Annotated in this window: 92 protein-coding genes, 1 tRNA gene, 5 pseudogenes and 2 riboswitches (2 of these 100 running past the window's edge); of the genes and pseudogenes, 58 read left to right on the forward strand and 40 right to left on the reverse strand. The window is 60.4% G+C overall.

The window, feature by feature from the left end; all coding sequences use genetic code 11:
- The 9 genes from AC3IUA_RS11820 to AC3IUA_RS11860 all read left to right on the forward strand — a co-directional run.
- On the forward strand, positions 1-2,650 hold the 3' portion of the coding sequence (locus AC3IUA_RS11820) for a TipJ family phage tail tip protein (RefSeq protein WP_489361074.1). 989 nt of this gene lie to the left of the window's left edge; only the last 2,650 of its 3,639 coding nucleotides appear in the window; its start codon lies beyond the left edge, outside the window; the stop codon is at positions 2,648-2,650.
- 8 nt (positions 2,651-2,658) lie between these two features.
- Positions 2,659-2,967: a hypothetical protein gene (locus tag AC3IUA_RS11825; RefSeq protein WP_489361075.1), complete on the forward strand. Its 309-nt coding sequence runs from the start codon at positions 2,659-2,661 to the stop codon at positions 2,965-2,967.
- Positions 2,967-3,647: a hypothetical protein gene (locus AC3IUA_RS11830; RefSeq protein WP_489361077.1), complete on the forward strand. Its 681-nt coding sequence runs from the start codon at positions 2,967-2,969 to the stop codon at positions 3,645-3,647. The genes AC3IUA_RS11825 and AC3IUA_RS11830 overlap by 1 nt, the downstream gene beginning before the upstream one ends.
- 65 nt (positions 3,648-3,712) lie before the next feature.
- Positions 3,713-4,228 carry a hypothetical protein gene (locus tag AC3IUA_RS11835; protein ID WP_489361079.1) on the forward strand — a complete coding sequence of 172 codons (516 nt, stop codon included), beginning with the start codon at positions 3,713-3,715 and terminating at the stop codon, positions 4,226-4,228.
- Entirely contained in the window at positions 4,228-4,563 is a 336-nt protein-coding gene (locus AC3IUA_RS11840; RefSeq protein WP_489361081.1) for a hypothetical protein, read from the forward strand. The genes AC3IUA_RS11835 and AC3IUA_RS11840 overlap by 1 nt, the downstream gene beginning before the upstream one ends.
- Positions 4,560-4,925 carry a phage tail protein gene (locus AC3IUA_RS11845; RefSeq protein ID WP_489361082.1) on the forward strand — a complete coding sequence of 122 codons (366 nt, stop codon included), beginning with the start codon at positions 4,560-4,562 and terminating at the stop codon, positions 4,923-4,925. Before AC3IUA_RS11840 ends, AC3IUA_RS11845 begins: the two co-directional genes overlap by 4 nt.
- A 75-nt stretch (positions 4,926-5,000) precedes the next feature.
- Positions 5,001-5,216: a hypothetical protein gene (locus AC3IUA_RS11850; RefSeq protein WP_489361084.1), complete on the forward strand. Its 216-nt coding sequence runs from the start codon at positions 5,001-5,003 to the stop codon at positions 5,214-5,216.
- A gap of 58 nt (positions 5,217-5,274) precedes the next feature.
- Positions 5,275-5,700, forward strand: coding sequence for a cell wall hydrolase (locus AC3IUA_RS11855; protein ID WP_489361086.1), 426 nt, complete (start codon positions 5,275-5,277; stop codon positions 5,698-5,700).
- Positions 5,697-6,224: a lysis system i-spanin subunit Rz gene (locus AC3IUA_RS11860; RefSeq protein ID WP_489361088.1), complete on the forward strand. Its 528-nt coding sequence runs from the start codon at positions 5,697-5,699 to the stop codon at positions 6,222-6,224. The genes AC3IUA_RS11855 and AC3IUA_RS11860 overlap by 4 nt, the downstream gene beginning before the upstream one ends.
- 16 nt (positions 6,225-6,240) lie before the next feature.
- Here the strand turns inward: AC3IUA_RS11860 and AC3IUA_RS11865 are convergent, their stop codons facing one another.
- Positions 6,241-6,726, reverse strand: coding sequence for a hypothetical protein (locus AC3IUA_RS11865; protein WP_489361089.1), 486 nt, complete (start codon positions 6,724-6,726; stop codon positions 6,241-6,243).
- A 398-nt stretch (positions 6,727-7,124) separates the two neighbouring features.
- A pseudogene (locus AC3IUA_RS11870) lies at positions 7,125-7,820 on the reverse strand (SOS response-associated peptidase family protein).
- Between the two features lie 136 nt (positions 7,821-7,956).
- Between AC3IUA_RS11870 and AC3IUA_RS11875 the strand changes: the two are divergent.
- The gene (locus tag AC3IUA_RS11875) at positions 7,957-8,253 is read left to right on the forward strand and encodes a hypothetical protein (protein WP_489361091.1); all 297 of its coding nucleotides are present in this window, start codon (positions 7,957-7,959) and stop codon (positions 8,251-8,253) included.
- A 1,042-nt stretch (positions 8,254-9,295) separates the two neighbouring features.
- Here AC3IUA_RS11875 and AC3IUA_RS11880 read toward each other — a convergent pair.
- The 5 genes from AC3IUA_RS11880 to AC3IUA_RS11900 all read right to left on the reverse strand — a co-directional run bounded on the left by AC3IUA_RS11880 (position 9,296) and on the right by AC3IUA_RS11900 (position 12,775).
- Complete coding sequence (locus AC3IUA_RS11880) at positions 9,296-9,583, reverse strand: hypothetical protein (RefSeq protein WP_489361093.1); 288 nt, start codon at positions 9,581-9,583, stop codon at positions 9,296-9,298.
- Positions 9,584-10,072: 489 nt separating this feature from the next.
- On the reverse strand, positions 10,073-11,587 hold the full coding sequence (locus tag AC3IUA_RS11885) for a ParB N-terminal domain-containing protein (protein WP_489361094.1): 1,515 nt from the start codon (positions 11,585-11,587) through the stop codon (positions 10,073-10,075).
- A 19-nt stretch (positions 11,588-11,606) separates the two neighbouring features.
- Positions 11,607-12,050 carry a PDDEXK family nuclease gene (locus tag AC3IUA_RS11890; RefSeq protein ID WP_489361096.1) on the reverse strand — a complete coding sequence of 148 codons (444 nt, stop codon included), beginning with the start codon at positions 12,048-12,050 and terminating at the stop codon, positions 11,607-11,609.
- Between the two features lie 223 nt (positions 12,051-12,273).
- A complete protein-coding gene (locus AC3IUA_RS11895; protein ID WP_150755771.1) occupies positions 12,274-12,483 on the reverse strand; it encodes a hypothetical protein in 210 nt (69 codons plus the stop codon).
- A 204-nt stretch (positions 12,484-12,687) separates the two neighbouring features.
- Positions 12,688-12,775: transfer RNA gene (locus AC3IUA_RS11900), tRNA-Ser, on the reverse strand.
- 123 nt (positions 12,776-12,898) lie between these two features.
- On the opposite strand from AC3IUA_RS11900, the gene AC3IUA_RS11905 reads away from it, so the two are divergent.
- Entirely contained in the window at positions 12,899-13,570 is a 672-nt protein-coding gene (locus AC3IUA_RS11905; RefSeq protein ID WP_489361097.1) for a Bax inhibitor-1/YccA family protein, read from the forward strand.
- A 91-nt stretch (positions 13,571-13,661) separates the two neighbouring features.
- On the opposite strand, the gene AC3IUA_RS11910 is transcribed toward AC3IUA_RS11905, so the two are convergent.
- Positions 13,662-13,991 (reverse strand): YceK/YidQ family lipoprotein, encoded by a 330-nt coding sequence (locus AC3IUA_RS11910; protein ID WP_489361099.1) that lies wholly within the window; start codon positions 13,989-13,991, stop codon positions 13,662-13,664.
- Positions 13,992-14,048: 57 nt separating this feature from the next.
- Entirely contained in the window at positions 14,049-14,486 is a 438-nt protein-coding gene (locus tag AC3IUA_RS11915) for an Lrp/AsnC family transcriptional regulator (RefSeq protein WP_489361100.1), read from the reverse strand.
- 132 nt (positions 14,487-14,618) lie between these two features.
- On the opposite strand from AC3IUA_RS11915, the gene AC3IUA_RS11920 reads away from it, so the two are divergent.
- The gene (locus AC3IUA_RS11920; RefSeq protein WP_489361101.1) at positions 14,619-15,512 is read left to right on the forward strand and encodes a DMT family transporter; all 894 of its coding nucleotides are present in this window, start codon (positions 14,619-14,621) and stop codon (positions 15,510-15,512) included.
- Positions 15,513-15,519: 7 nt separating this feature from the next.
- Here the strand turns inward: AC3IUA_RS11920 and AC3IUA_RS11925 are convergent, their stop codons facing one another.
- Both AC3IUA_RS11925 and AC3IUA_RS11930 read right to left on the reverse strand, forming a co-directional pair.
- A complete protein-coding gene (locus AC3IUA_RS11925; protein ID WP_489361103.1) occupies positions 15,520-16,563 on the reverse strand; it encodes an FUSC family protein in 1,044 nt (347 codons plus the stop codon).
- Between the two features lie 67 nt (positions 16,564-16,630).
- The gene (locus tag AC3IUA_RS11930; RefSeq protein ID WP_489361105.1) at positions 16,631-18,256 is read right to left on the reverse strand and encodes an NADP-dependent glyceraldehyde-3-phosphate dehydrogenase; all 1,626 of its coding nucleotides are present in this window, start codon (positions 18,254-18,256) and stop codon (positions 16,631-16,633) included.
- Between the two features lie 370 nt (positions 18,257-18,626).
- Here AC3IUA_RS11930 and AC3IUA_RS11935 point away from each other — a divergent pair, with 370 nt between their 5' ends.
- From AC3IUA_RS11935 to AC3IUA_RS11960, 6 genes are all read left to right on the forward strand, one after another.
- Entirely contained in the window at positions 18,627-19,514 is an 888-nt protein-coding gene (locus tag AC3IUA_RS11935) for a Dyp-type peroxidase (RefSeq protein WP_489361107.1), read from the forward strand.
- Positions 19,515-19,553: 39 nt separating this feature from the next.
- Complete coding sequence (locus tag AC3IUA_RS11940) at positions 19,554-20,522, forward strand: Gfo/Idh/MocA family protein (RefSeq protein ID WP_489361109.1); 969 nt, start codon at positions 19,554-19,556, stop codon at positions 20,520-20,522.
- Between the two features lie 128 nt (positions 20,523-20,650).
- Positions 20,651-21,268 (forward strand): transcriptional repressor LexA, encoded by a 618-nt coding sequence (gene lexA, locus AC3IUA_RS11945; protein ID WP_489361110.1) that lies wholly within the window; start codon positions 20,651-20,653, stop codon positions 21,266-21,268.
- The gene (gene imuA, locus AC3IUA_RS11950) at positions 21,268-21,885 is read left to right on the forward strand and encodes a translesion DNA synthesis-associated protein ImuA (RefSeq protein ID WP_489361112.1); all 618 of its coding nucleotides are present in this window, start codon (positions 21,268-21,270) and stop codon (positions 21,883-21,885) included. Before lexA ends, imuA begins: the two co-directional genes overlap by 1 nt.
- 7 nt (positions 21,886-21,892) lie before the next feature.
- On the forward strand, positions 21,893-23,308 hold the full coding sequence (locus tag AC3IUA_RS11955) for a Y-family DNA polymerase (RefSeq protein WP_489361114.1): 1,416 nt from the start codon (positions 21,893-21,895) through the stop codon (positions 23,306-23,308).
- Positions 23,284-26,382, forward strand: coding sequence for an error-prone DNA polymerase (locus AC3IUA_RS11960; RefSeq protein WP_489361116.1), 3,099 nt, complete (start codon positions 23,284-23,286; stop codon positions 26,380-26,382). The genes AC3IUA_RS11955 and AC3IUA_RS11960 overlap by 25 nt, the downstream gene beginning before the upstream one ends.
- 212 nt (positions 26,383-26,594) lie before the next feature.
- Here AC3IUA_RS11960 and AC3IUA_RS11965 read toward each other — a convergent pair.
- A pseudogene (locus AC3IUA_RS11965) lies at positions 26,595-26,717 on the reverse strand (flavin reductase family protein); the annotation flags it as partial.
- Positions 26,718-26,894: 177 nt separating this feature from the next.
- On the opposite strand from AC3IUA_RS11965, the gene AC3IUA_RS11970 reads away from it, so the two are divergent.
- From AC3IUA_RS11970 to AC3IUA_RS11980, 3 genes are all read left to right on the forward strand, one after another.
- A complete protein-coding gene (locus tag AC3IUA_RS11970) occupies positions 26,895-29,006 on the forward strand; it encodes a hybrid sensor histidine kinase/response regulator (RefSeq protein WP_489361118.1) in 2,112 nt (703 codons plus the stop codon).
- 3 nt (positions 29,007-29,009) lie between these two features.
- Complete coding sequence (locus AC3IUA_RS11975; RefSeq protein ID WP_489362539.1) at positions 29,010-29,483, forward strand: hypothetical protein; 474 nt, start codon at positions 29,010-29,012, stop codon at positions 29,481-29,483.
- Positions 29,484-29,779: 296 nt separating this feature from the next.
- Positions 29,780-30,022: a hypothetical protein gene (locus tag AC3IUA_RS11980; protein WP_489362315.1), complete on the forward strand. Its 243-nt coding sequence runs from the start codon at positions 29,780-29,782 to the stop codon at positions 30,020-30,022.
- 97 nt (positions 30,023-30,119) lie between these two features.
- Here AC3IUA_RS11980 and AC3IUA_RS11985 read toward each other — a convergent pair whose 3' ends face one another.
- From AC3IUA_RS11985 to AC3IUA_RS12030, 10 genes are all read right to left on the reverse strand, one after another.
- Positions 30,120-31,232 carry an SMP-30/gluconolactonase/LRE family protein gene (locus tag AC3IUA_RS11985; RefSeq protein ID WP_489361120.1) on the reverse strand — a complete coding sequence of 371 codons (1,113 nt, stop codon included), beginning with the start codon at positions 31,230-31,232 and terminating at the stop codon, positions 30,120-30,122.
- Complete coding sequence (locus tag AC3IUA_RS11990) at positions 31,232-32,386, reverse strand: SRPBCC family protein (protein WP_489361121.1); 1,155 nt, start codon at positions 32,384-32,386, stop codon at positions 31,232-31,234. Before AC3IUA_RS11990 ends, AC3IUA_RS11985 begins: the two co-directional genes overlap by 1 nt.
- A gap of 329 nt (positions 32,387-32,715) precedes the next feature.
- The gene (locus AC3IUA_RS11995) at positions 32,716-34,131 is read right to left on the reverse strand and encodes an amidase (protein ID WP_489361123.1); all 1,416 of its coding nucleotides are present in this window, start codon (positions 34,129-34,131) and stop codon (positions 32,716-32,718) included.
- A complete protein-coding gene (locus AC3IUA_RS12000) occupies positions 34,128-35,408 on the reverse strand; it encodes a Zn-dependent hydrolase (protein WP_489361125.1) in 1,281 nt (426 codons plus the stop codon). The genes AC3IUA_RS11995 and AC3IUA_RS12000 overlap by 4 nt, the downstream gene beginning before the upstream one ends.
- 16 nt (positions 35,409-35,424) lie before the next feature.
- Positions 35,425-36,120 (reverse strand): ABC transporter ATP-binding protein, encoded by a 696-nt coding sequence (locus AC3IUA_RS12005; RefSeq protein WP_489361127.1) that lies wholly within the window; start codon positions 36,118-36,120, stop codon positions 35,425-35,427.
- Positions 36,120-36,881, reverse strand: coding sequence for an ABC transporter ATP-binding protein (locus AC3IUA_RS12010; RefSeq protein WP_489361129.1), 762 nt, complete (start codon positions 36,879-36,881; stop codon positions 36,120-36,122). The genes AC3IUA_RS12005 and AC3IUA_RS12010 overlap by 1 nt, the downstream gene beginning before the upstream one ends.
- Entirely contained in the window at positions 36,878-37,888 is a 1,011-nt protein-coding gene (locus tag AC3IUA_RS12015; RefSeq protein ID WP_489361131.1) for a branched-chain amino acid ABC transporter permease, read from the reverse strand. Before AC3IUA_RS12015 ends, AC3IUA_RS12010 begins: the two co-directional genes overlap by 4 nt.
- Before the next feature lie 2 nt (positions 37,889-37,890).
- Positions 37,891-38,751, reverse strand: coding sequence for a branched-chain amino acid ABC transporter permease (locus AC3IUA_RS12020; RefSeq protein WP_489361133.1), 861 nt, complete (start codon positions 38,749-38,751; stop codon positions 37,891-37,893).
- Positions 38,752-38,834: 83 nt separating this feature from the next.
- Entirely contained in the window at positions 38,835-40,037 is a 1,203-nt protein-coding gene (locus AC3IUA_RS12025; RefSeq protein ID WP_489361135.1) for an ABC transporter substrate-binding protein, read from the reverse strand.
- Positions 40,038-40,134: 97 nt separating this feature from the next.
- Positions 40,135-40,905, reverse strand: a complete 771-nt coding sequence (locus tag AC3IUA_RS12030) for a FadR/GntR family transcriptional regulator (RefSeq protein ID WP_489361137.1) — start codon at positions 40,903-40,905, stop codon at positions 40,135-40,137.
- Between the two features lie 164 nt (positions 40,906-41,069).
- On the opposite strand from AC3IUA_RS12030, the gene AC3IUA_RS12035 reads away from it, so the two are divergent.
- On the forward strand, positions 41,070-41,468 hold the full coding sequence (locus AC3IUA_RS12035; RefSeq protein WP_489361139.1) for a DUF488 domain-containing protein: 399 nt from the start codon (positions 41,070-41,072) through the stop codon (positions 41,466-41,468).
- A gap of 229 nt (positions 41,469-41,697) precedes the next feature.
- Here the strand turns inward: AC3IUA_RS12035 and AC3IUA_RS12040 are convergent, their stop codons facing one another.
- Entirely contained in the window at positions 41,698-42,225 is a 528-nt protein-coding gene (locus AC3IUA_RS12040) for a cytochrome b/b6 domain-containing protein (RefSeq protein WP_489361140.1), read from the reverse strand.
- 1 nt (position 42,226) lies between these two features.
- Positions 42,227-42,496: a PepSY domain-containing protein gene (locus AC3IUA_RS12045; RefSeq protein WP_489361141.1), complete on the reverse strand. Its 270-nt coding sequence runs from the start codon at positions 42,494-42,496 to the stop codon at positions 42,227-42,229.
- Positions 42,497-42,836: 340 nt separating this feature from the next.
- On the opposite strand from AC3IUA_RS12045, the pseudogene AC3IUA_RS12050 reads away from it, so the two are divergent.
- A pseudogene (locus AC3IUA_RS12050) lies at positions 42,837-42,947 on the forward strand (hypothetical protein); the annotation flags it as partial.
- 192 nt (positions 42,948-43,139) lie between these two features.
- On the opposite strand, the gene AC3IUA_RS12055 reads toward AC3IUA_RS12050, so the two are convergent.
- Both AC3IUA_RS12055 and AC3IUA_RS12060 read right to left on the reverse strand, forming a co-directional pair.
- Complete coding sequence (locus tag AC3IUA_RS12055; protein ID WP_489361143.1) at positions 43,140-44,003, reverse strand: LysR family transcriptional regulator; 864 nt, start codon at positions 44,001-44,003, stop codon at positions 43,140-43,142.
- Between the two features lie 104 nt (positions 44,004-44,107).
- Complete coding sequence (locus AC3IUA_RS12060; RefSeq protein WP_489361145.1) at positions 44,108-45,955, reverse strand: amidohydrolase; 1,848 nt, start codon at positions 45,953-45,955, stop codon at positions 44,108-44,110.
- Between the two features lie 578 nt (positions 45,956-46,533).
- On the opposite strand from AC3IUA_RS12060, the gene tssB reads away from it, so the two are divergent.
- The 21 genes and pseudogenes from tssB (at position 46,534) to AC3IUA_RS12165 (ending at position 75,520) form a co-directional block, all read left to right on the forward strand.
- The gene (tssB, locus tag AC3IUA_RS12065; protein ID WP_489362317.1) at positions 46,534-47,037 is read left to right on the forward strand and encodes a type VI secretion system contractile sheath small subunit; all 504 of its coding nucleotides are present in this window, start codon (positions 46,534-46,536) and stop codon (positions 47,035-47,037) included.
- Positions 47,038-47,071: 34 nt separating this feature from the next.
- Entirely contained in the window at positions 47,072-48,610 is a 1,539-nt protein-coding gene (gene tssC / locus AC3IUA_RS12070) for a type VI secretion system contractile sheath large subunit (RefSeq protein WP_489361146.1), read from the forward strand.
- A 41-nt stretch (positions 48,611-48,651) separates the two neighbouring features.
- Complete coding sequence (gene tssK / locus AC3IUA_RS12075; protein WP_489361147.1) at positions 48,652-50,007, forward strand: type VI secretion system baseplate subunit TssK; 1,356 nt, start codon at positions 48,652-48,654, stop codon at positions 50,005-50,007.
- Positions 50,004-50,687: a type VI secretion system protein TssL, short form gene (gene tssL, locus AC3IUA_RS12080; RefSeq protein ID WP_489361149.1), complete on the forward strand. Its 684-nt coding sequence runs from the start codon at positions 50,004-50,006 to the stop codon at positions 50,685-50,687. The genes tssK and tssL overlap by 4 nt, the downstream gene beginning before the upstream one ends.
- A 7-nt stretch (positions 50,688-50,694) precedes the next feature.
- The gene (locus tag AC3IUA_RS12085; RefSeq protein ID WP_489361150.1) at positions 50,695-52,485 is read left to right on the forward strand and encodes an OmpA family protein; all 1,791 of its coding nucleotides are present in this window, start codon (positions 50,695-50,697) and stop codon (positions 52,483-52,485) included.
- Positions 52,451-52,942, forward strand: coding sequence for an Hcp family type VI secretion system effector (locus tag AC3IUA_RS12090; RefSeq protein WP_489361152.1), 492 nt, complete (start codon positions 52,451-52,453; stop codon positions 52,940-52,942). The genes AC3IUA_RS12085 and AC3IUA_RS12090 overlap by 35 nt, the downstream gene beginning before the upstream one ends.
- A gap of 146 nt (positions 52,943-53,088) precedes the next feature.
- A pseudogene (tssH, locus tag AC3IUA_RS12095) lies at positions 53,089-55,757 on the forward strand (type VI secretion system ATPase TssH).
- A gap of 2 nt (positions 55,758-55,759) precedes the next feature.
- A complete protein-coding gene (locus AC3IUA_RS12100; RefSeq protein ID WP_489361154.1) occupies positions 55,760-58,471 on the forward strand; it encodes a type VI secretion system Vgr family protein in 2,712 nt (903 codons plus the stop codon).
- Complete coding sequence (locus tag AC3IUA_RS12105; RefSeq protein WP_489361156.1) at positions 58,468-60,261, forward strand: phospholipase D-like domain-containing protein; 1,794 nt, start codon at positions 58,468-58,470, stop codon at positions 60,259-60,261. Before AC3IUA_RS12100 ends, AC3IUA_RS12105 begins: the two co-directional genes overlap by 4 nt.
- The gene (locus AC3IUA_RS12110) at positions 60,261-61,541 is read left to right on the forward strand and encodes an SEL1-like repeat protein (protein ID WP_489361158.1); all 1,281 of its coding nucleotides are present in this window, start codon (positions 60,261-60,263) and stop codon (positions 61,539-61,541) included. Before AC3IUA_RS12105 ends, AC3IUA_RS12110 begins: the two co-directional genes overlap by 1 nt.
- The gene (locus AC3IUA_RS12115; RefSeq protein WP_489362319.1) at positions 61,538-62,818 is read left to right on the forward strand and encodes an SEL1-like repeat protein; all 1,281 of its coding nucleotides are present in this window, start codon (positions 61,538-61,540) and stop codon (positions 62,816-62,818) included. Before AC3IUA_RS12110 ends, AC3IUA_RS12115 begins: the two co-directional genes overlap by 4 nt.
- A complete protein-coding gene (locus tag AC3IUA_RS12120; RefSeq protein ID WP_489362321.1) occupies positions 62,815-63,840 on the forward strand; it encodes an SEL1-like repeat protein in 1,026 nt (341 codons plus the stop codon). Before AC3IUA_RS12115 ends, AC3IUA_RS12120 begins: the two co-directional genes overlap by 4 nt.
- Positions 63,841-63,936: 96 nt before the next feature.
- Positions 63,937-64,200 carry a PAAR domain-containing protein gene (locus AC3IUA_RS12125; RefSeq protein WP_489361160.1) on the forward strand — a complete coding sequence of 88 codons (264 nt, stop codon included), beginning with the start codon at positions 63,937-63,939 and terminating at the stop codon, positions 64,198-64,200.
- Positions 64,201-64,202: 2 nt separating this feature from the next.
- Positions 64,203-65,435 (forward strand): hypothetical protein, encoded by a 1,233-nt coding sequence (locus AC3IUA_RS12130; protein ID WP_489361162.1) that lies wholly within the window; start codon positions 64,203-64,205, stop codon positions 65,433-65,435.
- Between the two features lie 9 nt (positions 65,436-65,444).
- Positions 65,445-68,822 (forward strand): ImcF-related family protein, encoded by a 3,378-nt coding sequence (locus AC3IUA_RS12135; protein WP_489361164.1) that lies wholly within the window; start codon positions 65,445-65,447, stop codon positions 68,820-68,822.
- Positions 68,819-70,417, forward strand: coding sequence for a type VI secretion system protein TssA (gene tssA, locus AC3IUA_RS12140; protein WP_489361166.1), 1,599 nt, complete (start codon positions 68,819-68,821; stop codon positions 70,415-70,417). The genes AC3IUA_RS12135 and tssA overlap by 4 nt, the downstream gene beginning before the upstream one ends.
- Positions 70,418-70,441: 24 nt before the next feature.
- Positions 70,442-72,211, forward strand: a complete 1,770-nt coding sequence (gene tssF, locus AC3IUA_RS12145) for a type VI secretion system baseplate subunit TssF (RefSeq protein WP_489361168.1) — start codon at positions 70,442-70,444, stop codon at positions 72,209-72,211.
- Positions 72,175-73,272, forward strand: a complete 1,098-nt coding sequence (gene tssG, locus AC3IUA_RS12150; protein WP_489361170.1) for a type VI secretion system baseplate subunit TssG — start codon at positions 72,175-72,177, stop codon at positions 73,270-73,272. The genes tssF and tssG overlap by 37 nt, the downstream gene beginning before the upstream one ends.
- Positions 73,253-73,789, forward strand: coding sequence for a type VI secretion system lipoprotein TssJ (tssJ, locus tag AC3IUA_RS12155; protein WP_489361172.1), 537 nt, complete (start codon positions 73,253-73,255; stop codon positions 73,787-73,789). The genes tssG and tssJ overlap by 20 nt, the downstream gene beginning before the upstream one ends.
- A 3-nt stretch (positions 73,790-73,792) precedes the next feature.
- Complete coding sequence (gene tssE, locus AC3IUA_RS12160; protein ID WP_489361174.1) at positions 73,793-74,233, forward strand: type VI secretion system baseplate subunit TssE; 441 nt, start codon at positions 73,793-73,795, stop codon at positions 74,231-74,233.
- A 24-nt stretch (positions 74,234-74,257) separates the two neighbouring features.
- Positions 74,258-75,520 (forward strand): OmpA family protein, encoded by a 1,263-nt coding sequence (locus AC3IUA_RS12165; RefSeq protein ID WP_489361176.1) that lies wholly within the window; start codon positions 74,258-74,260, stop codon positions 75,518-75,520.
- On the opposite strand, the gene AC3IUA_RS12170 is transcribed toward AC3IUA_RS12165, so the two are convergent.
- On the reverse strand, positions 75,517-75,831 hold the full coding sequence (locus tag AC3IUA_RS12170) for an SCP2 sterol-binding domain-containing protein (RefSeq protein WP_489361178.1): 315 nt from the start codon (positions 75,829-75,831) through the stop codon (positions 75,517-75,519). The genes AC3IUA_RS12165 and AC3IUA_RS12170 overlap by 4 nt on opposite strands.
- Before the next feature lie 53 nt (positions 75,832-75,884).
- The gene (locus AC3IUA_RS12175; protein WP_489361180.1) at positions 75,885-76,595 is read right to left on the reverse strand and encodes a histidine phosphatase family protein; all 711 of its coding nucleotides are present in this window, start codon (positions 76,593-76,595) and stop codon (positions 75,885-75,887) included.
- Positions 76,596-76,800: 205 nt separating this feature from the next.
- Here AC3IUA_RS12175 and sohB point away from each other — a divergent pair, with 205 nt between their 5' ends.
- The 4 genes from sohB (at position 76,801) to AC3IUA_RS12195 (ending at position 87,521) form a co-directional block, all read left to right on the forward strand.
- A complete protein-coding gene (gene sohB / locus AC3IUA_RS12180; protein ID WP_489361182.1) occupies positions 76,801-77,823 on the forward strand; it encodes a protease SohB in 1,023 nt (340 codons plus the stop codon).
- Positions 77,824-78,089: 266 nt separating this feature from the next.
- On the forward strand, positions 78,090-78,398 hold the full coding sequence (locus AC3IUA_RS12185; RefSeq protein WP_489361184.1) for a hypothetical protein: 309 nt from the start codon (positions 78,090-78,092) through the stop codon (positions 78,396-78,398).
- Between the two features lie 239 nt (positions 78,399-78,637).
- A complete protein-coding gene (locus AC3IUA_RS12190) occupies positions 78,638-83,482 on the forward strand; it encodes an NEL-type E3 ubiquitin ligase domain-containing protein (RefSeq protein ID WP_489361186.1) in 4,845 nt (1,614 codons plus the stop codon).
- Between the two features lie 67 nt (positions 83,483-83,549).
- Positions 83,550-87,521 (forward strand): leucine-rich repeat domain-containing protein, encoded by a 3,972-nt coding sequence (locus AC3IUA_RS12195; RefSeq protein WP_489361188.1) that lies wholly within the window; start codon positions 83,550-83,552, stop codon positions 87,519-87,521.
- Positions 87,522-87,571: 50 nt separating this feature from the next.
- Here AC3IUA_RS12195 and AC3IUA_RS12200 read toward each other — a convergent pair whose 3' ends face one another.
- Together AC3IUA_RS12200 and AC3IUA_RS12205 are read right to left on the reverse strand one after the other, a co-directional pair.
- Entirely contained in the window at positions 87,572-88,066 is a 495-nt protein-coding gene (locus AC3IUA_RS12200; RefSeq protein WP_489361190.1) for a DUF934 domain-containing protein, read from the reverse strand.
- Positions 88,050-89,708 (reverse strand): nitrite/sulfite reductase, encoded by a 1,659-nt coding sequence (locus AC3IUA_RS12205; protein WP_489361192.1) that lies wholly within the window; start codon positions 89,706-89,708, stop codon positions 88,050-88,052. Before AC3IUA_RS12205 ends, AC3IUA_RS12200 begins: the two co-directional genes overlap by 17 nt.
- A 477-nt stretch (positions 89,709-90,185) precedes the next feature.
- On the opposite strand from AC3IUA_RS12205, the gene AC3IUA_RS12210 reads away from it, so the two are divergent.
- Positions 90,186-91,271 (forward strand): ABC transporter substrate-binding protein, encoded by a 1,086-nt coding sequence (locus AC3IUA_RS12210; protein WP_489361193.1) that lies wholly within the window; start codon positions 90,186-90,188, stop codon positions 91,269-91,271.
- A gap of 8 nt (positions 91,272-91,279) precedes the next feature.
- Here AC3IUA_RS12210 and AC3IUA_RS12215 read toward each other — a convergent pair whose 3' ends face one another.
- Both AC3IUA_RS12215 and metH read right to left on the reverse strand, forming a co-directional pair.
- Complete coding sequence (locus AC3IUA_RS12215; RefSeq protein ID WP_489361195.1) at positions 91,280-91,498, reverse strand: DUF2970 domain-containing protein; 219 nt, start codon at positions 91,496-91,498, stop codon at positions 91,280-91,282.
- Between the two features lie 678 nt (positions 91,499-92,176).
- On the reverse strand, positions 92,177-95,887 hold the full coding sequence (metH, locus tag AC3IUA_RS12220; protein WP_489361197.1) for a methionine synthase: 3,711 nt from the start codon (positions 95,885-95,887) through the stop codon (positions 92,177-92,179).
- Positions 95,888-96,040: 153 nt separating this feature from the next.
- On the opposite strand from metH, the gene AC3IUA_RS12225 reads away from it, so the two are divergent.
- On the forward strand, positions 96,041-98,332 hold the full coding sequence (locus tag AC3IUA_RS12225) for a fatty acid cis/trans isomerase (RefSeq protein WP_489361199.1): 2,292 nt from the start codon (positions 96,041-96,043) through the stop codon (positions 98,330-98,332).
- Positions 98,333-98,454: 122 nt separating this feature from the next.
- A complete protein-coding gene (gene nfuA / locus AC3IUA_RS12230; protein WP_008035804.1) occupies positions 98,455-99,039 on the forward strand; it encodes a Fe-S biogenesis protein NfuA in 585 nt (194 codons plus the stop codon).
- Between the two features lie 200 nt (positions 99,040-99,239).
- Here nfuA and cobM read toward each other — a convergent pair whose 3' ends face one another.
- The 4 genes from cobM to AC3IUA_RS12250 form a co-directional block, all read right to left on the reverse strand.
- Entirely contained in the window at positions 99,240-99,986 is a 747-nt protein-coding gene (gene cobM, locus AC3IUA_RS12235; RefSeq protein ID WP_489361201.1) for a precorrin-4 C(11)-methyltransferase, read from the reverse strand.
- 80 nt (positions 99,987-100,066) lie between these two features.
- On the reverse strand, positions 100,067-100,480 hold the full coding sequence (locus AC3IUA_RS12240; RefSeq protein WP_489361203.1) for a cobalamin biosynthesis protein: 414 nt from the start codon (positions 100,478-100,480) through the stop codon (positions 100,067-100,069).
- 5 nt (positions 100,481-100,485) lie between these two features.
- A complete protein-coding gene (locus AC3IUA_RS12245) occupies positions 100,486-101,178 on the reverse strand; it encodes a CbtA family protein (RefSeq protein WP_489361204.1) in 693 nt (230 codons plus the stop codon).
- An 11-nt stretch (positions 101,179-101,189) separates the two neighbouring features.
- A complete protein-coding gene (locus AC3IUA_RS12250) occupies positions 101,190-101,384 on the reverse strand; it encodes a CbtB domain-containing protein (protein WP_489361206.1) in 195 nt (64 codons plus the stop codon).
- Between the two features lie 99 nt (positions 101,385-101,483).
- A riboswitch (cobalamin riboswitch) is annotated at positions 101,484-101,710 on the reverse strand.
- A 104-nt stretch (positions 101,711-101,814) separates the two neighbouring features.
- Positions 101,815-102,026, forward strand: a riboswitch (cobalamin riboswitch).
- A gap of 96 nt (positions 102,027-102,122) precedes the next feature.
- On the opposite strand from AC3IUA_RS12250, the gene cobW reads away from it, so the two are divergent.
- The 4 genes from cobW (at position 102,123) to AC3IUA_RS12270 (ending at position 108,907) form a co-directional block, all read left to right on the forward strand.
- Entirely contained in the window at positions 102,123-103,190 is a 1,068-nt protein-coding gene (gene cobW, locus AC3IUA_RS12255) for a cobalamin biosynthesis protein CobW (RefSeq protein ID WP_489361208.1), read from the forward strand.
- A gap of 3 nt (positions 103,191-103,193) precedes the next feature.
- A complete protein-coding gene (gene cobN, locus AC3IUA_RS12260; protein WP_489361209.1) occupies positions 103,194-106,967 on the forward strand; it encodes a cobaltochelatase subunit CobN in 3,774 nt (1,257 codons plus the stop codon).
- Between the two features lie 276 nt (positions 106,968-107,243).
- Positions 107,244-108,251 carry a magnesium chelatase ATPase subunit I gene (locus AC3IUA_RS12265; protein ID WP_489361211.1) on the forward strand — a complete coding sequence of 336 codons (1,008 nt, stop codon included), beginning with the start codon at positions 107,244-107,246 and terminating at the stop codon, positions 108,249-108,251.
- A complete protein-coding gene (locus AC3IUA_RS12270) occupies positions 108,233-108,907 on the forward strand; it encodes a vWA domain-containing protein (RefSeq protein WP_489362323.1) in 675 nt (224 codons plus the stop codon). Before AC3IUA_RS12265 ends, AC3IUA_RS12270 begins: the two co-directional genes overlap by 19 nt.
- 225 nt (positions 108,908-109,132) lie before the next feature.
- Here AC3IUA_RS12270 and AC3IUA_RS12275 read toward each other — a convergent pair.
- Positions 109,133-109,411: pseudogene (locus AC3IUA_RS12275) on the reverse strand (2,4-dienoyl-CoA reductase); the annotation flags it as partial.
- Between the two features lie 52 nt (positions 109,412-109,463).
- On the opposite strand from AC3IUA_RS12275, the gene AC3IUA_RS12280 reads away from it, so the two are divergent.
- On the forward strand, positions 109,464-109,874 hold the full coding sequence (locus tag AC3IUA_RS12280; RefSeq protein ID WP_489361213.1) for a MerR family transcriptional regulator: 411 nt from the start codon (positions 109,464-109,466) through the stop codon (positions 109,872-109,874).
- Positions 109,875-109,919: 45 nt separating this feature from the next.
- Here AC3IUA_RS12280 and AC3IUA_RS12285 read toward each other — a convergent pair whose 3' ends face one another.
- Together AC3IUA_RS12285 and AC3IUA_RS12290 are read right to left on the reverse strand one after the other, a co-directional pair.
- Positions 109,920-110,177 carry a DUF2790 domain-containing protein gene (locus tag AC3IUA_RS12285; protein ID WP_489361215.1) on the reverse strand — a complete coding sequence of 86 codons (258 nt, stop codon included), beginning with the start codon at positions 110,175-110,177 and terminating at the stop codon, positions 109,920-109,922.
- A 62-nt stretch (positions 110,178-110,239) separates the two neighbouring features.
- On the reverse strand, positions 110,240-111,778 hold the full coding sequence (locus AC3IUA_RS12290) for an MFS transporter (protein ID WP_489361217.1): 1,539 nt from the start codon (positions 111,776-111,778) through the stop codon (positions 110,240-110,242).
- A 213-nt stretch (positions 111,779-111,991) separates the two neighbouring features.
- Here AC3IUA_RS12290 and AC3IUA_RS12295 point away from each other — a divergent pair, with 213 nt between their 5' ends.
- Entirely contained in the window at positions 111,992-112,873 is an 882-nt protein-coding gene (locus AC3IUA_RS12295) for a LysR family transcriptional regulator (protein ID WP_489361218.1), read from the forward strand.
- Between the two features lie 437 nt (positions 112,874-113,310).
- Positions 113,311-114,885, forward strand: a complete 1,575-nt coding sequence (locus tag AC3IUA_RS12300) for a TerC family protein (protein ID WP_489361220.1) — start codon at positions 113,311-113,313, stop codon at positions 114,883-114,885.
- Positions 114,886-115,247: 362 nt separating this feature from the next.
- Here the strand turns inward: AC3IUA_RS12300 and AC3IUA_RS12305 are convergent, their stop codons facing one another.
- Positions 115,248-115,343 carry the final stretch of a DUF6006 family protein gene (locus tag AC3IUA_RS12305; protein WP_489361222.1) on the reverse strand. 321 nt of this gene lie beyond the right edge of the window, so the window shows 96 of its 417 coding nt (coding positions 322-417); its start codon lies beyond the right edge, outside the window; its stop codon occupies positions 115,248-115,250.

The raw sequence follows: 115,343 nt of genomic DNA on the forward strand, positions 1-115,343 counted from the left end.
AGAACCGCGCTTCATCTGCAACCTGAACCTGCAAGGCAAGGCTGATGCCTGGTCGCTATTGCGCGACATCTCCGCAATCTACCGAGGCATGACCTATTGGGCCCAGGGCCAGGTCTTTTCTCTGGCCGACATGCCGCGCGCGACTGACTTCGACTTCGCCTATACCCGGGCCAACGTCATCGATGGCAAGTTCAGCTACTCGAGCGCATCGGAACGCACCCGGTACAGCCGTGCCCTGATCAGCTACGACGACCCGGCGAACAACTACGACACTGACGTCACGTCGGTAACTGACCCGAAACTACAGCGCCGCTATGGCGACAATCCGCTGGAGCTCAGTGCGATCGGCTGCACCCGGGAATCGGAAGCTCAGCGCCGCGGTAAGTGGGCACTACTGACGAACTCCCGAGATCGCGGCATATCCTTTAAGGTTGGCCTCGATGGCCGTATCCCGCTGCCTGGCTATGTCATCCCTGTGGCGGACGAGCTGCTGGCGGGCCGCGCAGTTGGCGGCCGGATCTCCGCGGTGGCCGGGCGAGTCATCACGTTGGACCGCGACACCCAGGCCAAGGCCGGCGACCGGCTGATCCTGAACCTGCCCAGCGGTAAGTGCGAAGCGCGCACCGTGCAATCGGTCAGTGGCCGCGCCGTGACGGTGACCACCACTTATTCCGTCGCGCCTGAGCCTCAGCTTATCTGGGCATTGGATGCCGACGACCTGGCCATCCCGCTGTATCGCGTCACCAGCGTTTCGCGGCCGGAGCCTGGCGTCTTTGAAATCACCGCGATTCAGTACGACCCGAGCAAGTTCGCGCACATCGACACCGGCGCGCGCCTGGAAGAGCGTCCAATCAGCGTGATTCCGATCAGCGTCGTTCCGGCGCCGGCCAGTGTTACCCTGACTTCGAATTCAGTCACTGCCCAGGGCCTGGCCGTCACTACCATGACCATCGCCTGGCCGTCCGTACCAGACGCCGTGGCGTATGACGTGGAATGGCGCAAGGACAATGGCAACTGGATCAAAGTCCAGCGTACTGGCGCACTGGGCGTAGACGTCATCGGCATTTATTCCGGTGCGTACCTGGCCCGCGTCCGCGCGGTGAGCTCCTTCGAGATTTCTTCGATCTGGAAAAGCTCGAACCTGACTCAACTCAACGGCAAGGAAGGTTTGCCACCGTCGGTTTCGTTCCTGACTGCTACCGCACTGCTGTTCGGTATCGGCCTCAAGTGGGGATTCCCTGCTGGCGCCGAGGATACCCAGCGCACGGAGATTTGGTACGGGCCGACACCCAGTCTGGAAGCTGCGACCAAACTGGCTGACTTGGCATATCCGCAAGCCGATTACTCGATGCAGAGCCTGCTGGCGGGCGCGCAGTTCTTCTTCTGGGCGCGCCTGATCGACCGGACTGGCAACGTCGGTCCGTTCTATCCAGTCGGCAACGGGGTGGTGGGCCAGGCCAGTGCGGATGCCGGCCCGATCCTTGATCATATCGCCGGCCAAATCGGCGAGACGGAACTTGGCAAAGACTTACTAGACCGTATCGAGCTGATCGATGGCAATGGCCCGGGCTCTGTTAACGAGCGGATTGGCGAACTGCAAGACGAGATCGGTGATCTTGTCGATGCGCTCGAATACGACCCAGCCAAGGCCTACCTGCAGGACGATGCGGTGCGGCAAGGGCAGCGTCTCTATCAGGCGAAGATTGCCGTGCCTGCGGATGCGGGCGGCGCTAATGCCCCTCCGAACGCCACCTACTGGCTGGACATTGGCCAGTCTGTGAAGACGGCCAACGGCCTTGCCGCTCAAGTCTCCCAGCACACCGCGAGCATCGAGGAGGCTGAGGACGCCATCACCGCCCAAGCGATGCAACTGGACGCGGTAAAGGTGGTAGTGAACGACCCGGTCACCGGCGTGACGGCTACGGCTTCCGGATTGAACTCTCTGGAATCGACGGTCGAGACGATTGACGGCAAGGTCAATACCGTTTCGACCAAGCTGGACGGCGTTTACGCACAGGTGAATCCAGCTCTTGCGGGCGATAACGCCGGGTACGCTGGTTCGGCGCAGATCTATGTGGGCGTCTGGTCCGAGCAATCTGCGCGGATCGAGGACGGGATTGCGACCGGGAAGAAGATAGACACCGTGCAGGTGTCGATCGACAACACCACCGCGACGGTTCAGCAGGTCAGTCAGGCGCAGGTAGCACTGGACGGCAAAGCCTCGGCCATGTGGTCGGTAAAGCTGCAGATCAACTCGCAAGGGCAGTACGTCGCGGCCGGCATTGGGCTCGGCATCGAGAACACCGCCGCCGGCCTGCAAAGTCAGTTCCTGGTCAGTGCCGATCGGTTCGCCGTGGTGAACGGGATCAACGGGACACTGTCTTCGCCTTTCGCGGTGCAGGGCGGACAGGTGTTCATCAACCAGGCCTTCATTCAGGACGGGGCGGTCACCAATCTGAAGATCGGCCAGGTCATCCAGTCGGACAATTACGTCGCCGGTCAGACCGGATGGATTCTGCACAAGGCGGGAATCATGGAGTTTAACGGTACGGTTGCCGGTGGCGGTCGTCTGACGATCACTAACAGAGCGGTGAAGGTCTACGACGCGAACGGGGTATTGCGGGTGCAGTTGGGAGATCTCACAGCATGAGTCATGGGATGAGGATATGGGGCGCCGACGGGGCGCTCCAGGTGGATGAAAACTCTTTCACCATGCGCGTGGTGCTTTCCACCCTGGTCACGTTCTCGAATGCCGCGAAGACCAATCAGGACTTCGCGGTACCGGGAGTGGGCCCCGGGAATGGTTCGGCAATCGTTGTACCTAATGGCACTTACGGTGCCAATGCCCTGCAGTTTGAAACCGAATTGCTCGATGGCGTGGCCAGGGTCTACAACCACACGCGCGGATTTGCGGCCAGCACCATCTCAAGCGGAACGATGCGACTGATCGTGATGAGGTTCAACTAATGGCGTTCGGGCTGAAGTTCACGAATAACAGCAACACGGTGGTGCTCGACTCCGAATACTCCAGGCTGGTGGTCATTTCGTCAGGGCGTTTTGCCCCGACGGAAGAATCCGGCTTGGGGTCGACGACTTATTTCACCACCCCTGTAACGTCCCAGGAGCCGCCGCTGGTGTTTGTCAGGCCGGACACGGTCAATGCGGTGGCCGGTCTTTGCTTGATGCGCCTCATCGGCTCTGCCGGTAATTGGACTGGCTTTTATGTAAGGGCCTACGACGTGAATACTGCCCAGCCCAATGGTCGATATTTCGTTGCAGCGTTTACGGCGCAGCCAGTCGCTGCTTTCGGCATGCGATTGTGGGATGGCGCATCCAAGTTGATATTTGACTCGGGTACCCCTTGCGCCAGTTTTACGCGGGCGTTTCAGAACTGGAACTATGTGAGATACGACACCACCACGCAGGGGCTGACGCGCATTTACTACAGCGTGCCGTTCAACTTTCCTCAGAATGAATACATGCTGATTAATACCTTCGGCATGGATATGACTTCCGGAGGCGGAATCGGCCGACGCTTGTACTGTTTGTGGGACTTCCCGAATGCAACGATGTCCGCCATCACGGTTGCGGCGTCAAACCCGTTTGCGTTTTTCCTCCCTGCCGTCTTTGCAAAGATGAGTTCGTAACCAACGAATATTGCCTCGAGCCCGCCCAGTGCGGGTTTTTTATTGCCCTAATTAAGGAAAGCCAAATGGCGAAGCAGACGATTGTGCTCGGCACCGCGCCGACAGGGGTTGGCGGAGATACGGCGCGAAGTGCAAACATTAAGGTGAATGCTAACTTCGATGAGGTTTATCTAAATTTTTTTCAAAAGTCCCATATCCTGGGCACGGTTTCCCAATCCGGTGGCGTTGCAACCGGCGCCATTATTGAGCAGGGCTACAACGTAAACGGTAATTACACAATGTGGGCGGACGGAACGCTTATCTGTTCAGGATTTAGAGACCTTGGCGCGCAAACCTTCACCTCTACGGGCACTGCTGCTGCACTTTTTTACACTGGGGCGTTCAGCCAAACCTATGCAAAACCATTTATAGGGTTGCCTAGAACTAACTTGTCTGTTCTCTCTAGTGATGGTTTGTGCTGGTCTACTCAGGGTTCTACCTTGCCCGGAACTGCCGTTTCTCAAGGCTTTTACATATTCAGTTTGTCAGCCGCATCTAAAGCTCTATCCCTAACTTACATGGCTATAGGAAGGTGGTTCTAATGCGTATCAAACTGTCCCCTCAACGTCGAGACGACACTTTAGAAGTGATACGCGTCGGAAGCGTGCTAATAGTCAACGGGCAAGTATTCGATTTTACGTCAATGAGGGACGGCGACACCTTGCCTCGCTCTGCCATAAATTCAGAATGGTTCGTTGATAACGTTGACAATGAGAACGGCGAATTAATCCTAACTCTTCTGTTCCCAAATCCATGGAACTATAGCCGTGCGCAGGCGTTCCCGGCCGACCTGATCAATGTGCCGGATGGCTCGGTAGCGTTTCCGCTGTCACTGCCAGACGTCCCTGCTGTGCCAATGCTCGAGGAGCAGGTATGAATATCGACTGGAACCAGCTCATCACCAAAGCCATGAAGGATGCTGCCGTGCTGGCCGCGCACATTGCCGAGATGAAAGCCGATCTTGCAGCACAAAATGCCAAGGCAGTAGCGCAGATCGCCCGCATCCAGGATCGCGTCGACACGCTCGGTTACGGCATAGATGCCGGCGAAGCAACCGAAGAAGACGAAGCCGAGCAGGCCGCGCTGATGCTCAACCTGAAAGCCTGGAAGACCTACAAGTTCGCCCTGGGCAAGGTGACTGCCAAGGCATCATGGCCGGCGAATCCAGAGTGGCCGGCCGAGTCAGTAACCCCGGTGATCGCGGCCGATCCCGAGGCTATCGCCATCGAATTGATCTAGCGCAGCAAATGCACAACGCACCCGCCATTGAGCGGGTTTATTTTTGCCCAAAATTTGAAACCGGAGATACACCCCATGCCTTTCATCGTCATCAATTCCAGCAACGCTTATGACCCCGCCAATCAAGTCGAATACGCAACCGCTGAAGAAGCAGACGCCAAAGCTCGCGAGATCGTGACCGCACAGCCGCAAGCTGTTATCCGCACCGCGCAGCTGATCAACACCTACAACGCGAAGGTGACCGTGATCGCGAAGCCCGTACCTGAGGTCGTTGCTGATCCTGCCATCTGATTGCTGAGCGTTTCCTAATGCCCGCCATGTGCGGGCTTTTTTTCGTCTGGTGAAAAGTATGACTACAACCGAGAAAGACCGGGACATCCTTGCGCGCACGCTGTGGGGCGAGGCCCGCGGAGAAGGGTTGGCTGGACAGATCGCGGTAGCCTGGACAATCCGCAACCGTGTGAACGATGGTAGTGCCAAGTCCTGGTGGGGCGAGGGCTATGCCGGTGTGTGCCTGAAGGCCTGGCAGTTCAGCTGCTGGAACAAGAACGATCCGAACTTCGGTTACTTGAGTGGCGCCAAGCCGATCCCCGCCGGGCAGTTCGCCCAGGCGCAGAGAGCCGCTGATCAGGTAATCGGCGGTACCGTGCCTGATCCTACCGGTGGTGCGACCCACTATTACGCGACGACCATGCCGAAGGCTCCGGTCTGGACTGTGGGAGCGAAGCAGACGCTGAAGCTCGGGCATCACGTCTTTTTCAGGGATGTGCCGTGAGTCCTACAGCGCTGAAGCTGTCAGTAGTGTTTGGCCTGGCCCTGTTGCTGCTGACGGCTGGCGCGGCGTGGAAGGTTCAGGACTGGCGATACGGCAATCAGTTGGCCGAGCAGGACGGCCTGCACCAAGCCGACCTGACCACCATCAGCAACGCGGCCGCCGCCCAGGTGCGTGCCGATCAGGACAAGCGTCTGGCCTTGGAGCAGCGCCTGTCAGCCAGTGAACAATCCCACTACAAGGAACTGAGCGATGCTCAAACCAGTCAGGCTCGCCTACGCGATCGCCTTGCCACTTCTGATCTGCGGCTGTCAGTCCTTCTCGACGCCACGGATTCAGCCGGCGGTTGTTCAGTGCCAGCCGGTACCGAAGCCGGCGGCGTGGTTCATGGAGGAGCGCGCGCCCGACTTGACTCAGCGCATCCTCAACGAATTATCAGAATCACTGCAGACGGCGACCAAGTAACGATTGCGCTTGCTGCGTGCCAGACGTATATCAAAAAATGTTACAGGAGACTGAATAATTAGAAAGCTGATATTGAGTTCAGTGTGCGAAATGTGGGGGGATATGGCCCTGGAGAACTTCCCTGATGAACCTTCTTATTATGATAAGCGTACTTTCTTTGTCCTCTTTGTCTTTAAATTCTGCGTCGCGAAAGACGGGGGTGCATTCATCGTAATCAAATTCATCTAGTTCCCAAATGTCTGGTTCTTCAGTCGTTTGTTTGGATATTTGATAAAACGTGCGCTGCATTTCCATTATGCAATATTCAACTATACGAACTCTAGATTTCTCGCTGTTGTTATGTGTTATCCAGTCGTTGGCTCCCCTGCTATATCTTTTGCAGTCATCTAGCTGTTTGTTTTGCATTGTTGGGTTTTCTATTGAAATTGTCTTAGTTATACATTCATCGAGTGCGTCAAAAGCATCGGCAACAGGTCCTTGGATAATCGATCTAATGTTGCGGGCTGATTTGGCGTTAGGAGCCGTTTTATTTGCGGTATAATCTATTAAAAAGACTCTTTCCACCGTGTTGATTTGCTGGCTTCATATAGATCTCTTTTTTCCGATATCGACTTTTTTGTTTCTTTATTACGAATTGCACGTATGAGGTTTTTCGCTCCAATTAACTGGTCTGTGGCTGACTCGACTAACTTTTTGGCTGTTTGAGTTCTTGATTCAATTGTGCGTTTGTATTCTGCCTATTCATCAAAGTGTCGAGCTATCGAGCCGCCGATGAGTATGGTGAATATAAAACCAACACAGAGTGTTGTGAGGGGATGTCTAAGAAGAGAAAACAGCTGCTCCCATCGGCTGCTTTTAGCACGGGATTCTGGCCGGATAGGGCGTCCTGCTCGCATATTGCCTCACGGAAAATTAGCAATGCTTATTGCAAGTTTAGAAGAAAAATGATGTGGAGGGGGGCATTAGATTGCGTTCTCGTAAGCCCAAGGTTTGATAATCACCGGCCCCTGATTACGCACATTGCCGATAGCCCGATCGACCTTGAACCACTCGAAGGTCTCGGAAGGCTCTCCCTGCAGTAGCACCATCTGCTCAACGCGCTCTTTGGGCATGGCAGGGTCGAGCCATTCCCGGGCCAGTTCGGGGTTCAGGACGACCGGTCGGCGATCGTGGATGTCCACCATGCCGCCGGCCGAATCGGCAGTGATGATCACGAAACCGTCATACTCGCTGGGTGCGTGGTCGCCGGTCGGAAACTGGCCGATTGAGGCGCAGAAGGCAGGGCCACCATCTCGGCGCCGGATAAGGTAGGGCTGTTTCTTGGGGCCACCTTCATCGACCCACTCATACCACCCGTCGATTGGCGTAATGGCGCGGTGTGGCCAGATCGCTCGGTAGAATGGGCTATGCGCTACCTTTTCGACTCTGCCGTTCGGTTTCGCTGGCCGGTCGGTTGCCCAATGCGGTCGCCAACACTACCTGACCAGGTCGGCGCGCAGCGTGTCGCCTTCCTGGCGAAAGAGGGCGACCCTTGTTGTAGGTGCGACGTTGTACTGCTCGAGCGGCTGGTCGCCGACGGTGTTGACCAAAGCATTGGGCATGCTCAGCGCCGCCACGAAGTCGTGGATACCACGGTACTGGGAAAGTCTTCCGCACATTGGCGAGTCCTCCACTTGAAACATCAGCTTAGCTGGTCTGGCATTACGATGGATGACTACGAACCGACGAACTGATGGTTTCAATCTAGAAGCTAACTCGTAAAATGCTGTATTTATATACAGTATTGAGCAAGCCATGTACTTCCTGATTACCCGAATGAGAGAGAAGGGCGTAGCCAGGCCCCAGAAAGAAATACGCTTTGCGGTACCGCTTCGTGGCGACATCAATGTGCGCAATGAGATGTGCGAGCAGCTGAACAGGACGAGCGACGTTGCCAGGGTCAAGTCGGGCATGCCGCTTGATCCGGAACCGTTGCCGCCACTGTTCGATGCAATCCTCTCGGGAATGGCGACCGGTGCTTTCACGCTGAGTGGTATCGAGGAAATCGACGGCTGCCTCTATGCGCAGTCGTGGTGGTGCAGGCCTGCTTGATGGGATGGTGTTCATTCGGCAGGATGCCGGGGAGGGGATTATTCTTGTACCAATTTTTTGTACCACTGTATGCGTTAAGCAGGTTAAAACCGGGTATCCCAAAGTAAGGAAGTGCCCGGTTTCATTGGCCCTGAGTACCTTGCCTTACCCCTTGAGAATCGCGGTGTAATTCTGTTCCAGCAGAAACCCTCGCATTCGTTGACCGCTCCTGGCCTAGAAACAAATTTACGCCGACAAAGTCCTGACAGGCTCGATCAACTACAGGAAGTGGCTCCATGAGAGGAACCCCTTTAATAGCTTACGCAGGATGTCCCCAAAGGACTTGGAGTACAGGTTGTGTACTGATAACCGGAGGAATTCTGGCTAGCTCGGACATTCCGATCATAGGTATCTCGTTGTCCTGCTGCCTTTACTGCGAATCCATTGCATATTTCTGCAGAGGGAGGTGCCTCATCACTAAAAACAATACGTATTAGCTGTTCCATCCGTTGAGCATCAAAGGTGTATGAGTGCATTGATTGTTCAGTACGGGTCTTGCCATAGGCAGCCAAAACAGGATCCATTTCCCCCTGCCTACCACAGATATCATAAACTGCCCACTGGTACGCATGAGCCTGATACTGATTGCTTGGCATAGCGGGTGGAGGTGTAGAAGCACAGCCTGCAACCAATGCTAATGCCAGCAGTCCTAACGATTTTCTGAGCATGGAATCCTATCCAAGATTGGTGGGACCATAGAATAGCTTGAGCAAGCTACACGCTTCCATCTTTGAAACCACAGAACTAGGGCAGATGGATTGTCATGAGGTGACTGTCTGCTATCGGAAACTAACAGTTGATCGCTCCGACCTCATCTGGCGATGGAAAGGCCAATTTTTAGCGGAGTGTGGAAATTCGTATTGGCAGGACGCCGGGAAGGGAGACTACTGTAGGAATATACAACGCTAAGTTATTGATTCTTATAGGGTGATGTGGCGGTTTTGTACCTCTCCAGAAACACTACTTTTCCCTTGTTTATCAATAGCTTGTATCGGCCTTGGGGTCACCTTGACATGGTGGGGGGCAATGGCAATATCCAGTGATCAAGTCCGAAACCGCGCCGCACTAAATTATCGCGACAAGAGTTGATTACTGATTCAAGGCTGTTCGCATCTGAAAACTGTTTTTTCAGTAGCTCTTTTACAGTTAGCGCTGGCTCATCAGAGCTATCGAACACTCGAAATCGTACACGTTCGCCATAGTCCCAGGGCTCAGCTACACAGCGCAGCGGGGCGAATGCCGAGATTATGATTAGAGCAGCGTTTTCTGCAGTGAGGTGAGAACGGGTCATGGAAGCTCCTACGATGCTTGTGCCGAAGGGATTGGCAGGATGCTTAGAGGGGTGAAGCCCGTACCAATTTTTGTACCACTGACCGTGTAAAGCAGGTTAAAACCGGGTATTCCAAAGTAAGGAAGTGCCCGGTTTCATTGGCCCTGAGTACCTTGGCTTACCCCTTGAGAATCGCGGTGTAATTCTGCTCAAACGGAATTAGGCCAGTTGCTGCCTGTTGTGAGGGGCTGCAATCGACCCACTATGGTCATTCGAAATTGCCCACATTATGTGACGGCTTCAAAGCAGCAATCGGACGCAGGGTGTGATTCGTTAGCATCGGCGGCGCATCCGTGCTCAATCGCGCGGAAACCGACGTGAGCATTGTAATCCCACTGCGCTCCGGATAGATGTGATTGCCCTGTTTCTGGAGGAAGTGACCGTAAACTGAATAGATGCCGCCCAGTGAGGGGCGGCCTTCTATTCGAGCGCCGGCGCAAAGAGCCAACGTTATTTCTTTACGGCAATAGGCGCGTCATCGCTTCCAGTCAGTTCGATCCACTTATCGGAGATGATCTTATTCTTCACAGCGGCGATGTTCGCAGCTGTATTTTGAGCCATACCCACAACCTTACGTTCGCCGGTACTCTTGAGGACAAAAGTCTTTCGATTGCCCGATTTGTCAACATTTGAATTGGTAATATCGATCCAGTGCTTGCGGTACCGGAGCCAGTCGATAGCCACCAATCGCTTCTTAAGTTCTTCAAATGAAATGATTGGCTCTTTCACTGGGCTTTCGGCTACCGCCAAGGCCTCTGCAAACACAACCTCCTGAGGTTTGAGCGCATTCTTAACAGTCATTGCGGCGAGGATTGGCGCAAGTTTGTCCGCTCGACACTCGAAGTACGCAAATGCAATCGCTTTCAGTGCGAACGGCCACCCATGGACGTATAGGCGCCGGAATGTGTCCTGTTTGGGAGGTGTTGTGGACGGCCATTGCGACGCGAAAACCTCATCGAGCAATTCAACGAATTCGCGGGCGAATGGAAGCAAAGGTTCGACGTGGTAATGCTTCAGTTGCTCGGGCTTGATCCGATTGTTGGTAAGTGCCCCGAGAAGCATTTGCTCTATCGCGCTCAGGTCTACGATATTCGTGGTTGCCGTTTCCGATGTGCCGGTCGTTCGCCCATCTGCGATACGGTTTTCGAAAACTGTATCTTTCGTCGCCCGCAGTCGCAGGTCACTAATTGGCTCTGCAGTATTCAGGCCAATCACGAGATTTCGATTTTTCTTGGATCCACGTCCATTGCGATCTGCAAAACTTTGCCCTGCCTTACGCGCATTGACATTTAATTCGATTTCAAGTGTCAGGGACAGTCGATCGAGTGCGCTCTTTTCGATCGCATCGATTGTGTTCGCCACTGCAAACAGTGCCGCAGTTTGTGTTTGCCCATCAGATTGCATAACGGGCGATTTGGGCAGGTACAGCGTACCGTACATTGCGTTCGGATCTTCCTCATCAAAGGCAACGAAAATCGTTTTTAAAAATACCGCTTCCGATTGCCAACCGCTGATTATCGGCAAAAAGATCGGACGAACTCCACTAATACCCTCTAGGATATATGTTTTAAACATCTCCTTGTTGGCAGCCTTTTGCCCTTTAAAATCGCTCTGCGTGAGCTTATGGGCTTCTGCCATTTCAAGCGCGTGGTAATTTTCTTTAGGCGGATCCGCTGGATCATATTTGACAATTTCAGTGAACAGTTTCAGCGACGGATGGATCATTACGGTAATCCGTTGCTTCTCCGTTACCTCGGTTGCGACGTAACCCTTGCGGCAGAGCGTGGCTCGGACGACAGTGTAGTCGCCGTGTTGATGTTGGAATTCGTACTTATTCTCATAATAGGCTTTACTCGAATCGTTATTCGTTTGAGTTCGAACGATTTTAAGGCCTTGATAGTCAGGATCCGCAAAAATCTCATCGTTTGTGATGAGGCTTGATTTGACCTGTGGGATATTTAACATGATGAAGGCTCCGTGACGCTTATTTCAGATTAGGTATTTCAAGCACTGTCGGTTTGATCAGCAGAGATGGGACATGCCCTGCGTTCCTTATTGATTTCGGTAAGTGGATCATCTCAATTCCAAGATTATTAACCTCGATGGCCATCCGAATATCATCCGGGAACTCGAACGCCGCGATGATTGAGCGCACCGTTCTTTTGAAATTGAATTCAGTTTTGGCGCGAGCGGTATACGCCATTATTTGTCCAATCGAACTGTAATCGGCTTCAATCTTGAATTCCCACTCGTAGATAACGTCATGCTCATCCACAGTACGCAGATCTGCTCTTATTCTGCTCGTCTTATACGTTACTTCCCGCTGGGAAACCAAATGTCCCGGTTTATAGCGCTTCAGGTTTTCTGCGTAAAAATCCCGAATGCGGCACTCGTAGGCAAAGCCTTCCCACGTATGTAGGTCGTTCACTTTTCTTCTTCTCCGTTGTTCGAGTGAATACAGCCTACATGGGTGCTGGCGAGATCGCCAGTAAAATCTCGGAGATTTTGCTATTGATCTCGAAGTTTGTACGCCGCGCCTCTTGCCAGGGGGCGCTGGTTGGAAGACTTTTGTCCGCTATCGCGGCGTGACGGCCATCGGTGTGTGGGAGGGGGAAACCATGCCGGTGAGTGTCGGAAACAGCTGATAGCTGTCACTCCGGCGCCATCATCACCGCGAGCGTCATTTTGATGAATTCCTCGTTCTTGTCGATGGCTTCTAGGGCGCAACGAACGTTGTCGGCAACATCGGCTGACCCACGCTGCTCGACCCAGTTCGACAGTTCCAGGATGGCGGCCTCCAAGGCAAGCTGGTTTTCGTTGATCTTGAACAGCAGGGAAGGGAGCAGGTCTGAGTTTGGCAACGAGAATCCTCGGTTATGAGGTCAGCGTAGCACCGTGTTACATGAAGGTTTTTTAACTATCGGCAGGACGCCGGAAGAGGGGATTCGGAGCTGAGTTATGGAACGCTTCCAAAATAGTTATGGAACACATGTCAGCTGCCGAGATTTTGGCCAAACCCCAGAAACGACAAAGCCCTGAATAATCAGGGCTTTGTCGTATAAATATGGCGGAGGCGATGGGATTCGAACTCATGGACCTGTTACAGTCGACGGTTTTCAAGACCGTTGCCTTAAACCACTCGGCCACACCTCCGTATTGCGTTGCGGCGCCATAATACCTGAATGAAACACACTGTCAAACTCTCTGCGTAGCTTGTTGCAGGGCGTCTGTTATGATCTTTGCGACTGAACGTTTCAAACCAACAGGAGTGTCGCCATGCGCGAACAGGATTACGCAGTTAATAACAGCGTGCAGGCTGAGCAGCTAGAGGTTAGCCGCGTCCTGCGCAACACTTATGGCTTACTCGCCCTCACTCTCGCATTCAGCGGTGTGATGGCGTTCGTGGCGCAGCAGATGCGCGTGGGCTATCCGAACATTTTCGTGGTGTTGATCGGCTTTTACGGGTTGTTCTTCCTCACCAACAAGCTCCGTGATTCGGCATGGGGCCTGGTTTCGGCGTTTGCCCTGACCGGATTCATGGGGTTCCTGCTGGGCCCGATCCTCAATCGTTACCTGGGCATGCAGGGCGGCGCTGAAGTCGTCAGTTCGGCCTTTGCGATGACTGCGCTGGTGTTTGGCGGCCTGTCGGCCTATGTGCTGATCACCCGCAAGGACATGAGTTTCCTTGGCGGTTTCATCACGGCGGGTTTCTTCGTCCTGATGGGCGCGGTGCTGGCCAGCCTGTTCTTCCAGATCAGCGGCCTGCAACTGGCGATCAGCGCGGGCTTCGTGCTGTTTTCCTCGGTCTGCATCCTGTTCCAGACCAGTGCCATCATCCATGGCGGCGAGCGTAACTACATCATGGCGACCATCAGCCTGTATGTATCGATCTACAACCTGTTCATCAGCCTGTTGCAGCTGTTCGGCATCATGAGCCGCGATGATTGATCGTCAGGTTTGAGTAAAAAACCCGCTCGGCGGGTTTTTTATTGTCTGGGAATAGGCTCGCCGCTCTTCAGAGGGGCACGGCGGGGCACCCTCATTCGGTGATGACTATGCTGCCGTCGGCCTGTTGGCGGTAGATGGTGTAGGGCAACAATAAGGTATCGAGCGCGCCGGAAATGACCACGTCGATCAGCACAATGGGCGTGGCGTTGTCGTATTGCTGCTCATCGATTCCCTCGCCCAGGGGCGCATGCAGGGAGCAAAAATCGTAGGTTACTCCGCTGTAGATTCGTGGGATCGCGCCGCAGTAACTCTTCTGCTGCTGGAGATTGCGTACCGCCACTTCGTCGGGGCGCAAAACCGTGTTGATGGTGCCGCACCCTGCGAGCATCAACGCCGCCAATAACATTGCCTGAATTTTCATACCGCCAATCCTTCGCCGGAAAAAGCTCAATCTACGTTGTTCTGAACAAAACAGCACTCAGGTCATCGGTGGCAACCGGCGCTTGACCGGGGTTTTCTTGACGATCGCGGTATTGGTTTCGGCGTGGGTATTGAGCCGGTCGAGCAGGGTGTCCAGTTGTTCCATCGAGCGCACGTGCAGGCGCGCGATGAAGCAGTCATCGCCAGTGACCTTGTCGCACTCGGTGAATTCGGGGATGGCCTGGATCTGCCGTTCGACTTCCTGCAACTGGCCAGGGAGCGGGCGGATGCGGACGATGGCCTGCAGTTGATAGCCGAAACATTTTGGGTCTATCTCGACCGTGTAGCCCTTGAGCACGCCGCGCTCTTCGAGGCGGCGCAGCCGTTCGGCGACGCTTGGTGATGACAGGCCGCTGACCTGGGCCAATGCTTTGAGGGACCGTCGCGAGTCTGCCATCAGGGCGGCGATCAATACCTGGTCAATGTCATCAGTCATATAAACCTCGTTAGGCAGATGGATCGATATGCCTTGATAAGAAAGGCATAAATAGATTTTAGCCTGTTATTGACGCTGGAGATGCCCCACTGAGGATTGTCATAATTCAACCACTTTCCGAGGAGGTTGATGATGGATAAGTCGATACGTAACGGGTCGTTTGAAATGACCGCAGCCATGCTGATTTCAGGGACCATTGGCTGGTTTGTGTTGGTGTCCGGGCAGCCAGTGCTGGATGTGGTGTTCTGGCGCTGCGTGTTCGGCGCGGTGACCTTGCTGGTGATCTGCGCGGTGCTGGGTTTCCTGCGTCCGGGTATTTTGAGTCGCACCACCTTTTTGCTGGCAGTGCTCAGCGGTGTGGCAATCGTTGGTAACTGGGTGCTGCTGTTTGCCTCCTATTCCCGCGCCTCGATTGCCATCGGTACGGCGGTTTATAACGTTCAGCCCTTTATGTTGGTGGGGCTGGCGGCGCTGTTTCTCGGAGAGAAGATCACCGCGCAAAAGCTGTTCTGGCTGAGTATTTCGTTTGCCGGGATGCTGGCGATCGTCAGCGCCCATGGCGAGCAGGGCGCTGGCGGCAATGAGTATCTGGTGGGTATCGCTCTGGCGCTGGGGGCGGCACTGCTCTATGCCTTCGCCGCGCTGATCATCAAGCGCCTGACTGGCACTCCACCGCATTTGATCGCGCTGATTCAGGTTTGCACCGGCGTACTGTTGCTGGCGCCGTGGGCGAATTTTGCCGCGCTGCCACAGGAGTCATCGGCCTGGGCCAGCCTGCTGACACTGGGTGTGGTGCATACCGGGGTGATGTATGTGCTGCTTTACGGGGCCATTCAAAAGCTGCCGACTGCCTTGACCGGTGCGCTGTCATTCATTTACCCGATCGCGGCGATCTTTGTCGACTGGTTCGCCTTCGGCCATCAGCTTGAACTGCTGCAGTGGGTCGGCGTGATCGCGATCCTGCTGGCGGCGGCAGGTATGCAGCAGGGCTGGGGCTTTCGGTTGCGCCGCACCGCGGTGCAGTGACGGGCTTTCAGATCTTCCAATGCGCAGCGGTCTTTGCCAGCCGCTGGCGCATCTCGGCGATGTTGGCCGCCAGTTGGCGGGTCAACAACCGGTAGCCATCCAGCGCGCTGTAAACCGGGGCATTGAGGGGCTGCTCGTCCGGTGCCCCGTCGTGCGGACGTTCAAGCCGCTGGGTGGCGCCGGATTTCAGGGCGCGGGCCATGCTGATCAGTTGCACGCGGATTTGCCGATGTTCGGTTTTCAGCGCCAGCTGCATCTGGGCCATGGCCTGTTCGTCGCTGGCGTCCGGTCGGGTGTTGGCGAGGATTTCCAGGGTGCTGATACACATCCGCAGATTGCGTTGCAGGGCATCCAGTTCGGTCATCGAGATCCGCACTTCCTTGGACACCGATGGCATTAACGAACGCAGTTGCAGCATGACGCTGTTCAACCGGTTCATCAGTTTGAGATGTTCGTCGTCGGTGACCGACTGGCCACTGACAATTCGGCTGTAGATCCCAGCACAGTCGCGCAGTGCGCTGGCCAGGTTGTAACGCCAGGAATAGACCGCATACAGCGGCAAGGCAAAGGAGAACGCCAGGGCCAGGGCGATGCCGATGAGGATATCGACCGTGCGCCAGAGGCCATCGGTCACCGGGTTGTCGCCATGCCCGGCGACAATGAACACGGTGATCGCCGACAGTAGGGCGGTATAACCGCCCTTGCCGATCGCGTGGTACGAGAAGAAACCGCAGACCGCCGACATGCCCAGGTAGGTCAGCCATGGCATCCCCAGCCAGGCATGCTGGGCCACCAGCAACAGGCCGACCCCGGCACCGATCAAGGTGCCGTAGGCTCGCTCCTTGGCTTTCTTGCCGATATTGCCGTGATGTTGCAGCCCGCCGATTACCACCAGCATGGTCACCGAGGCCCACTCGCCATGGGGCAGGTTGATCCCGCTGGTCAGCAGGATCGTCGCCAGCAGCCCCAGGGAAACCCGCACCGCGTGGATCAGTCGGGCATGGCGGTAGCGCCGATAAGGGTCCAGCAGCGGACGCAGGAATCGGCGCAACAGCGCGGGCAGTCGGATCGATCGCAGGTAGCTTATCGGGCTCAGGTACTGTCCTCCAAAGGTGCTCTCAGAATATGTAATCGGTGGTCAAAAAACTCGACTCGCGATTACGGATGATATCGCTGATGAGTTCCTTGTTGCTCTCCTGGAATTTGCTCGCGACCAGGGTACGGATCGAAAACACTCGGAGTGCATCATGGACCGAGAGGGTGCCTTCCGCCGAGTTTTTCCGGCCATTGAACGGGAAGGTGTCCGGGCCGCGTTGGCACTGGGCGTTGATGTTGATGCGGCCGACCTGGTTGGCGAAGGTATCGACCAGGCGTCCGACTTCGGTGGAGTTGGTGCCGAAGATGCTCAGTTGTTGGCCAAAGTCGGATTCCAGTACGTAGTCGATCACGGTTTCCAGGTCACGGTAGGGGACGATCGGCACCACCGGGCCGAACTGCTCTTCCTGATACACGCGCATTTGTGTGGTCACCGGGTAGAGCACCGCAGGATAGAAGAACGAGGCCCGGGATTCGCCGCCGTTGGCGTTTACTACGTTGGCGCCTTTGCTCACGGCATCCGCCACCAGCGAGTGCAGATAATCGACTTTGCTCGACTCCGGGAGCGGCGTCAGTGCCACGCCGCTGTCCCAGGGCATGCCCGGTTTGAGGGACTGCAGCTTCTGATTGAATTTCTCGATGAAGCTGTCGACCACGTCCTCATGGACGAAAAGAATCTTCAATGCGGTGCAACGTTGACCGTTGAACGACAGTGAGCCGGTCACCGCTTCGTTGACGGCGTTGTCGAGGTCGACCTCGGGCAAGACAATCCCGGGGTTTTTTGCATCCAGGCCCAGGGCGGCACGCAAACGGTGAGGTCTTGGGTGGAGTTTTTTCAGGTCGCTGGCGGCTTTGTTGGTGCCGATGAAGGCAAAGATATCGATCTTGCCGCTGGCCATCAGCGCGCTGACGGTTTCCCGGCCGCTGCCGTAGATCACGTTGATCACCCCGGCCGGGAAGCTGTCGCGAAAGGCTTCCAGCAGTGGACGAATCAACAGCACGCCGAGCTTGGCCGGTTTGAATACCACGGTGTTGCCCATGATCAAGGCCGGAATCAGCGTGGTGAAGGTCTCGTTCAGCGGATAGTTGTAAGGCCCCATGCACAGCGCCACGCCCATCGGTACGCGGCGAATCTGGCCGAGGGTGTCCTGTTCCAGCTCGAAGCGGCTTGAACGGCGGTCGAGTTCCTTGAGCGCGTTGATGGTGTCGACGATGTAGTCGCAGGTGCGGTCGAATTCCTTTTCCGAATCCTTGAGGTTTTTGCCGATCTCCCACATCAGCAGTTTGACCACCGCTTCGCGTTGTTCGCGCATGCGCCCGAGGAAGGTTTCGACATGGCGGATGCGTTCGGCGACGCGCATCGTCGGCCATTCGCCCTGGCCTCTGTCGTACGCCCGGACGGCGGCATCCAGGGCGGTCAAGGCGGTGGCGGCGTCCAGCAGCGGAGTGCTGCCGAGGATAACTTGTTCATCCGTGTTGGCACCGGCCAGATAGACCGGGCTGCGCACCTGCGCGAGGGGGCCGGGCCAGATCTGCAAGGTGCCATCGACCAGGTATTCGCGTTGTTCGATCCGGCCGTCGAGGCGGTATTTTTCCGGAATGTCGGCGGCGGAAGGGAACAGCTGGCTGAGCAGGTTATCTGTGGTCATGGTGCTACCCCGTATGGATTGGGTGTTGCAGACAAGAGTTTTTATTGTGGAGCGTTAACCGATGGTCAAGGTATTGAGGCAACTCGCGGTGTCCCTCGATCGGTATGGCTGAATCGTTTTACCTGATTGTGACAAGGGTTGTCATGCGCCATTTATCCGGGTCTGTTTGACTCTAGCCTAATGCCGCCCCTGATCGGGTCGATCGAGGAGCGCGCAGGCGACTGAAAACACTGTCGATCTCTGACATTGAGCAAGTCGTGCCGGGGCACTCCTTGTCGCGGTGTTTTGTCGCCCAGGGTGCATTTCCCTTGAAACGGCAAGCGCATGCCCCGTGTGCCGGTTAAACTTCGGGTTTTCAAAAGGAGTTCACATGAGTTACTACCAGCCGGGCATCCTCGCCACTCCAGTCCCGCCACAGGCACGCCATTTGTTTTTTGCCCTCGAGTCCGTCGAAGCACTGCCGATGGCGATCGACAAACTGCTGCAGCTGGTGGACGGGAAAACCGCGGTAGTCGGTTTCGGCGAGTCGCTGGTACAGGCCCTCGGTGGCCGGATCGAGGGTCTGCGGGCGTTTCCGGCAATGGCCGGAGTCGGCGTGGATAACCCCTCGACCCAGCATGCACTCTGGTGCTGGCTGCACGGCGAAGACCGTGGCGAGCTGTTGCATCGCAGCCGCGCTGTTGTAGCGGCATTGGCCCCGGCCTTGCGCCTGATGCAGATGACCGAAGCCTTCCGCCACAAAACCGGGCACGACCTGACCGGTTACGAAGACGGCACCGAAAACCCCCACGATGAAGCGGCCGTGACGGCAGCGCTGGTGGGCGAGGGCGTTGAGGGTTTGCACGGCGGCAGCTTTGCGGCCATCCAGCAATGGCAGCATGACCTGGATGGCTTCGCCGCTCTGCCTTCCGAGGAACAGGATCACATCATCGGTCGGCGCAAGAGCGACAACGAAGAGCTCGAGGACGCGCCGCAGTCCGCTCACGTCAAACGTACCGCCCAGGAGAGCTTCGCCCCTGAAGCCTTCGTCGTGCGCCGCTCGATGCCGTGGGTCGAAGGCGATCGCGCGGGTCTGGTGTTTCTCGCCTTCGGTTTTTCCCTCGACGCCTTCGAAGTCCAGCTGCGGCGCATGAGCGGCCTGGAAGACGGCATCGTTGACGGCCTCTATCGGATGAGCCGGCCGATTACCGGTGGCTACTACTGGTGCCCGCCGCTCAAGGATGGTCATCTGGATCTGCGGGCGCTGCGCATCGGCTGATGGGCGCAGTGGGGCCGAATACGCCGAGGGAGCTTTTGAATGAACGTCGTGCGATGGGCAATGATTGGCTGCGGCAGCGTCACCGAGCGCAAGAGCGGGCCGGCCTTCTACAAGGCGCCGGGTTCGGCGCTGGTGGCGGTGATGGGCCGGCGTCTGGAGGCGGTGCAGGATTATGCGGCGCGCCATGGCATCGACCGGGTCTACACCGACGTCGAGTCGCTGATTGCCGATCCGCAGGTCGACGCGGTGTACATCGCCACGCCACCCGACAGTCATCGGGCTTACAGCTTGCTGGTGGCGGCAGCGGGCAAGCATTGCTGTGTCGAGAAGCCCATGTCGCTGAACGCCGGGCAAAGCCTGGAGATGCAGCAGGCCTTCGAAAAAGCCGGTGTGCAGTTGTTCGTGTCCTACTACCGGCGCTCTCTGCCGCGCTTTCAACACGTGCGGCAATGGTTGCAGGAAGGGCGCATTGGTGAGGTTCGTCATTTGACCTGGACCCTGACCAAGCCGCCCTCCGAGGCCGACCAGAACGGTAGCGACAATTGGCGCACCGATCCGCGGATCGCCGGTGGCGGTTATTTCGCCGACCTGGCCAGTCATGGTTTCGATCTGTTCCAGTACCTGCTGGGCGATATCGTCGAGGTGGCCGGTTTCACCGCGCGCCAGGCCGGTCTGTATGCCGCCGAAGATGCGGTGAGCGCCAGTTGGCGATTCGCCTCTGGGGCCCTGGGCATGGGCTGCTGGAACTTTGTCGCGGATCGCCGGGTGGACCGGGTTGAAGTGATCGGCAGTAAAGGCCGGATCATCTTCTCGGTGTTCGACGAGCACCCGGTGCAACTGCAAGCCGAAGAAACCCTCAGCCTGCAGATCGACAATCATCCGCACATTCAGTGGCATCACGTATTGGGTATGAACGCGCATATTCGTGGTGAGGCCAGGCATCCGGCGCTGGCGGTCGAGGCATTGAAAACCGATTGGGTGATGGACCGGATTCTCAAGCGCGGTTGAATCGCCGAACACCTTTCTGTAGGAGCTGCCGCAGGCTGCGATCTTTTGATCCTCGCCTGGCGATCTCCCCTGCACCGATGCTGTTGACGACTGGTGGCTCTTGTCAGAAAAACCCTACAGGAGTACAAATGTACTCCATGACGACTTTAAGCCCCCGCCGCACTGCCATCCTGACCTTTATCCGCGACCGTATCGCGCAACAAGGCCAGCCACCGAGCCTCGCCGAGATCGCCGAGGCCTTTGGTTTTGCCTCGCGCAGCGTGGCGCGCAAGCATGTGCTGGCCCTCACCGAGGCCGGGTTCATCGAGGTCAACGCCCATCAGGCGCGGGGTATCCGGCTATTGAACCAGCCGCCCCGGCCCGAACTGCTGGACATTCCGGTGCTGGGCCGGGTGGCTGCCGGTGCGCCGATCGGTGCCGATGCCGAGGTGCACAGTCGGCTGATGCTGGACCCGGCGATGTTCTCGCGAATCCCCGATTACCTGCTGCGGGTACAGGGCGATTCGATGATCGAGGACGGCATTCTCGACGGCGACCTGGTGGGCGTACGGCGCAGTCTCGAGGCGGAAAACGGTCAGATCGTGGTGGCGCGGCTCGATGGTGAAGTCACCATCAAGCGTTTTGAACGGGACGCGGGGAGCGTGCGCTTGCTGCCGCGTAACCCGGCCTATGCACCCATCGTTGTGCGCGCCGATCAGGACCTGGCCATCGAAGGGGTGTTCTGCGGTCTGGTGAGGCAAGGATGATGGGCGCCGTCGTTGCTCTGGACACGCTGTTCAATGGCGGCCAGGTCTGGAAGGGCCGGCCCGCCGCACCGCCGGCCAGTCCTCAACCGACTGGCCATGCGGCGCTGGATGCGGCCTTGCCTACTGGCGGCTGGCCGGAGTCGGCTCTGAGCGAAATCCTGATTGCCGGGCAGGGTGTCGGCGAGTTGCAACTGGTCTGGCCGACCCTGGCGCGGTTGTCCGCCGAGGGCGAGCGGATTGTCCTGGTGGCGCCGCCCCATGTGCCGTATCCGCAGGCCTGGCAGAGCGCTGGGGTGGATCTGCGTCAGCTGTCGGTGATCCAGGCCAGTGAACGCGATGCCCTGTGGGCCGCTGAACAATGCCTGCGTTCGGGCAGTTGCGGCGCGGTCCTGTGCTGGCCGCAGAAGGCCGATGACCGGGCCTTGCGCCGGCTGCAGGTGGCCGCCGAAACCGGCCAGACCCTGGCGTTCGCCTATCGCTCGATCAAGGAAGCCATCAACCCTTCACCGGCGGCCTTGCGGATCGCCATCGATACCCGGCCCGCGCAACTGCGGGTGCTCAAGTGCCGTGGTGGCCTGGCCCGTTCGGCGCCGATCGCCTTTAACACAGGGCATTGAGGTTGGCATGCGCTGGGTCTGTATTCTCTTTCCGCAATTAGCGCTGGATGCTGCGCTGCGTCAGCGGCCCGATCCCGAAGAACCGCTGGTGCTGCTGACGGGCTCTGCGCAGCGCCGGGTGTTGCAGGCGGTGAACGCTTCCGCTCGGGCGCTCGGCCTGCGGCCGGGGCAATCGCTGACTGCCGCCCATGCCTTGAGCAAAACCTTTGCCAGCGCCGAATACGACCTTGCCGAGATCGAGCGCTGGCAGCAATTTCTCGCGGCCTGGGCCTACCGTTTCAGCTCCCAGGTCAGCGTGTTTTATCCCCGCGCCTTGCTGTTTGAAATCGAGTCGAGTCTGGGTCTGTTCGGGCCCTGGCCGCACTTCGAGGCCCGGCTGCGGGCGGAACTCACGGCGCTGGGTTTTCGTCACCGGATTGTCGCCGCGCCCAATCCGGCGGCGGCACGGATCCTGGCTAATGCTTATGACGGCCTGGCGGTAGCGGACAACGAGAGCCTGCAGCGAATCCTCGGGCAGATGCCCATCGACCGGGTCGGGCTCGAGCAGGAGGTCGCCACGACGTTGTCGCGCATGGGCCTGCGGACCTTGAGTCAGGTCCAGGCACTGCCGCGCCATAGCCTGGCGCGGCGCTTTGAAGCCCAGCTGCTCAAGCACCTCGACACGCTACAGGGAGACCGCCCGCTGGCCCTGGCGTTTTACCTGCCGCCGGACCGCTTTGACGTGCGCATCGAGCTGAACTTCGATGTCTTGTCCCATCAGGCGCTGCTGTTCCCGTTGCGCCGGCTTACCGCTGATCTGTCGGCGTTTCTCTGTGGCCGCGACAGCGGCGTGCAGCGTTTTGATCTGCATCTGGAACATGCCGGGTTGCCTGACACGCAGATCAAGGTCGGCCTGCTCAGCGCCGAGCGCGATCCGGCGATGCTCTTCGAACTGGCCCGCGGTCGACTGGAACAGGTGCAGGTCGGGTCGCCGGTGCGGGGCTTTCGTGTGGTGGCCCAGGACTTGCCCAGGTTCGTTCCGCAGCACCGGGAACTGTTCGACGAGCGCCCGCAGCAATCCGTGCCCTGGGAACAACTGCGCGAACGCCTGCGGGCGCGGCTGGGGGATGACGCGGTGCACGGCCTGCGCTTCCAGGCTGACCATCGGCCCGAATACAGCTGGCAGCCGAACGCCGATAGCCAGGGCTGCCCGTCGACCCTCGGCCTGCAGCGCCCCGGTTGGCTGCTCAGCGAACCGCTGTCGATGCACGAAGGCGCGGCGCGGATCCTCATGGGGCCGGAGCGCATCGAGTCCGGCTGGTGGGATGGCGGTGATGTGCGTCGCGATTATTACCTGATCGAAACCCGCTCCGGCCAGCAGGCCTGGGCCTATCGCACGGTGGGCGAGGCCGGGCCCTTGTGGCTGCAAGGCTGGTTCGCATGAGCGTCGAGTATGCCGAACTGCACTGCCTGTCGAACTTCAGTTTCCAGCGCGGTGCCTCCAGTGCCCGCGAGCTGTTCGAGCGGGCAAAACGTCAGGGCTATCAAGCCCTGGCGATCACCGACGAGTGCACCCTGGCCGGGATCGTCCGCGCCTGGCAGGCCGCTAAAGAGGTGGAATTACCGCTGATCATCGGCAGCGAAATGCGCATCGAAAACGGCCCGAAACTGGTGCTGTTGGTGGAGAACCTCGAGGGCTACCAGGCGCTTTGCCGGTTGATCACCCGGGCGCGGCGGCGGGTGGCAAAGGGTCAATACCAGGTGTTGCGCGAGGACTTCAGCGAACCGTTGCCGGGGCTGCTGGCGCTGTGGGTGCCCGACACCCTCGAGGCCGAGGGGGAAGGGCGCTGGCTGCGGCAAGTGTTCGGCGAGCGGCTGTGGCTGGCCGTCGAACTGCACTGCGGGCAGAACGATGCCCGACGGCTGGCGGATTTGCTGGCCCTGGCTGCGGCCCTGGATATTGCGCCGCTGGCCAGCGGCGATGTGCATATGCACGCCCGTGGGCGCCGCGCCTTGCAGGACACCATGACCGCGATCCGTCATCACGTGCGAGTCGCCGAGGCCGGGCAACGCCTGCACCCCAACGGCGAACGGCACTTGCGCAGCCTCGATGCCTTGCAGGTGCTCTATCCGCCGCAGCTGCTCGAGGAGGCCGCGCGCCTTGCCCGGCGCTGCACCTTCGACCTCGGCCAATTGCGCTACCAGTACCCGCGTGAACTGGTGCCTGAAGGTCACAGCGCAGCCTCCTGGCTGCGCGAGCTGACCGAGCAGGGCATGCGCTGGCGCTGGCCTGAAGGGGTGGAAGACAAGGTGCTGGCGCTGATCGAAAAGGAACTGCAGCTGATCAGCGAAATGGGCTACGAGAGTTACTTCCTCACGGTCCACGACATCGTGCGCTTTGCCCGCAGCCGCGACATCCTCTGCCAGGGTCGCGGTTCGGCCGCCAACTCGGCCGTCTGCTATGCCTTGGGCATTACCGAAATCAACCCCGGCCTGATGAACATGCTGTTCGAGCGCTTCCTCTCCAAAGAGCGCAACGAACCCCCGGACATCGATGTCGACTTCGAGCACGAGCGGCGTGAAGAGGTGTTGCAGTATGTGTTTCAGCGCTACGGCCGGACCCGCGCGGCGCTCACGGCGGTGGTCAGCAGCTACCATGGCGCCGGGGCGGTGCGGGATGTCGCCAAGGCCCTTGGCTTGCCGCCGGATCAGGTCAATGCCCTGGCCGATTGTTGCGGCCACTGGAGCAACGAACCGCCCTCGGTGGAGCGTCTGCGTGAAGGTGGCTTCGACCCGGACAGCCCGGTGTTGCGCCGGGTGCTGAGCCTGACCGGACAACTGATCGGCTTCCCCCGGCACCTGTCCCAGCACCCCGGCGGTTTCGTGATTTCCGAGCAACCGCTGGACAGCCTGGTGCCGGTGGAAAATGCCGCCATGGCCGAGCGCACCATCATCCAGTGGGACAAGGATGACCTGGACATGGTCGGGCTGCTCAAGGTCGATATCCTCGCCCTTGGCATGCTCAGCGCCATCCGCCGTTGTTTCGACCTGCTGCGCCGTCATCGCGGCCTCGATCTGAGCCTGGCGAAGGTGCCGAAAGAGGATCCGAAAACCTACGAGATGATCGGCCGGGCCGACACCATCGGCGTGTTCCAGATTGAATCCCGGGCGCAGATGTCGATGCTGCCGCGACTCAAGCCGGTGAAGTTTTACGACCTGGTGATCGAGGTGGCGATCGTCCGTCCCGGCCCGATCCAGGGCGGCATGGTCCATCCGTATCTGCGACGGCGTAACAAGGAGGAGCCGGAAAGCTATCCGTCCGAAAAATTGAAAGCCGTCCTGGAGCGCACATTGGGAGTGCCGCTGTTTCAGGAACAGGTCATGCAGATTGCTATCGTTGCCGCCGATTACAGCCCCGGCGAAGCCGATCAGCTGCGGCGCTCCATGGCTGCCTGGAAGCGTCATGGCGGGCTGGAACCGCATCAGCTACGGCTCAAGGAAGGCATGCTGAAAAATGGCTACACAGAAGAATTCGCCGCGCAGATCTTCGAGCAGATCAAGGGCTTTGGCAGCTACGGTTTCCCCGAGTCCCACGCCGCCAGCTTCGCCTTGCTGACCTACGCCAGCTGCTGGTTGAAATGCCATGAACCGGCGGCCTTTGCCTGCGCGCTGATCAACAGCTGGCCGATGGGCTTCTACAGCCCGGACCAGATTTTGCAGGACGCCCGGCGACATCATCTGCAGATCCGTCCGGTGGACGTGCGCGCCAGTGACTGGGATTGCAGCCTGGAGCCGACCCAGGGTGAACAGCCGGCGATCCGCATGGGCTTGCGGATGATCCGTGGTTTTCGCGAGGACGATGCCCGGCGCATTGAAGCGGCTCGTTTGATCGGTGCGTTTGTCGATATCGCCGACCTCGGCGAGCGAGCGCGCCTCGACGCCCGGGCCCAGGAGCAGCTGGCCGACGCAGGCGCTTTGCGCGGGCTGGCCGGGGATCGTCATCGGGCGCGCTGGGAGGTGGCCGGGGTGCAGAAACAGTTGGGGTTGTTTGCCGGCTTACCGAGCCAGGACGAGCCGGTGGTGGTCTTGCCCAAGCCAACCGTGAGCGAAGACCTGCAAGCCGACTACGCGAGTGTCGGCACCACCCTGGGCCCGCATCCGCTGGCCTTGCTGCGGGGTGAACTGAAAGCCCGGCGTTGCCGCAGTTCGCAGGAGTTGCTCGAGGTCGAGCATGGGCGCAACGTCAGCGTCGCCGGGCTGGTCACTGGCCGACAAAGACCAGGGACCGCCAGCGGCGTGACCTTCGTCACCCTGGAAGACGAGTTCGGCAACGTCAACGTGGTGGTCTGGCGTGACCTGGCCGAGCGTCAACGGCAGGTGCTGGTGGGTTCGCAGTTGTTGAAGGTCGACGGCACCCTGGAGACCGAGGGTGAAGTGCGGCATTTGATTGCCGGGCGCTTGAGTGACTTGAGCTCGCTGCTGACCGGGATCAGTGTGCGCAGCCGGGATTTTCGTTGAGTACCGATCAATGAAAATCCCTTGTGGCGAGGGGCTTACTGTGGCGAGGGGGCTTGCCCCCGTTCGGCTGCGCAGCAGCCGCAAAACCTGTGAATGCGGGGTGCCTGGTGAAATGTGATTGCAGATTTTAGGGCCGCTTCGCGACCCAGCGGGGGCAAGCCCCCTCGCCACAGGTTTTGCGTTCGGCGCGCCTTTTTCTTAACTAACTCGACCTACTTCATCCCCGGCCAAAACCTTTCCCCGCCCCCCGGCTGATCATTCCAGGCCTGCCGCGACCTTGTCGGCAGATCAAAGTAATCGCGGGTCCGCGCATAACCATGGCCACCCATGCGGCCGAAGTCCGAGTACCACCCGCTCAAGCATCTGATCGAGGTGTGATACTCGGTCTTTACTGTTATTACCTCCGTCGATGCGCTATAGACAATGAAACGATCTTCATTGGGCATGCTCCAACGAAGTGGCACGAAGGGGGTTCAACCGGCGTGCGACCCTTTTCAGGATAGAGTCAGCCGATGCAGTTTTTATCTGAAAGCCACGGGTGCCAGGGCTGGAGCGGTGAAATGGCCGGGCGCATTCGCGCGTTCGACTGGTCGCTGACCGAGTTGGGTGCCATCGACACCTGGTCGACCAGCCTGCGCAGTACCGTGCAGTTGCTGCTCGCCTCGCCGGTGCCGCTGGTGATGCTCTGGGGCAAACCTGGCTACATGATTTACAACGACGCCTATTCGCTGTTCGCCGGCGGGCGCCATCCGTATCTGCTCGGCGCTCCCGTTGAACTGGGCTGGCCGGAAATTGCCGAGTTCAACCGCACGGTGGTGGACACCTGCCTGGCCGGCGGCACCTTGTCGTTTCACAATAAAGAATTGGTGTTGTTGCGCAACGGCCAGCCGGAAAGCGTCTGGATGGATTTGTATTACAGTCCGGTGGCCGGTGATGACCAGACTCCGGCGGGGGTCATGGCGATCGTGGTCGAAACCACCGCCCATATCATCTCGGAGCGCGGTCGACAGGACGCCGAGCTTGCCTGGCGCGCCGCCAACGAACGCGTGCAGCTGGCGCTCAATGCCGGGGCCTTGCTCGGATCCTTTGTCATGGACATCAAGGCCAATCTGCTGTCCGGGGATGAGCGTTTTGCGCGAACTTTTTCCTATCCGCTCGAGCAGCCGCTGGATCAGTTGGCGCCTGATATTGCCAGGAGCAGGATTCACCCCGATGACCTGGTGGAGGTCAATCAACAGTTTGCGGATTCGGTGCAACATGGCAGTCCCTTTAACGCCGAGTATCGCGTCCGGTGTCCTGACGGCAGCTATCGCTGGGTGCTGGCCAGCGGTTGTTGCGAGTATGACGAGCTGGGCGAAGCCTTTCGCTTCCCGGGGGTACTGATCGACATCCATGAACGAAAAATTGCCGAGGCTTCGCTACTCAAACTCACCCGCAATCTCGAGCAGCGGGTCGCTGACGAAGTGCAGGCGCGCCTGGCGGCCGAAGAGCAGTTACGCCAGTCACAGAAGCTCGAGGCCATCGGCGGCCTGACCGGTGGCGTCGCCCATGACTTCAACAACCTCTTGCAGGTCATTGCCGGCAACCTGCACTTGCTGGCCCGCCATGAGCCAGACAACCCGAACGTGCAACGCCGGGTCAGCGCGGCGATCGCAGCGGTCGAGCGCGGTGCCAAGCTGTCATCGCAACTGCTCGCCTTCGCCCGGCGCCAGCCGTTGTCGCCGGCGGTCTACAGCCCGCGGCGAATCTACGAAGGTCTGGGGGAACTGTTGCAGCGGGCCCTGGGTGAAACCATTCGGATTGACGTGCAGTTACCGAATGACCCCTGGTGCATTCACGTCGACCGCAACCAGCTGGAAAATGCCGTACTGAACCTGGCGATCAACGCCCGCGACGCGATGAGGGGCGAGGGGACTATTTGCATCAGCGCGGAGAACATCACCCTGGACCGCAGGTTTTGCGCGGGCAAGGGCATTGCCGCGGGTGATTATGTGCGCTTGTCGGTGACCGACACGGGAGAGGGCATGCCTCCCGAGGTGCTCAAACAGGCCTTCGAACCCTTTTTCACCACCAAGGCCGACGGCCATGGCACCGGGCTCGGCTTGAGCATGGTGTTCGGTTTCGTCAAACAGAGTGGCGGTCATGTGGAGATACTCAGTAGCACCGGGCAGGGCACCACGGTGCAGATGTATTTCCCCCGCAGTACATTGCCGCAGACCCCTGAATCGCCGATCCAGGGCGCTCATCAGCCGGGCGGGCAGGAGACCATTCTGGTGGTGGAAGACAACGAGGATGTGCGCGCCGCCGCTGTCGAGTTGTTGCAGCAGTCCGGCTACAAGGTGCTGACCGCCGCCAACGGCGACAGGGCGATGGATATCTTGTTGGAGGGTGCCAGAGTGGATCTGATTTTCACCGATGTGGTGATGCCCGGGCTGATCAAAAGCGCCGACCTGGCCGCCTGGGCCAAGGTGCAGTCCCCACCCATTGCGGTGTTGTTCACTTCGGGCCACACCCGCGACATCATCTCGCGCAACCACCAACTCAGTCCCGATACCCATCTGTTGAGCAAACCCTACGGGCCGGAGGCACTCAGCACCATGGTCAGAACCCTGCTCGGCGCGTGAGCCTTGCCCCGATTTGTCGCCCAAAGCGACTGGCTGATCGACATCGGGCCCGGTGCTGGCGACCAGGGCGGCAAAGTGGTTGCCTGTGCAGTGGAGAGCGGTGGCACGCTGAAGGTTTGGGTTGGGCGACGAACGGTTACCGCTGGTCTGATTGACGGTCGACAGAAGGGCGTAGGCGAGGCCATGCTGGTAACTGGTGATTGCGATAAAAAGCAGTTGCCTCCGATCAACAAACGGAGGTGTTCCATGCCGGTGAACCATGATATTTATCAGGATTTGGGCTGTGCGAAGGAAGTCCTTCAACAAAAGCGCGCCAATGACCCTCATCTCAACTCGCTGCTCGATCAATACTCGCGCCTCGATGACGAAGTGCTGAAGGCCGAAGCAGCGGCAAAAGCTGATGATGAGCTGGTGAAGCTCAAGGGGAAGCGTGCGATTCTCAAAAGAGATATATTAAATTTGACCAAGCAATCCTGAATCTGTGAAATTCTGAGCGGGGCTGCGCAGATTGCCTGTGAACCCCGCCAGATTTCCCTCAGTCATTATTCGGATCCTCACGCTGCGGTTGTTTCGCCATCCGCCAGTTCCTCATTGGCTTCACCGTGCTCCTGGACCCTCTGTCTGGCGACTCTCAGCTATTGCGAGGCCGCCGGGGATGAGTGGTGAAGGGCAGCTTTGCGGCGACGGTCGGCGAGCAAATAAATGGAACGGCGTTAAATGCCCACTCCTCGAAATATCAGAGTCTGGCTTTTCAGGCTTCAAGCGAGGTGTTTATGAGCGATCCAGGATTTCCCAGCGAAGAACAGGGCGGTTATGACCCCATGCCGACGTCCCCGGACCCCTTGGGTCCAGGACGTACCGCGGTCAAGCCGGAGAAAGAGCGGGGCATTGATGAACTGCCGGACAACGAAGGCGTGCGGCCGTTGGATGAGGACGATGAAACCGCAATGGATCCGGAGCGGATACAGGAAGAGACCGATAATGCGGTGCAGGATAAACCGATGGGTCTGCGGTGAAGTCAGCAAAACCCCTAACTGAAATCTATCGCCGGGTGAATAATTGTGGAGAGGGAGCAAGCTCCCTCTCCACAGGGGACTGTGTTCGGCGCAGGACTTACTCTGTGCGCCCCATCGCCTGACTCAACGGCAACCGCGCCATATTATTCGCCTTGAGCGACCCCAGATACAGCCACTCCCCATACTCGCGCACCGTAGTAATCGGCGAGTAATTGCCATTGCTGTTGTCCTGCAGGTTGGCAACCACCTTGCCTTCAGTGTCCAGTCCCAGCGCGAAGGCCCGTTTCTCGATGGGCTTGGGCAGGACCATCATCGCCCGGACCAGCATTTTGCGCAGATAGGGGTAACCAGCGGTGCCGTCGAGCAGTGGACTGCGCGGGGCATAGAGCGCGACCCAGAAGCGGTCGCTGCCATTGAAACTCAGGTTGTCGGGCAGGCCCGGCAGGTTGTCGATAAACAGGTCATGGGTACCGGCCCTGGCGCCGGTCAGCCAGTAGCGGCTGATGCGATAGGCACCGGTTTCATTGACCAGCACATAGGCCTCATTCGGCCCCAGTGCCACGCCATTGGCGAACTCCAGCCGGTCCAGCAGCAGCTCGGTCTTGCCGGTCTGGAAGTCGTAGCGCAGCAATCGCCCGTCACCGCCGTGTTCGATGATGGCCTCACCATCCTTGCCATAACCCCAGCGGCTCGAGGCATCGCTGAAATAGGCATAACGACCCGTCGTATCCACCGCGACATCGTCGGTGAAGCCGAAGGGCAGACCATCGGCTTCGACGGTCAGAACAGCCAGCTGACCCTGAGCGTCCAGTGCCAGCAAACCTTTGATCCCGTCAGCAATGATCAGCCGGCCGTCCGGATGCCGGGCCAGGCCCAACGGCCGGCCCCCCGTGTCGGTCAGCACCTCGAGGGTCTTGCCATCGAGGCTGGTACGGATCACTCGCCCGTCGTGCAGGCCGCTGATGAGAAAACCTTCCTCCAGCAGCAGCGCTTCCGGCCCGGCAATATCCGCGGCACCGACTTTTTCCACAGCTTTGAGCCTTTGGTTTTCGCTGTAGGCGCCGTTACTCAGCGACGGCGCGGTAGCCGGTGTCCAGCTGACCGGCTGGACCTTGGTCGGCATCAGCAGCAGAAAAGCCGCGATGGCGATCACCAGCACCAGAACCAGGTGGCGAATCTTGACTCGACGGGGGGCGGGGGAATTCTTCATCAAGCGCTGACTCCTGTCTGGGCCGGGAGAGTCCGCTGCGCCATCTCGGACAATGCCAGCAGGGACGCTGCCGCTTCGCGTTCTATCCGTTGCTTGAACAGCAACTGATTGCCCAGACGCATCAGCAGGCCGCTAAAGCGATATTCCAGGGTGCGGCTGAACCGGGTGCCATTGCCCGCGGCAGGCTGGCATTCATAGGTCACCCGCAGCTCCAGACCATGGTCACCCTGGGCCCGTGCGCTCCAGCGGCGACCCGGCAGGTATTCGTTGACTTCCCAGCTCAAATGGCCGGAACGGCCGCCGGCGTGAATGTCTTCTTCAAAGCGCGCCCCGGCATGCAGTGGGCCGCTCTGGCCTTCGACCTTGAGCGACGACGGATGCCATTCCGGCCAGCGGCTGGCGCTGCTGGCATAGGCGAGAACGGCCTCGGGGCTGCGGGCGATATCGACGTGATGCTGCATGCGGGTCATGGGCGGTCTCGTTGTCAGAGAGTGGGGTTTGGCTTCGGGCTCCCAATACAGCGTGCCAAAAAGATAGTCCATCAGCGGCAAGACGATATTGAAATTACGTTCCTGCATCAGCTCGTGACGGTGATGCAGTTCATGCAGGCGGCGCATCTGGCGAATCCACGGTAGCCGCGTGATCGGGTTGCCTGGCGGCAGATGCTCGCAGGCGTGGAACACCTCGTAGGCCAGATAGCCAAGAATCATGCAGCCGGCAAACAGCCCGGCGACATTGGCATTGAGTTGTTTGAGCAGCCACCAGGTGGGAAGGGTGATGAGCAGGCTGTGCAACACGATCAACCAGGCCGGGAACAGAATTACCCGCCAGTCGCGGGCGCTGTCGCAGGTCATCTGGCCCGGCCCGAAAAAACTGTGGTGATCACCGGCATGCCGCGCATAAAACATCCGCGCAAAGCCCTTTTTGTGATGCCCGAGATGGCGGTGCACGGTGTAGATGCAGAAGTTGAAAAACAGCAAGGTCAGCGGCACCGCCAGCCATTCCAGCGGTTGCACCTGTTCCAGGGTGCTCCAGAACACCCCGATGCACAGCAACCCGAAGACCAGCACGAAGCCGCCATGCAGCCACGGGTTGTACAGCGGATGAATGCCAGTACGGTAGCGGGTGCGAAACGCCTGGGTGGACTGCCTCACTGCGGTCTCCTGTTGTCATTGTTATTGACAGAAGATTAGCCCTGGCCGGGTTTGCCGGCTAATGGTTATTCGCAGTATGGGTTGGTAGCGCGTATGGGGGCTTGCCCCAGCGCCGGTCAGCTAAGGAGTTTCTGGCTCCGCACATTCCCCGTAGCAGCTGCCGAAGGCTGCGTCCGGCTGCGCAGCAGTCGTAAATCCTGCTTCCACGGTGTGTCTGGAATACCGCGGCGTCTGATTTTACGACCGCTGCGCGGCCGAACGCAGCCTCGCAGGCTCGGCAGCTGCTACGATGGTTCGCGTATTGCTTTAAATCCAGCGGAACTTTTCGATCAATATCCCGGACTCACCGGCGCCTGCAGATGCCGGGTCGGGAAGTGCCGGGCGTAGGCCTGGCACACCCGCAGTACCTGGTCATCGGCATACCGCGCAGCGACCACCTGCAAACCCACCGGCAAGCCGTTTGGCGCCAGGCCGCAGGGCACTGACGCAGCGGGTTGCTGGGTCAGGTTGAAGGGGTAGCTGAAGGGCGTCCACTCCATCCATTCGCCAAAGGGTGATCCTGGCGGCACATTGTGGCCGGCTTCGAACGCGGTGATCGGCAGCATCGGCGAAACCAGTACGTCATAACGCTGGTGAAAGGCGCTCATCCTGGCCACCAGCGCAGCGCGGGCTTCGAGGGCGCTGGTGTAGTCGCGCAGGCTGATCCGTTCGCCGAGCTCGGCGATCCGCAACAGCCCCGGGTCGAGCAGCTCGCGCTGGGCACTGCTCAGCTGCCCGGCCAGGCGCGCGGCCCCGGCGAACCACAGGGTATTGAACATCTCCAGCGGGTCGCTGAAGCCCGGGTCGATCTGCTCGACTTCCGCGCCCAGTTGCGCCAGGCCTTGCACCGCCTGGGCGACCAGCCGGGCGACCTGCGGGTCCACTTGCACATGGCCGAAGTCCGGGCTGTAGGCGATGCGCAGGCCTTTGAGGTCGCGGCCTTCCTGCAGCCAGGGGCTGCTGCGTGGCGCGCCGATCAAACCGTCGCGGGCATCGGGGCGGGCGACGGTTTGCAGCATCAATACGGCGTCTTCCACGGTGCGGGTCATGGGGCCGAGGTGGGAGAGGATGGTCATGGCACTGGCCGGCCATTGCGGTACATAACCAAAGGTCGGCTTGATCCCGAAGGTGCCGGTGAAGGCACAGGGAATCCGGATCGAACCGCCGGCATCGCTGCCCTGGTGCAGCACCCCGAGATTCAGCGCGGCCGCGGCTGCGGCGCCGCCGGACGAGCCGCCGGCGGTCATCCGCGTGTCCCACGGATTGCGGGTGATGCCGTACAGCGGGTTATCGGTCACGCCTTTCCAGCCGAACTCCGGGGTGGTGGTCTTGCCCAGCAGCACCGCGCCAGCTTCGCGCATGAACGCGCTGAAGGGCGCGTCCACCTCCCATGGCCCCTGCGCCGAAGTGCTGCGCGAGCCTTTGCGCGTCGGCATGCCCCGGGTCAGGGTCAGGTCCTTGATCGACGCCGGCAGGCCATCCAGCGCGCCGCAAGGTTGGCCTTTGAGCCAGCGCTGTTCGGAAGCGCGCGCCGCCGCCAATGCGCCTTGCGGGTCGACGTGGCAGTAAGCGTTGACCTGCGGGTTGAAGCGCTCGATTCGTCCCAGCGCGTCTTCGGTCACTTCGACCGGCGACAGGCTCTTGTCGCGGTAGCGGGCTAGCAGTTCGACGCCGCTCATCTCGGCGATAGCGCTGTGCTCGATCATGCGGATTTCCCTCCCAGGGCGGCATTGACCATCGCCCGCAGCAATACCGCACAGCCGGCTGCAAGATCATCCGGGGCGGCATTCTCGATTTCGTTGTGGCTGATGCCGCCTTCGCACGGCACGAAGATCATTCCGGCGGGGCCGAGTTCGGCGACGAAGATCGCGTCATGCCCGGCGCCGCTGACGATGTCCATATGGCTCAGGCCGAGTTGTTGCGCGCCCTGGCGCACCGCGTCGACGCAATCAACAGCAAAGTCCAGCGGCGGGAAGTCGGCGGTCGGCGTCAGCTCGAAGCTCAGCCCGTGCTGTTCGCAGGAGGCCTCGATGACCGCGCGGACTTCGTCGACCATGGTTTGCAGCTTGTTTGCATGCAGGTGCCGCAGGTCGATGGTCATGTGCACCTGGCCGGGAATCACGTTGCGTGAGCCCGGGTGCAGGCTCAGGCAGCCGACGGTGCCGCAGGCATGGGGTTGATGCGCATGGGCGATGCGGTTGACCGCGCTGACCACTTGCGCGGCGCCGACCAGGGCGTCCTTGCGCAGGTGCATGGGCGTCGGTCCGGCATGGGCTTCGACGCCGGTCAGGGTCAGGTCGAACCATTTCTGCCCGAGGCAGCCCATCACCACGCCAATGGTGGTCTGGCGGTCTTCGAGCACCGGACCCTGTTCGATATGCGCTTCAAAATAGGCGCCCACCGGATGCCCGAGTACCGCCCGCGAACCGGCGTAACCGATGCGCTGCAACTCAGCCCCCACCGACAGCCCTTGTTCATCCTGCTTGAGCAGGGTTTCGCCAAGGTCGAATTTGCCGGCGAACACCCCCGAACCCATCATGCACGGTGGAAACCGCGAGCCTTCCTCGTTGGTCCAGACCACCACTTCGATGGGGGCTTCGGTTTCCAGTCCGAGGTCATTCAGGGTGCGGATCACTTCCAGTCCGGCCATGACCCCGTAGCAGCCGTCGAACTTGCCGCCGGTGGGTTGGGTGTCGATATGGCTGCCGGTCATCACCGGCGCACGCTGCGGATCGCGTCCGGCACGGCGGGCGAATATATTGCCGATGGCGTCAATGCTGACGCTGCATCCGGCCTCTTCACACCAACCCACGAACAGGTCGCGGGCCTGGCGATCGAGGTCGGTCAGGGCCAGGCGACAGACCCCGCCCTTGACGGTCGCGCCCAATTGCGCGAGGTCCATCAGTGATTGCCAGAGCCGGTCGCGGTTGATCAGCGGCGCGTTGCTGTCGAGCTGTTGCGATGGATCGAGACGGCTGTTCATAAAAGAAGTGCTCCGGTCAGGCGCTCAGGGCCAGGTAACGGTTTTTGATCATCGGGTCGGCACGGAAGGCCGCGGCACTGCCTTCGTAGACCACGCGACCTTGTTCGAGAACGTAATGGCGGTCGGCGAGCTTGTCGCAAACCATCAGGTTCTGCTCCACCAACAACACCGGCAGACCGTCCTCCTTGATCTTGCGCAGGATCTTCACCAACTCGTCGACGATCACCGGCGCCAGGCCTTCGGTGGGCTCGTCGAGGATCAACAGCTTCGGGTCATTGAGCAGCGCACGGGCGATGGCCAGCATCTGTTGCTCGCCGCCGGACAAGGCATGGCCGGCATTCTTGCGCCGCTCCTTGAGCCTGGGGAACATGCCGTAGACGTCTTCCAGCTGCCAGCGGCTGGTCTTGCGCACGGCGATGCGCAGGTTTTCCTCGACGGTCAGCAAGCGGAAAATCCCGCGATGTTCCGGGACCAGCGCCAGGCCCTGGCGGGCAATCTCGAAGATCTTCTGGCCGACCAGGGCCTTGCCGTTGAAATGGATCTGGCCCTGGCGCGGACAGATGATCCCGAGGATGCTGCGCAGGGTGGTGGTCTTGCCGGCGCCGTTGCGCCCGAGCAAGGTCACCAGTTCGCCAGGGTTGACGGTCAGCGACACGCCTTCGAGGACGTGGCTCTTGTCGTAGTAGGAGTGGATATTCTCGACGGTCAGCATCAGGCGGCTTCTCCCAGATAGGCGGCACGCACGCGCTCGTCGGCGCGGACGAAGTCCGGTGTGCCCTCGACCAGGATCTGGCCGTGGCTCATGACGGTGATGCGTTGGCTGATGGACATGACGATGCTCATGTTGTGTTCGATCAACAGCACCGTATGGTCACGGCCTAGGTCGCTGATCAGCTGGGTCATGATCGGAATGTCATCGATGCCCATGCCCGAGGTCGGCTCATCGAGCATCAGCAGTTTCGGCCGCGAGCAGATCGACATGCCGACCTCCAGTACTCGTTGCTGGCCGTGGGACAGTTCGCCGGCGAGGGTGTCAGCCCGTTGCGTGAGCTTCAAGCGTTCCAACACCTGGTCAGCCATTTCCAGGTGCTGGCGACGGCTTTCGACCCGGCTCCAGAAGTTCAGCGCTTTGATGCCGTCACGGCCCTGGGCGGCCAGGCGCAGGTTTTCCCGCACGCTGAGGTTCTGGAACAGGCTGGTCAGTTGAAACGAACGGGCCATGCCAAGGCCGACCCGGCCGTGGGTCGCCTTGCGCACGATGTTCTTGCCGTCGAAGTGAATGGCTCCGGCGGTGGCCTGACGCTCACCGGTCAGGCAATGGAACAGGCTGGTCTTGCCGGCGCCGTTGGGGCCGATGATGGTGTGGATGGTCCCGGCCCGCACCTTCAGGTTCACGCCGTTGACCGCATGGAACGCGCCGTAGGCCAGTTCCAGGTCGCGGGTTTCCAGCAGGTAGTGTTCAGCGCTGCTCATAACAGTTTCTCCTTGGCCTGCAGGGCCGCCTTGCGATTGCCGCGAAAACGTTCCGCCAGTGACGACAAACCACCCCACAAACCGCCGCGCATGAACACCACCACCAGGATCAGGATGACCCCCAGCAGCATTAGCCAGCGCGGCCAGAGGTCGGAGAGGAATTCGCCGAGCAGGACGATGGAGCCGGCACCGAGCAAGGAGCCAAACAGCGATCCGGTGCCGCCGACGATGGTCATGATCAGGATGTTCTCGGACATCGCCAGGTCGATGTTCGACAGCGGCACGAAGTGCAGCAGCATGGCGTACAACGCCCCGGCGATGCCGGTCACCGCGCCGGACAGAACGAACACCAGGATCTTGAAATGCCGGGTGTCGTAGCCGATGGCGGCGGCGCGGGTTTCGTTCTCGCGGATCGCCATCAAGGTGCTGCCGAACGGCGAGGCGATGACCCGGCGGGCGGCGATGAAAATCAGCAGGAACAGCACCGCGACGAAGCCGTAGAAGGACCGGGAATCGGTGAGCGACAGCAGCACCGTTTCACCGATGCGGATTTCCGGGCGCGGCACGCTGAGCAGGCCGTTGTCGCCACCGGTCCAGTCGCTCAGGGTGTAGGCGATAAAGTAGGCCATCTGGCTGAACGCCAGGGTCAGCATGACGAAGTAGATACCGGTGCGGCGAATCGCCAGGGCACCCACCAGAAACGCCAGGAAGCCGCCGGCCAGCGCCGCGCCCAACAGCGCGCTGAACAGGCCCAGTTGCAGGTGGATCATCAGCAGCGCGGCACAGTAGGCGCCGGCGCCGAAGAAGATGCCCTGACCGAAGGACAGCAACCCGGTGTAACCCAGCAGCAGGTTACAGGCGAGGGCGGCCATGGCGAAAATCAGGATCTCCGTGGCCAGGGTCGCCGACGGCAACACCAGCGGCAGGCCGATCAGCACACCGATCACCAACAGCAGCATGTAGCGCGACTGGGTCTTGGCGAACGGCAGGGGATTTTTCTCAGTCATGTTCATGCTCTCCCGAACAGGCCGTAAGGACGCACCAGGATCACCAGCGCCATGGCGCCGTAGATCATCAGACTCGCGCCCTGGGGCCAGATTGTGGTCATCAGGCTTTGCACCACCCCGACCAGCAAGCCGCCGACCAGTGCCCCGCTGAAGGAGCCCATGCCGCCGATCACCACCACCACGAACGCCACCCCGAGAATCTCCGGGCCGACGAAGGGCTGGGCGCCGCGCAAGGGCGCGAACAGCACCCCGGCAACACCCGCCAGGGCGACGCCGAGGGCGAAGGTCATGGAGAACAGCCGGAAGATGTTGGTGCCCAGCAGCGACACCGTTTCAGTGCTTTCACTGCCGGCCCGCACCAGCGCGCCGAAGCGGGTGCGCTCCAGCAGCAGCCACAGCGCCAGGCCGACCAGCCCGGAAAAGACGATCAGGAACAGGCGGTAGTAGGGATAAACGAAGTCGCCGATGACCAACACACCGCGCAGCAGTTCCGGCACCGCCACGCTCTTGCCCACCGGGCCCCAGATCAGCACGCTGGCCTCCTGGATAATCAGTGCGATCCCCAGGGTCACCAGAATCTGGAAGGTGTGCGGCAAGTGGTAGATCCGCTGGATCAATAATCGCTCGATGGCCCAGGCCAGGGTGGCCACCACCAGCGGCGCGACGATCAGTGCCAGCCAGAAGCTTCCGGTCAGGCTGACCGCGGTGTAGCAGATGTAGGCGCCAAGCAGGAAGAACGCGCCATGGGCGAAATTGACGAAGTTCAGCAAGCCGAAAATGATCGTCAGGCCGACCGCGATCAAGAAGTAGATCATCCCCAGGCCAAGGCCATTGAGGATCTGGAACAGGTAAAGATTGAGCATGCAGGTACCCTCTGCAGGAGGCCGATCGACCAACAGGTCGCTCGGCCCGCTGCCTGTGGCAAGCGGTAGAAAGGTTTTTCGGGTCAGCCCAGTACGCAGCCGGTGGTGTCTGCCGGCGGGAACGAACGTCCCGAGCTGACCACTTGCGCCAGGTCATCCTTGTCGCGCATGTCGGCCGCGGCCTTGCCCACCAGCAGGTAGTAATCCTTGATCACCTGGTGATCGCCGGCGCGGATCGATTCCTGGCCGGTCGGCCCTTCGTAACTCAAGCCCTGCATGGCCTTGGCCACAGTCGGGCCGTCGAAGCTGCCGGTGGCGATGATGCTGTCGAGCATGATTTTGGTGCCGATGTAATCGGCCGCCAGCGGGTAGGTGGGATTGATGCCGTATTTGGCCTGGGTGATCTTCACCAGCTCGCGATTGAGCGGCGTATCGATCTGGTGCCAGTACTGCGCGCCAAGGTACACGCCTTCGAGCACATCGCTGCCCAGTTCCTGGAACTGATCGAGCCCGGCGGACCAGACCAGCAGCACTTTCATGCGTTCCTTGATGCCGAAGTTCACCGCCTGACGCAGGGTGTTGGAGGACTGGCTGCCGAAGTTCAGCAGCACCAGCACGTCCGGTTTGGCGGCGATGGCGTTGGTCAGGTAGCCGGAGAATTCCTGCTCCTGGAGGGAGTGATAGCTGTTGCCGATATGTTCGACGCCATGCTCGGCGCAAACTTTTTTCGCGCCTTCGAGCAGTGCTTCGCCGAACACGTATTGCGGGGTGATGGTGTACCAGCGCTTGGCCTCGGGCAGCAGTTTGATCAGCGGCACCAGGGTTTCACGGATCGCGCCGTAGGTTGGCACCGACCAGCGAAAGGTCGCCGCGTTGCAGTCCTTGCCGGTGACTTCGTCAGCGCCCACCGGGGTCATGAACACCCCGCCGACCTTGCCCACTTCCTTGGCCACCGCCAGCGCCGAGGATGACAAGGTACAGCCCTGGAAGAACCGTGCCCCGTCTTGCGCAATCGCCTCTTGCACCTTGCGTACCGCCTTGCCGGCGTTGCCTTCGGTGTCGATCACCTTGTAGTTCAACGGACGACCGAGCAAGGTCGGATGCTGCTCGATCGCCAGGCGCGAACCCATGTCGGCGAACTTGCCATAACTGGCGAAGGCACCGGACATGGATTTGAGCCCGTAAAAGGTAAATGGCTCGGCGGCAAAGGCGTGGCGCACACCCAGCGGAAGGCTGAGGGCACCGGCGACGGTCAGACTGGCTTTCAACAATGTACGACGCTGCATGGGGTAACTCCCTGGTTTAATTATTGGCAGGAGTGGCAATGGCAAAACGGCGCATCAGGGCCTGTGGGCAGGCCTTTTATTGGAGGTCGAAGCGGTATCAGTGGGTGTGATCGAACTCCAGCAAAAAGTGTCGGGTGACTTCGCCTTCGAGGGCGCTCATGTGGTGCTCGGCATCGCACATGTGTTCATGCATCAATTGCCGCACGGTGTTTTCGTCCTCGGCTTGCAAGGCGTTCAGCAAGCGCCTGTGGTAGTCGAGGTTGGCCGCGTCGAACTGCTTGCGCTTGGGTTTGTAGGCTTTCTTCAGCACCACCAGATCGCGCAGCAGGTCATTGAGAAATTGCGCCATGAAACCCAGAAGCGGGTTGGGGCAGGCACGGGCCAGCAGGTTGTGGAACTCCAGTTCCGCCAGGCGCTGTTCGCGCTGGCCGGCTTCGCTGTCTTCCGGTGCGCTGCAAAAGTCGACGTTGTCTTGCAGGGCCTTGAAGTCAGCCTCGCTGAGGCGGCCGATCACCGACACGGCCAGTTCGACTTCGATGACCTTGCGCAGTTGGTACACCTGCTCGCCGTCCAGGTGCTGGAAGTGCAGGTAGTTGCGCAAGGCGCGGCTGGCCGGTTCAGTCCCGGCTTCATTCAGGTAAGCGCCGCCGCTGGGGCCGGTGCGGGTGTTGACCAGGCCTTCGACCTCAAGGGCCTTGAGCGCTTCGCGCGCCGAGCCCTTGGAGCACTGGAAGCTTTCCATCAGCTCGCGCTCGGTCGGCAAACGGTCGCCAGGCCGCAGCGCGTCGGTGACGATGGAGCGCTTGACCGACTCGACAATCACATCGGAAAGCTTCTGGCGTTTGCGGCGGAGCGGGCGGCTGAGCATGTTTTCAATTTATCCTATTAATGCGGATAAATAGTACTTAATAGGGCTTGGCCGGACACGTCAACCACTGGCACGGTTAGAGGGTCGTTTTCAGGGGGGAAGGGTCGTAATCAGGTATATGGACTAGTCTGTCGGGACTGTCAGCAACCCGGGATTCAAGTCCGATGATTCAATGCAAACGCGCTTACAGCCCGGCAGATCCCAATGACGGTTACCGGGTACTGGTTGACCGCCTCTGGCCACGCAACTGCCGCAAGGACCAGCTGCCGCTGGATGAATGGCTGCGCGAGGTGGCGCCCTCAACCGAACTGCGGCGAGCGTTCAAGCAGGCGCAAGTGGACTTCGAAACTTTTCAAAAGCGCTATCGACAGGAGCTGGGTGCTCGGCCGGAGCATTGGTGGAAACTGTTGGAGAAGGCGAGGACGGGCACGTTGACGCTGATCTACTCGGCAAAGGACGAGCAACATAACAATGCCCAGGTACTGGCGCAGTGGCTGGAGGACGAACTGGATCGGGGCGGGGATTCGAGTTCGCCGGTGTGCTACGCGGGGGATTTTGACTGAGTCCGATAAGCGGGTATAGCTCAAGAGAAATGCACAGCACTTCGACGTAAACCAGAGATCTTCAGCGCATGTGAGATCGCCAGGATCGCAGCCTGCGGCAGCTCCTGCATTGGTTCCATGCACCCACAAATTATCGGGTGTATGCAAAACCCGTAGGAGCTGCCGCAGGCTGCGATCTTTTGGGGGGCACACCGTGCTTGACTGACTGGCACCAGGGAATAGCGAGTCCCTAACGCTTGCGCCGGTTGCCAGTGATCATCGACAACGGCAGGTTTTCCCGCAGGCGCACACTCTCGACCACGGCGGCGGCAATATGCACGCAGACCAGGGTGAGCAGGGCGTTGGCCATCAGCTCATGGATATCCCGTGGCAAGTCTTCACCCCAGAAGTAGTCCACTTCTTCCATCAGGAAACCGCTGATGCCGAGCCCGACCATCAACAACAGCATGAGGACCATCACCAGCGCACCGATAGGTGAATGCCCCATGCGGTGATAGCTCTGGCCGCCCAGCAATGCGCGGGTATGCCCGACGAGGCGCGCCGGGGTTGGCCAGAAGTCTGACCAACGCGCCGCCGACGAACCGATGAAACCCCAGACCAGGCGTACCAGCACCACCACCACTGCGTAGTAGCCCAGCCAGCGATGCCAGCCGTCACCTTCCTCATTGAGGAAGTAATCGCCGACGAAGGCGACCACCAGGGACCAGTGGCAAAAACGTACCAGTGGGTCCCAGAGGCGCAGGGTTTCAGTGTTCATGTCATTCCTTTTCGATCTCTTGCTTCACGACTTTGCCAGAGACCGGGTCGAAGTAGATCTCGACTTTTTGCTTGGCTTTGTTCCAGCCATAAATTTCATAGCAATTGCCGGAGGTGACCTTGAACTTCTTGATGTCGTAGCCCTGGGCCTTGAGGTCGTCCTGGAACTTGGCCGGGTCCTGCCATTGAGCCTTGTCGGTCTTGGTGCATTCAGTGGCGGCCAGCGTCAACGGGCTGACGGCCAGAAGGGAGATCAAAAGGAGTTTGCGCATGGGGTTTCCTCGAAATATTGTTTTTGTCTGACAACGCGAGAGATTCTCACTCAATCTCTACCGAGCGAAAGCTTACTTGAGCTTTTGATGGCTGTCACGGCGGCTCTGGCAAGCTTTTCAGCTGACTTGAGAGATGCCATTGGTTGCAGTGAAGGTGCGTATTTAATGCATTATTAATGAATTTAAGAAGCATTATTATTAAGTTATGGTGAATTATTTGAGGCCGCACACTTGTCCTGCCTGGTCTTGCAGCATCCGCCCAGTCACATTCACCGAACTTCTTAATCGGTATTTGACACCTGCGTATCCATTTCATGGAGAGCGGAATGCTGCTGCACGGGCCTGGCATAAATTGCGCACCGACCCGAACCTCAGGTTCCTCGTGGTGTCGCTGGCGTTCTACGGTATGTCGACCTTCGAAGGGCCGATGATGGCGATCAAGACAGTCAACGATGGCGTGCCCATTGTGGCAATGGTTTGATTGTCGGGGTGCAGTGTGCGCGAAGATCAAAAGATCGCAGCCTGCGGCAGCTCCTACGCCGACCTCATCCATCCACCATTTTACGGGTGTACACAAATCCCACTGTAGGCGCTGCCGCAGGCTGCGATCTTGGCGATATGGGCCGCTCTGAAAGTGTTTCGATCAAATCAATGGATCCCAGCGTTGCGACCAGTCACTGTCGGCCTTGACCACTGCCCTGAGCAGATCGAACGCCAGCTGCAAGGTGGCCGAATCGCGATCCCGGGAATAGACCAGGTAGGTCGGGTAACTGAACTCCGGCGCTTTGGGCACCCGTTCCAGTACGCCGCTGTGCAGGTAGCTTTGCACCACCCGGGTTCGGAAATAACCCGAGCCGCCGTTTTCGAGGATGTATTGCAACGCCAGTGGCCCGAGGTTGAAGCTGAGGGCAGCCTTTGCCTTGTCCGGTAATGCTGCGTCGTGTTGCCGGCGAAAGTCTTTGCCCCAATCGATATAGATATAGGGTTCGGGGTTGGCGACCAGGCGCACCTGAATCAGCTTTTCCTCCAGCAACTGCTCGACTTGCAGGCGTGGCCAGTACTCCGGTTGATAGACCAGCGCCGCATCCAGCACCCCCAGTTCAAGCTGGCGCAGGAGGTTCTCGCCATCGCGAATTTCCGTGCGCAAGGCATGGCTTGGAATCTTCTCGCGCAACTCGCGAGCCCAGCTGAGCATTAGTGGATTGCACAGGCTGACCTCACCGCCAATATGCAGCACGTTACGGTAACCGTCCGGCAGCGGCAGATCGCGCCGGGCCGCCTCCCAGGTCTGCACCAGTTGGTTGGCGTAGACCACGAACGCTTCGCCATCCGGGGTCAACCGGGCCCCGGCGCGATTGCGCACAAACAAGGTGCTGGAGAGTTGGCTCTCGAGTTTCTGCACCCGCGCGGTGATGGCGGTCTGGGTGACATGCAGCTTCTCGGCCGCCGAGGCCAGGCTTCCGTGGCGAACGATCTCCAGGAAGGTGCGGGCTAGATCGATGTCCATGGGCATCCCGGTATTGAAAGTGGCTTGCAGTGTAAAGCAAGCGCAAGCCACCCGAGCCATTTCGATGGGCTGATGGCCTGAAACAGTCAACGCCGGAACTCACCTCAAAAGGCAAAACACGAACAGCCAAATGCGCCCCAGAACCCTTGAAAATCGCGGGTCGGCACTGAGGATAACCGTGCGCGCTCATGACGGTGAGCATGCACCGCGCAAGGGCCGATGCAGTGGTGAACCTGCGCCATCAGCGGCGCAGTCGGCTTCCAGTGGCCTGGCACCTTGACCACCGGCGACCAGTCAGGCATCACCGGCACGGCAGGCGGAGCGAGTTGGTCGAATTCCAGGGTGCCGTGGACCACCTTGCCGTCGACCACGGTCAGCACCGATTCGATCCATTTGATCGCTTCGTCGTCGACGCTGAAGTAGTCGGCCGAGAGCGCGACCAGGTCCGCCAGCTGGCCGACCTTGAGCTGACCTTTCGTGCCCTGTTCGGAGGAGAACCAGGCGCTGCCGTGGGTGAACAGTTCCAGTGCGGTGTCGCGACTCAGGCCCTGCGGGTACAACTCCAGGCCACCGACGGTGCGCCCGCTGACCAGCCAGTAGAGCGAGGTCCAGGGGTTGTAACTGGACACCCGGGTGGCATCGGTGCCGGCACCGACCGGGAGACCTTCGGCGAGCATGCGCTGGATCGGCGGCGTCGCCTCGGCAGCCTTGGCCCCGTAGCGCTCGACGAAGTATTCACCCTGGAAGGCCATGCGATCCTGAATCGCGATGCCGCCAGCGAGGGCGCGGACCCGCTCGATATTCTGGGGCGTGATGGTTTCGGCATGGTCGAAAAACCACGGCAGACCGTTGAACGGAATGTCGCGGTTGACCTTCTCGAACACGTCGAGCATCCGCGTGATCGATTCGTTGTACGTGGCGTGCAGGCGGAACGGCCAGCGTTGCTCGACCAGGTGCCGGACCACCGGCTCCAGTTCCTGCTCCATGGTCTGTGGCAGGTCCGGGCGCGGTTCGAGGAAGTCTTCGAAGTCGGCCGCCGAGAACACCAGCATTTCCCCGGCACCGTTGTGCCGCAGGAAATCATCGCCCTGGCCGTACTTCGAGGTATGGGTCCAGTTCTTGAAGTCGGTGAGTTCTTCCTTGGGTTTCTGGGTGAACAGGTTATAGGCAATGCGCACGGTGAGTTGCTGGTCGCGCGCCAGTTGCTGGATGACCTGGTAGTCGTCGGGGTAATTCTGATAACCACCGCCGGCATCGATGGCGCTGGTCACGCCGAGGCGGTTGAGTTCACGCATGAACTGACGGGTCGAATTGACCTGGTACTCCAGTGGCAGCTTCGGCCCTTTGGCCAGGGTCGAGTAGAGAATCATCGCGTTGGGGCGCGCAATCAGCATGCCGGTGGGCTCGCCCTTGGCATCGCGCTGGATCTCGCCGCCTGGCGGGTTCGGGGTGTCGCGGGTGTAGCCGACCACCTTCAACGCCGCACGGTTGAGCAGGGCGCGGTCGTAGAGGTGGAGGACGAAGACCGGGGTGTCCGGCGCGGCTTTGTTCAGTTCTTCAAGCGTCGGCAGTCGCCGTTCGGCAAACTGGAATTCATTCCAGCCACCGACCACCCGTACCCATTGCGGCGCTGGCGTGCGCTCGGCCTGGTCCTTGAGCATGCGCAAGGCGTCGATCAATGACGGAACGCCTTCCCAGCGCAGTTCCAGATTGTAATTGAGACCGCCGCGGATCAGGTGCAAGTGCGAGTCGTTGAGCCCGGGAATCACCGTTCGCCGTTGCAGGTCGATGACCTGGCTGGCAGCGCCGCGCAGGGCCATGGCCTCGGCATCGCTGCCGACGGCGATAAACCGACCGTCCTTGATCGCAACAGCGGTGGCCTGGGGTTTATCCCGGTCGACGGTGTGCAAGCGGCCGTTGTACAGGATCAGATCGGCTAGGGCATTGGGCATCGTACTGCTCCCTGCGATTAAAGGACTGATCCAGGCACCGAGGGCACCTGCCGAAAGACCTTGCAGTACACGACGGCGATTGAAGCCGTCGTGCTCGTCGGCTGGACTCATGCTGTGGTTCTCCGCGTGACAGGTGTGCAGAAGCGCCGCAGAGAAATATAGACCGCAAATCCACACCCCATGGTCCGCAGGACGAGCGGGTCGGGCAAATACCAGTAACCGGAAGACACGAATGCGTTTTGGATTGTTTGAGACAGATGATCGAGGGCCTGCAGTTTGCCAATGACTGAATCAGTTGGTTTGCAGAGGATTTCTAGTGATCGATTGTAGGCTGTTTCCGTAAGTGCGCCGGAAGTTCCCTGGTGTTGCTCCGGGGGGTGGAATAGCCGCTGGAGATGATTCATTGTTGTAGGGCAGAGTTCGAGTGCATATCTCGTAGGTTATTTATCCGAGTATATAAAAAGGAATTTATGTGCTGTGGCTGGCAATTTTTTTGTAGTGGCCGGCTAAAGTTGTGAGTTCCAGTCTTGTTGATTTTCGTGATGGCGCTAGTTGTCGCGAAGGCGTCTGGAGGAAGTATGGCTTCAAGCAGTTTTCAAAATGAAGTGCCCAAAGCTCGGGTCAACATCAAGCTCGATTTGCACACCGGTGGTGCGCAGAAAAAAGTCGAGTTGCCGCTGAAGTTGATGATGATGGGGGATTACAGTAACGGCAAAGAACAGCGTCCATTATCTGAAAGAAGCAAGATCAATATTGACAAAAACAACTTCGACAGCGTTTTGGCCGAGTTTTCTCCGGGTCTGAAACTCGCGGTGGAAAACACCTTGGTCAATGACGACTCCGACTCTTCTGTCGAGTTGAATTTCCGGAACATGAGGGATTTTGAACCGGAGCAGGTGGCGCGGCAAATACCGCAACTACGTGCCCTGTTGGCTATGCGCAACCTGCTGCGCGACCTCAAGTCCAACCTGTTGGACAACGCTACCTTCCGTCACGAACTGGAACGCATTCTCAAGGATGATGCGCTAAGCGACGAGCTGCGGGCCGAACTGGCCGCCCTGGCTCCACAAGAAGATCGTTAATTCACCTCGGTTCGTTTAAAAGGAAGTTTTCATAATGTCCGTAGACCATTCCTCCGCACCATCGCGCGGCGCTGCAGCGCTGACTGAAAAAAACCCAGGCGTATATGGCGCCCTGTTCAGCAAGATCAACCTCAGCCCGGTTGCAGAACTGGGTGGTATCGAAGCGTTTCAGAACACTGAGGCATTGTCCGAGGCTTCTGCCGATGAACGGGTTACCGCCGCCGTCAGCGTGTTCTTGAACTTGCTCAAACAATCGTCGCAGAAAGTCGAGCGTCTGGATAAAACGCTGCTCGATGAGCACATTGCGTCATTGGATGCGCAGATCAGTCGCCAACTCGATGCAGTGATGCATCACCCTGATTTCCAGCGCGTTGAATCGACCTGGCGCGGCGTGAAATCGCTGATCGATCAGACCGATTTTCGCCAGAACGTACGAATCGAACTGTTGGATATCAGTAAGGATCACTTGGTACAAGATTTCGAAGATGTACCGGAGATCGCCCAGAGCGGCCTGTATAGGCATACCTACACCCAGGAGTACGACACTCCGGGTGGCGAGCCGATTGCCGCGGCCGTTTCCAACTACGAGTTCGACCGCAGTCCGCAGGATATTGCCCTGCTGCGCAATATATCCAAAGTTGCGGCGGCAGCGCACATGCCTTTCATTGGCTCCGTTGGCCCGGTGTTCTTTGGCAAGGAGTCGATGGAAGAGGTGGCCGCCATCAAGGATATCGGCAACTACTTCGACCGTGCCGAATACCTCAAATGGAAAGCGTTCCGCGACAGTGACGATGCCCGTTACATCGGCCTGACCATGCCGCGCGTGCTGGGTCGCTTGCCCTATGGGCCGGACACCGTTCCGGTACGCAGCTTCAACTACATCGAAAGCGTCAAGGGCCCTGATCACGACAAGTATCTGTGGACCAACGCCTCATTCGCCTTCGCTGCAAACATGGTGAAGAGCTTCATCACTAACGGCTGGTGCGTGCAAATTCGTGGACCACAGTCGGGCGGCGCGGTCACCGGACTACCGATTCACTTGTACGATCTGGGCACTGGCAACCAGGTGAAAATTCCTTCGGAAGTGATGATTCCGGAGACTCGCGAATTCGAATTCGCCAACCTCGGCTTCATTCCGCTGTCGTACTACAAGAACCGGGACTACGCGTGTTTCTTCTCGGCCAACTCCACCCAGAAGCCGGCGCTGTATGACACCGCCGATGCCACCGCCAACAGCCGGATCAATGCACGCTTGCCGTATATCTTCCTGCTGTCGCGCATCGCCCATTATCTGAAACTGATCCAGCGCGAGAACATCGGAACCACCAAGGACCGTCGCTTGCTGGAGCTGGAGCTGAATAAGTGGATCGGTGGGCTGGTCACCGAAATGACCGATCCGGGCGATGATCTGCAGGCTTCACACCCGCTGCGCGATGCGAAGGTGACCGTAGAAGACATCGAGGACAACCCGGGCTTCTTCCGAGTCAAGCTGTATGCCGTGCCGCACTTCCAGGTGGAAGGCATGGACGTCAATCTGTCGCTGGTTTCGCAGATGCCCAAAGCGAAAGCCTGAGCCATTTCAAAACCTGAGCCACTGCGTAGGGAAACGACACCATGAAGATCGACCGCCCCCTGTGGGCCGCGGGGGCTCTGTTGTGCCCGCAGCAATTCCAGCAGCAGGCACGCTGGGAAGCCTGGACCAACGAGAGTCTCGCCCATCTGTCCCTGGTACACCCTTGGGGGGTGCAGGCGGTGGGGTTTGACCAGGAAGCCCTGCGCCTGGGTAAGCTCAAGGCAACCCAGGTGCGCGTGCGCATGCCCGATGGCACCTTGGTCGATTGCGATCACGCGGATCGGCTGCCCCCCGCCCTGGAGTTGGCCCGACTGCTGTCTGATGACATCCAGGCCGCGACGTTGCTGCTTGCCTTGCCGCTGGAGCAGGGCAATGGCAACAACTGTTTGTTCGAGGGGGCCAGGGCCGATCGGCCGACGCGCTATCGCCAGGATTGGCGTCCGGTGCAGGACATATACGCAGACGAGGTGCAGTCCATCGGAGTGCTGGAGCACGCGCTGAGCCTGCGCCTGGATAACGACGAGAACGCCGATTACCTGACCTGCCCGGTCGCGCGTCTGGTGCGCGACGGGCAGGGTGCCTGGAGTCTCGATCCAGCCTATGTGCCACCGCTGCTCAGCTTCGCTGCTCATCCCGGGCTGCTGACACAGCTGGATAATCTGTTGACCCAGTTATCCGCCAAGCGTCAACGGCTGATGGGCATGCGTCGCGAGAGCAACCAGCGCATGGCTGACTTCGCCGTGGCCGATGTGTCGTTGTTCTGGTTACTCAATGCCTTGAACACCTACCAACCGGTATTGGCTGATCTCCAGGCTCATCCCGCGCGGCATCCCGAGCAGGTGTATCTGGATCTGGTCAAGCTGGCCGGCAGCCTGCTGACCTTTTCGCTGGAACACGATATCGACAAGATTCCAGCCTATCGGCACGAGCACCTGGAAAGTGTATTCGCGCCGTTGATGGGCACCATCTCCACCTTGCTCGAGGCAAGCCTGCCGTCGCGGGTCATTGCACTGAAGCTGGAGGAGAGCGGTGCCAACCGCTGGCAGGTCACCCTCAACGATGCCCGCCTGTGTGAGCGTGACGGCGCCGACTTCTATCTGTCGGTGCGTTGCCGCCTGCCGGCAGTGCAGTTGCAGAGCCAGTTTCCACGCCTGTGCAAGGTCGGTACGCCGGATGAAGTCGATCAGCTGATCAACGCCGCGCTTGACGGTGTGCCTTTGCAGTCGCTCAGCCATGTGCCGGCGGCTATTCCGCTACGTCTCGAGAACCAGTACTTCGCCCTCGATCTCAGTCATGCCAAGGGGCAGGCCATGCTGGCCGCAGGGGTCTGTGCCTTCTACGTTCCGAGCACGTTGGCCGACGTGAAACTTGAACTGTTCGCGGTGTTGCGCACATGAACCTGATCGCCCTCAAAAAACAAACCGCAACTACGCTGGATATCGACTCGTTGTTGCAGGACAGCTACCTGCTGGTGGTAGAACTTCGGCAGGGGGCTTGTGCGCAGAGTAGCCAGGATCTGTGGCAGCGCTGCGTGGAGCAGATCGAGCACGTTCGGCAACTGCTCGAGCATGCCGGCCTAAGCCAGCGCAGCATCGACCACATCAGTCACGCTCAATGCGCCTTGCTGGATGAGACCTTGCTCACCTGTGCCAAAGGCGACGCCCATGCCGCCTGGGTCCGCGAGCCTCTGCAGGCCAGGTTCTTCAATCGTCACCAGGCCGGTGAGTTCCTGTATGAAGACATGCGCGAAATGTTGCGCGAGCCCGCACCGGACCGGCAGGTGCTGACGGCATTCCAGCGCGTGTTGATGCTGGGGTTTCGGGGCCGTTACCGCGATGTGAGCGACCCCGAACGTGAGCAATTGCTGGCAGCCCTCAATGGGCAAGTTGTGCCACTGGAACTCAGCCATGGGTTAGCGACACAAGTGGACGCCGGCCACCGAATGAACATCCTGCGCAAGTTTCAATCGCCGCTGGCCCATGTTCTGGTGGCGGGTCTGTTGCTCGTCGGTGCCTGGTGGGGGCTGAACCACCGTTTGGGCGGTGTGATTGCCACGCTCTTGCCTGGCCAGGCGTGAGGGGCCGATGACGCTTAAACTGAAACGAGACCTTTGGCTGTGGGCCGGGGCGCTGGTTCTGGCGCTACTGGCCATCATTCCGCTTGCAGCCGGGTTACGGGCGATGGCTGTTCTAGCCACTGTGGTCTTCGTCGCCGTGGCCTGGATCCGGGCGGGGCGACGTGCGGCGCACCTGTGCGAGTCATTGGTTCTGGCCGACAGCACTTCCTTGCCACCAGTTGCCTACCGCCAGCCAGTGGTATTGGTTTGTGGCGATGGTCTGGCTGGCCTGTTTGGCGCGATTCCCGCTGAACAACTGGCCCTGCGCATGACCGAGCAAGGTTGTTATCTTCGGGTGCCTGGCCTGGAACAGTTACCGGCGGTGACCGAAAGCGTAATGGCCTTGCGCCCGGACTGGGGTGGGCAACTCAGCGTCATGTTCATCGCCAATCCGGGTGAGCACACCGACGCCGACGTACTGGCTGGCCAGGTGCGCGCCTTCGGCTACCAGGTAAGCCTGATTCGCAAACGCGGCATAGCGTTGCCGCTCCTGCTGGTGAGCTACCTGCAAGCCTCGCGGGGCGAAGGTCCCTGGTTCAGTTGGGAGGCAGGCCAGCCCAGCCCCAGCGTGCGCGAGGCGGGTGCGTGCGTCAGCCTGGCCGATTGGCAACGCCAGGCCCCTGACTCCACAACACAGGCAGCACGGTTACACGCCAGCGTACAACTGAACAGCGCTGCAGCCTGGCTGGGTGAAGCGGTACTGCCACACTTGGTGACCGGCGAAGCCCGCAATCCCGTCGGCCTGGCAGTGGCCTGCGCCATCACCCTGGTACCGGCACTGCCCCAGAGCGTGACGGGCAACCTGTGGCAACAATGGCTGCGCGAAAAAATTGCGTTGGTTGACGCCCGGCAGGCTCTGCCCGGGGTGGGCAGCGCCTTGCCGTTCCCTGATCCCTTGCTGAATCTGCTCCCGACTCACAGCCAGCGCTCCCCGGTGCAACGCGCGAGTGTGGTCGCGTTGTGGTTGTTCGTGGTGGCCAGCGTAGTCGCCTTGGCCAGCTCGGCCTGGCAGAACACCCTGCTGGTACGCCAGGTCAGTGATGACCTGCGTCGTTACACCTCGATTCCCCCGTCGGAACGTCGTGACCAACCCGAGTTCGCCTCGCGCGAAGAGGCGGTGACGGTGCTCCGCCAGGACGCCCTGCGTCTGGACAGCTACTACCGACAGGGCGAACCCCTGGCGCTAGGCCTGGGCCTGTATCGCGGCGAACGCCTGCGGGGGCAGGTGCTCGCGGTGCTTGCCAGTCACCGTGAGCCGTCGGCGGCCCCAATGCCGGCGAGGATTGCCAAGCCGGTACGCCTGGACAGCCTGTCACTGTTCAGTACGGGTAGCGCCCGGCTCAAGCCGGACTCGACCAAAGTGCTGATCAATGCCCTGGTCGACATCAAGGCCCAGTCAGGCTGGCTGATCGTCATCGCCGGGCATACCGATGCCACGGGCAACGCCGAGCACAACCTGCGGTTGTCCCGCGCCCGAGCCAGCGCGGTGCATGACTGGATGCAACGCATGGGCGATATCCCCGACAGCTGCTTCGCGGTCCAGGGCTTTGGCGCCAGCCAGCCGATCGCCAGCAATGACACCGAGACCGGGCGCACGGCCAACCGTCGCGTCGATATCCGTCTGGTGCCGGAAGTGGGGGCCTGCGTGCTTCCCGCTGCGGAGCCGGACAGGCAACCCCCAGTCGCATCCCGCGGCATTCAATTCCTGAGAAAAGGAGCTTCACATGGCAATTCCCGTTTACCTGTGGCTGCAAGATGACGGTGGCGCGGACATCAAAGGTTCAGTCGACGTGCAAAAGCGCGAGGGCAGCATCGAGGTGATCGCCCAGGACCACAGCCTGTACATCCCCACCGACAACAACACCGGCAAGCTGACCGGCACCCGGGTTCACACCCCGTTCCTGTTTTCCAAGGAAATCGATGCCTCCAGCCCCTACCTGTACAAGGCGGTGACCACCGGGCAGACCCTCAAGAGCGCCGAATTCAAGTGGTACCGCATTGACGACGCAGGCCAGGAAGTCGAGTACTTCGTCACCACGCTGGAAAACGTCAAAGTGGTGAAAGTCGCGCCGAAAATGCACGACGTCAAGGACCCGAGCAAGGAGAAGCACAACCACCTCGAGCAGGTTGAACTGCGCTACGAGAAGGTCACCTGGACCTACAAGGACGGCAACATCATCCACTCCGATTCCTGGAACGAACGCCAGAGCGCTTGACGTGAGGGGGCCAGCAGACGGGCCTCTGTCTGCTGGTCCCGGTGTGCCGGGTTGAGCGTCCGTGCGCGGGCGTTCAACCAAACACATCCACCCGCCGCTTGCACAACCGGCTACGCGCCGCGAATCCAGAACAAGGACGCACCTGTATGGCACACCATTCCACCCGTTTGCTTCGCCGCCTCAATCCCTACTGCGTCCAGGCGCTGAGTGCAGCGGCTTCGCTGTGCCAAAGCCGCGCCCATGGACAGATCAGCATCGAGCACTGGCTGCTCAAACTGCTGGAGCAAGGCGAGGGCGACCTGACCCTTATCGCGCGTCGCTACGAATGGGATATGGACGCGCTCTGGTGTGGACTGCTCGACCATCTGGACAGCCTGCCGCGCAGTGTGCAGAGCAAGCCGCAGCTGTGTGGCAAGCTGCAACAACTGATCAAGAACGCCTGGCTGCGTGCATCGCTGGACGACGACAACAACGACTACCTGCGTTCAGCGCACCTGCTCGGCGCGCTCCTGGAGACCCCCAGCCTGCTCGCGTGCGAAGCCGCCTGGCCGCTGCTCAGCCTCAGCGATACTCAGTTGAAGCAGTTGCTTCCATTACTTGATCGACACTCCGAAGAGCGTCCACAGGTGCAGCAAGAAACTGCCCTGGGAGAATAGAAGCGTCGCCAAACCTACTCGTGACTTCGCCATCCAGCGCCGCAAGGCACGATGCCTTGCAGGCGGTGCTGGACAAATTCACCCACGACCTCACCGCCAAGGCGCGCGAAGGGCAGATCGACCCGGTGTTCGGCCGTGACGATGAAATCCGTCAGGTCATCGACATCCTCAGTCGCCGACGCAAGAACAACCCGATCCTGGTCGGCGAACCGGGGGTTGGCAAAACTGCCCTGGTCGAAGGTTTGGCCTTGCGCATCGCCGAGGGCAATGTCCCGGACAGCCTCAAGCCGGTCAGTGTGCGCACCCTCGACCTGGGGCTGTTGCAAGCGGGCGCCGGCGTCAAAGGCGAATTCGAACAACGCCTGAAAAACGTCATCGAGGCCGTGCAGCAGTCAGAAAACCCGGTGCTGCTGTTTATCGACGAAGCCCATACCCTGATCGGCGCCGGCAACCAGGCCGGCGGTGCCGACGCGGCGAATCTGCTCAAGCCCGCCTTGGCCCGCGGTGAGTTGCGCACCATCGCCGCCACCACCTGGAGCGAATACAAACAGTATTTCGAGCGCGATGCCGCCCTGGAGCGGCGCTTCCAGAGGGTCAAGGTCGACGAGCCGGACGACGCCATCGCCAGCCTGATGCTGCGTGGCCTCAAGGCTCGCTACGCCAGCCACCATGGCGTGCACATCCAGGATGCAGCGGTACAGGCCGCGGTCAACCTGTCGCGGCGCTACCTGACCGGCCGCCAGTTGCCGGACAAAGCCGTCGACCTGCTCGACACCGCCAGCGCGCGAGTGCGCATGAGCCTCGACTGCGAACCGCAGGTGCTGGTCCGGCTCAAGGCCCGGCAGGCCGCCCTGGAACTGGAGCGCCAGGCCCTGGAAGAAGATCAGCAACTGAGCGGCAACAGCGCCAGCGAGCGTCTGACGCTGATCGCTGCGCAACACGTCGAGCTGCATCGCCAGCAAATCGATACGGAGCAGCAATACCGCTACGAACTCGAGCTGACACAACAGCTGCTCGCCGCACGCCAGGCTGAACCACCCCGGATGGACGCCTGCGTGGAGCTGCAACGACAACTGACCAAGGCCCAAGGCAACCAGCCGTTGCTGTCCCTTGATGTAAACGCCCGCAGCGTGGCCGAAGTGATCGCCGACTGGACCGGAGTGCCCCTGGGCAGCCTGCTCAAGGACGAACAAGCCAACCTGCTGGCGCTGGAACAGCAACTGGCTGAGCGCGTGATTGGTCAGGACCCTGCCCTGGGCGCCCTGGCCCAGCGCCTGCGGGCGGCCAAGACCGGCCTCACTGAAGAAAAGGCCCCGCTGGGGGTTTTCCTGCTGGTGGGCACCAGCGGCGTCGGCAAGACCGAAACGGCCCTGGCGCTGGCCGACAGCCTGTTCGGTGGCGAGAAGTCGCTGATCACCCTCAACCTCTCCGAATACCAGGAAGCCCACACCGTCAGCCAACTCAAAGGCTCGCCCCCTGGCTACGTCGGTTACGGCCAGGGCGGCGTGCTCACCGAAGCGGTGCGGCAACGGCCCTACAGCGTCGTACTGCTCGACGAAGTCGAGAAAGCCCATCGCGACGTGCTCAACCTGTTTTACCAGGTCTTCGATCGAGGCTTCATGCGCGATGGCGAAGGACGCGAAATAGACTTTCGCAACACCGTCATCATCATGACCTCCAACCTTGGCAGCGACTCACTGCAAGCCTGTCTGCAGGAGCAACCTGACGCAACCGACAGCACCCTGCACGAACTGCTGCGGCCGATCCTGCGCGAGCACTTCCAGCCGGCCCTGCTGGCACGCTTTCAGACCCTGATCTACCGCCCGCTGCAAGCCGATGCACTCAAGCGCATCGTCGCCCTCAAACTCGCCCAGGTCGCCAGGCGCCTGCAGCGCCACTACGGTTTGGACTGCCAGGTCGACGACCCGCTCAACGAAGCCCTGGTTGCCGCCTGCCTGCTGCCCGACAGCGGCGCGCGCAACATCGACAGCCTGCTCAACCAGCAGATCCTCCCGGTGCTCAGCCAACACCTGCTGCAACGCCAGGCGGCCCGGCAGAAAACCCACGGCGTGACCCTGGGCTACAGCGACGATGAAGGCATCACTCTGCACTTTACCGACGCACTGGACACGGTGCCGCCCGCCGCCATGGAGGCCTGAACATGCTCAACCAACTGCGCACCTTCTTCGACCACAGCCGGCACACCCTCCGGGTCCGCAATGTCGAGGCACGGCTCGAGGTCCTGGCCTTCCACGGCGAAGAGTGCCTGAGCCAGCCGTTCAGCTACCGCGTGGAGTTCACCTGCACTCAGCACGACCTGGCCGCCGACCAGCTGCTCAACCAGGACGCCAGTTTCAGCCTGCAGGCCGCGCCGCAAAAGCTGCCGTTCCTCGGCCTCAGCGCGCCCCCGGTCAAGCCGCTGCGCACACTGCACGGGGTGATCAGCGGCTTCAAGCGCCTGTCCGGTTCCAACGACGAAGCCCGCTACGAAGTCACCCTGCAGCCGCGTCTGGCGCTGCTCGACCGCGGCCAACAGTTCCGCCTTTACCAGCACCAGTCGGTGCCGGAGATCGTCGACCACATCCTGCGCAGCCGCCACGACTTCCGCGGGCAGGATTTTTTCTTCGACCTGCACCGCGAATACCCCAAGCGCGAACAGGTGATGCAGTACGGCGAAAGCGACCTGGCCTTCATCGACCGCCTATTGGCCGAGGTCGGCATCTGGTACCGCTTCACCAGCGACGAGCGCCTGCGCATCGACGTGGTGGAATTCCACGACGACCAGCGCGCCTATCAGTTCGACGTCCAGCTGCCGTACCGCCCGCCATCGGGGCTGAACAGCAGCGGACAGGACGGCGTATGGCAGCTGCAGACCCAGCACCAGGTGGTGGAGCAGCACGTCAACATCCGCGCCTACCATTACACCGACGCCACCGCCTGGCTCGACGGCGACATCGACCAGAGCCGGCGCGCGAAAACCACCTACGGCGAGGCCTATCACTACGCCGAACCCTACCGCGTGCTCGGCGATCCCCTGGCCCTCGACGAAGACCTGCAAAGCGAAAGCGGCTACTTCTACGCGCGCCTGCACCATGAGCGCTACCTCAATGCCCAGACCCGACTCAGCGGCACCAGCAGCAGCGCCAGCCTGGCCCCCGGCCAGGTGCTGAAAATCTCCGGCGGCGCGCCACAGGCCTTTGCCCCCGGGGCGGTGATCACCCGGCTGAGCACCCGTGCCGCCCGCGATGCCAGCTTCGAAGCCTGTTTCGAGGCGATCCCCTACGCGGAAAACGTCTGCTTTCGCCCGCCACTGCCGGCCAAACCGCAAATCGCCGGCACCGTGCCGGCCCGCGTCACCAGCTCGCGGAAAAACGATCCCTACGGCCATATCGACCTGCACGGCCGCTACAAAGTGAACTTCCTGTTCGACCGCGACCAGTGGCCGATCGGCCGCGAAAGCGCCTGGCTGCGCCTGGCCCGGCCCTACGCCGGCGACACCCACGGCCTGCACCTGCCGCTGATCGCCGGCACCGAAGTGGCAGTGGCCTTCGAACAAGGTGATCCGGACCGCCCCTACATCGCCCACGCCCTGCACGACAACCGCCACCCCGATCACGTCACCCTGCAAAACTACAAGCGCAACGTGCTGCGCACCCCGGCCAACAACAAACTGCGGATGGACGACACTCGGGGCCAGGAGCACGTCAAGCTCAGCACCGAGTACGGCGGCAAGAGCCAGTTGAATTTGGGGCACGTGGTGGATGCCGAGAAAAAGAAACGTGGCGAAGGCTTTGAACTGCGGACCGATGGCTGGGGGGCGATTCGCGGCGGCAAGGGTCTGTTCATCAGTGCCGAGGAACAGACCCAGGGCCAGGGCCAGGTGCTCGAGATGAGCGCCGCCTTGGGCCGCTTGCAACAGGCCGGCGACCAATTGCAAAACCTCTCGGTCGATGCCCAGGCCAGCCAGGCCGATCCGGCGGATGTGCAGGCGCAACTGACGTTCATGCGCGAACAACTCGATGAGATCAAAGCTGCCGTGGTACTCATCAGCGCGCCGCAAGGCATCGCCCTGAGCAGCGGCAAGCACCTGCAACTGGCGGCGCAACACAACCTGATGCTCAACGCCGGTGCCGAGGCCGACATCAGCGTGGTCAAGCGCCTGTTCATCGGCGTGGGGCAGGGGCTGAGCCTGTTCGTGCGCAAGCTGGGCATCAAGCTGATCGCCAACCAGGGGCCGGTGAGGGTGCAAGCCCAGAACGACAAGCTGGAACTGCTGGCCCGCCACGCCCTGGAAATCACCAGTACCGAAGACGAAATCCACATCACCGCCAAGAAGAAAATCACCCTCAACGCCGGCGGCAGTTACATCACCCTCGACCAGCACAGCATCGAATCGGGTACGGCGGGCGACTACACCATCAAGTCCGCGCACTTCGACTTCAGCGGTCCAGCCAGCATGACGGCCACGCATCCGGATTATCCGCAAAGCCTGTCCAGACAAATGCTGCGACTCAATGTACCGCGAACCCCCAATGCTCCCGGCAAAGGCTGGGCAGGCATGCCTTACACACTCTATGCCGATGGCGCGCTGCTCAAGCAAGGCGTGCTGGACGACACCGGACAACTGCTGATCGATCACCAGGTGGTGACCCGGCAGTACCGGCTGGAGTTGGTCAACGGCGTGAATTACCAGATTCCGATTCCAGGCGACTACCGCAATGCCGATCAAGGGCGCCTGGCCAATCGTGGTCTGCGAAAACACCGTTCACAAACCGATGCCGAGGTGAGTCAGCCCACCTCGCACTCGGATCATCGCGCTCTGTACGCAGCAATGATGGACGGACTCAATGACCAGCAAGGGAAATCAGAATGAACCGGCATGACACTGTGGCGCCAGCCGCTCTCCAGCACACCGACCAGGTCACCTGCACTTCGCCCTGGTACGTGGAGGACACCGAATATCACCCTGTTGCGGCCACCTATCAGCCCTTGGTCAACGGTGAAGAAGCCTTCAAGGCCGTGCACCTGGCCATCGCCCGGGCCACCAAAACCGTCGACATCATCTGCTGGGGTTTTCAGCCATCGATGTACTTTATCCGCGACAACTGCGTCCCCAGCATCGGCGAACTGCTCATGGCCAAAGCCCGAGAGGGTGTCGAAGTTCGTATGCTCGGCTGGGAGATGCCGTTCAATTCTGCTGGCGCGGGAGGCGAGGCCAACCTGCCCGGCAAAGGCCCGTTCCGCATCAAGGACCGGAAGATGCAGAACTCCACCGACGAGCAATACGCCGAGGATAGGCAGTGGTTTGCCAGATGTGCATTCGCTGACAACCTGGCGCCTGCGATTCGGGTGGCTCGCAATGTGCCGGTGTTCGTCAGTCGCGGCTTCAACCTGTATGAGCGGGCTGAAATTGCTCATCAAGTCAAATACAAAAGTCTTGACTCGCAGATCAGCCCCGGCGCGGTTGTCGCGATGACTGCGGCTGCGACCCACCATCAAAAGACCGTGCTGGTCGACTATGAACTGCCGGATCGCGCCGTTGGCTTCGTCATGGGGCACAACATGCTCGACGAGTACTGGGACACCGACCAGCACTCGGCGCTGAACCGTACCCCCGACACCAAGCCTCAGCCCAATTGCGGCCCACGCGGTGACACCCCGCGCCAGGACATTTCCAGCCGGGTCAGCGGACCGATCCTGGAGCACCTGCACCACAACTTCGCCACCGCCTGGCGCAAGGAAACCGGCGAGGACCTGCTCGCCTCGCGCCAGGCCATGCAATTGGGACCGCAACTTCAATGCACCCCCGGCGCTACCCGGCAGTTGGCCCAACTCCTGCGCACCCAGCCGCAAGACGGCAAGCGTGACATCGAGCGGCTCTACTTGCAGGCGGTCAACAACGCGACCCAATTCATCTACATCGAAAATCAGTACTTTCGCTGGCCGCCCCTGGCTGAGCTGATCAAGGCAGTCGCGGCGGGTCAGACCAAGGGCGGGCGCGACCCCGGCCTGCATGGTGCCTTGCACCTGTTCGTGATCACCAATGCCACCGACGCCGGCATCGGCGCCGGCACCGTCAACACCCAGCGCATGCTCGAAAGCCTCGGGCGCGGCGACACCATTCCCGAAGTGACGAAGTTGCGGCACATTGAAAAGGCGAAAGAAGAGGCGTCGGCCACGCGATTGCTCGACCCGCGCGACCGCATCGCGCAGATCAAGCTCGATCAGCAAATTGAGAAAATCGAGAAAGGCCCGATTACCCTACCGGACATTCCCGACCTGAAAGTCCACATCTGCTCGTTGGTCGCCGACGATTCCCCGGCAGGCAAGGACTGGATGCCGGTGTACATCCATTCCAAGTTGATGATCATCGACGACGTCTTCACCACCCACGGTTCGGCCAACATCAACACCCGCAGCATGCAGGTCGATAGCGAAATGAATATTGCCCATGAATGGGCGAGTGTGACCGAGGCGCTGCGTCGACGGTTGTGGAATCTGCATACGAAAGGTAGGGGAGCGCAGGATGATCCGGCTGAGGCGTTCAAGGCCTGGAAGAACATCATCAAAGAAAACAAAGATCGCCAAAAAAACAATAAAGCTCCATCCGCGCCACTCGTCGAATTTTATTACGGCGAAAAAAAACTGGCGGACCTCGACTGATGCGCTGGATTCTTTTGCTGTCAAGCCTGCTGCTGGCCGCCTGCGATAGCGGCGATGCCCTTACTCACCTGAACAAGGATATTCCCGTGAGCCCGCTCACCGAGGCCAAGGCCAACCTGGCTTTTACTTGCGTACACGAAACCATTCCCGAACCGTCCGCCGAAGCCGATGTTCTATTCCAGTACGCCCGCTGGCTGCAGAAAAACAACCAGCTTAAACAGGACAAAACCGTCGATGCGGAGATCGAGCGGCTGTACCGGATCGCCAGCGAAAATGGCCATTACAAGGCCAATATCAATTTGCAGAACGGCAGCATGCGTGGTCATTTTCAGGTCAGCGGTGATGAACACCTACGCCTGAGTCAGAACCTGATCGATGCAGGCGTGGCGACGGGATATTACTTTATCGGCATCTTCCTGCAGCAAGGTTCGGCCGGGCTGAAGCAAGACCCGGAAATGACGTTGGGCTACTTCCGTAAGGCCGCCGATCAGGGTAGTGCCCAGGCTCAGTACCATGTAGGCGACAAGCTAGCGCCCATCGATATTGCCCCTGACGTTGCCCGGCAGATGCGCCTCTGCGCAGCCGAACAGGGACATGGTGAGGCAGCTGTTGAGCTGGGCGTCAACCTTAAAAACAAGGGGAAATATCAAGAAGCGCTTGAGGCATTCCAATTCGGGGTGGCTGCTGGTGACGAAAGCTCGGCCTCCTTTTTAGAAGAGGGCTTTCGTAACCCCGCCCCCTCCGATAAGTTGTATTACCTCAGTCAACAAGAAGACCTTGAACGCGCTGAACGTTATAAAAAAATCTGGAGGGTGCTGGCGAACTACTCCTACGCCAACCCCAAGGTCCCTGAAATCAATGAAATTCTCCCGCTACCGCCCGCCCAGCTACCGCCGTGGGACGGCAAGTTGCAATGGCTGGAAGCACGCCTGGCCAATGTCGCGCCTGAAAAGCCCACGCCAGCGCTGATCAACGAGCTGGCCAAGGCCATGGTCCTTGACCCTGCCACCGGCAAGCCCATGCCGGGATCGCCGGGGTTCAGTCAGGCCAATTTCCCCCTGCTGATCTGCTACAGCGGTGAAGCCTGCCCGCAAAGCGGCTACTGGAAAGTCATCTGGCCCCCGCAGCATACGGTGAGGCGCAAGGAAGTTGTGCGCCACTTCGAACAGGGCGAAGCCTTTCCCATGCAGACGGTAGAGCGCTATCACCTGCGTCCTTGGCCGCTGTCGGACAAGACGACATTCCGCGAGGAAACGGTCGAATGGGGGCTGCTCGGATGAAATGTCGGAGCCTAGTACTTGCGCTACTGAGCGCGGTGCTGCTTGGTTGTGGCGCCGTTGACGCCCGGCCGGCAAAATCCACCGTGGACCCGCTATCCAATATCAGCGCCAACTTGGCTTTTACCTGCGTACACGAAACCATTCCCGAACCGTCCGCCGAAGCCGATGTGCTGTTCCAGTACGCCCGCTGGTTGCAGAAAAACAACCAGCTTAAACAGGACAAGACCGTCGATGCCGAGATCGAACGACTGTACCGCATCGCCAGCGAAAACGGCCATTACAAGGCCAATATCAATTTGCAGAACGGCAGCATGCGTGGTCATTTTCAGGTCAGTGGTGATGAACACCTACGCCTGAGTCAGAACCTGATCGATGCAGGCGTGGCGACGGGCTATTACTTTATCGGCATCTTCCTGCAGCAAGGTTCGGCCGGGCTGAAGCAAGACCCGGAAATGGCCCTGCGCTACTTCCGCAAGGCCGCTGATGAGGGGAATGCCCAAGCCCAATACGATGTAGGCGATAAACTCGAACCCATCGACATTGCCCCGAAAATCGCACTCCAGATGTATCGCTGTGCTGCTGAACAGGGCAATGGCAAGGCGGCTATCGCACTGGGTGTCTATCTTCAAGACGAGGGGGAGTATCAGAACGCCTTGGAAGCATTCCAATTCGGGGTGGCTGCTGGTGACGAAAGCTCGGCCTCCTTTTTAGAAGAGGGCTTTCGTAACCCCGCCCCCTCCGATAAGTTGTATTACCTCAGTCAACAAGAAGACCTTGAACGCGCTGAACGTTATAAAAAAATCTGGAGGGTGCTGGCGAACTACTCCTACGCCAACCCCAAGGTCCCTGAAATCAATGAAATTCTCCCGCTACCGCCCGCCCAGCTACCGCCGTGGGACGGCAAGTTGCAATGGCTGGAAGCGCGCCTGGCCAATGTCGCGCCTGAAAAGCCCACGCCAGCGCTGATCAACGAGCTGGCCAAGGCCATGGTCCTTGACCCTGCCACCGGCAAGCCCATGCCGGGGTCGCCGGGGTTCAGTCAGGCCAACTTCCCTCTGCTGATCTGCTACAGCGGCGAAGCCTGCCCGCAGAGCGGCTACTGGAAAGTCATCTGGCCCCCGCAGCATACGGTGAGGCGCAAGGAAGTTGTGCGCCACTTCGAACAGGGCGAAGCCTTTCTTGTGCAGACGGTAGAGCGCTATCACCTGCGCCCTTGGCCGCTGTCGGACAAGACGACATTCCGCGAGGAAACGGTTGAATGGGGGCTGCTCGGATGAAGTGTCGGAGCCTTGTACTTTTGCTACTGAGCGCGGTGCTGCTTGGTTGTGGCGCCGTTGACGCCCGGCCGGGAAAACCCACCGTGGACCCGCTATCCAATATCAGCGCCAAGCTGGCCTTTACCTGCGTACACGAAACCATTCCCGCACCGTCCGCCGAAGCCGATGTGCTGTTCCAGTACGCCCGCTGGTTGCAGAAAAACAACCAGCTTAAACAGGACAAAACCGTCGATGCGGAGATCGAGCGGCTGTACCGGATCGCCAGCGAAAATGGCCATTACAAGGCCAATATCAATTTGCAGAATGGCAGCATGCGCGGTCATTTTCAGCTCGGTGGTGATGAGCACTTGCGCCTGAGCCAGAACCTGATCGATGCGGGCGTGGCAACGGGCTATTACTTCATCGGTATCTTCCTGAAGAACGGCTCGGCCGGGTTGAAGCAGGACCCGGAAATGTCCCTGCGTTACTTCCGCAAGGCCGCCGATCAGGGCAGTGCCCAGGCCCAGTACGATGTAGGCGACAAGCTGGCGCCCATCGATATTGCTCCGAATATTGCTCGGCAGATGCACCGCTGTGCGGCTGAGCAAGGACATGGCAAGGCGGCGGTTGAACTGGGCGTAAACCTTAAAAACAAGGGGAAATATCAAGAGGCACTTGAGGTATTTCAGATGGGCGTGGCTGCTGGTAACAGCAACTCAGCTTCCCGCCTGTCAAAAGGCTTTCGCGGGCCGCCGTCCACCGATGAAATGTATTACCTTGGCCAAGAGGAAGACCTTGAGCGCGCCGAGCGATATGAAAAAATTTGGAGTGTGCTCGCGGACGCCTCCTACGCCAATCCCAAAGTCCCGGAGATCAATGAAATCCTTCCGCTACCCCCCGCCAAACTGCCCGCCTGGGACGGCACGCTGCAATGGCAGAAAACACGCCGGGCCAATGTCCCACCAGAAAGGCCCACACCAGCGCTGACCAACGAGCTGGCCAAGGCCAAGGTCCTCGACCCGGCCACCGGCAAGCCGATGTAAAGCTCACTGGCCATTTCGCTAGGCCAACCTCCCCGTGCTGACCCTGCTACAGCGGTCCGGCTCTTAACAGGCTCAATTTGTAATGAGGTATAGAACATGAAAGGCATTATTCGCATCGGCGACAAAACCACCAGCGGCGGCACTGTTCTCTCGGGTTCCAGCGTCATGAAGTTCGGCGGTATCGGTGTGGCTCGCGAGGGCGACCCGGTGATGTGTCCGATTCCGGGACATGGCTCAACGGTGATCGGCGAGGGGCACCCGGCCTTTAAGGACAATGGCGTGCCGGTCGCGTTTCACGGGCACTGCTGCGCGTGCGGTTGCATGTTGATTTCATCATTGCCAGCAGCGGGCGCGAGATAGCCGTGCCGGTCCGACTCGATCAACTTCCGCCCTTGGCGTCGCGACCGGCAAGGCCGCGTCTCTGGCTTTGGCTAGGCGTGCTGCCGCTGTTTTTGCTGGCGGGGGTGGGGCTGATCCTGGTGTTCGGCGACCAGGCGTTGCAACCGCATGCGGTGAACTTCTGGGGTGTTGCCCTTGGCGTGCCGCTGTTGGGGTGGAGCGCGCTGAGTTTCGTTCGTGCCTTGCTGTTCCTCGGTCAGCACAGTGCCGCCGATGGCTGGGACGAGGCCCGTGAGGCGGATTTGCTTCGCTGTGTTCGCCGTGGCCGGCGTTCTCAGCAAGTGCTGAGTGTGAGCCTGCGCACCGCCCTGCGTGAGCCAGGGGACCGGACCGGTGCGGCGCAACTGGATGCCTTGCTCAGTGGCATCAAGGCGCTGAAGGCACAACCTTCCCGGCAGGGCGCGGCGTCCATGCGCCATAGCCGCTTGGCAAGCGATGCAAATACCCAGGAAGACCTATTGCTGGAGGCACTGACGCAGGTGCTCGCCGACCTGGCGGCCACGCTGGTGCAGGTGCCTGAAAGGACCCCGCTGGCCTTGTTGTTGGAGGTCGACAGTGGCTTGCCCAAGGACGTGCTGGAACACGCGTGGCGACTGGCGTGGGTCGCGTCCGGTATTCGTCATTCAATTGTGGCGGTCGAGGGCAGTGGGCTGGCCGCACTGGACCAGTGGCTCGATCAGCGCATTGGTGATCAGGCGCTGTTGATGGTGGTGGCGGTGCAGATTGCACCGCAGCAACCCGAGGGCACGGCAGAGGTAGCGGTGGGCTTGTTGTTGGGCAACCGGTTGACGCAAATCACTCTGGCACCGGTGGGCTACCTCCACCGCCCGGAGCAAGAGCGCGAGCTGGCTACCGAACATTTGCTTTATGCCGCACGCCAGGCCCTGGATTGGGTGCCGCTGCCGGCGCATGCCATCGAGCAGGCCTGGCGGGTGGGGATTGATGCGCAACGGGATGCTGCAATAAGCACGGTATTGGCCAAAGTGCCGTTGCCGGTACAGCCCAACCAAGGGCTTCACAACCTGGATGCGTTGCTGGGGCACCCGGGCAACGCGTCACCGTGGCTGGCGATTGCCGCCGCGACGCAGACCATTCAACGCGGCGCTGGGCCGCAATTCATTTTCAGTGGCGACAGCTCCGTCGAGGCGGGGCTTTGGGGCACGGTGTTGATGCCTGCACCGCCACTTTCGAAGTAGGGATCCGGGATGCAGTTTCGACGCTCTGTGGGGTTGTGGATGCTGGTCGGCGTGCTATTGCTGATCGGCGCGGTCTTGTGTGCAGTGATCTGGCGTTATCCCGAGTGGCTGGGCATTCGAGGTGGCAGCGACCGGCAAACCATGTGGTTGCTGGGAACGTCAGTGACGACGGTTGTCGTGATGGTCTTGCTGGGTGGCTACTCGTTGTTGAGCGGTCACGTGGGGCGTGCAGTTTATCGCCAAGAGGATGCGGATGATGTGGTTCAAGCTGCGCGCGCGGCCCCCTCGGCGTTGCCGGGAGCGGAACTTGCGCAACGCATCTTCGCTATCAAAGCCCATCTGCGCGAGCATTACGGCGTACTGTCGCGCCGCAAGGTGCGCTTGTTGTGGGTAGTCGGCGAAGCCGAGCAGATCCGCGCGGTGGTACCGGGCTTGGTGGAGCAGCGGTGGCTGGAAGGGCAGGGCATCGTGCTGCTGTGGGGCGGCAGTGTGCACAGTGAGTTGCCCGACGGAGGGGTAGAGCACTTGCAGCGGTTGCTTCGTTGGCGACCGTTGGACGGCATCGTCTGGGCACTGACTGAAGCACAACGCGACGATGTACAGGCGATGGGCGCCGGTGCCCGCTACCTTCAACGCCTGGCCCGCGCCTTGCGCTGGGAGGCGCCGCTGCACCTGTGGCAGGTCTGCGACAGTGGATGGTCGCAGCCCAAACGCACGACGCAAGCGGTGGGTTGTCGCCTGCCTTCACGCTTCACAGCGGTGCAGCTGGACAGCTGTCTGGAGCGCTTGCTGCAGCCCTTGCGGCAACAGGGCCTGGCGCAGATGAACGACGAGATGGGCCATGACTTCCTGCTACGGCTGTCCCGCGATCTGCAAGCCGAGGGCATAACCCGTTGGCGCCAGGCGTTCGTGCCGTTGGTGGGCGCCCGGGGCGTGCCGCTGCGTGGGTTGTGGTTCAGCCTGCCGGTGTCGGCTGGTAGCGGTGGTCCGGAGCACCATTGGCCGATGGACCCGGCCTGGGAGGGTGTACTCGGCGACCCGGCCCCCAGCGCTCGGCGCTTGGGCTGGAGCGCCCCGCGCATCGGCTATGCCCTGCTGCTGGGCCTGGCGCTGGTGTGGGGCGCCGGCCTGCTGTTGTCGTTCGCCACTAACCGCGCGCAGATCGCCCAACTGCAGACTGCGCTGGTCGCCCTGGAGCAGTCGGGAACCGGCGACGAACACCTGCTGGCGCTGAACGAGCTGGTGCGCGAACTGGGGCGCCTGGATTACCGTGCCGAACACGGCGTGCCCTGGTACCAGCGCTTCGGCCTGAACCAGAACCCCGTCCTGCTCGAGGCCCTGTGGCCGCGGTATGTCGAGGCCAACCAGCGGCTGCTGCGGGACCCGGCCGCGGCCAACCTGCAGCAGCAACTCGGCGCGCTGGTCCAGCTGCCGGCGGACAGCCCCGAGCGCGCCCAACGGGCCCGGCTGGCCTACGACCAGCTCAAGGCCTACCTGATGCTGGCGCGTCCGGAAAAAGCCGACGTCAGTTTCCTGGTCAAGGTCCTGAACGATGCCGAGCCGACGCGGGCCGGTCTGTCGCCGGGATTGTGGCAAAACCTGGCGCCCAACCTGTGGCAGTTCTATGCCGAACAGCTGGCGGCGCATCCGGCCTGGCGCATCGAGGCCGACCCGACATTGGTGGCGCAGGCTCGGCAGGTCCTGCTCGGCCAGTTGGGCCAGCGCAACGCCGAAGCCAGCCTGTACCAGCAGGTCCTCGACGCGGCGGCCAATCACTCCCCGGCGTTGAGCCTGGCGCAGATGGTCGGCGACACCGAGGCCCAGGCGCTGTTCGCCAGCCAGGCCAGCGTGCCGGGGGTGTTCACCCGCCAAGCCTGGGAGGGCCAGGTGCGCCAGGCCATCGACGCCATCGCCCAGGTGCGCCGCGAGGAGATCGACTGGGTGCTCAGCGACCAGCCCGCCGACCTTGCCGCCGAGCTGAGCCCGGAGGTGCTCCGGCAACGCCTCACCGAGCGCTACTTCCAGGACTACGGCAGCGCCTGGCTGGATTTCCTCAACCGCCTGCGCTGGCAGCAGGTCGGTAGCCTGAGCGAGGTGATCGATCAGCTGACCCTGATGAGCGATGTGCGCCAGTCGCCGCTGATCGCGCTGATGAACACCCTGGCCTACCAGGGCCAGGCCGGCACTCGCAGCCAGGCCCTGGCTGACTCGTTGATTCAGTCCGCGCAACAGCTGATCGCCCGGGACCAGGTGCCGGTGATCGACCAGCAGTTGCAGCGACCGGGCAGCCCGTTGGACGCCACCTTCGGCCCGTTGCTGGCCCTGCTGGGCAAGCAGGACCCCGAGGGCCTGGGCGGCAACGACAGCCTGAGCCTGCAGGCGTTTCTCACCCGGGTGACGCGGGTGCGCCTGAAACTCCAGCAAGTCAGCCACGCGCCCGATCCGCAGGCCATGACCCAGGCCCTGGCGCAGACGGTGTTCCAGGGTAACAGCATCGACCTGACCGACACCCAGTCCTATGGCAGCCTGATTGCCGCCAGCCTCGGCGCGGAGTGGAGCGGGGTCGGTCAGACGCTGTTCGTGCAGCCGCTGGAGCAGGCCTGGCAACGGGTTTTGCAACCCTCGGCGGCGGGCCTCAACCGCCAGTGGCAGCGCGCGATCGTTGGCGACTGGCACAGCGCCTTCGCCGGCCGCTACCCGTTTGCCGCCACCGCCAGCGACGCCTCGCTGCCGATGCTGGGGCAGATGATCCGCGCCGACTCCGGGCGCATCGAGCAGTTTTTGCAGCGCCAACTCGGCGGAGTCCTGCGCAAGGAAGGCAGTCGCTGGGTGGCCGATCCGCGGCACAGCCAGGGCTTGCGTTTCAACCCGCAATTTTTGACCGCGATCAACCAGCTCAGCCACCTGGCCGACGTGCTCTACACCGACGGCGGCCTGGGCCTGGGTTTCGAACTGCGGGGCAAAGCGGTGCGCGACGTGGTGCAAACCAGCTTCATCCTCAACGGCGAAAAACATCATTACTTCAACCAGAAGGAAAGCTGGCAGCGCTTCAACTGGCCGGGCCGCAGCGACCATCCGGGCGCGAGCCTGAGCTGGACCAGCGTGCACACCGGCGAGCGCCTGTTCGGCGACTACCAGGGCACCTGGGGCTTGATCCGGCTGCTGGAGCAAGCGCGGATCACTCCGTTGGACGACGGCGACAGCCGCTACCGCCTGGTGCTCAAGGCCGCCGATGGCCTGGGCCTGACCTGGCACTTGCGCACCGAACTGGGCGCGGGGCCGATGGCGCTGCTCAAGTTGCGGGGCTTCACGCTGCCGTCGCAGATTTTCCTCGGCGAGGGTGGCTTGGTAGCCGAGCCCTATGCGCAGAATGGGAGCCTCGAATGAGCCTGCACGGATTGATCGCCAGTTGCCTGGGTGAGCGCGATGCCCTGTCTCTTGCCCGTGAACAGGCAGGGCGCTGGCAACCCTGGTTGCAGCCCATCGGCGCGGACTCGCCCGTAGGGGAAGACCCCGGTTACGACGATGACTTCCAGCGCATGCGCGAAGAGGTCAACAAACTGTCCGGAGCGGATGCCGAACAGGTGGTCCGGTTGGCGCAGAAGCTTCTCACCCAAACCTGCAAGGATCTGCGCGTGGCCACCTACTATTTGTGGGCGCGCTTGCAGAAGGACGGTGAGGCGGGGCTGGCCGACGGTCTGAACCTGCTGGCTGCCCTGGTGGAGCGTTACGCCGCCGAGGTGCTGCCGGCGCGGCCCAACAGCCGCAAGATGGCCCTGGAGTGGCTCGCCAGCAGCAAGGTGCTGGACAGTCTGTCGCTGTATCCGGAAGTGGTGAAGGGCGAGGCCGAGCGCACGGTGGCGGCGCTGGCCTGGCTGGAGCATGGCCTTGGCGCCTGGCCGCAGGCTCAGCGTCCAGCCCTGGGCGCACTGTATGGCGCATTGTCCGCGCGGCTGGCGCAGTCCGGTGGGGTGGACGCGTTGGTGCCGCAGAACAGTGCCAGTCACGAGTCGAACGCTCAAACGCTCGCGCCGAGCGCCACGGCCATCAAATCCGGACGCGACCTGTTGGACAGCGGCCGGGCCCTGGCGGGATATCTGCGTGATCAGCCCCTGGGCTGGCTGGCGGCCCATCGATTGATGAAGAGCCTGCGCTGGGACACCGTGCACCAGGCACCTGCCCAGGAAGCCAACGGCAATACTCGCCTGGCGCCGCCGCGTGGTGACTATCGGGCACAACTCAAGCGGCTGTATCTGCAACAGAGCTGGACTGAATTGCTCGATCAGGTCGAGCGGGTGTACGCCGAGGGCGTGAACCATTTCTGGCTGGACCTGCAGTGGTACCTGTACCAGGCGCTGAGCAAACAATCCGCACCCCAGGACCGCTGGGCCGATATTGCCAAGCGTGATCTGGGCATGTTCCTCGAGCGTCTGCCGGGCCTGGAAGTGCTGTGCTGGAGCGACGGTACACCCTTCGCCGACGAGACCACCCGCGAGTGGATCAGCCAGCACGTCAGCGGCAATCGCCCGCAGCAGTGGCTGCCTGCACCGGCGGCTGCACCGACAACCGCAGATGCCGAGATCCTGTCACTGGAGGGCGAGGCCCTGGCGCAGGCCGACAGCGACGGCGTGGAGCAGGCGCTGGCCTGGCTGGCCGCGCGGCCCGGTTTGCAGGGCAGTGTGCAGACCGGGCGCCAGCGTTGGCTGCTGCGTCTGCTGATGGCGCGGGTGGCCGAGCAATACGGCAAGAGCGATCTGGCCTTGCACCTGCTGGGCGAACTGGATGTCAGCGCACAGCGCCATGCCCTGGCTGAGTGGGAGCCCGAGCTGAATTTCGAGGTCAAGGCTCGTCTGCTCAAGCTGTTGCGCCTGAAAGCGCAACGCAACGACGCGGATAAGCCGACCCTGGCCCGGCGGATGGAGGCGCTGCTGGCTGCGCTGGTGGCCATTGACCCGGTACGCGCTGCAGTGCTCTGCGGCTAAACCTCATTTATCAGGACTCTTTCTTTGAACATGGACAACCTGACACTGCGCTACTTCGACGCCGAGATGCGCTATCTGCGCGAGGCCGGCAAGGAATTCGCCGAAGCCTTCCCGGACCGGGCGGCGCAGCTCAACCTGGACAAACCGGGAGCGCACGACCCTTATGTGGAGCGCCTGTTCGAGGGCTTCGCCTTCCTGATGGGGCGGCTGCGCGAGAAGCTCGACGATGACCTGCCGGAGCTGACCGAAGGCCTGGTCAGTCTATTGTGGCCGCATTACCTGCGCACTATTCCATCACTCTCAGTCATCGAGTTGGTGCCTGAGCTTGCGCAGATGAAGCAAAACGAGCCGATCGGCAAGGGCTTCGAAGTGCTGTCGCAGCCCATCGGGCCGCAGCGCACCCGTTGCCGCTACACCACCACCCAGGATCTGATGCTGCAGCCACTGGCCCTGGAGTCTCTGCGCCTTGACCACCAGGCGGACGGTCGCTCGCTGCTGCGCCTGCGTTTTGCCTGCGGTGCGTTGACCGACTGGAGTCAGCTCGATCTGAGCCGCCTGCCGCTGTACCTGAATGCCGATGCTCCGCTGGCCAGTGCGCTGCACCAGGCACTGACCCTGAACACTCAGGCGTTGTACGTGCGCCTGCCGGGGCAGACGGACCGCCATGCGCTGGACGGCCATTTTGCGCCCAAGGGTTTCGCCGATGAGGATCGCCTGTGGCCCAAGGGCGACAGCGCCTTCAGCGGTTATCAGTTGCTGCTGGAGTATTTCACCTTCCGCGAGAAATTCATGTTCGTGACCCTCTGCGGGCTGGAACACCTGAGCATCGACCCGGGTACGCCCTGGTTCGAACTCGAAGTGGTGCTTCGCGAGCCGTGGTCGCACGAGTTCAATCTGAGCGCCGAGCACCTTCGCCTGCATGCCGTGCCGGTAATCAATCTGTTCACGCTGGAGTCCGACCCACTGACCCTGGCGCCCTTGCAAACCGACTACCTGCTTCGCCCCATGCGGTTGCAGGACGGTCATACCGAAATCTATTCGGTGGATCAGGTCACCGCCTCGAAGAATGCCGAACGGCAGGATTATGTGCCGTTCACCAGCTTTCGCCACAAGGGCGGCATGCTGCGTGACGAGGCCCCCGAGCGTTACTTCCATACGCGCTTGAAGCGTGGCGCCAATGGTTTGCATGACACCTGGCTGATCCTCGGGGGCGAGGGCTTCGACAAGGATCGGTTGCTCGAGAGCGACAGCCTGTCGTTGCGCCTGACCGGCACCCATGGACAGCTGCCGCGCAAGGCGCTGCAAAGCACCCTGCTCGATACCCTGGTGCAATCCACCCGGACGGGCTTGCGGGTGCGCAACCTGTGCGCACCGACCTTGCCGTGCTACCCACCGAGCCGCGATCGTTTTCACTGGCGAGTGCTCAGCCACCTGGGCTCGAACTTCCTGCCGATGCTCGATAGCGCCGAGGTGCTGCGAGGGACTCTGGCGCTGTACGACTGGACGGGCAGCGAGCTGAACCGACGGCGCCTGGCGGCGATCGTCGAGGTGAGTCACCACTTGATCCAGCGATTCGAGAAAGGCTTCCTGCTGCGCGGGGTGGATATCGAAGTCACCCTGGATGCCAATGGCTTTTGCGGCGAGGGCGACATCAGCCTGTTCGGCGAGATGCTCAACCGCTTCTTTGGTCTGTACGCCGACATTCACTTGTACAACCAGCTCACGCTGATCCTGCAACCTACTGGAAAGTGCCTGCGATGGAACGAGAACCACAGTCAGCGTATTCCCGGCTGAAAGCCGGCGGTTTACTGGAGGCGCTGGAGGGGCGGGTGGCCGAGGCCAACCTGTATCGCTTCTGCCAGTTGCTGGAACAGGCGTTGCCGAATAACCCGCCACTGGGCAGCACCACGCACCCGGCGGATGACCCGGTACGCTTTCGCCCCGACCCCGGCATGGGATTTCCTGCCGGCGAACTGAAGGCTATTGAAACCGTTGATGCCTATCCGGAGCGTCCGGCCACAGTGCGCACTCGGCTACTCGGTCTGTACGGTGTCGACTCGCCGTTGCCGACGGCCTTTGTGGACGATATCGCCCAGCGTCGGGAGGGACATGAGGCCCTGGAAGCCTTCCTCGATATTTTCAACCACCGGATCTTCACCCAGTTCTACCGCATCTGGCGCAAGTACTCGTATCCGGCGACGTTCGAGGCGGGCGGTACCGATGCGACTTCGCAGTGCCTGCTGGGGCTGATCGGCCTGGGGATTCCCGACACCGCCAAGCAGATTGCCACACCGATATCACGCTTCCTGGCGCTGCTCGGCGTGATGCGCCTGCCCACCCGCAACGCTGAAGGCATCATCGCGCTGGTCAAGCTGCTGGCGCCCAACACCCAGGCGCGGGTGACCCCGCACTGGCCGCAGAAAATCCCCTTGGCGCAGCCGGCCAGTCTGTCCACGCGCCACCCGGTGAGCCTGTCCCAAGGCACGCCGCTGGGCAGTGTCGGGCACGACGCCAACAGCCAGTTGCACCTGGCGCTGTTCACCGAGGACACAGAAGAGGCCCGTGGCTGGTTGCCGGCTGGCCAGTTGTACAACGACCTGCTGGTGCTGCTGCGGGTGTACCTGGGCTGGCGTTGCACTGCCAGGCTGCAGTTGTCGCTGCCGGTGCGCAGCCTGCCGGAGCCGGTGCTGGGGCGAGCGCCGGTGCTGCTGGGCATGACCGGTGTACTGGGCCTGGGTGCTGATGCCTGGCAGGTCGCGGAGCACGACACCATCACCATCAATCTGGGCCGCTATCAAGGCCTTCAGTACAACCCCCAGGATAGGGAAATACAGTATGTCGCGTACCCTTTGTAAATTATTGATGCTGGCCGCGCTCGGTGCACCGCTCGGCGGTTGTGGGCTGACCCAGTCTGTGACAGACACCAGCACATCCACTGCACAGGCGATCTTCTACAAGCAGGTAAAAACCCTGCACCTGGACTTTAGCGCTCGAGCGGCGATGAACACCGATGCAACAAACATGAACGCTTTGTCAGTGCCGACACTGGTGCGGGTCTACCAGCTGCGTGATAGCAAGGCGCTGGAGAAGGCAACCTACGACAGCTTGCTGAGCGAGGGCGACAGTGTGCTCGGCGCCGATCTGCTGGACCAGCGAGCAATGGTGGTGAAACCGGATGAGGGCGCGCAATTGAACGTGCCCATGGACAAGGACGCGCAGTTCGTCGCGGTGGTCGCATTGTTCCGCGAGCCGGATACGGGGAGGAATACCTGGCGCCTGACCCTGACCCGCGATGACCTGGAGCCGGACCGGGCGCGGGTGATCGAATTGGGGGACAACCGGCTGACCCTGCGCCCGCTGGCGAAGGAGTGAGCCATGACCGAGCTGAATCCTTCGCTCTACGAATTGCTCCTGCAGAATTTCGACGGCGAGCTGGACCTGTATCGAGTCAGCGAAGAGGACCAGCACACCCTGTCGGTGCTGGACAATCTGCAACGCATCCTCAACAGCCGGGCTGGCACCCTCAGTCATCTGCCGGACTACGGTCTGCCGGACATGGGCCTGATCCTGCAGGGGCTGCCCGCCACGGCGCACGGGCTGATGAGCACCATGGCCGCGACCCTGCTCAAGTACGAGCCGCGTCTGGCGGCGGTGAGCATCGAGCTGTTGGCGCAGGCTCAACCGGGTCATCTGGAATACGCCCTCGACATGCAACTCAAAGGGGGCAAGCGGGTGACCTTCGGCACGACCCTGGCGCCCGAGGGCAAGGTTCTGGTGCGCCACCTGAAGCGGCAGAACTACCTGTCGAAGTCGTGAAACCTCTCATGGAAAGGATGCTGGATGACGGCGTTGTTTGAAATGCGTATTCGAGTTGGCGGTGATCCGCGCGGCTTCTCCGAGTTTATGGCGTTGCGCGACGAGCTGGCCAAACTGAGCCACCCGGCGTGTCCGGACGTGGACTGGACCAAGGTGGAGCAGTTGTGCCTGACGTTATTCCAGAAGAACGGGACGGAACTGCAAACCGCGGCCTCTTTCGCGCTGGCTCGCAGCCAACGCCATGGTCTGGATGGCATAGCGCAGGGGGTGGCGCTGATAGAGACGCTGGTTTGCGAATGGCCGGGTTTGTGGCCAACAGAGGCGTCAGTGCGCCTGGATATTCTGGCCTGGTTGTGCGCTCAACTGCAGTCGTTGCTGCGCAGCCTGGAGCTGAATGCACGGAGTCTGCCAGCGCTTGTCCATCTGGACGCCGCGTTGGAGCATTTGAACACGCGCCTGGATCGCCAGGTGCAGATCCCTCTGGTCGCACTGCAGGCTCTGCGCCAGCAGGTCGGCAGCCTGATGCAACGCCTGGAGCGAAACATTCCTTCGGGGGAAACGCAGCTGCGGTCAACGAGGATGCCTGAACCGGCATTCGTGATGCCTGTCGTGATCCTGGCGGGCCATCCTCTACCCGAAGCGTCGGTTTCAAGCCTGAAAACCAGGCGGCGTCGTATCGTCCCATGGCTGCTCGCAGTGGCCGGTACGGTCGCCTTGGCCAGCGGGTTCTGGTGGAGGGGCGGGTGGCTGGTAGATCCGGACGGTGATGGCGTGAACCGCCACGCGAGCAACTCCCGGCAGGGATCGACGATTGCCGATCAGGTGCGCCTGGACAGTCTGTTCGATACAGGCAGCACCGAGCTCAAGCCTGGCTCGACCAAGCTGCTGATCAATGCCCTGGTCGACATCAAGGCCCAGCCAGGCTGGTTGATCGTCATCGCCGGGCATACCGATGCCATCGGTGACGCCGAGCAGAACCTCAAGCTGTCGCACGCCCGCGCCTGGGCCGTGCGTGACTGGATGCAGCGAATGGGCGACATTCCCGACAGTTGCTTTGCTGTCCAGGGCTTTGGCGCCAGCCAGCCGATCGCCAGCAATGACACCGAGGTCGGGCGCACGACCAACCGCCGCGTCGATATCCGTCTGGTGCCGCAAGTGGGGGCCTGTGGACAGCCCGCTGTGGGCTCGTTCACATGGCTCCCCGGGTGGAAAGCACAAATCCCGCCAAAAAAGCGGGATTCGTTTGCAGCCGGACCTGCTCCCGAGCGTCGGGAGCCGGGTGCTTAGGCCGGGAACAGTTCGCTCAGCTTCATCGCCAGCATCATGTCGCCTTCAGCGCGCAATTTGCCGCCCATGAAGGCCTGCATGCCGTCGGTTTCGCCGCTGACGATGCCCTTCAGGGTTTCGCTGTCCATGACCAGGGTCACGCCAGCGTCAGGGTTTTTACCTTCTTTCAGCTCGCAAGTACCGTCTTTGACGACCAGCGAGAAGTTCTGTTCTTCGTCGATGCGAAAACCGAATACCAGGTCCAGGCCCGCAGCAGCGGCTGGGTTGAACTTGGCTTTCATTGCTTGTACGGCATCAGCTACGGAGGTCATGGTTCGATCCTTTTTATGGGGTTGTTACAACAAGGGTCACAATTGGCCGGCACTCAACGGAAGGTGATGAGTTCCGGGGTCTTCAGCAGTTGCAGATGCGCATGACTGTTGAAGGAAGCCAGAGCCACCTCGCGACCGCGAAACTTGAGCAGGTTGAGCGAGGTGTTGACGATTTGCCAGTTCAGTTCAAAGGCCTGTGCGGCAGGCATCCGGGTAATCAGATGGAGCAGGGCGGTGATGGTCCCGCCGGAAGTGAACACGGCGATTTTCTGGGTGTTGTCCGCTTGCTCGAGAATACGCTGCAAACCGGCCTGGACACGACCGACAAACCCCAGCCAGCTTTCCAGCCCTGGTGTGTCATAGGTGCCACTGAGCCAGCGTTCGATGATCAAGGCGAAGATGCGCTGGAACTCTGCACGGTTCTGCGTGGCATTACGCAGGATGTTCAGTGCTTCGGGTTCGTCCGGCAGCAGGCCTGGAAGCAGGGCGCGGATGATCGCGTCGGCGTCGAATTCGTTGAACGCCGAATCGACTTCCAGCAAGGGAACCGGCATGCCGACGGCACTGAACTGCTCCAGCGCGCAAGTAGCGGTGTGCTGTTGCCGGCGCAAGTCGCCGGACAGACAGCGATCGAAGCTCAGGCCCAGTTCAGCCAGGTGGCTGCCGAGCACTTGTGCCTGGCGCACACCGGTCGGCGACAGGACGTCGTAGTCGTCTGCACCAAAGGAGGCCTGGCCATGTCGAATCAAGTAGATGCTGCCCACGTCCGCGTCATCCCGGTACGTTGTAAGTTTGGCGAGGTTATGAGGATGGCGGTGGGCTGTCAATGAAAAAACATACGCTTGTTTGAAATGTCCGTTAGAGGCCGCTATCAGCAGGTTTCACGGCTGGTCGCGAGGCAGGCGCATGAGTATGCTTGAGGTATCCGGCGACCGTTGTCCAGCGGCGCACAGTATTTAAGGAGTCCCTGTGGAGTTTCTTGCCGAGTACGCAAGTTTTTTGGCTAAAACCATCACCCTCGTCGTCGCTATTCTGGTGGTCCTGGCCAGTTTCGCGGCATTGCGCAGCAAAGGCCGGCGCAAGGCTGCTGGCCAGCTGCACGTCAACAAACTCAACGATTTCTATAAAGAGCTGCGCGAGCGTCTGGAGCAGGCCTTGCTCAGCAAGGATCAACTCAAGGCCCTGCGCAAAGTCGAAAGCAAGCTCGAGAAAAAACAGAAGAAACAGCATGAGGCCAAGCCCCGGGTATTCGTGCTGGATTTCGATGGCGACATCAGGGCCTCCGCCACTGAAAACCTGCGCCATGAAATCACCGCACTGCTGAGCCTGGCGACGCCCAAGGATGAAGTGGTGCTGCGTCTGGAGAGCGGCGGCGGCATGGTTCACAGCTACGGCCTGGCTTCTTCGCAACTGGCGCGGATCCGTCAGGCCGGGGTGCCGCTGACGGTCTGCATCGACAAGATAGCGGCCAGTGGCGGCTACATGATGGCCTGCATCGGCGAGAAGATTATCAGCGCGCCATTTGCCATCCTCGGCTCGATTGGCGTGGTGGCGCAGTTGCCCAACGTCAATCGCCTGCTGAAAAAACACGACATCGACTTTGAAGTGCTGACCGCCGGCGAGTACAAACGCACCCTGACCGTGTTTGGCGAAAACACCGAGAAGGGCCGGGAGAAATTCCAGGAAGAACTGGACATCACCCATCAACTGTTCAAGAACTTCGTCGCACGTTACCGCCCGCAACTGGCCATCGACGAAGTGGCCACCGGCGAAGTCTGGCTCGGAGTCGCGGCGCTGGACAAGCAACTGGTCGACGAACTGAAGACCAGCGACGAATACCTCGCTGAACGGGCAAAAGGAGCTGAGCTGTTCCATCTGCATTATTCCGAGCGAAAGAGTTTGCAAGAGCGTGTCGGACTGGCGGCGAGCGGCTCGATTGACCGTGTGTTGTTGAACTGGTGGAGTCGATTGACTCAGCAGCGGTTCTGGTAAGTACAAGGGGCAGGCTGGAGCTGGAGGTGGGTGGAGAAGGGCCGGCTTGCCCGTTCATTTGAATGTTCTGCACGCTGTTATCTTCGATTGATAGAGGATACGGTTGGCAGGATGTTTGGTATCCATGCGTTTAAACATCTTTATTGTCACTGTACTGCACCGATTGTCGATGAGTCCTACAGTCTCTATCTCTGTGGAATGGCTTTTATTGTAGTTGATTTGGATAAACTCGGCTTTCCATAAATAGCAGCAAGGATGTTGCAAGCATGTTGAAGTTAAATAAATACAATACCAATCCGGATGTTTTCGCGATTTTTGAAAAGGCCCTGCCCACGCCATCCATGTTTCTTATCGATAGCCTGTTAACCCATGACCTCAAGGTGGTCTATCGCTCGCGGGCGGGTGACATTGAATATGCCTTCATTCATCATTATCAAAAAAGTCAATGGGTGCCTGACATCAAGTATTTTATTGAGGGGGAATACTGGGGGAATCTGAACAAGGCGTTGTTTGACGATGTGCCTGCCTTGGCCGCAGCTCTCCGCAAGCGTGGTCTGGAACAGATCGAGTTATAAAGCATTGCAGTGGTTTGTAATGGGTTGAGTGGTTCTTTCCGGTCATTAAGCCCTTGATCCAGGAGTGGACTCTTGCGTCAGGGCTTTTTGCCGGGGCTTGGTCTGAGGGTGGTATTTATCTATAGTCGGTATTGGTGTTGTTGATTTATTCATGGTTGTTTTGATCGGGTTTTAAAGCTTTTATTTGAAATTTCGGGCGATAGACTGATTGCTCTTATCAGTCGCAAGGACGCTCCATCATGTCTGCTATTCCAAACACTGTAGTTGCTGCGCCGATGACGCCAGAGCAACAAGGTGTCTTTTATGATTTGGTCAAAGATCAAACCCCTCAGTGGCTAATGGCTGCCAGCGCTGAAATGCGCAGCACTCTTTATAAAAGCCTCGCTGCCAGCCACGCCTCGAGGGCCGAAGCCGCCAAAGCCCTGGGGCCAATGAAATCTCCCGAAAGTTTTTGTGCGCCACTGTTGGCCAAGGCAATGTCTGACAAACTGGGCGAGGAAGTGGATGTTGCGGGTATTGTGTTTCAGCATGTGCGGTCGACCTCGAGTCTGCTCGGCTTGCGCAAAAAACTCATTACACCCATCGACAGGGAGCTATTGAGCGCTGCGTGTGAAAACTTCGAAGCTCGCGAAACACTCTCGGACAACTATCACCCGAGCTCATTGATTTATGAGCCTGAACGGATCTCTGGACGGGGCCACAGGATCTTGTCGATCAAACCTCACGAGTTTGCCCAACTCTGCAGAAATCTGGATCTGGGAAAACACTATCAAGCGCACTTAAAAGGCCTGTTCGCGCCGGAGTCGAGCAGCGGCGACGTGCGTAGCAAGTGTATGGCTCACTCGCAACTCTGCTTTGAAGTGGATATGCACATTGCGCTGATGAAAAAACACATCAGTGCGGATGTTTATCAAATGTTGAAGTCCGTGCGCAAGAATGAGAGCTCGATCAAGCTGGGTAACAATTCCCTCGGCTATCAGGGTCTGAAGTTGTTTGACCTGGAGTTGATGGGGGCGATGGTCGTCGGCCCGGTCAGTGAGCATGCCGACAACGACCATCGTTGTGTGGTCTATCTGCCAGGTGATCCGCTGCATCCTCTGAAAGAGTACGCCTCGTTCAATGTTTTCGAGGTGGAGCTAAGCGCACGCCTGAGAACCGCGGAGTTTCGAGCGTTTTTTATCCGTTTCATTGCGCTGGGGGACAGGTTTGCTTTCCTCAGGGATCTCGATAGCCGTTTGCTGAATCCTCCACACACTCCGCTTCCCCAAAGTTCCCTTTATGTGTCGGTGTCAGAGTTCGATGTCACCGGCGATCTGTTCAGCGAAATGTACCGCCAGCATGCGGCTCGGGTCATGGCCGATGGGCGACTGCTGGTTGTTCCCACCGACGATGAAGACGAGAAAACCCGGCTGGCCAGGATTGAGGGCTACAAGGAGATTGGGCTCAACGTTCTGTTGTTTAGCGCTTCGTTTATGCCCCTGCTGGGCGAGATCATGATGGCGGTGGGCGCCGCTCAGCTGTTACTGGGTATTTACGATGGAATAGAGAGTTGGTCCAAAGGTGAGCAGGAACAGGCCTCCGATTATCTGTTCGACACCCTCGAAAATCTGATTGTCGCGGCAGCGCTTTCTGCTGGCGCAGTTGTTGTCGGCAAAACTTATAAAAAGATCCGCAGTTCGACATTCGTTGACAGCTTGAGGGAGATCAGGCTTTTGAATGGTCAACGGCGGTTATGGAAACCAGACCTTGCCGCTTACCACCAAAGCCTGGTGTTGCCTCTTTGGCTCAAGCCCGATGAAAGAGGGCTTCGCTGGACCAACGGCCAAGCCTATCTGGCTCTCGGCAAAGAGGTGTTGGCGGTCCGCCCCAAGGCGCAAACCGACTTGTGGGAAGTGCATCAGCCTGCCGGACGCGATGGCTATACTCCGCTGCTCGAGACCAATGGCATGGGAGCCTGGCGCCATGACTCCGAGCTGCCGCAGGAGTGGGATCGTCTGACACTGTTCCGTCGGCTTGGGTATTCGGCGCAGGAGATAACCGACGAAACCGCGCTACGGATCCTGACAGTCAGCGGGGTGGACGATGGCCTCCTGCGTCAGACTCTCCTTGACCTGAGCAGCCCTGCGGCACTACTGGTTGATACTGTTCGTCGTTTTAGCGCGGACCAGGCCGTCAGCCGGTTCATCGAGCAACTCCAGGCAGCGTCCGCGCCACTGGCTGACAGCGAGTTGCTGTTACGGCTGCTGATATCCCTGGGTGGCTGGCCAGCCGACACCAGCCTGAACATTGTCGATTCTGCGGGGAAGCAGTTGAAAACGTTCGGACCTGTCAGCGCGAGCAAGCAGATCAAGCTTGACCAGGGACGGGTCCTGAACGGGCAATTCTTCCCTGTGGTATTGGCTGCCCTGAGCACCGAGCAACGTGAAAGTCTGCTGGGCTCATCGATCAGCGGCCCGGCTGCACAGGCGCTGGAACTGGTGCGGGTACTCGCAGAGCAGGCAGACCTGAAAAGATCTGACCTTTTCAACTGGATTTATCAGCGTAATGAAGCTGTCCACGGCGCTCAGGCGGCGCCTTTGCTGGCCGGATTCCCCGGGCTGCCAGTCAGCGTCGCCGACGAGCTTGTGAGGCATGCCGACACCCATGAATGGAATGAGCTGAGTGCCGCCAGGGTGCCCTTACGCCTGGCAGAAGAGGCACGCCGGTACTTGCAGGTGGTACGCCAGAGCCGAGCTTACGAGGGGCTGTATCTGAACGCCACGGGATGGCAGGACACGGACCGGTTGGTGTTCGCCACCCTCGAGCAACTGCCGGGTTGGACAGGGGGCATCTACGTCCTGATGTTTGAGTGGTCGTTCTACGTGGAAGAACCGGCGAGCATAGGAACCAAGGATGCGCCGGAGCAGTTGGTGCTCCATGCCCGTGCGGATAGCTATAGCGCCTGGGATGCCGATTCCACATTGGCCTACCTCCCCAAGCGAACCCGGGAACACTACTTCGAGGCGCTCTGGAGGGGGCTTTCGGCGCAACGCCGCAGGGCTTTGGGAGTGGAAGCCGATGATCACGGTGTGGCGTTGAGGCAGAAAATCACCGCCCTTGCCCTGCAACGGCGTACCTCGGTGGAGCGTGTTCTCGGAATTCCGGAAAACCGGCCAGGATACCGCTCACCCATGCGCCTGGCCGACCCTGTCAAAGGCACTCCGATGGTTGAGTCGTTGACTCACCTGAAGGCTCCTTCGACGGGATCGCCCGCACTCGCACACAGGGCGCAAGAACTTTACCCGATGCATTCGCCGGAACAAATCAACCGGTTTCTAAGCGCTTTAGGAAAGGATGAGGTGCTGGCCCTCAGGAGGCTTGAAAGTCTGAGGGTCGAACTCCAGAACATCAGGCAAACGCTGGAAACCTGGGTAAATCGGGAAACCTGGTATCAGGATCCTGACGGCCCGCGACTCAAGGTCTCCAGGCTCAGCAAGTCCAGAGCGGCGCAGGCGATTATCCGTAGCTGGCGCAGGGAAACCCCCGGTACCCGCACGGATGAAGGGATGCGCTACGACCTGAGGTTCCCGGAGCTGCGTCTGGGGGAGCTGCCGGTTATCAGGGGGGACTTCAATCATGTCGGAACACTGGTCATGGATCGAGTCGGCGCGAGCGCAGGCCTGAGTGCTTTTCTGCAAAACTTCAGCAACCTGCGAACCTTGTCCCTGACCGGTAACTTCCTGACGCGCCTGCCGCAGGCAATCGGCCGCATGTCCCGGCTTGCTCACCTGGATCTGAGCGAAAACCAGATCCGCCTGACAAGGGAATCGGTCACGCTCCTGGCAGAGCTCAAACAGTTGCGAACGCTGAGCCTGAACTCCAACCCGGCATTGAGTCTGGCCCCGGACGTCAGTCAGATGCAGCGCCTCGAGCTGCTTGCATTGCGCGCCAGCGGCATCAGCGAGTGGCCGCAGGGCGCCACAGGCCTGCCCAACCTGCGCACCCTTGATCTGCGTGACAACCAGATCGTCCGAGTCCCTGACGAAGTGTTCAAGGCCTCCGTGGCGTTGAATCGGGGAACCAATATTCAAGGTAACGCGCTGGTGCCTGAAAGCCTGCGGCGCATAGCGGCCTATCAACAACTGAGCGGAATCAGTTTCGGGGTTATCACCTCTGATTTCCTTCGGGAGGAGGCGCAAGTACTGGTTGGAATGGCGCAGGCTACGCCATGGCTGGCAGGCGCGAGCACCGAGCAGGTGTTGCGCAAAGGCCGGCTGTGGACTTCGCTGTCCGCGTATCCGGATTCCAGGGCATTGTTCAACCTTCTGGAACAGCTGCGCTATACAGCGGATTTTCGGGCGGACTACGTTGTTTTCAGCGGGCGTGTCTGGGATGTGCTGGAAGCAGCGGCTGAGGACGACACGTTGCGACGATCGCTATTTCGTATGGCCAATATTGGACGGATCAGTGCCGATGGTTCCTCATTGCTGTTCAGTGATCTGCAAGTGCGCGTGTTGTGTTTTCGGGCAATGGCTGCTGCGGCAACCGAAGGCCGGGCTCTGGAAAGTGTGATGGTCGGACTGGCACGGGGCTTGTTTCGTCTGCAGGAAGTCGAGAAGTTTGCCTTGAATGAGATCAATGCGCTGACCCGTTCTGACGTAGAGACTAACCAGCAAGCGCTGGAGATCAGTCTGGCTTATCGCGTGGGATTGGCCGCACGCCTGGACTTGCCGGGCCAGCCCAGGGAGATGAACACCCGGCTAAGTGTCGAGGTCTTGCCGGCGAAGCTCGATGAGGCTTATGACGCGGTGCTGCAAGCGGAGCAAACCTCTGAGTTGTATGAATCGATCTACGCCCAAGGGTTCTGGATCGAGTTTCTGGAGAGCACCTACCGCGATCAATTCGCGGCGATATCGGACCGGACGGCGCTCGCCTTTGCGCAGCTCGACGGCCAGCTTGGCCTGACACGGGAAGCGTTTACTCAGCGCATGAATGCGATAGTCGACAATTTCAAAAATGAACGTCGTGAGTTGTTCAAAAGCTTGACCACTCAGGCCCTGACCAGAAACCCCAGCCCTCAGTTACCGAGAACTGCCGCAGAGTGAGCGGCTCGATCGGGATGGCGGCCGCTTATGTTTAACGCTTCTGGACCCACCGCAAAGGAATTGCACAATGATTGACTCTAAAGACAACCTCGAATCTGCCAAACACAGACTGCCCGTTGCACCGATGCGCGCAGATCTGCAGGCAACCGTTGAAACAGCGCTGCCACTATCGCCTGGCCAGTTTGGTGCGCAGCTTATCCAGGAAAAATGGGGTAAAGACATCGCCCCGCAGACTGCACAGCTGGCGACACTCGACTACAACTACCACGGTCATCCTGTGCAAAACGGTGTCCAACAGGGGCAGGTAGCGAGCAGTCAGAGCCTGACCCAGGTGTTGTTAGCCAATTATCAAACCGTCGGTGATGGACGATTCGGCGAAACTGCGTTTGGTTTGTATACACCGCCCGACATCGGTCCAGAGGTGCGGATAGTCGATAAAGTCGATGAGTTCGCCGATGTTGGCCGTGGCAACCATGCAACCTATGAAGGCATCTATCGTCGAACCGATCCGCAAACCTATGGCCCGCTCACGCAAATTGCCCTGAGGCCTGCCGACTTTAAAAAGTGGGTGTGGGAACTCGAGTTCAAGGACCACTATCGTGACTATGTGCGCCAGGCCTGGCCGTCGGATGAGGTGATTGTCGCGCCTCAGGCTTATCCGCTGCGGACATCGGTCAAGGCGGCGTTTGTCATGACGGCTTTTTTGCAACGCCAGGAGAAGACCCTCACGCAGGACGGTCTTGAAGTGGCGCTGCGAGCGGCAGGGTTGGCGCCCGATCAGCAATGGCAGCATCTGACTATCGAGCAGTTGCAGGCTCCGACGCGCGCGCCCCATCTGGTCGAAGTCGCCCGGCTGGTGCTCTATCGCTACACCGCCAGTGATATCTGGAGTTTTCGTCACCGTTCCAGCTCAAGGATCCTGTTGTACATTCCGGGCAACTCTTCGCCGTTGCATTACTTTGCCGATGCCAAGGCGTTGTACGACTGGATTGTGGAGCAGGGCAAGGATGCGGACAAGAAACAGGCATTGGCCTCCCACTTTGCCGAAGTTGATCGCAATGACGGCACATTCCATGGGGGTGTGCTGACTGCACTGGATGGCATGGCCACTTATCCTCGTCAGCACCATCTGAAAAAAGATGCCGGGTTTTTCAATAATGACGGCTATTGGGACCCTGCTGACTATATCCACTTCGAGGTTGCACCTTCAGGTACCGATCCTTTCGCGCACCTGGTGCTGACGATGAAACAGGCGGCGCAGGCCAGTATTGAAACCATCCGCAGCGATGCCCAGGTCAACCGGGATAACCTGAGGGCAGTGGTCGAGCCGATCGTGCAATGGGTCAACAAGTTCGGACCTTTGGCGTTGTTTGTTCCGGGCGGTGAAGGCTTGCTGGCGTTGGCCGGGCTCATCGATGCCGGTTTCGGCCTGGACCAGGCAATAAACGGCAAGAACCCGGACGATCGATCAGCAGGTGTTAATCGTACGGTGTTTGGTTTGCTGAATGCGCTTCCTCTATTGGGTGCGAGTGCAGCCCAGGGCGAAGGTGCTGCCGAAGCGCTGACAGAGGAGGTGACAGGGTCTGGAGACAATCCGGGGGACCGCGGTATCAAGCCGCAAACAGACGAAACGCCACTTCTCAAGGAGGATTTGTCCGGTGATGCGGTGGCCGCGACACCAGCGCCACCAGAAGCCTGGACGCGCCTGGAGTTGTTGCGAGGGATCGGCTCCGACGTTGCATCATTCAGTGATGAAGTGTTGGCGCAAATAGGCAAGGTCAGCGCGGTCGACGACGACATGCTGCGCCTGATGCAGGCCGGACGCCCACCGACACCGCTGTTGGCCGATACCATCAGCCGCTTCAGGATTGATCAGGATCTTCAGGGCTTTACCCCGCAGATGAGCCCCGGGCAACAGACCGCCATTACTCGGGCTGAACTCTTCCAGACTCGTTACGAGGCTCTCCAGCATTCCGAACATAAATGGGTGAAGTTGTTTCAACGTCAATACCCAGGCTTGCCCAAAAGCGCCATAGAGCAAGTGCTCGACAGGTCAGGCGTGGACATTCAAGCGTCGCCCAGCGTGGCTGAGGCCAAGCGCCTGCTGAGCCGATTGAATGGCAAGGCAACCCAATATCAGCAACACGTACGGCTCAATCGTGCCTATGAAGGGCTTTACCTGCAATCAGTGGAAAACCCCGAAACGGACATACTGGCCTTGCATTCACTGCAAGCGCTGCCTGGATGGCCCAGGGCGGTTCGTTTCGAGGTGCTCGACGGTTCGCAGGCCGATAAAGTCCTGGACCATATCGGACCCAATGATGCACCCGTCCGCAGGCGCCTGATCAAAACGGGAAACCGATATCGCGGCTATGACGCTCAAGGGCTTATTCGACAAGACACCAACGATATCTATCAGGCCGTTCTCGACACCCTGCCAGAGGCCGAACGCTCAGCACTGCAGTTGCAGCCTCTTGATACCGTGCGCGACCTGAAGCTGAAAATCAGCGAACGAGCGCTCTCGCGTTCCGAACTCATGACCGGGCTTCAACGAATGGACTCCAGGTTGTCCTTTGACGCACAAGGGCTGCGGGGCGGTGGTTATCCGACGACCTCACAGGGTGAGGCGGTGTCACGGGGTATCGGGATACTTCAACTCAAGACGTTTTACCCTGATTTCACCGCTGCGCAGGCCGAGGAGTTTCTGCAAAACCTCGGCGCCGGGGTTTTGGAAGAATTGACACGGCTGCAACTGGAACTCACACAACTCAATCTCGACTTGACCGGATGGATCGACCAGGTCCTGCAGGAAGTTGGCGATATGGAAATTGAGCTTCTGGTCGAGGGCGAAGAGGCGGCACAAGGTATGGAGGCTGCGCAGATCGAAGAGGAGAACCTCGAGCGAGTCGAAACCGCAGTACATTATGAGCGAGAGGCGAGGATTGAACTGGCACGCGAGTTAATGAGCTTCTGGCAAAAGCGCGGGCATGAAAGCAGTCGCGTCTATGCGGGGGAGCAGTTGCTCGGTTTCAAGCTGGAACTGGATTTCGAGGAGTTTCATCGCCTGCCGACCTTGAGCGCGAAGTTCACTGAAGTACTCGAGCTGTCCATGAAAAACTTCCAGTTGACTCGCCCTGAAGGACTGAACGCTTTCCTGGAATGCTTTCCCAATCTTCGAACCTTGAACATGGAGGGTGTCGACCTGCGCCTGTTGAATGTACAGGGCGTGTGGGAGGGCGTCCTGCCGCAAGCCATTCCTCGTATGCTCAACCTCATCACACTGAGCCTCAAGTCGACCTGGTTGGTGTTGACCGAGCGAGCCGCAGGGCAGTTGTCCGACCTGGTTCGCCTGAACGCATTGGATTTGAGCGACAACCCGTTGGGTGAGCCTCCGCTGATCCTGGGGATGACTGAGTTACGCAAGCTGAACCTGAGCGACACCGGCATTACCCGCTATCCGTTAGGTATCCCCGACCAGCCGCAGCTGGAATTGCTGGACTTGAGCAATAACCGGCTCAGCCGCATACCTGCGGCTGTTCTGACTCAGGCGGTGGCCAGGAATCGCGTTCAGTTATGGGGTAATCCGCTGACGGATGAGGACAGTCTGCGGCGCATCATTGCTCATCGAGAGCAAACCGGCATCAACCTTTGGCTGAGTGCACCAAGGCTTGATCTTGCTCAGCCAGCCGTTTGGTTGCAACGGCTTCCAGAGGAGCATGTGGCCCTCAAGCGTCTGCTTTGGCAACGTCTGGAAGCGCGGCCTCGAGGCGTTCGTTTTTTACGGACACTCGAGGGTTTGAGCCGCAGCGCCGATTTCCAGGTGAGCTACCCGGTGCTTCAGGCGCGGATATGGCACTTGCTGGATGAGGCGGATGCCTCGCAGGAGTTGTGGGGCCTGTTAAGCAGGGATGTGGCGTTATCGGCTCTGGATGTTGAAAATCCGTTCGTGAGCTTCACGCGTCTGGAAAACAGAGTCAGGTTGTACACAAACTGGGTACAGTCGGGCAGACTCATTCCAATAGATGATCTACAGGACTGATGGGTGCAGCAAACCTTGAACCCGGGGCCGGGTTCAAGGCTTTTGATCATTTAACGTCGACGAAACAGCGGTAGCGGTTCGTCAGCGGCGGCCTGGTAGGTCACCGAGAAGTCCCTGAGGCTTTCCAGGGCTTCGTACGGATCTTTGTCCGCGCGCAGGGCGTAGGCATCGAAGCCGCAACGGTGCAGGTAGAACAGCTGGTCACGCAGCACGTCGCCGATGGCCCGCAGTTCACCCTTGAAGCCATAACGATCACGCAGCAGACGAGCGTTGGAGTAGTTGCGCCCGTCGGTGAAGGCCGGGAAATTCAAGGCAATCACCTGGAAGAATTCGACGTCGTCGCCGATCTCTTCGGCTTCTTCATCGGCATCCAGCCACACACCCAGACCGCCGTCGCGGGCCTTGAGGGCATGAGCATGATCGCGCCACAAGGCCAGCGGGACGATCAGGTCGTCGCAGTTGGAGATACCGTCAAAGGTCGCGTCCTTGGGCAGCAAATGCCAGGTTTCGTCGATGACCTCGTAGTTCTTAATTATTCGCTGCATAGACGCGCTCCTTGAAGAGGTCAATGCCGATACGTTGGTAGGTGTCGATGAAGCGCTCGTCTTCGGTACGCTGTTCCAGGTACACGTTGATCAGCTTCTCGATGACGTCGGGCATTGCATCCTGGGCGAAGGAAGGACCGAGGATCTTGCCCAGGCTGGCATCGCGGCTGCCGCTGCCGCCGAGGGAGACCTGGTAGAACTCTTCGCCTTTCTTGTCGACTCCGAGAATGCCGATGTGACCAACGTGGTGGTGACCGCAGGCATTCATGCAACCGGAGATGTTCAGGTCCAGCTCGCCGATGTCGAACAGGTAGTCCAGGTCTTCGAAACGACGCTGGATCGACTCGGCAATCGGGATCGACTTGGCATTGGCCAGGGAGCAGAAGTCACCGCCCGGGCAGCAGATGATGTCGGTCAGCAGGCCGATGTTCGGCGTGGCGAAACCTTGCTCGCGCAGCTCGCCCCACAGGGTAAACAGCTGGCTCTGCTCGACGTCGGCGAGAATGATGTTCTGCTCGTGGGAGGTGCGCAGCTGGCCGAAGCTGAAGCGGTCGGCCAGGTCGGCAATCCCGTCGAGTTGCTTGTCGGTCACGTCGCCCGGGGCCACCCCGGTCGGCTTCAGCGACAGGGTCACGGCCACATAGCCCGGCTTTTTGTGCGCCAGGGTGTTGCGGGTACGCCAGCGGGCGAAACCTGGATGTTGCTTGTCGAGTTCGGCCAGCTCCGCAGCCTGGTCGGCCAGGGCTTTGTAGTCCGGATCGAGGAAATGCTTGGCGACACGCTGAACTTCAGCTTCGGTCAAGGTGGTCTGGCCACCGCGAAGGTGGACCATTTCCGCGTCGACTTTCTCGGCGAACACTTCAGGGGTCAGGGCCTTGACCAGGATTTTGATCCGCGCCTTGTATTTGTTGTCGCGACGGCCATAGCGGTTGTACACCCGCAAAATGGCGTCGAGGTAGCTCAACAGGTCCTGCCATGGCAGGAACTCGTTGATAAAGGCACCGACCACCGGAGTCCGGCCCAGACCGCCACCCACCAGCACCCGGAAGCCCAACTCGCCAGCGGCGTTATGCACCGGCTCCAGGCCGATGTCGTGGACTTCAATGGCTGCGCGGTCCGCGGTGGAACCGTTGATGGCGATCTTGAACTTGCGCGGCAGGTAGGCGAATTCCGGGTGGAAAGTCGTCCATTGGCGAACGATCTCGCACCATGGGCGCGGGTCGATCAATTCGTCGGCAGCGACACCGGCGAACTGGTCGGTAGTGACGTTGCGCAGGCAGTTGCCGCTGGTCTGAATGGCGTGCATCTGCACGGTTGCCAGTTCAGCCAGGATGTCCGGGATGTCTTCCAGCGCCGGCCAGTTGAACTGCACGTTCTGCCGGGTACTGATGTGGGCATAGCCCTTGTCGTAGTCGCGGGCGACCTTGGCCATCATCCGCGTCTGGCGCGAAGTCAGTTGGCCATAAGGTACGGCAACCCGCAGCATCGGGGCGAAACGCTGGATATAAAGGCCATTTTGCAGGCGCAGGGGGCGGAATTCTTCTTCGCTCAGCTCACCTGCCAGATAGCGTCGGGTCTGATCACGGAACTGCTTGACGCGGTCCTCGATGATCCGCTGATCGTATTCGTCGTATACGTACATATAGGTCCTGTTCTCAGGCTGCTTTGCCACAGCAAATCCGCGCGCACGGCCGCGCACTCCCAACGGAGCGGAGGCACGATACCAGTTTGCAGTTATGCGCAAAAGTGATGTTTGAGTATATGCAAAGAACTAAAACGACTAATGGACACCATGCTGGTAAAACCCACATTTGTGGTGCGGGCAATACTGGACTTTACTGTGGTCGAGTCTTCGTCCAATCACCAATAAAACCGACAAGAGGCGATGCAATGAGCAACCCGACCAAAGCAAGGAAAAGCGACAGCAGTGTCGATGCGTGGGCCATTCTGTTTCTGATCATCCTGGTGGTCTCGACCGCAGTGTTCTGGGTCAGCCATCAGTAAGGAGTCCTGTCCGGGCCCTGATCCGATCATTGTCGGACAAAACGGTAATCAAGCGCGGGTTGCTGGCATTTAGCTAGCTATAATGCGCAGCTAATTTCCGGGGCTCGGATTGATCATGTTGAAGTTTCTCTGCGGCGTATTTCTGGCGCTTGGCGCGTTTATCGGGCCGGGTGCGCACGCCGCGTCGGTGCTGTTCCTGAATCCGGGGGCCAGCACGGAAACTTTCTGGGTCAATTATTCGCAGTTCATGCAGGCCGCCGCCCGGGACCTGGGCATGGACTTGCGGATTCTTTATGCCGAGCGCCAGCCCGAGATCAATCTCAAGCAGGCCCGTGAAGCCCTGCAAGGGCCAAAGCGCCCGGACTATCTGGTGTTCGCCAACGAACAGTACGTCGCTCCGGAAATTCTGCGCCTGGCGCAGGGTAGCGGGGTGAAGCTGTTTATCGTCAACAACGCCCTGACCCCCGACCAGCTCAAACTGTTGAATCAGCGCGAGAACAAATACCCCGACTGGATTGGCAGCATGGTCGCCAATGATGATCAGGCCGGTTATCTGATGCTCAAGGAGCTTGTCCGCCGGCACGGACCCGTGGCGGCGGGCCAGACCATCGATCTGCTGGCGTTCTCCGGGGCGAAACTCACCCCGGCTGCGCAATTGCGTGAACAGGGCCTGAAGCGAGCCTTGGCCGAGCATCCTGAAGTCCGCTTGCGTCAGCTGGTGTATGGCGAGTGGAACCGCGGACGAGCCTATGAGCAGGCCAGGCAGCTGCTCAAGCGCTATCCGCATACTGCGTTGATATGGTCGGCGAACGACCAGATGGCGCTGGGAGCAATGACCGCGCTGGAAGAGGCGGGCGGGCGACCGGGCCAGGAAGTGCTTTTCAGCGCGCTGAACAGTTCGCCAGAGGCGTTGCAGGCACGTATCGATGGCCGTCTGAGTGTGCTGTTCGCCGGGCATTTCACCATTGGCGGCTGGGCCATGGTGCTGATGCATGACCACGCCCGGGGGATCGATATCGCCGGCCATGGCGGGCGGGATCGACAAGTGCCCTTATTGCAGTTGATCGACCGGCAGCAGGCGCAGCGGTTGTTGGGGTTCAAGCAGGCCGAGGATTACAACGTCGACTTCCGCGCACTCTCGGCGCAAGGTCACTCGCCCTCATACCGCTATCCGTTCAGTCTGCAACTGCTGGTGCACTGACCGGCGCTTCAGACGCCGGCCAGATGCAGGACCAGTTTCACGATGCCAAACAAGGCCAGCGCGAAGACTACCGTGAACAGAATACCCAGCACCACGAAATGACTGGGTTTGCCGTGGGTGAAATCCCGCGCGCGGTTTTTCCCGCTCTGCACACCAAATGCGGCGGCCACGACGCTGTGCAGCATCTGCCACAGGGTCGGCGGTTTATTGTTGGCAGGGTCGTCCATAAAGCCCTCGTCACAGGTTGTGTGCACAAAGCATAGACAATTTGTGGTGGGCGGGTGATAGCAAAAAGATCGCAGCCTGCGGCAGCTCCTACGCGCCGACCGCATACACCCACGATGTCGCAGGTGTACGCAAATCATCGGCCGCGTACACCCACGATGTCGCAGGTGTACGCAAATCCCTAACCGCATACACCCACGATGTCGCAGGTGTACGCAAATCCCTGACCGCATACACCCACGATGTCGCAGGTGTACGCAAATCCCTGACCGCATACACCCACGATGTCGCAGGTGTACGCAAATCCCTGACCGCATACACCCACGATGTCGCAGGTGTAAACAAATCCCTGACCGCATACACCCACGATGTCGCGGGAGTACGCAAATCCCTGACCGCATACACCCGCGATGTCACGGGTGTAAACAAATCCCTGACCGCATACACCCACGATGTCGCAGGTGTAAACAAATCCCTGACCGCATACACCCACGATGTCGCGGGAGTACGCAAATCCCTGACCGCATACACCCGCGATGTCACGGGTGTAAACAAATCCCTGACCGCATACACCCACGATGTCGCAGGTGTACGCAAATCACCGACCGCGTACGTCCACGATGTCGCAGGTGTACGCAAATCCCTGTGTAGGAGCTGCCGCAGGCTGCGATCTTTTGACCTTAGTTGTCATACCCCAGGTTAGGCGACAACCAGCGTTCGGTGACGCTCAGGTCCTGGCCTTTGCGGGCGGTGTAGCTCTGCACCTGGTCCTTGTCGATCTTGCCTACGGCGAAGTACTGCGCTTGCGGGTGGGCGAAGTACCAGCCGCTGACCGCCGCGGCCGGGAACATCGCATAGTGTTCGGTGAGGAACACGCCACTGCGGCCGGCCTTGAGTTCGCTGGCCTCTGGGTCCAGCAGCTGGAACAAGGTGCCTTTCTCGGTGTGATCCGGGCACGCCGGGTAGCCCGGGGCAGGGCGGATGCCGGTGTATTGCTCTTTGATCAATGCTTCGTTGTCGAGCTGTTCGTCCTTGGCGTAACCCCAGTAGTTTTTCCGCACCTGCTGGTGCAGCCACTCGGCGCAAGCCTCGGCCAGACGGTCGGCGAGGGCCTTGACCATGATCGAGTTGTAGTCGTCACCGGCGTCCTGATAAGCCTTGGCCACTTCTTCGGCGCCGATCCCGGCGGTGGTGATGAAGCCGCCGACATAGTCAGTGATGCCGCTGTCTTTCGGTGCAACGAAGTCGGCCAGGGAGAAGTTCGGCTTGCCGTCGGTCTTGATGATCTGCTGGCGCAGGTGATGCAATTTGGCGATTGGCTGGCCGTCGTCGCCATAGAGTTCCAGGTCGTCGTCCTGCACCTGATTGGCCGGCCAGAAACCGAACACCGCGCGGGCGCTGATGAGTTTTTCATCGATCAGCTTGGCGAGCATTTCCTGGGCATCGGCAAACAACGAGGTGGCCGCTTCACCCACCACTTCATCGGTGAGGATGCGCGGGTACTTGCCGGCCAGGTCCCAGGAGATGAAGAACGGCGTCCAGTCGATGTATTCGGCCAGCACCTTGAGGTCGATGTTGTCCAGGACCTTGGCGCCAGTGAAAGTCGGCTTCACCGGCTGGTAGCCGCTCCAGTCGAACTGCGGCTTCTTGGCGATCGCCACCGGGTAGCTCAGGCGCTCCGTACGGGCGCTGCGGTTGGCGGTGCGCTCGCGGACTTCGATGTATTCCAGACGGGTCTTCTCGACGAAGGCCGGTTTCAACTCCTTGGACAGCAATTGCGTCGCCACGCCCACGGCGCGGGAGGCGTCGGTGACGTAAATCACCGCGTCGTTGCTGTACTTGGGCTCGATCTTCACCGCCGTGTGGGCCTTGGAAGTGGTCGCGCCACCGATCATCAGCGGCAGATAGAAATCCTGACGCTGCATTTCCCGGGCGACGTGGACCATCTCGTCCAGCGACGGAGTGATCAAACCGGACAGGCCGATGATGTCGCACTTCTGTTCTTTGGCGACCTGGAGGATTTTCTCCGCCGGCACCATCACACCGAGGTCGACGATGTCGTAGCCGTTACAGCCCAGCACCACGCCGACGATGTTCTTGCCGATGTCGTGCACGTCACCCTTGACCGTGGCCATGAGGATCTTGCCCTTGGCTTCCGGTTTGTCGCCTTTTTCCAGCTCGATGAACGGGATCAAGTGGGCCACGGCCTGCTTCATTACCCGCGCGGATTTCACCACCTGCGGCAGGAACATTTTGCCCGAACCGAACAGGTCGCCAACGATGTTCATGCCGGACATCAGCGGGCCTTCGATCACTTCGATCGGACGCGCGAACGACAGCCGGGATTCTTCGGTGTCTTCAACAATGTGCGTGGTGATGCCCTTGACCAGCGCATGCTCCAGACGCTTGTTGACGTCCCAGTTTCGCCACTCGCCGGTTTCGGCTTCCTTGACGCTGCCGTCGCCCTTGTACTTGTCGGCGATCGCCAGCAGCGCATCGGTGCCGTCCGGGGTGCGGTTGAGCACCACGTCCTCGACGGCGTCGCGCAGCTCGGCCGGGATCTGGTCGTAGATCTCCAGTTGGCCGGCGTTGACGATACCCATGCTCAGGCCATTGCGGATCGCATGCAGCAGGAACACCGAGTGGATCGCCTCGCGCACCGGGTTGTTGCCACGGAATGAAAACGACACATTGGACACGCCGCCGCTGGTCAGCGCGTAGGGCAGGTGGTCACGGATATAGGCGCAGGCGTTGATGAAGTCGACCGCGTAGTTGTTGTGCTCTTCGATACCGGTGGCGATGGCGAAGATGTTCGGGTCGAAGATGATGTCTTCCGGCGGGAAGCCGACTTCGTTGACCAGAATGTCGTAGGAGCGTTTGCAGATTTCCTTTTTGCGCGCTTCGGTGTCGGCCTGACCGGCTTCGTCGAACGCCATCACCACCACCGCGGCGCCATAGCGCTTGCACAGTTTGGCGTGATGAATGAACTGCTCGACGCCTTCCTTCATGCTGATGGAGTTGACAATGCCCTTGCCCTGGATGCACTTGAGGCCGGCTTCGATCACCTCCCACTTCGAGGAGTCGATCATGATAGGCACGCGGGAAATATCCGGTTCACCGGCGATCAGATTGAGGAAGGTCACCATGGCCTTCTTCGAATCGAGCATGCCCTCGTCCATGTTGATGTCGATCACCTGCGCGCCGGCCTCGACCTGCTGCAGGGCGACCTCCAGGGCTTCGGTGTAGTTGTCTTCGCGGATCAGCCGGGCGAATCGCGCGGAGCCGGTGATGTTGGTCCGCTCGCCGACGTTGACGAACAACGACTCGCGATTGATGGTGAAGGGCTCCAGACCCGACAGGCGGCAGGCTTTTGGAATGTCCGGAATCGGCCGCGGCGCGTAGTTGGCCACGGCCTTGGCGATGGCTTCGATGTGCGCGGGGGTGGTGCCGCAGCAGCCGCCGACAATGTTCAGGAAGCCGCTTTGGGCGAACTCTTCGATGACCTTGGCGGTTTCTGCCGGCAGTTCATCGTATTCACCGAACTCGTTCGGCAGACCGGCGTTCGGGTGAGCGGACACATAGGTGTTGGCCTTGTCCGACAGCTCTTCCAGGTACGGCCGCAGTTCGCGGGCACCCAGCGCGCAGTTCAGGCCGACGGAAATCGGTTTGGCGTGGCTGATGGAGTTCCAGAAGGCTTCGGTGGTCTGGCCGGAGAGGGTGCGGCCGGAAGCGTCGGTGATGGTCCCGGAAATCATGATCGGCAGTTCGACCCCCAACTCTTCGAACACCCCTTGCACGGCAAAGATCGCCGCCTTGGCATTCAAGGTGTCGAAGATGGTTTCGATCAGGATCAGGTCGGCGCCGCCTTCCATCAGGCCTTTGGTGGCTTCGCTGTAATTCTCTACCAGCTCGTCGAAGGTCACGTTGCGGTAACCGGGGTTGTTCACATCCGGCGACAGCGAACAGGTCCGACTTGTAGGTCCGAGCACCCCGGCGACGAAGCGTGGCTTGTCCGGGGTTTCCAGGGTCTTGGCGTCGGCCACCTTGCGCGCCAGGCGTGCGCCTTCCACGTTCAACTCGTAGACCAGCGCTTCCATGCCGTAGTCGGCCTGCGACACCTGGGTGGCGTTGAAAGTGTTGGTTTCGAGAATGTCGGCACCGGCATCCAGATACGCTTTCTCGATCGCCCCGATCACGTCCGGGCGGCTGAGGATCAACAAGTCGTTGTTGCCTTTGACGTCGCTCGGCCAGTCGGCAAAGCGTTTGCCACGGTAGTCCTGTTCCTCGAGCTTGTAGCTCTGGATCATCGTGCCCATACCACCATCGAGTATCAGAATGCGCTCTTTGAGAGCTTGATGAAGGGCTTGAAGGCGAGCGCTGCGATCGGACATAGGACTACCTGGTAAGGCCAATACAAAGAGGCGCGATGATAGCAAACCTGTGCGCTTTTAGAGCATGGCAGACTTTTGCATGAATATCGCTCATGTTGGTGGGGTGCCTGGACCGGTAGAATCGCGACGTTTTTCTATTATCGGGACAGGGATATGCCGTATCGCGTGGTCATCAGCAGTATGCTGCTGCTTTTAAGTTGTGCCGTCACAGCGCAAGGTCCGGCGCCAGCGATTTCCTACACCCGCGACATTCAACCGATCTTCACCGAAAAGTGCGTGGCCTGCCATGCCTGTAATGACGCCGCCTGTCAGCTCAACCTGGGCAGCGGTGAAGGCGCGACGCGAGGCGCAACGAAAGTACCGGTCTATGACGGCGAACGCAGTAAAGCCTCGCCGCCGACGCGTTTGTTCTACGACGCTTTTGGCAAAACAGCATGGCAGCGCAAGGATTTCTATTCAGTCCTCGATGCTCAGGGCAGCCAGGCGGCGCTGATGGCGCGCATGCTTGAGTTGGGCCACAAAACCCCTTTGCAACCCAATGCCAAATTACCCGATGAAATTGTTCTGGGGCTGAATCGGGAAAACATGTGCCCGATGCCGGACGAATTCGATGGCTACGTCGACGCCCATCCGAAAGAGGGCATGCCGCTGGCCGTGACCGGCCTCACCGATCAGCAGTACCAAACCCTGCAACGCTGGCTGGCATCCGGTGCGCCGATCGATGAGCAAGGCCTGGCCCCCAGTGCCAAAGAAACATTGCAGATCGTTCAGTGGGAAAGCCTGCTCAATGCCCCTGGCGCCCGGCAAAGCCTGGTCGGCCGTTGGCTGTTCGAACACTGGTTCCTCGCGCATATTTACTTCAAGGAGGGGGAGCCGGGGCATTTCTTCCAATGGGTGCGCTCGCGCACGCCGCCGGGACAACCGATCGACCTGATCGCTACCCGTCGTCCAAATGACGACCCCGGCACTCAAATCTATTACCGCTTGTGGCCAGTACAGGGCGTGATCGTCCACAAGACTCACATCACCTACCCATTGAGCGCGGCGAAACTGGCGCGGATCAAGACTCTGTTCTACAGCGGTAACTGGCAGGTCAATGCGCTGCCGGGTTACGGGCCGGAGCGCCGGGCCAATCCATTCGAAACCTTCGAGGCGATACCGGCGCAGGCGCGTTATCAATTTATGCTCGATAACGCCGAATACTTTGTGCGGACCTTTATCCGCGGCCCGGTATGCCGGGGACAGATCGCCACCGACGTGATTCGCGACAACTTCTGGGCCATGTTCCAGGCGCCGGAACATGACTTGTACATCACCGATCCCAACTACCGTGGGCAGGCAACGCCGTTGCTGGCAATGCCAGGGCAGAATGATGATGTCGGCAGCATCCTGAGCCTGTGGCACGACTATCGGGACAAGCGCAACGAGTATGAAATCTTGCGCCGGGACAGCTACGCCGATACGCCGGCACCGAGCTGGTCGACCCTGTGGGCCGGCAATGACAACGCGTTGCTGAGCATCTTCCGGCACTTCGACAGCGCCTCGGTGAACAAAGGCCTGATCGGTGACGTGCCGCAAACCCTGTGGCTGTTCGACTACCCGTTGTTGGAGCGTACCTATTACCAGTTGGCGGTCAACTTCGATGTGTTCGGCAACGTTTCCCACCAGGCGCAGACCCGCCTGTACTTCGACCTGATTCGCAACGGCGCCGAGCAGAACTTCCTGCGCCTGATGCCGGCCGATTCCCGGGATGCCTACCTCGACGATTGGTACCAGAACAGTGGCAAGTTCAAGATGTGGCTGGACTATGAGTCCATCGACAACGACCAGCCCACGGCATTGAATCTGGCTGAACAGGATCCGAAGCGGGACTTCGTCAACCAGTTGCTGGTTCGCTACGGCGATCTGAACGCCAGGCCTGACCCGATCAACCGCTGTGGCGGGGCCTATTGCTCCCGGCCGAATATCGATCCGGCCCTGCAGGAAGCGGAACAGAGCTTGAGCCGTCTGGCTTCGCGCCCGGCCGCAGGGCTCAGGGTGATCGACCAGCTACCGGAAGCCACGCTGCTGCGCATCGAGACCCAAAGCGGCAAGCGCGAGGTCTACAGCCTGCTGCGCAATCGCGCCCACAGCAACGTGGCGTTCATGCTTGGCGAATCCCTGCGCTATCAGCCGGGGCTGGATACCTTGACGATCTATCCGGGGGTACTGAGCAGCTATCCGAACTTCATCTTCAACATTCCTGCCGGGCAGGTGCCTGACTTTGTGGCACGGATGGAGCAGGCCGGGGACGCTGACGGGCTCGAGAAAATCGTCGAGCGTTGGGGGATTCGTCGCAGTCATCCGCAGTTCTGGCAGTATTTTCATGACCTGAGCCAGTACATCCGCGAGACCGAGCCGGTGGAAGCGGGCGTGCTGGACATGAACCGCTACGAGAATCTTTGATGCGCGGAATTTAGAGGTGCCTGCGATCCAGTGTAGGAGCGGTTCTTTCCCGACCTAAACACTAGGACTTTGTCCGGGGCGATGATTGGCGTAAACTGCGTCCAAGCCTGTGAGGAGTCTCCATGACCGCCATAACCATTACCGACGCCGCCCACGATTATCTGGCTGATCTGCTGTCCAAGCAGAACACCCCGGGGATTGGCATCCGCGTCTTTATCACCCAGCCTGGCACCCAGTACGCCGAAACCTGCATTGCCTACTGCAAGCCGGGCGAGGAAAAACCGGAAGATACCGCGCTGGGGCTCAAAAGCTTCACCGCTTATATCGATTCCTTCAGCGAAGCCTTCCTGGACGATGCCGTGGTGGATTACGCCACCGATCGCATGGGTGGCCAACTGACCATCAAGGCGCCAAACGCCAAAGTACCGATGGTCAACGCTGACAGCCCGATCAACGAGCGCATCAACTATTACCTGCAAACCGAAATCAACCCGGGGCTGGCCAGCCACGGCGGTCAGGTCAGCCTGATCGATGTGGTTGACGACGGTATCGCCGTGCTGAAATTCGGTGGCGGTTGCCAGGGCTGCGGCCAGGCCGATGTCACTCTGCGCGAAGGCATCGAGCGCACGCTGCTCGAGCGTATTCCCGAGCTCAAGGGTGTGCGCGACGTCACCGACCACACGCAGAAAGAAAACGCCTACTACTAAGGCGTTCGCTGCAATCAGAAAAAACGGCGCCCGTGAGCGCCGTTTTTTTATGGGTAGTGAGGGGTTTTTTTGGGGGGGCCAAAAAGATCGCAGCCTGCGGCAGCTCCTACGGGATCTTTGTTTGCCCGCGCCATCGTGGGTGTACTCGGTCCGGGTAGGAGCTGCCGCAGGTTCGGGCCGCGTTCGGACGATCTTTTGATCTAGGGCCTGTACAAATGCGCATGCCCGGCGCGATACAGCGACGACTCGCTGAAGTTGTCACTGGCCAGCACTCGCCCTGCCAAAATCAGCGCCGTACGGCGAAATCCCTTGGCTTGGACCTTTTGCGCAATGTCTGCCAACGTCCCGACCACCCAGTCCTGATCCGGCCAGGTGGCGCGATGAATCACCGCGATCGGGCAGTCCGCGCCGTAATGCGGGAGCAGCTCGGCGATGATTTTCTCCAGGTGATTGACCCCCAGATGAATCGCCATGGTCGCCCCATGCTGCGCCAGGCTGGCGAGTTCTTCCCCGGCCGGCATCGCGGTTTTGTCGGCATAACGGGTCAGAATCACGCTCTGGGAAACGTCCGGCAACGTCAGCTCCACGCCCAACAGCGCAGCGCAGGCCGCCGTGGCTGTCACGCCGGGGATGATTTCAAAGGGAATATCGAGCTCGCGCAAATAGCGAATCTGCTCGCCAATCGCGCCGTACAGGCTCGGATCACCGGAATGCACCCGGGCCACGTCCTGGCCTTTGCCATGGGCGTTTTTCATCAGTTCGACGATCTGTTCCAGGTGCAGCTCGGCGCTGTTGACCACCTGTTCGGCCTGGTGACCTTCCAGCACGGCCGCGGGCACCAGCGAGCCGGCATAGATAATCACCGGGCAGCTGCGAATCAGCCGCTGGCCTTTGACGGTGATCAGTTCCGGGTCGCCGGGACCTGCGCCGATAAAGTAGACGGTCATGCCGGTCTCCTGTGCAAAGTCGTGTCGGCAATGCTTCAGATGAAGATTGCTCATGATCAAGGGCGGGGATTATCGGGATTTTAAGCCGAAGAGGCTAATGCAAGGGTCGCCTGGCCATATTTTTGTCGCAGGATCAGCAGCCTGGCCGGGGTTTGCGCCAGTTGTTCGACCAGTGCCAGGGCCGCGCTTTCGGCCACGCCATAGCAGCCGGTGCGCTCAAAGGCGATCTGCGAGTGATGGCTGAGGTCTGGCTCATGAATGGCGAGCTGCGTGCTGTTGAACAGCGTCAGCGGCAGCGCCAGTTGTTCCGCCAGTTCGAGCAGGCCCGGCTCATCGCGTTTCAGATCGATACTGGCCAGGGCCCGGATCGTTCGAAGCTCGATGTGATGGGCCTGCAACGCCTGGTCGAGCAGCGCCCGCAGCGTGCTGGCAGGGCAGCCACGCTGGCAGCCCAGTCCGACCACCAGGGTCGGTGCTGTGCTGGTCTCGGTCATGAGCGTTACTGACCTGCGCTGTTGCGCCGAAACAACCAGGCGCTGATCAGGCCCAGGGCCAGCCAGAACGCCGCGTTGGTCAGTTGCGAGGCGATTTTGAATTGGGCTTCGAGCGCTTCGGGTGCGAGCATCGAATGCACCTGCGGCTGTGGTGCGCCAATGATGTGTGGTACCGCCAGAGTTGCCACGCCGAGAACCTTCAGCGCCCAATGCTTGCCGAACACGATCAGCGCGATGCCGACGGCGGTGGACGCCGCGGTCCCGATCCACCAGATCTGCCGTTGCGCCAGGTCGGCTGCGGCAGTGCCAGGCAGCTCGGGCGGCAGGCCCAGGGTCGGCGCCAGGCAGAAGGTCGCGTAACCGGCCAGGCCCCAGAGCAAGCCCTGAGAGGTACGGCTCGGGCTGCGCAAGGTATAGAGGCCGGCGAGCATCAGGGCGAAACCGACGGCTACCACCAGATTGCCACCGGTGGTCGACAGCACGCGCTGCCAGCCGTCTTCCGGCGCCCAGGCTTCGGCGTCGTGGGTATGAGCGGCAACAGCGCCTTCAGTATGTTCATGTACTTCGGCCGCTGGGGCATTTTCGTAGGTTTCCGCCTGGAGAATCAGCGGCGCAACCCAGAAACTTTGCAGCAGGGTCAGCAACAGGGCCGCGAGCAGCCCGGTGAAACCTGCGGTTTGCGCAATACGCTTGATCATGTCGGCAGGTCTCAATGGCACGGAAAGGCGGAGCTGTGACGGGTATCGTGGGCGGCATTGTGCACGGCTTCAATGTGCGAGAAACCGGCGAAGTACACCAGGCACGCGCCGAAAATCGATGCACCGATAGCGGCAACCAAGCGTTGGCTCAGGGTGGATGTGGTGCTGGCGGTGCCTGCGTGGCGAGTGCTGCTGATAATCGACATGGCGCTTCCCTCTGGTGTGTCAGCGGGTGAATCGAGCGCGTGAAAACCCCGCGAGACAGGCACGCAGAGGTCCGAACAGCGCCCGCCCACCGCGGGTTTTTGATCTATGTATTGCGGGCCGGTCTCCGGACTCGCGAGGGGCAGGGCTGGCGCCCGAACCTGCAAGAATCACCTTCCCATGCCGAACTGCTGGCACAGTGGATCTGATTCTTCGCTCGCTTACCGTTGCGGGGGCAGCACCGGACTGATCAAGGCTTGAGTAAAGCACATGACTCACCGGTTTCCCGTTTCACCCTGTGAAGGGCACCCGTAACAAGGCGTGTAGGAGAGCATGGGCGGGGGATGGGCGTCAATTGGCAAGGGTTCTCACTTGAAGATTGTGCAGGGGATCCCAATCACCGATGAACATTGACCCGCCCCGATGCGATGCGTAGCCTTGCGCTTTCGAGGTTCTTCGGCATTCGAGCCGAAGCTAAGAAGGGAACGCGGTCAATGCCGCGGCTGCCCCCGCAACTGTGAACGGTGAGGTTTTCTGCCACGCCACTGCGCCAGCTGTCTGTAGGCGCGGGAAGGCGCAGAACTCGCCAGTCGAACGACTGGCACACCGTCAGCCAGGAGACCTGCCTCGTACCCGATTCTCACTACAACCGGGCGGGGTGATCCGGTGGCGAAATCTTCTGCGCTTGCGCGCGCGGTCAAGTCGTCCCGTATGCCCGCCACCTTGCCAAAGGGCATCCGATGAAAACACTGGCCAAACTTCCCGTCACCATCGTTACCGGCTTCCTCGGCTCGGGTAAAACCACCTTGCTGCGGCACATGCTCGATAATGCTCAGGGTCGGCGCATCGCGGTCATCGTCAATGAATTCGGCGAGCTGGGCATCGACGGCGAGATCCTCAAGCAATGTTCCATCGGTTGCACCGAAGAAGAAGCCAGCGGCCGGGTCTATGAACTGGCCAACGGTTGCCTGTGCTGCACGGTCCAGGAAGAGTTCTTCCCGGTGATGCGCGAGCTGGTTGCCCGCCGCGCGGACCTGGACCACATCCTCATTGAAACTTCCGGCCTGGCCCTGCCCAAACCACTGGTGCAGGCCTTCCAGTGGCCGGAAATCCGCAGCGCCTGCACCGTCGATGCGGTGATTACCGTGGTCGACAGCCCGGCCGTGGCCGCCGGCACCTTCGCCGCGTTCCCGGATCAAGTCGATGCCCAGCGCAAGCTCGATCCGAACCTGGACCACGAGTCGCCACTGCACGAGCTGTTTGCTGACCAACTGGCCAGCGCCGACCTGGTGATCCTCAACAAGGCTGACTTGATCAGCCCTGAAGACCTGGCCCGTGTGCGCCTGGAAGTCGCCGAAGAACTGCCGCCGGCGGTAAAAGTCATCGAAGCCAGCAGCGGTCGTGTGCCACTGGACGTGTTGATCGGCCTGGGGGCCGGTTCTGAAGAACACATCGACAGTCGTCACAGCCACCATGACCATCACCACGAGGGTGATGACCACGCTGATCACGACCATGACGCCTTCGATTCCATCTCCATCGAACTGCCGCAAGCCGACGAAAGCCTGCTGCTGGACGCCCTGACGCAACTGGTGGTCGAGCACGGGATCCTGCGGGTCAAAGGTTTCGCCGCGGTGCCGAACAAGCCGATGCGCTTGCTGATCCAGGGCGTGGGTACCCGTTTCGACAAACACTTTGACCGCGCCTGGCGCGCCGAAGAATCGCGTGCGACCCAGCTGGTGCTGATTGGCCAGCAGCTGGACGCGGCGTTGATCGAAGCGCAATTGCGCGCCGCGCTCAGCGTCTGATCCATGCATCTGCTCAGGACCCAACCCGGCGGTTTCGTCTCGGATGACAACATTGCCGACCTTGGCCAAACCCCCGCCGAGCTGGTGATCCTGTGCAGCGGCGATTCCAGCCTGGCGCTGCTCGCCGAAGCTGCGCAGCAGTTGCCGGAGGACTATCCGAGCCTGCGCCTGGCCAACCCGATGCAGGTGCAGAACCACGCCTCGGTCGACGTGTATGTCGATGAAGTACTGCGCCACGCGAAAATTATCCTGATCTCGCTGCATGGCGGGATCGGCTATTGGCGATACGGCGTGGAGCGGCTGGTGCAACTGGCCGGGCAGGGCGTACAGCTGATTCTGGTGCCGGGCGATGATCGCCCCGACCCTGAGTTGAGCGACCTGAGCACGGTGGCCGTCGAAGATCGTGATCGACTGTGGCACTACTTGCGCCAGGGCGGCATGGGCAATGCGCTGGACCTGTATCGCTGCCTCGCCAGTCGCTGGCTGGGTCGCGAGTACCCATGGGCTGAACCACAAATCCTGCCGCGCACGGCGATATACCATCCGTACAAAAGCCCCGCCGTACTCAGCGACTGGCAGGCTGATTGGCACGCCGATCGGCCGGTGGCGGCGGTGTTGTTCTATCGCTCGCACCTGCAAGCGGCGAACACCGCGTTCATCGATGTCTTTTGCCAGCGTTTGCAGGCGGCAGGGCTTAACCCGTTGCCGATTGCCCTGGCCAGTCTGAAAGAACCCGGCTGCCTGACGGTCGTCGAGGACTTGCTGGATGAAGTCTCAGCCTCGGTGATTCTGAACACTACCGGTTTTGCCCAGTCCAGCCCTGAGGCACCGCACCTGCGACCGTTCCGGCGCAATATTCCGGTGATCCAGGCGATCTGCGCCCAGGACAACGAACCTGGTTGGCGCGCCAGCGAGCAGGGCCTTGGGCCGCGAGATCTGGCGATGCATATCGCCTTGCCGGAACTCGACGGGCGGATCATCAGTCGGCCCATCAGCTTCAAGGACCTGGCCTGGCGCAGTGAGCGCAGTCAGTCGGATGTGGTCTGCTACCGGGCGCAGCCGGAACGTATGGATTTCGTCGCCGAGCTGGCGCGGCGCTGGATCGAGCTGGCGCGGGTGCCCAATGGCGAGAAACGTATCGCATTGATCCTCGCCAACTACCCGACCCGCGATGGTCGGATCGGCAATGGTGTCGGGCTCGACACCCCGGCTGCCGCACTGAATATCCTGCGGGCACTGCATGCCGAAGGCTACCCGTTGCCGGCGGATCTGCCGGACAGCGGCACGGCGCTGATTGAGCAATTGCTCGGTGGCGTCAGCAACGATCTGGAGACTATCGACCAGCGACCGTGCCAGCAAAGCCTGGCGCTGGACGACTATTTCTCGATGTTCAACGCCTTGCCCGAAGCCAATCGCAACGCGGTGCTGCAGCGTTGGGGCTCCCCTGAAAGCGACCCGATGTTCCGCGGCGGGCGGATGATGATCGCCGGCCTGCGCTTTGGCCTGACCTTTGTCGGTATCCAGCCGGCACGGGGTTACCAGGTCGATCCGAGCGCGGTCTATCACGACCCGGATCTGGTGCCGCCCCATGGCTATCTGGCGTTTTATTTCTGGCTGCGGCAAACCTACGGCGCCCATGGGGTGATTCACGTCGGCAAGCACGGCAACCTCGAATGGCTGCCGGGCAAGGGCGTCGGCCTCTCGGAAAGCTGCTGGCCGGACGCACTGCTCGGTCCGCTGCCGAATATCTATCCGTTTATCGTCAACGATCCGGGCGAGGGCGCTCAGGCCAAGCGCCGCACCCAGGCCGTGATCATCGATCACCTGATGCCGCCGTTGACCCGCGCCGAAACCTACGGCCCGCTGCGCGATCTCGAATTGCTGGCCGACGAGTATTACGAAGCCCAGCTGCTGGATCCGCGCCGTGCCCGGGAGTTGCAGCGCGACATCCTGAAACTGGTGCGCGATAGCCACATTGACCGCGAACTGCAACTGGACGATCAGCTCGACAGCGATGCCGACGCAGCGATATGGCTGCCGCGCCTCGATACTTATTTATGCGACCTGAAAGAGTCGCAGATTCGCGACGGTCTGCATGTGTTCGGTGAGTCTCCCGTCGGCCGCCTGCGAATCGACACGCTGCTGGCGTTGCTGCGCATTCCCCGTGGCGATGGACGTGGCGCCCAGTCAAGCGTGCTGCGGGCCCTGGCCAAAGCCTTCGAGTTGGGTTTCGATCCGCTGGATGGTAACTTGGCCGCGCCCTGGACCGGGCCGCGGCCGGCGGCGTTGCAAGCGGTGAGTGATGAGCTGTGGCGCAGCGCTGGCGACAGTCGAGAACGCCTTGAGCTGTTTGCCGCGCAGTTGATCGAACGGGCGTTAAGCGCTGATGTCGACCTATTGAATACACCTGGCTGGAGCGAAGTGAAGGCGATCATCGACAGCCTGCGCGAAGTCGTCGCGCCACGCCTGGACGCCTGCGGCCCGGCAGAAATGCGTGGCCTGCTGGATGCCCTGAGCGGTCGTTTTGTCCCGGCTGGCCCCAGCGGAGCACCGAGTCGCGGGCGCCTCGACGTGCTGCCCACCGGACGCAACTTCTTCTCGGTGGACGTGCGCAACCTGCCGACCACCACCGCCTGGCGCATCGGTTTTCAGTCAGCCAACCTGATCCTCGAGCGGCATTTGCAGGACCATGGCGACCATTTGCGCCAGCTTGGGCTTTCGGTCTGGGGCACGGCGACCATGCGCACCGGTGGCGACGACATCGCCCAGGCCATGGGCTTGATGGGGGTGCGTCCGGTGTGGGCCACGGGCAGCCAGCGGGTCGACGATTTCGAAATCCTGCCGCTGAGCCTGCTCGACCGGCCACGGGTGGACGTCACCCTGCGGGTCTCCGGTTTTTTTCGCGATGCCTTCGCCAACCTGATTCGCTTGTTCGATGCCGCAGTGCAGGCCGTGGCCGCGCTGGACGAACCGGATGAGATGAACCCGCTGGCGGCCAAGGTTCGCCGCGAGCGTGAAGCGCTGTTGTTATCCGGGCTGGATGAGGAGGCCGCGGCGCGCCAGGCCGGCTGGCGAATCTTCGGCGCCAAACCCGGTGCCTATGGCGCGGGTGTGCAGGGCGCCATCGACGGTCGCCTGTGGCAAAGCCGCGAGGACCTGGCCGAGGTCTACCTGAACTGGGGCGGCTACGCCTATGGCGGTGCCGATGAAGGCACCGCGGCGCGCGAGCAATTTGCCCGGCGTTTGAGCCAGGTTCAGGCCGTCCTGCAAAACCAGGACAACCGCGAGCATGACCTGCTTGATTCCAACGATTATTACCAGTTCCAGGGCGGCATGCTCGCCGCCGTGGAAAGCCTCAGCGGTGAGCAAGCCGCCAGTTACCATGGCGACCACAGCCAGCCCGACCTGCCGAAGATCCGCACCCTGAAGGAAGAGCTGAACCGGGTGATCCGTTCGCGCGCGGCCAATCCCAAGTGGATCGAAGGGGTCAAGCGTCATGGCTATAAAGGAGCTTTCGAACTGGCGGCGACCGTGGATAATCTGTTCGCCTTCGACGCCACCACGCGGTTGATCGACGATCATCAGTACGCCTTGCTGGCCGATGCCTATTTGCTCGACCCGGCGACCCGTGAATTCGTCCGGCAACACAACCCCCACGCCTTGCGCGACATGACCGAACGCCTGCTCGAAGCCCAGCAGCGGGGGATGTGGAGCGAACCAGGCGAGTACCGTGAGGCGCTGGAGAATCTGTTGCTGGATATAGAGGAGGAGGGATGAGCGCTGGACTGTGGCGAGGGAGCTTGCTCCCGCTGGGTCGCGCAGCGGCCCTGAAAACAGCCCTCGCGATGCATCAGATCGACCGCAATAGCCGTCTTTACGACTGCTTCGCAGCCGAGCGGGAGCAAGGCTCCCTCGCCACAATTGATCGCTATGACCGACTGGCATTGGGGCGGACCCGCATCCACAGGTATTGTGTAAAACCTGTGGGAACGAGCCTGCTCGCGATAGCGGCCTGACAGACGTCACAAGACTCGACCCTACCGAGAACCGAATATGAGCCACACCCCACATTTCCCCCTCTGCGCCGTGGTCGGCGCCGACGCCCTGAAGCTTGCGCTGTGCCTTACCGCCATCGATCCGAAGATCGGCGGGGTGCTGATTGAAGGTCCGCGGGGCATGGCCAAGTCGACCCTGGCCCGCGGCTTGGCGGATCTGTTGGCCAGCGGGCAATTCGTCACCTTGCCACTGGGCGCCACCGAAGAGCGGCTGGTCGGCACCCTGGACCTGGACGCCGCGCTCGGCGAAGGTCGCGCGCAGTTTTCCCCGGGTGTGCTGGCCAAGGCCGACGGCGGCGTGCTCTATGTCGATGAAGTGAACCTGCTGCCCGACCACCTGGTTGACCTGCTGCTGGACGTCGCCGCCAGTGGCACCAACCTGATCGAGCGAGACGGCATTTCCCATCAGCATCCGGCGCGTTTCGTGCTGATCGGCACCATGAACCCGGAAGAGGGCGAACTGCGTCCACAGTTGCTCGACCGCTTCGGACTGAACGTTGCCTTGAGCGGGCAGACTCCACCGACCGAGCGTGGGCAGATCATCCGTCGGCGGCTGGACTTCGACAGCGATCCGCAAGCGTTCTGCGCACAATGGGAAAGCCCGCAGCGAGCCCTGCGCGAACGTTGCCAGCAGGCGCGCTCGACCCTGGCGAGCATTCCTCTCGACGATCAGGCGCTGGCGCAGATCACCGAGCGCTGCTTTGCTGCCGGCGTCGACGGGATGCGCGCCGATCTGGTCTGGCTGCGCGCCGCTCGGGCCCATGCGGCATGGCGAGGCGCACCGGCGATTGGCGAAGAGGATATCGACGCGGTGGCTGAATTCGCTCTGCGTCATCGTCGCCGCGAGCAGTCGCCGCCCGCGCCGAACCAGGCCAGCGCGCCACAGTCGCAATCGGCAAAAAAACCCGACCCTGCTGAAGGCCAGGGTCAATGGGGCGAAATGCCCGCCCAGGCACTGCCGGTCGGCGCACGACGTGAAATCCCGAGCTGGCCAAAAAAGCCCTAGGCATTCGCCCCCGATCCGACGCGGGGGCGGATGCCAAACCCCGCGCGGGACGCCTGAAAAATGGCCGGCAAGGCCAGAGCCGCACAGCACAAAGCGGCTCGATCAATTGGCCCGGCACCTTGCTCAATGGCCGTCCGCGCCAGCGCGAAGACCTGCTGTATCGCCTGCGCAGTCGTTCGCCCCATGAGCTGTGGCTGGTGATAGTCGATGCGTCGGCCTCGACTCGCCGGCATCAGGCCCTGAGCGATGCCAAAGGGTTGTTGGCGCAGCTGTTCGATGACGCTTACCGTCGCCGGGCGCGCCTGGCATTGCTGACCGCCAGTGGTCACTCGCCGCAATGGCAGGTGCAAGGCCTGAAAGCCTCGAGTGGACTACGAAGCTGGCTTGACGCACTCGGCGCCGGGGGTGGCACGCCGCTGCTGGCCGCTCTGGATGAGGCGGTCCGTTGGCTGGCGTTCAGGCGGCAGCGTTTCCCCGCGGAGCAGCAGCGTCTGTTGCTGCTGACCGATGGCCGCTTGAAAAACTGGTCAGCGCTGCCGACGCTCAAATGTCCGGGGCTGTTGGTGGACATCGAAAGGGGCCCGATCCGGCTCGGTCGGGCACAGGAGCTGGCTGACGGACTGCAGGCGCAGTATCGACATATCGACACCCTGTAACGGCTTGTCGCGTATTGCTTGCGAAGGCGGCCTGACAGCCGGCCCGTTTTCTGGCGTACGCGATGCCCTTGTAGGAGCTGCCGCAGGCTGCGATCTTTTCGGCAATCTCCAGAACCGCTAAAAGATCGCAGGCTGCGCCGGCGCCTACGCCGACCGAAGGTTGGCAGAAAAGATCTGCGAGATGCCGACGGCCTTACGTGTTCAGAAAAATCCGCCAGCCACCCATCATTTACCCATCGCCGCCCGGTACTGGCGCGTGCGTCGGGCGATGTACAACCGATCGACAATTAGCGCAAACAGCGCTGGCACCCTGGGCCTGGGCGCGCGGCCGAGGCTCAGGCGGCGGATCTGGAAACGCACCACGGCCATGCTCGCGAGGGCAGCCAGCGGTTTGCGTTTCCAGCGAATCGCGGGCAATTGCGGATGGCTGAACCCGCCGTTGCGCCAGCGCTTCACCAACTGCGGTTCCACGGTCAACGCGGTGCCGATGCCTGCCATGGAAAGGCGAGGCTAAGCTTAAAGTTAACTTTAATGTCAAGCGTTCAGGCGGGTCAGCATGAAGATTGGTGAATTGGCGCAACTCAGCGGGCTGGCGGCCTCGCGGATCAGATTTTATGAAGCACAAGGGCTGCTGCGTCAGGTTCAGCGCCAGGCCAATGGATACCGCCGTTACCCACCGCAGGTGCTGCAGACGCTGAAAACCATTCAGTGCGCGCAGCAGGCCGGGTTCAGCCTGGAGGAGTTGAAACAACTGTTGCCCGGGAGTGCTCAGGGGGACTTCCAGCACGACCAATTACTGGAGAGTCTTGAGCGCAAGATCGAACAGATCGAAGCCATGCAACTGCACCTGGCCCAGAGCAAGGCGCAGTTGCTGGGGATCATCGATAGCATCAGGCTCAAGCCGGAGGGCATGGCCTGTGATGAAAATGCCGAGCGTGTATTGGCGTCGATCAAGAGGCTTCAGTAACCTGTGGCAGGGGGCAAGCCCCCTGGCCACAGGGGGCGAGGACCCTTAGCTCTGATCAATACACCCATCCCCAAATGCCTGATAACGCAAGATACGGGTCACCCCCGAACTGTCCACATAGGTCATCTCCCGTGTCCCGATGCCGCAATAACCGGAGTCCGACATACTGATGATTCTCGCCACATCCAGCTGCATCGAATAACGGTAATCCTCGACAATCGGCGGTTTGCCGTCATCGGTAGAAGCGGCCAATGCCGTGCCGCTCAAGGTGATCAAAGCCAGGGCGAACGAGGTGCTTTTCATGATGAGCTCCCGTAATGGCTACTGAAGGATTTCAGTAGCCGTACGACGAGCCGCGTGGCGATTTATTCCACGCTCAAGGACACTGTTCCAGGTTGCGGTATTGGATTGCGCATCAGCGTACCGACCACCAGCGCGCCGAGCAACGCCAGCAGTCCTGCGACCCCCAGCACCAGGCTGAAGCCGCCGACAAAGGCCTGGCGGGCCAGTGGTTCGACCACCAGGCGCGCCGATTCCGGCAACTCGCTCAAGGCTGCCGGCATGTCGCCGGCGACCACCCGCGAAGCGATGTTCTGGGTTTGTCCGAGCCATTGCGCCGTCTCGGCCGTCAGGCTGGCGTGCAACAATTGTTCGGTATGACTGCTCAGCAGCGCGCCAAATACCCCGATGGTCAGCACGATCGCACTGAAACGCATGGTGGTGCTCATGCCCGAGGCCATGCCGACACGATCGCGCGGCACGCAGGCCATGATGTTCTTCTGGGTATCGCCATTGAGCAGCCCGGCACCGGCACCTGTCACCGCAATCGCCAAGGCGAAGTTCAGGTAGCCACCACTGGTGACCGCCCAGGCGCTGAGCAGGTTACCCGCACCCACCAGGGTCAAACCGGCGGCCATCAGTGTTGCCGGGGCGAAGTGGCTTGCCAGGCGTGCGCCGATGCGTGGGCAGATCAGCATAGTCAGGGCAAACGGCAGCATGCCCAACCCGGAGGTGATCGCCGAAAAACCCAAACCGTTCTGCAGGTAAAACGGCAGCAAGGTCATCATCACTTGCGCGCAACCTGCATAGGCGAACATCCCCAGCAATGCACCGATAAATCGCGGATGGCGAAACAGTTGCAGATCGACCATCGGCCGCTGCTGCAAGCGCTCGATCACCACAAACAGGCCCAACAACAGCGCGCCACCCAGCAGGCGGGCATAGGTCAGTGGATTGCTCCAACCGATCCGGTTGGCTTCGATCAAGCCCCAGATCAGGCACAACAGGCTGGCGCTGAAGGCCAGACTGCCCCAGGGGTCGAGACGGGCGGCCTGGGTGTCCCGAGACTCCGGCACCGCGCGCCAGACCATGGCCATCAACAGCAGGCCCACCGGCAGATTGAGGTAAAAAATCCAGCGCCAGCCCATGAATTCGGTGATCAGCCCGCCGACGGTCGGCGCGGCGGTCATCGCCACACCCATGCACGCGCCCCAGAACGCCCAGGCTTTGGCCCGTTCCACCTCGTCGTGAAAGCAGTGGCCGATCGAGGCCAGTGCCGAGGTCAGCAGCAACGCCGCGCCGACCCCTTTGACGGCGCGGGCGATGTCGAGAAACAAGGCATTGGGCGCCGCGCCGCAACCCATCGAGGCGAGGATGAAAATACTCAGCCCCCAGAGCAGGGTTTTCTTGCGCCCGAAGCGGTCGGCGATGCTCCCGGCCGGCAGCAGCAGCGCGGCGAAGGCCAGCATGTAAGCACTGACCACCCATTCGATATCGGCGAAGTTGGCTCCCAGGTCGCGAGCGATACTCGGTAGCGTGACGGCGACGATATTGGTGTCGAGCACGATCAGCGAACAGACCCCGGAAGCGGTCAACAGCGTAAGACGTGGGCTGACCCGGTTCATGGCATCACCCGCGTTGCCTTGCAGGCAATGGATGCCAAGTGGACGCCGATAGACGCTGATTTTCGGCTGAAACAGCTGCTCAGCGTCAGAGCAAGGGATTTGACGCGCATGGCTTGAGCTCACTACTGTGGAGTTTGAACCAGCTTATCGCGGGTTCTTCAGTGCTTTATTAGCTGGAGGCCAGCACTTCATTACCTTTGAGCTAATGCCGTTATGGAAATACGTCATTTCCGCTACTTCCTGGCCGTTGCCCGGCAGCGCAACTTCACCCGCGCCGCGGAGCAATTGGGCATTGCGCCGCCGACCTTGACCAGGCAGATCCAGGACATGGAAAACGCCCTGGGCACCCGACTGTTCCTGCGCCAGCAACGTGAGGTCAGCCTGACCGAGGCCGGCGCCGTCCTGATGATCGAGGCCGAAGCCACTGTGCGGCAGTTCGAATTTGCGCAACTCAATGCCCAGCGCGCCGGGCGCGGTGAGACCGGTCATATCGAATTGGGCTACGTGGCCTCGGCGGTGTACTCGGGTTTGTTGCAAAAGCAGGTGCAGAGTTTTAGCCGTGAGTACCCGGATGTCAGCCTCAGTGTGCGGGAAAGTCCGATGGCAGCCTTGCCGGGACTGGTTGCCGAGGGGCGGTTCGACATCGGTTACATCCGCTCGCCCATGACCTTGCCCGAAGGGCTGGACGCGATTCGCCTGGACGCCGAAGGTTTCGTTCTGGCGCTGTCGGCCGAGGCCTGGTTGAGCCGCTTGGCGGACATCACGCCTGAGCACTTGCAGGATCAAACGTTCATTCTTCCGGAGCAAATCAGCGGCACCTTGCAGGTCGCGGCCCAAGGTGGCTATGCACCAAAACTGGGGCCGCAACCAGGCGGGCTGGTGGCGGTGATCGCGCTGGTGTCGTTGGGGCAGGGCGTGGCGGTGGTGCCTGAGTCAGTTGTCGGGCACGTCAGCTTGCCGAATGTGCTGTACCGGCCGATCAAGGGCAGCGAGGCGTGTTCCTGGTTGTCGTTGATCCATCGCCGCTTCGAAAAGGCCCTGGCGGTTGCGCGTTACATCGAGCAGGTCAAAGATCGGTTTCCAATAGATAAATGATGTTTGGCCCGGAAAAGATCGCAGCCTTCGGCAGCTTCTACGGGTTTTCGGTCGCGCCGATTGGTGTAGGAGCTGCCGAAGGCTGCGATCTTTTGATCTTTTGCACCCTGAACAGATTCTGTAATGATTTTTCGTTGTAGGAAATTTCGCTTCTGGCTGTACTCTCCAAGTCCGTTTTTTCTCTCAGGACTTGCATGAACACCCTTTCGGAGTCTCCCAGTCGTCCTTTCGCCTGGACACTCGACCTTCCTTTCGCTCAATACTCCTCTCGCCAATCGGCAATTCTGAGGCTGTGCGGACAGGCTAAACATCCAGTCTTGCGACTCTCTTCGGCCCGCATCCCCGGGCAGCCCGACTTCATGACTTTTCGCCGACCTTCAGGTCGTGCCTTGCCGTGTCCGGCATTCTGAATTCATTAGAGAGATTGATTAGATTTTATGGAATGGATAGCTGACCCCACGGCCTGGCTTGGCCTGTTGACCCTGATTGTGCTGGAGCTGGTGCTGGGCATCGATAACCTGGTGTTTATCGCGATCCTGGCGGACAAGTTGCCGCCCGAGCAGCGCGACCGCGCGCGTATCATCGGCCTGTCCCTGGCTTTGCTGATGCGCCTGGGCCTGCTGGCGAGTATTTCCTGGCTGGTAACCCTGACCCAGCCGTTGTTCGAGGTGTTCGACAAGAGCTTCTCCGGGCGCGACCTGATCATGCTGTTCGGTGGTGTGTTCCTGCTGTTCAAGGCGACCATGGAATTGCATGAACGACTCGAAGGTCACGTCAGCCAGCGCGCCAGTAATGCGGCATACGCAATGTTCTGGCCGATCGTCGCGCAGATTGTGGTGCTGGATGCGGTGTTCTCGCTGGATGCGGTGATTACCGCGGTGGGCATGGTCGATGAGCTGGCGGTGATGATGATCGCAGTGATCATTTCCATCGGTTTGATGATTGTCGCGAGCAAGCCGCTGACCCGATTCGTCAACGAACACCCGACGGTAATCATGCTGTGTCTGGGCTTCCTGATGATGATTGGTTTCAGCCTGACCGCTGAAGGCCTGGGCTTCCACATCCCCAAAGGCTACCTGTACGCGGCCATCGGTTTCTCGATCCTGATCGAAGTGTTCAACCAGATCGCCCGGATTCAACGCAAGAAGTCCGTGCAGGGCCTGCGGCCGATGCGTGAGCGCACCGCTCATGCAGTGATGCGCTTGCTCGGTGGCCGAACGCTGGCGGTAGACGAAGTGGGTGAGGAGATTGCCGACTTGCTCAAAGGCGGTGAGGGTGCCAGCAAGGAGCTGTTCGACCGCCGCGAACGGGTAATGATCAGCGGTGTGCTGCAACTGGCCGAGCGGCCGATTCGTAACTTGATGACGGTGCGGGCCGAGGTCGACCACCTGGATCTGGCTGACAGTGCCGAAACCATCCGCACCACGCTGATGCACTCGTCCTATTCGCGCTTGCCGCTGATTCGCGGCGGCGCGGTGGATGAGCCGCTGGGCTTCGTGCACAAGAAGGAACTGCTCAAGGCATACCTGGCCGGTGAAGAACCGAACCTCGAGCATCTGGCGCGCAAGACCCTCAACCTGCTGGACAGTTATTCGATCCTCAATGCCCTGGAACAAATGCGCAAAGCCTCGACCCACATCGCCTTTGTGGTCAACGAATTCGGCGACTTCATGGGCGTGCTGACCATGACCGACATCCTTGAGTCCATCGCCGGTGAGCTGCCCGACGCCAGCGAAGTCGCCGGCCCGGACATCGTCGAAGCACCGGGCGGGTTCATGGTCAACGGCGCGCTGAACCTGGCGCGAATCGGCCAGCGAACCGGCTTCAACGCCGCAGCGACCGAGGATTACCAGACCCTGGCGGGGTTAGTAATGAGCCTGCTGGATCGCCTGCCAATGATCGGCGACAGCCTCGAATGGGAGACCTGGCGCATGACCGTGGTGGCGGTCGAGGAGCGGCGGGTGACGCGGGTGTTGTTGGTCCGTGCAGACGCAGAGCTCATCGGCGCCTGACGGGACGCAATCGACCAAGCTCCCACTGGTTCCGAGTCGATCGCAGGTTATGTGATCGATGAAAATCCAATGCAGGAGCTTGCACGCCAAAGTGTCGAAGCTGGTTGCTCGTTGGCGAATGAATCGGACATTACAAGTCGACGTTGTCCTTGATCCACATATCGCTACCCTGTATTCGTCATTTGAGCTTTAAGTGGCCGTTTAGTCGATCCTCCTTCATAGAAAGTCGAGACTCCTGTATTCCTCTCGATCACTGCAAGGACATGACAGTGTTCAAATTTTCGCGTAATTGGCCTCTGCAAGTGTTTAGTGGCGCCGCCTGTATGGACTCGGGAAGGACGGAAGTGATGGGCATCTTCGATCTACTTCCAGCAACTTAATGGATATTGCTGACCGTTCCAGGTTGTCCACCCCGTAGTTTTATTACCCGTAGGTTTGGGTAAGTACCATCGATTACC

The organism is Pseudomonas sp. KH_050 (assembly GCF_057838875.1).

Coding starts and splice junctions, on each gene's coding strand:
- AC3IUA_RS11825 (WP_489361075.1), top strand. CDS start 2,659: ATGAGGATATGGGGCGCCGACGGGGCGCTCCAGGTGGATGAAAACTCT.
- AC3IUA_RS11830 (WP_489361077.1), top strand. CDS start 2,967: ATGGCGTTCGGGCTGAAGTTCACGAATAACAGCAACACGGTGGTGCTC.
- AC3IUA_RS11835 (WP_489361079.1), top strand. CDS start 3,713: ATGGCGAAGCAGACGATTGTGCTCGGCACCGCGCCGACAGGGGTTGGC.
- AC3IUA_RS11840 (WP_489361081.1), top strand. CDS start 4,228: ATGCGTATCAAACTGTCCCCTCAACGTCGAGACGACACTTTAGAAGTG.
- AC3IUA_RS11845 (WP_489361082.1), top strand. CDS start 4,560: ATGAATATCGACTGGAACCAGCTCATCACCAAAGCCATGAAGGATGCT.
- AC3IUA_RS11850 (WP_489361084.1), top strand. CDS start 5,001: ATGCCTTTCATCGTCATCAATTCCAGCAACGCTTATGACCCCGCCAAT.
- AC3IUA_RS11855 (WP_489361086.1), top strand. CDS start 5,275: ATGACTACAACCGAGAAAGACCGGGACATCCTTGCGCGCACGCTGTGG.
- AC3IUA_RS11875 (WP_489361091.1), top strand. CDS start 7,957: ATGTACTTCCTGATTACCCGAATGAGAGAGAAGGGCGTAGCCAGGCCC.
- AC3IUA_RS11880 (WP_489361093.1), bottom strand. CDS start 9,583: ATGACCCGTTCTCACCTCACTGCAGAAAACGCTGCTCTAATCATAATC.
- AC3IUA_RS11885 (WP_489361094.1), bottom strand. CDS start 11,587: ATGTTAAATATCCCACAGGTCAAATCAAGCCTCATCACAAACGATGAG.
- AC3IUA_RS11905 (WP_489361097.1), top strand. CDS start 12,899: ATGCGCGAACAGGATTACGCAGTTAATAACAGCGTGCAGGCTGAGCAG.
- AC3IUA_RS11910 (WP_489361099.1), bottom strand. CDS start 13,991: ATGAAAATTCAGGCAATGTTATTGGCGGCGTTGATGCTCGCAGGGTGC.
- AC3IUA_RS11915 (WP_489361100.1), bottom strand. CDS start 14,486: ATGACTGATGACATTGACCAGGTATTGATCGCCGCCCTGATGGCAGAC.
- AC3IUA_RS11920 (WP_489361101.1), top strand. CDS start 14,619: ATGGATAAGTCGATACGTAACGGGTCGTTTGAAATGACCGCAGCCATG.
- AC3IUA_RS11930 (WP_489361105.1), bottom strand. CDS start 18,256: ATGACCACAGATAACCTGCTCAGCCAGCTGTTCCCTTCCGCCGCCGAC.
- AC3IUA_RS11935 (WP_489361107.1), top strand. CDS start 18,627: ATGAGTTACTACCAGCCGGGCATCCTCGCCACTCCAGTCCCGCCACAG.
- AC3IUA_RS11940 (WP_489361109.1), top strand. CDS start 19,554: ATGAACGTCGTGCGATGGGCAATGATTGGCTGCGGCAGCGTCACCGAG.
- lexA (WP_489361110.1), top strand. CDS start 20,651: ATGTACTCCATGACGACTTTAAGCCCCCGCCGCACTGCCATCCTGACC.
- imuA (WP_489361112.1), top strand. CDS start 21,268: ATGGGCGCCGTCGTTGCTCTGGACACGCTGTTCAATGGCGGCCAGGTC.
- AC3IUA_RS11955 (WP_489361114.1), top strand. CDS start 21,893: ATGCGCTGGGTCTGTATTCTCTTTCCGCAATTAGCGCTGGATGCTGCG.
- AC3IUA_RS11970 (WP_489361118.1), top strand. CDS start 26,895: ATGCAGTTTTTATCTGAAAGCCACGGGTGCCAGGGCTGGAGCGGTGAA.
- AC3IUA_RS11980 (WP_489362315.1), top strand. CDS start 29,780: ATGAGCGATCCAGGATTTCCCAGCGAAGAACAGGGCGGTTATGACCCC.
- AC3IUA_RS11985 (WP_489361120.1), bottom strand. CDS start 31,232: ATGAAGAATTCCCCCGCCCCCCGTCGAGTCAAGATTCGCCACCTGGTT.
- AC3IUA_RS11995 (WP_489361123.1), bottom strand. CDS start 34,131: ATGATCGAGCACAGCGCTATCGCCGAGATGAGCGGCGTCGAACTGCTA.
- AC3IUA_RS12000 (WP_489361125.1), bottom strand. CDS start 35,408: ATGAACAGCCGTCTCGATCCATCGCAACAGCTCGACAGCAACGCGCCG.
- AC3IUA_RS12005 (WP_489361127.1), bottom strand. CDS start 36,120: ATGCTGACCGTCGAGAATATCCACTCCTACTACGACAAGAGCCACGTC.
- AC3IUA_RS12010 (WP_489361129.1), bottom strand. CDS start 36,881: ATGAGCAGCGCTGAACACTACCTGCTGGAAACCCGCGACCTGGAACTG.
- AC3IUA_RS12015 (WP_489361131.1), bottom strand. CDS start 37,888: ATGACTGAGAAAAATCCCCTGCCGTTCGCCAAGACCCAGTCGCGCTAC.
- AC3IUA_RS12020 (WP_489361133.1), bottom strand. CDS start 38,751: ATGCTCAATCTTTACCTGTTCCAGATCCTCAATGGCCTTGGCCTGGGG.
- AC3IUA_RS12025 (WP_489361135.1), bottom strand. CDS start 40,037: ATGCAGCGTCGTACATTGTTGAAAGCCAGTCTGACCGTCGCCGGTGCC.
- AC3IUA_RS12030 (WP_489361137.1), bottom strand. CDS start 40,905: ATGCTCAGCCGCCCGCTCCGCCGCAAACGCCAGAAGCTTTCCGATGTG.
- AC3IUA_RS12035 (WP_489361139.1), top strand. CDS start 41,070: ATGATTCAATGCAAACGCGCTTACAGCCCGGCAGATCCCAATGACGGT.
- AC3IUA_RS12040 (WP_489361140.1), bottom strand. CDS start 42,225: ATGAACACTGAAACCCTGCGCCTCTGGGACCCACTGGTACGTTTTTGC.
- AC3IUA_RS12045 (WP_489361141.1), bottom strand. CDS start 42,496: ATGCGCAAACTCCTTTTGATCTCCCTTCTGGCCGTCAGCCCGTTGACG.
- AC3IUA_RS12055 (WP_489361143.1), bottom strand. CDS start 44,003: ATGGACATCGATCTAGCCCGCACCTTCCTGGAGATCGTTCGCCACGGA.
- AC3IUA_RS12060 (WP_489361145.1), bottom strand. CDS start 45,955: ATGCCCAATGCCCTAGCCGATCTGATCCTGTACAACGGCCGCTTGCAC.
- tssB (WP_489362317.1), top strand. CDS start 46,534: ATGGCTTCAAGCAGTTTTCAAAATGAAGTGCCCAAAGCTCGGGTCAAC.
- tssC (WP_489361146.1), top strand. CDS start 47,072: ATGTCCGTAGACCATTCCTCCGCACCATCGCGCGGCGCTGCAGCGCTG.
- tssK (WP_489361147.1), top strand. CDS start 48,652: ATGAAGATCGACCGCCCCCTGTGGGCCGCGGGGGCTCTGTTGTGCCCG.
- tssL (WP_489361149.1), top strand. CDS start 50,004: ATGAACCTGATCGCCCTCAAAAAACAAACCGCAACTACGCTGGATATC.
- AC3IUA_RS12085 (WP_489361150.1), top strand. CDS start 50,695: ATGACGCTTAAACTGAAACGAGACCTTTGGCTGTGGGCCGGGGCGCTG.
- AC3IUA_RS12090 (WP_489361152.1), top strand. CDS start 52,451: ATGGCAATTCCCGTTTACCTGTGGCTGCAAGATGACGGTGGCGCGGAC.
- AC3IUA_RS12100 (WP_489361154.1), top strand. CDS start 55,760: ATGCTCAACCAACTGCGCACCTTCTTCGACCACAGCCGGCACACCCTC.
- AC3IUA_RS12105 (WP_489361156.1), top strand. CDS start 58,468: ATGAACCGGCATGACACTGTGGCGCCAGCCGCTCTCCAGCACACCGAC.
- AC3IUA_RS12110 (WP_489361158.1), top strand. CDS start 60,261: ATGCGCTGGATTCTTTTGCTGTCAAGCCTGCTGCTGGCCGCCTGCGAT.
- AC3IUA_RS12115 (WP_489362319.1), top strand. CDS start 61,538: ATGAAATGTCGGAGCCTAGTACTTGCGCTACTGAGCGCGGTGCTGCTT.
- AC3IUA_RS12120 (WP_489362321.1), top strand. CDS start 62,815: ATGAAGTGTCGGAGCCTTGTACTTTTGCTACTGAGCGCGGTGCTGCTT.
- AC3IUA_RS12125 (WP_489361160.1), top strand. CDS start 63,937: ATGAAAGGCATTATTCGCATCGGCGACAAAACCACCAGCGGCGGCACT.
- AC3IUA_RS12135 (WP_489361164.1), top strand. CDS start 65,445: ATGCAGTTTCGACGCTCTGTGGGGTTGTGGATGCTGGTCGGCGTGCTA.
- tssA (WP_489361166.1), top strand. CDS start 68,819: ATGAGCCTGCACGGATTGATCGCCAGTTGCCTGGGTGAGCGCGATGCC.
- tssG (WP_489361170.1), top strand. CDS start 72,175: ATGGAACGAGAACCACAGTCAGCGTATTCCCGGCTGAAAGCCGGCGGT.
- tssJ (WP_489361172.1), top strand. CDS start 73,253: ATGTCGCGTACCCTTTGTAAATTATTGATGCTGGCCGCGCTCGGTGCA.
- tssE (WP_489361174.1), top strand. CDS start 73,793: ATGACCGAGCTGAATCCTTCGCTCTACGAATTGCTCCTGCAGAATTTC.
- AC3IUA_RS12165 (WP_489361176.1), top strand. CDS start 74,258: ATGACGGCGTTGTTTGAAATGCGTATTCGAGTTGGCGGTGATCCGCGC.
- AC3IUA_RS12170 (WP_489361178.1), bottom strand. CDS start 75,831: ATGACCTCCGTAGCTGATGCCGTACAAGCAATGAAAGCCAAGTTCAAC.
- AC3IUA_RS12185 (WP_489361184.1), top strand. CDS start 78,090: ATGTTGAAGTTAAATAAATACAATACCAATCCGGATGTTTTCGCGATT.
- AC3IUA_RS12190 (WP_489361186.1), top strand. CDS start 78,638: ATGTCTGCTATTCCAAACACTGTAGTTGCTGCGCCGATGACGCCAGAG.
- AC3IUA_RS12195 (WP_489361188.1), top strand. CDS start 83,550: ATGATTGACTCTAAAGACAACCTCGAATCTGCCAAACACAGACTGCCC.
- AC3IUA_RS12200 (WP_489361190.1), bottom strand. CDS start 88,066: ATGCAGCGAATAATTAAGAACTACGAGGTCATCGACGAAACCTGGCAT.
- AC3IUA_RS12205 (WP_489361192.1), bottom strand. CDS start 89,708: ATGTACGTATACGACGAATACGATCAGCGGATCATCGAGGACCGCGTC.
- AC3IUA_RS12210 (WP_489361193.1), top strand. CDS start 90,186: ATGTTGAAGTTTCTCTGCGGCGTATTTCTGGCGCTTGGCGCGTTTATC.
- AC3IUA_RS12215 (WP_489361195.1), bottom strand. CDS start 91,498: ATGGACGACCCTGCCAACAATAAACCGCCGACCCTGTGGCAGATGCTG.
- metH (WP_489361197.1), bottom strand. CDS start 95,887: ATGTCCGATCGCAGCGCTCGCCTTCAAGCCCTTCATCAAGCTCTCAAA.
- AC3IUA_RS12225 (WP_489361199.1), top strand. CDS start 96,041: ATGCCGTATCGCGTGGTCATCAGCAGTATGCTGCTGCTTTTAAGTTGT.
- nfuA (WP_008035804.1), top strand. CDS start 98,455: ATGACCGCCATAACCATTACCGACGCCGCCCACGATTATCTGGCTGAT.
- cobM (WP_489361201.1), bottom strand. CDS start 99,986: ATGACCGTCTACTTTATCGGCGCAGGTCCCGGCGACCCGGAACTGATC.
- AC3IUA_RS12240 (WP_489361203.1), bottom strand. CDS start 100,480: ATGACCGAGACCAGCACAGCACCGACCCTGGTGGTCGGACTGGGCTGC.
- AC3IUA_RS12245 (WP_489361204.1), bottom strand. CDS start 101,178: ATGATCAAGCGTATTGCGCAAACCGCAGGTTTCACCGGGCTGCTCGCG.
- AC3IUA_RS12250 (WP_489361206.1), bottom strand. CDS start 101,384: ATGTCGATTATCAGCAGCACTCGCCACGCAGGCACCGCCAGCACCACA.
- cobW (WP_489361208.1), top strand. CDS start 102,123: ATGAAAACACTGGCCAAACTTCCCGTCACCATCGTTACCGGCTTCCTC.
- cobN (WP_489361209.1), top strand. CDS start 103,194: ATGCATCTGCTCAGGACCCAACCCGGCGGTTTCGTCTCGGATGACAAC.
- AC3IUA_RS12265 (WP_489361211.1), top strand. CDS start 107,244: ATGAGCCACACCCCACATTTCCCCCTCTGCGCCGTGGTCGGCGCCGAC.
- AC3IUA_RS12280 (WP_489361213.1), top strand. CDS start 109,464: ATGAAGATTGGTGAATTGGCGCAACTCAGCGGGCTGGCGGCCTCGCGG.
- AC3IUA_RS12285 (WP_489361215.1), bottom strand. CDS start 110,177: ATGAAAAGCACCTCGTTCGCCCTGGCTTTGATCACCTTGAGCGGCACG.
- AC3IUA_RS12290 (WP_489361217.1), bottom strand. CDS start 111,778: ATGAACCGGGTCAGCCCACGTCTTACGCTGTTGACCGCTTCCGGGGTC.
- AC3IUA_RS12295 (WP_489361218.1), top strand. CDS start 111,992: ATGGAAATACGTCATTTCCGCTACTTCCTGGCCGTTGCCCGGCAGCGC.
- AC3IUA_RS12300 (WP_489361220.1), top strand. CDS start 113,311: ATGGAATGGATAGCTGACCCCACGGCCTGGCTTGGCCTGTTGACCCTG.